The following is a 102,046-nucleotide window of genomic DNA, read 5'->3' as shown; positions in this document are numbered from 1 at the left end:
AGCAAGCTAATGAAGATCCGCTCGACTTGCATGTATTAGGCACGCCGCCAGCGTTCGTCCTGAGCCAGGATCAAACTCTCCAATAAAGAGTTATGAGTTAGCTCATAAGTTAAAACGTTGGCTCATGATCTTCTATAATAGAAGCCATGATCATTTATTGTTTGTTGACGCTTGTTTGTTTAGTTTTCAAAGAGCAATTTAGTTATCTTGTCGCCCAGAAGCGACTTTATTAATATAACACGTTGATTTATTATTGTCAACATCGTTTTTTATTTTTCTTTCAATAAGAATCGAAGTTGTTTTTTTAAAATCAATGTTGTTTTTCTGAAGCGAGATTAAATATACCATGGATAAAATATGTTTGCAATATAATTTTAAAAGAAATATTCACAAGCAATTACTTTTATAATTTTTTCCGTATTTCTTCCTATTAAAGAGTTTTTGTTAATAAATTTTCTTCTCACTCATATAATGATTTGGACTAACTATACCGAGGTGATTATCTTTGCTTCAATCTTTTGCACTATATCTATCCCTGTTCATGGCAGTATTTTTATTTAGCTTTTCTTATATTGAAGCTATAAAAATAGCGAACGCTGAAGGAAAGGTATATGGAGGAACTTTTATTCTAACTATAATAAGTGCGTTATTATTTTCAAGGTTCACATACTTATTCATTTAAAAATCCCCTTTAAGGGGATTTTTTCATAGATCATCTTTTATAATCAATTCCCATCGTTCAAAATTACTTAATTCAATTTTTCCAGAACGATTTGTTTGAGTGATTTCAAATCATTCCATACATAAGCTAGCTCTACATATTCCTGCCCGGCAATCTTCACTATTTCTTCCCCTGCCTTAATTGGCTGCAGGCTTTCATAGAACATACGGCTGCCATTTTGCTCAAGCACCCATACCAGCAAGGAAGTATAATTTTGCTCGAGTAATTCTTCAATGCCTGCCTGTATAAGTTTCGATCCCAGTTTTCCTCTTTGATACTTTCTGAGAATATAAATAGCGTATAATTCACCATCTGCATTAAACTTCCCTGTCCGTTCCTTTCCAAAGGAAGCAAAGCCCACTATTTCTCCAGCAGGATTCACCGCGACAAAAACAGGAGATATATCGGCCGTTTCAGCCAAGCTTTTTTCCCACAAGGGTTTCCTATCCTCAATTTTCAAAGAATCTAAGTATTTTTGGCTAATGATGCCCTCATATGTTTCTTTCCAGCTTTCCACATGAACCTTGACTATTCCTAGAGCATCTTCTTTTGTTGCCCTTCTTATTTGCACGTATATCCCCTTCCCTTATATTGAATTTATTTCTGCTCGTTTTTTCATATTCATTTTTCTTTCATCGACTAAGAATAACGTTATGCCTGCAATAACAACTAACCCACCCGCGACTTGTGTCCAAATAACGTTTTCGCCTAGCAGGTAATATGCAAGGACAGTTGCTCCTACAGGTTCAAACAGGATTGCCATTGAGATAATCGAGGCGCTAAGCCATTTGATTGACCAGTTAAACAATGTATGTCCAAGCAAAGTTGGAATTAAGGCAAGAAGGATAAAATAAACCCAGTCACTTGCTCCATAGGGATAGAAAGACTCTTCAACTGCTAGTACATAGAAGAACAGTGTGATCGTGCTAATCATGTAGACAATAAATGTGTATGTTATTAGGGACATTCTTTTTCTGACGGTTTGCCCGAATAGTAAATATACAGTGACTAGGGCACAAGCTGCGATTGCTAAAAAGTCGCCAAACAAGGCACTGCCGCTAATTTTAAAATCACCCCAGCTGATGATGACACTTCCCGCAATTGCGATAATCCCACTCAGGATTGCCTTTGCAGATATTTTTTCCTTAAAGAACATATAGGCTCCTGCAAACGCGAATAATGGCTGAAGTGTGACCAGTACAGTCGAGCTCGCCACCGACGTATAGTTTAACGATTCGAACCAGAGGATAAAGTGAAAAGCCAGGAACACACCTGATACCCCCGAAAATACCCAATCCCGTTTCGTAATAAGACGCAGTTCAGGAACATATTTTATAAGAAACACCGGCAGCATAAATAACACTGAAAAAAATAACCGATAAAAGGCAATTACCCCTGATGGAGCAGAAGATACTTTAACTAAAATCGCCGATGTTGAAACAGCCACTACACCAATCGCAACAGCAAGGTAAGGATTTACTCTAGGTGCTTCCATTTCTATTCTCCTTTTATATGAAACAATTTGAATATATGTATTTTACAATGAAAATGGTTTTTTATCTTAAATTTATTAAAATTCTTCGTTAGAAAGAGTTTATTTCACTTTAATCAGGGAAAGTAAATACATCTTAATAGGGGCAGGAGATCACATGCTTTATTCTATGGATATGGAAATTTTAATAAAGTTAGGCATCTCTGCATTTTTGGGCCTTGTAATCGGGCTTGAAAGAGAGATAAAGAGGAAACCGGTTGGACTGAAGACCAGTTTGGTCATCTCGATTGTCAGCTGCCTTTTAACAGTTGTATCCAGTGAATCCGCCTACATGTTTCCAGGCGATGAAGATGTAAATATCACAATGGATCCTCTCCGTTTGGCTGCACAAATCGTTTCGGGTATCGGCTTTCTTGGAGCTGGCGTTATTTTAAGAAGAGGAAACGATACGATCTCAGGCCTAACGACAGCTGCAATGATTTGGGGTGCAGCTGGAATAGGAATTACTGTGGGTGCAGGCTTCTATTGGGAGGCAATAGCCGGGGTTGCATTGCTAATTGTCAGTGTTGAGTTTATACCGTTCCTGATGACCTTCATTGGTCCAAGACAGTTACGCGAGAAGGAAATACGTCTTCAATTCAATGTGACTGGCAGAGAAAGCATCGCTGATATTATCACAAAGATCAAGTCCGAAAAAATCGCTTTGAAAAACGTGCGTATCAAAGATTTAGCAGAAGGAAACCAGCTTGTACAACTGATCGTGACAGTCGATTTCAGGAGAAAGACAACGGATGTATACGAAGCTGTATCGGAAATCGAAGGAATCAACCGGGTCGAAATTGAAGGTTTGTAGGAAAAGCCGCTGGAGTTGCGGCTTTTTTTCAATTAGTAGTAAATTTTATCTTGCATGTCCTTTGAGTTGGAGATATAATCTTTCTTGTACCTTATCGATTTAGATACGGGGGATTAGCTCAGCTGGGAGAGCGCAACGCTGGCAGCGTTGAGGTCAGGGGTTCGAGCCCCCTATTCTCCACTTTTAAAAAGCAGTAAAACCATTTGGTTTTACTGCTTTTTTCGTTATTCGTTATCTTTTTGATAATATACTAATGCTTCATAGGCCCTTAATATACTTAACTTCACTTCTTTATAGTTCTGAACAATTAGCTTTGAATTCGCGATATCTTTCAATGTATCCTGGTCCTCAATTACAATTTCGTCCTTACTAAAGTTACACAGCACAATAAGCTTTTCATCCTCACTTCTTCGCTCATATGCAAAAATCTGTGGATGATCCTTATATATAAGATTGAAGTCACCTGTTGTAATGACCTCCAGTTTCTTTCTAAGAGAAATCAAATGCTTGTAATGATAAAAAATTGAATCTTTATCTTTAAGCGCTGCTTCTACATTGATTTCTTTATAGCGTGGATTTACTTCAATCCACGGAGTTCCTTTTGTGAATCCAGCATGAGCATCATCATTCCACTGTATAGGAGTTCTGGCATTGTCCCTGCCTTTTACATAAATAGAGTTCATAATATCTTCTGTTGGAACTCCCAATGAATGTTTTTCTTTAAACATATTTAACGTCTCGACGTCTTGGTATTGTTCTATTGATTCGAACTTCACATTAGTCATCCCGATTTCTTCACCTTGATATATATAAGGGGTTCCCTGCATCATGTGCAAGCAAGTCGCAAGCATCTTGGCAGATTCCACTCGGTACTTTTGATCATCGCCAAATCGAGAAACAATTCTAGGTTGATCATGGTTGTTCCAATACAAACTATTCCAACCAGTGCCTTGTAATTTGGTTTGCCATTTCGACAGGTTTTCTTTCAAATCAACAAGATTTAAAGACTTTAAATCCCACTTTTCAGTAGGACCGCTATCTAAGCCCATGTGTTCAAAGGTAAAAATCATGTTAATTTCCTTATTTTCAGGATTTGTGTAAATTACTGCTTCTTCAGTACTCGCACCAGGCATTTCTCCTACAGTTAAAATATCGTAATGAGAGAGAACTTTTTCATTCATCTCCCTTAGGTATTCATGTATTTTTGGTCCATTAACGAAAAATGGTCCTCCGTCACCGTATAATGCACCTTCTTTCACTTCGCCGTCTGGAAGGTCGGGTACCTTGGAAATAAAGTTAATGACATCCATTCTGAACCCGTCAATTCCTTTATCAAGCCAGAATTTCATCATTTTATAAATATCATTTCTTAAAGCTGGATTCTCCCAATTTAAGTCGGGCTGCTTTCTTGAAAAGAGATGCAGATAATACTCTTTTGTATTTTCGTCATAATCCCAGGCAGGGCCACTGAAAATCGACCCCCAATTATTCGGTTCTTTTCCGTTCTTTCCTGGCTTCCATACATAATAATCTCTAAACGGATTATCAAGCCCTTTCTTTGATTCCACAAACCAGGAATGCTCATCTGAGGTATGATTTACGACTAAATCCATAATAATTTTGAGCCCGCGCTGATGAGCTTCAACCAGAAGTTGATCGAAATCCTCCATTGTTCCAAACTCATTCATGATTTGGTAATAATCCCTTATGTCATAACCATTATCGTCATTAGGAGAATCATAGATTGGGCTCAACCAAATTACATCCACACCAAGCTCTTTTAAGTAATCAAGTTTTTGGGATATACCTTGGATATCTCCTATACCATCACCATTGGAATCGTAAAAACTTCTAGGATAGATTTGATAAACGATGCTTTTTTTCCACCACTGTTGATCATTTTCAACCTTATCAATTACTGTATCTCTATTTTCCATTTTTCTGGCTCCCTAAATTCTGATGGATTTTCAACCCTGACATCTCCAGAGAAGCCAAATATCTTCACCTTATCAATTTGGCTTTTCCATGTTAAATCGCCGCTTGAGTTTACCTTAATATTCATACATTCGGCATTCATTTCAGTTAGTATATTTGTAATTGAATAATGATCTTCTTTATAGCCCATGGATCTGCCATCATCCTCATACAAATTGAACTCGCCTTTTTTGCCCGCGTAAATTTCCACTTCAATCTTTTGATGTTCGGTTGTATTTTGAATATCTGATCCAATCGCAAGGATAGTACCTTCTTTAATAAATATTGGGAGCACATCCAATGCAGCTTCAATTAGTAAATGCTTTCCGCCTTCATAGACTTCTTTTGTCCAGTAATCATACCAAGTTCCTTCTGGTATATAGACAGAACGATGAGTCACCCCTGGTCTTAAGATTGGAGTAACCATAACATTACTTCCCAACAAAAACTGGTCGTTGCAATTAAATGTGTTTGCATCATTCGGATATTCTAGCACTAGAGGACGTACGATTGGGACACCCGTTTGAGACGATTCATGGAACAACGAATAAATATAAGGCAGCCAAGTATATCTCAATTTGATATACTTCTTGACGATTTCAGTTGTCGCTTCACCAAATACCCACGGCTCCTGACGGATACTGTCCTGAACACTATGATTTCTGAAATAAGGCATGAAAGCTCCTACCTGAGTCCACCTAATCAACAATTCAGGTGTGCAGTCAGAAGAAAAACCCCCAACATCCGCACCTGTAAAAGCAACACCAGACATACCAAGATTCATAATCATCGGCAGCGACATTTCAAGATGCTCCCAGTGACTTCGGTTATCCCCCGTCCAGACAGTGGCATATCTTTGGATGCCTGCATATCCAGCACGGGTAAGAACAAACGGACGCTTATCGGGAAGAAGTTCTGCAAGTCCTTCTGCTGTAGCTTTACTCATATAAAGTCCATAAGTGTTATGCATTTCTAGATGAGGTTTTAGATCACCATCCACATCATGCATAACCTCCAGATCCATGGTCTTGCTTTCATTGAAGACAGACGGTTCGTTCATATCATTCCAAATACCTTCAATTCTAAGATCTGTATAAAACTTGTGTAAACTTCCCCACCATTTTCTTGCTTCAGAGTTCATAAAGTCTGGAAATGCACTCGTCCCTGGCCAAACATCTCCATAATAAATCTGTCCATCAAGGTACTTGCAAAACAGGCCTTTCTTTACCCCTTCCTTGTACACCGGATACTGAACATCTTTTTTTACTCCTGGATCCACAATTGGCACAACTTTGATCCCGTCATTTAATAGTGTAGAGATTAGTTTGCCTGGTTTAGAAAAATGGTCCTTATCAAATGTGAATACGCGATAATCCCTCATATAGTGGATATCGAAAAATATACAATCCAGCGGGATGCCTTCTTGTTTAAAACGATTAGCGATTTCTAATACCTCTTCTTCTGATCGGTAGCTATAGCGGGACTGGTGATACCCAATCGCCCACTTTGGAGGAAGACTCATTTTACCGGTCAACTCGATGTATAGGTAGGTGATTTCCTTTAAATTCTCACCTATAAAAAGATAGAAATCAATTTGACCTCCAGCAGCACTCATCCTATATTTATTGGAATAGGTTTGAGTATCAAATTCGGTTTTGAATGTATTATCAAAGAAAAGTCCATATGATCTCTGCTTATTATGGACAGTAAAATACGGGATGGATTGATACAGCTCAACCGTGTCCTTATTGTGTGGGGCATAAACGTCCGTATTCCACATGGATATTTTCGAGCCTCTCTTATTTAAGAAGCCGGTCTTTTCCCCAAAGCCGTAAAAGACATCCTCTATCTCCATCAATGAATCGAAGAATACTTCACCGCTATTTTTATAAAAAGCTGAAGGACTAGCGGATTGAAAAATGGTCTTTTTGCCATTCGACACCTTTATAGCAAAATTATCTTTTTCTACCTCTATCATTACTGACCCGCAGCTGATTATTAAATGATCGTTTGATTCATAAAATGTTGCTTCATGAGGCTCTTGCTTAAGTGAAACAGCAATGCTGGGTGCCGAGTTCACTTTTCCGAAAGGATTTACGATAATCCTTGGAATCTTTTTTTCTGCGAAATAAATCAAAAACTCGCCATGCTCATTAGTGCCTGAAAGCCTATTATCTTTCCAGGTAAAAGAGGTTACAGAACCAACGTGTAATTTAGGTTCCCCCTCGATCTTTTCCTGGGTTGGAAGGATAGCAAAACTAGTTGTATCTAACACGTTCATTCCTCCATGTATTCATGCTTTTTTCTTTCCGTTTACAAATACAGCTTTTCCTTCTGGGTTAGCTTCATCAGGAAGATAAACATCAAATTCCTCTATTGGTCCACTAACTGAAATTATCCATCTATCCGATTCTTCTACAACTTCAACACCCCATTGATTATTCAGGTGGTCATTGATTTTTTCTGATAAACCATCCTTCAAATAAATCTTTAATAATGGACTGATATAGCTGGTAATATTATTGGAAACAAAAGAACCTAATTGAAGCGTTCGATCCACATTTGTTAAAATAACAGACCCTTCTTTCACGTAAACAGGAATATGCTCGATAGGTGAATCAATTATTTCATATGCTGGACCGATAATTCTTTTTCCGTTCCAGAAGTCAAACCAAGTTCCCTCAGGGAAGTATACTTTTCTAGTAGTTGCACCTTCCTCTGTTACAGGAGCAATTAATAAAGAAGATCCAAAGTAATATTGGTCGAAAACTCCTTCACCTCGTTGATCTTCAGGGTTCTCCATAAACAAGGAACGCATCAATGGAATGCCCGTTTCACTTGTTTTTCTTGCTTCGTTCCAAATGTAAGGGAGCAAGTTCATTCGGACATTGGCATAAAATCGATATCCTTCAATTGCAATGTTTTGCTCGGTTCTCTCCGCGATATTCCATGGAGTGCGGTCCTGATTAAACTCACCTTTGCTTTCAGCATGATATTGCATGATTGGACAGAAGGCCGCCATCGCCGCAGATCGCACAAACAATTCGGCCGTTGGAATGTCACCATTAAATCCAGCTAAGTCCCAGCCCCAAAACGGAATACCTGACATTCCGGAGGTAATACCTGCAGCCAAAGACCGCTTGAAGGCATCGAAAGTCGATCTCTCGTCTCCCGCCCAATGTGCAGGGAAATTTTGGGCTCCCATATAGCCAGCACGGCTAAAGGTCATTGCATCTCCACTTTTAAAGTCACTAGCGAATCGGTAGTAAGCCTCTATATAATCATTTGGATACAAGTTGCGCATTTCATCGCCGGTTTTCCCATCAGCAAACAGCAATTCGTCTCCAAACACGAATTCCCCGCCATCTGTTTTGAATCCATCTACTCCAATTTCAAGCATATACTCTCGTTTTTTAAACCACCATTCTTTGGCGTCTTGATTTGAAAAATCCATCAACAGACTTTCCTTGAACCAGCCTTCAGGCATTCTGTATGGAGATCCGTCTTTCTGTTTGACAACATATCCATTTTCCAGCATGTATTTTTCATCCGCATCTTTTTGTGGATGCGTTTGCCTGTTCAAGTATTTTTTAATCGGAATCTGCCACAGAAGAACTTTCAACCCGTTATCGTGCAGGTATTCAAACAATCCCTTCGGATCTGGCCAGCGTCCCCATTCTGGAAACTTCATTTCGTTGAAGGAATGGCTTTCTCCATTACCTTTCACATCATATTGGGCATCATTGAACATGTAATAAGTGACTTCGTCACTCCACTGTTCCAGGACTAGAACAGTCGCTGGTATTTGATAATCGTTTGTTTTTTCCACTTCTGAGCGAACCAGGCTATCCCTGTCCCAGTTGTTGCTCGACATCCAGGGTCCAAACGCCCAAACAGGTGGTAATACTGGTTTGCCGGTTTTCGAAGTGTAGGATTCAATCACTTTTTTTGGTGTTCCTAAGAATGCAGTAATGGAGGTGCTTTGTTCTTTTACTGACATCCTTATCTTAATTGACATGGCATCCTTCAATGAGTGAGCGATGTCAAAATGGGTGTACCTGTTGGTATTAACCATCAAGCCATATCCCAGTGAACTAATATAGAAAGGAACTGGCATATAAGTCCTAGTACCCTGATCGCGATACTGGTTATAAACATAACAATCAATAATATTCCCGCGCTGCTCCACAGTATTATATCTTTCACCAAATCCGTAAAAGCGTTCGTCCGACGGCGTATGCAAATTGAGCTTTAAATCCCTTATTTTCTGGTTTTCATCTGTGGTACATTCAATGAAAGGAAGGAAATCATGAGACTCTAAAAGAGTTTTGTTAGTATCTTTAACAGAAATAGAAAATGGATTTAATTTCACTTCTACAGTAAATTTTTGATTCAAGGACCTAAGAGTAATATCTTCACTTTCTCTTTCTCGGATAAAGGTTTGTCTAGCGCCGGAATCAATGTTTATATAAAACTGATCTTCATTGAATCCAAGATTGACCTGCAGTGAAAAACTATCTCCATATTTACCTAACAAGACCACTTCGTTCTCAGCCTTTTCAAACAAGCAGAATTCCTTTAATTCTCGTTGTTTTAGAGGTGTGATTGGATACCATCCCGATTGGACTTTAAGATTTCCACCATTAAACGCTGAGAATTGATAATGGAATGTCTCCTGCCTGATCAGAGGCTCAATAGTACCAGTCCATATGAATACTTTTTTCTCCTCAACATACTTCTTGGTCAACTCAGTTGTTTTTGCAGCTTCTCCACTTTTAGTTTTCAACGTCAATAAAACAGTGTCAACTTCTCCCTCAGGCCAGACCTGGCATGCTACTGTTACTGGCTCTTCTATTGTCGGATCATGAGGACTGCGTTCCGTAAGCTGTGGTTCGTAAATGTTATGATTGCCATATGGTGTATGTACAATTTTGTACTCTTCTATTGAATCAACCTTATAGTGTTCAATAATTTCAATAATCACTTTTCCAAGCTCTGATTCCTCTGTCGACTCTTTTTCAATCAACCTTTTTGCCAAATTTAAATATGTATTCGCTTTTTCATAGTTGCCCTTTTCCAAAAAATATAATGATAATAGCGCGGTTGCTGAAGAAGATTCCTTCTTGCTTTCAATCGTTTTAAGTACCCCTGCTTTACTAGCTAACTGTCTTTCCGTTTGACCAACTGCTTCGACCACAATTAAGTCCTCCGGAGAAAACAATCCATATGGCATAACTGCAGTAAGCATATCCAATGAAATTTGCCGTTCATTCACTGCATTAAGCAACATACCCCCAGAAAGTAGAGAGTCAAAGACAAAATCTCTGATTTCTGTGATTGTTTTTTGGAGTTCATATTGCTGGAGATTATTTTTGGATTGAGTTAATGCCGCATATACCATTGCAATGTTCGAAACATGAATATCTTTTTTGCCGTCTCCCCAAATACGTTCAAAAGGTTTTCTCCAATTTTCCTGGAGAAACGTTAAATAAGGTTGAACATTAACTTCTTTCATGCTCTCACTATTCGTCCCTTTTAAATGGTTCTGCACATTCCATAGCCAGGTAGCAATAAGGTATATACTGTCTTTATCAAGTTGAGGTTTATAATTAAGAAGAATTCTTTCCGAGGATGGATAATCATTATTTAACTGGTATACATGAGCTTTAAGCAGCTTGCTGTATATTGCTTTTGAATCCATATGTCTCTCCCCTTATGTTAGAAGAGAAGGATATGATGATGCCTCGATATCCTTCTCCAGATTTGATTACTTCAGCTTCTCTAATTCTCCCTGCATAACTTTCAATGCTTCTTCAGGGCTCTTTTTACCATTCACAACATTTTCTAGTTCCTTTGTGATCAGGTCACTCATTTTACTCCAATCTTCAATTACTGGAGGTAAAACAAGCGTATCCATTGCTTCAAAAATAACTTCCCTGCTTTCTGGAGGAGTTTGTTCCAGATAAGGCTTTAAAATCTCTTCATTCGTGATTGCTGGAAGTTCCCATGAACTTGCAATTCGAATTTCTGCCGCTTCATCACTAGCGCTCATGAAGCGTGCAAATTTATAAGCAGCGTTTTGAGCATCTGAGTCCTTCGAAACTGCTAATCCATTTGCGAAGAAGTGATGAGCCTTTTGTGTATTGCCTGCTTCAAGTGCAATATCCCATTTGAATGGTGCATCTTTAAAAGCGGATAGCATCCAGATTCCAGTATGCAAGATTCCGATTTGACCGTTCTTAAACAAATCTTCTGGTGACTGGCCAGATAGATCTCCTACGGAAGGAGTAACTTTATATTTGTTTACCTTATCAACCATATATTGAAGAGCTTCTGCATTTTCAGGGCTATCGATGGTTACTTCTGATTTGTCTTCATTGAATACAGATCCACCATTTTGAGCAATCACTTTATAGAATTCATGGAACTGAATCGGTGCATAAGTTCCCCAAACCTTTTCGTCTTTGTTCGTGATTTTCTGAGCTGCTGTTAATTCATCTTCCCATGTCCATTCTGCAGTTGGATAATCCACTTTTGCTTTATCAAACAAGTCTTTATTGTAGAAAGTAACAACGTTTGAGAAGCTTTCCACCATTCCATATTGCTTTCCTTCGTATTGATAAGCTTTATATGCTTCTTGATTTAATTTAGATGGATCAAAGTCTTTATCTTCTTCAATGTATTTAGACAGGTCCGCTAAAGCTCCCTTTGAGGCATAACTAACGAAGTTTTCATAGTTAAGCTCGAATACATCCGGTGCTTTTCCGCCAGCAATCATCGTTTGCAGCTTCGTGAAATAATCATCATAAGCAGCAATCTCATAATCTACTTTCACATTTGGATTTTGCTTTTCAAAAGCACTGATCATGTCCTGTAGGTCTTTTTCATGGTCAGTACCTGGTGAAAAGGTAAAGTAATTGATTGTTACCTTTTCATCTTTGCTGTCTCCAGAGCTCTTTTCCGAATCAGAACATCCTGCCAATACAGTAAAAGTAAGCATAAATAGTAGAACAATAGCCGAAACAAGCTTTTTCTGAGTCATCATAATTCCCCCTTATTATTCTTTCATTCCACTCATTGTCATTCCTTGAATAAAGTACTTCTGCGCAAATAGATAGACTGCAAGTATTGGCAAAACACTAATGACTACGCCTGCCATCATCATGTTCCAATTCGTTTCCCACCTCCCTTGCAGAAGAGATAATCCTAGCGGCAAAGTAGCAAAGCTTTTATCATTAATTACAATAAGTGGCCATAAGTAATTGTTCCAAGATTGCATGAATGAAAAGATGCCTAACGTCGCGAGTGTTGGTTTAGATAACGGCATGATTACACGCCAGAATATTGAAAAATGGTTGGCACCATCCATGAAGGCTGCCTCTTCAAGTTCCTTCGGAATCGACAAGAACGCCTGCCTTAACAAAAAGGTTCCAAAAACACTAAACAATCCAGGGACGATCAATGCCTGATATGTATCAAGCCATCCAAAGTTTTTCATTAAAATAAACTGGGGTATCATGGTGACCTGTGCTGGAACCATCATTGTTGCCAGGTATAATAGGAAAAGTTTGTCCCTGCCCCAAAATTGCATCCTGGCAAACGCATAAGCTGCCATAGAACATAAAAGCAGTTGGCCCAAAGTTGTCAGAACCGCAACTAACAAGGAATTCCCCAAAAAGTGAAGCATCGGGAATGCCCCAGTCACATCCTTATAATTTTGGAAGGTTGCATGATCAGGGATAAACTGTGGTGGAAAAACCATTGTTGCTCCTTGATTCTTTAATGAAGTAGAAATCATCCATAGAAAAGGAAGCAGCATGGCGATTGCACCTAAGATCAAAACGATGTACAGTAAACCTTTTTTAAATATCCTTAGACTTGTAAGTTGATAATCTTTCTGAAGGACAGTTGATCGTTTTGTAACCGTATTCATTTCCATGTTCAATCCGCCCACCTTTTCTGCATTTTCATCTGGATCAAAGTAATCACAAATATGACTATGAATAAAATCCATGACATTGCGGAAGCGTAGCCCATTTCAAAATACCGGAAAGCGTGATTGTATATGTTTTGAACTAGAACATTTGTAGCTCCGCCAGGGCCTCCTTCAGTCATGATCATGACCTGGTCAAAAACTTGGAATGAGTTAATCAAAGAGATGATGGTTACAAAAAATGTCGTAGGTGTCAAAAGCGGGAGGGTGATATTCCAGAATTTCTTCCAGGAATTTGCCCCATCAATATCTGCGGCTTCGTAGTAGGAGGTTGAAATATTTTGTAGGCCGCCCAAGAAGAGTACCATAACAAATCCAATGTCTTTCCAGACACTTGTGATGATGATAGCTGGCATTGCTAGACTTTCATCTTGGAGCCAATTAAGCCCCTCAATACCAACAAATGATAAGAAGTAATTTATTAATCCGTAACTAGGGTTAAAAAGCCATTTCCAGACAAGAGATACGGCAACCCAGGATGTTACTACCGGTAAAAAATAAGCAGCTCTGAAAAAGGCTCTTAATTTTAATTTTCGATTAAGCAGTAGTGCACAAGCTAATCCGAAAATCATTACTAAGGGTAAATATCCAATAATGAAAGTTATCGTGTGGGTAAACGCTGCCCAAAATTCTTTATCAGCTATTAGGTGTTTGTAATTATCAATACCGACGAATTCCATAGTGGATATGAGATCCCAGTTCGTAAAGCTGATGGCTAATGATGATAAAAGCGGGAAAACGATAAAAGTTAAGAAACCGATTAAATTGGGCAAAAGGAACACAGCTACCCAAAAGGCTGTCTTTTTCTTTGTCATTCCAACCATGTTCTCACCTCAATTTAATATAGATTTAGTTTCTTCATAGATCGGTGCCTGGAACAAATGAGTGATTGCAAGTAAGGCTGCCCCTTTTAGCCATGAATCATCTCCCAGTTCGGTTGGCCTGATTTCTGTTTGGATATTAGCTGCGGAGAAAAAATTCACCCTTGCAATATCTACAGCCGCATCCAGGAATAAGTGCTTATATTTCATCCCTTCTCCGATAAGTAAGATCGTATGGGGATTAAGTGCGTTAATTGCATTAAGTATTCCATATCCGAGATTCTCACCAAATGAATTCATCAGCTCGATTGCTAGTGCGTCACTTTTTTCTGCTGCAGTGGATACTTCTTCGAATGAAAAATCTTCAATAATAGTCTCAGGGTAGTTCGCTTTTAATTCCCCGCCACGGTTAGCTAGAAAGAATTCAGATGCGTACATTTCCAAGCATCCCTTTTGTCCGCAGTGACAAGGATACCCACCAATTTTCATTACCGTATGGCCAAACTCACCAGCTCCCCCTGATTCTCCGTAGTAAATTTTCTTATCTACCACCAGGGACATACCTAAACCAGCCCCAACAGAGATACAGACAAAGTTTGATAGTTCTTTTCCTTCTCCGTACCATAATTCAGCCATCGTGTAAGCGTTGACATTTTTATCAATGAATACAGGGATATTTTTCAGCTGCTCGCTTAATAATTGACATAAAGGTACGTTCTCCCATCCCAGCATTGATGATCTAACAATCGTCCCTTCCTGGCGGTTGATTAATCCAGAAGCTGCGATTCCAATACCCATAAGTTGATCTTGTGGCTTATCAGCATTTCGTAAAAGCTTCTTAATTTCACCAGCTATCATCGATACTACATTCTGGATATTATCAAATCTGTTAAACTTCTTTTCTACTAAATCCAAAATGTCAGCATTTAGATTGGTTAAAGCGAATAAAACTCTTTTCTCCTCAATCTTCACACCAACCGTATAGCCATAATCCGCATTAAATTCAAGCAGTACTGGCCTTCTGCCCCCAGTGGATGTAGCAACACCAACTTCCCTTACCAAATCAACAGCCATTAGTTCATCCACAATGTAAGTGATCGTAGATAAACTCATTTTGGTGATTTTAGAAACATCAGACCTGCTAATCCTTCCTGACTTCCTGATTAAGTTAATTACTATGGAACGGTTAATTTCTTTAATTAAATCCTTACTGCCTTTCCTAAGTCCATTCATATAATCCATCTCCATAATTTACTAATTAAAGCGTAACTTACTTTCTTCAATGAAGCAAGTAAGTTTTTATCGATATTTTTCGACAATTTCTATGGAAAATAAATAGACTGCAGATTAGCAGTCCATCTATGCTTCTTATTGAACATTAGCACCCTTATGTTTACGTACATTTCATCACAAACTTTTCGCAGTTTACTTAACCGGTTTATAGTAATAAGAAATTAAACAAGGAGTGCATCTATCCTTCTCAAATAAATGCACTCCCTATTATAATTTTAAAATTATAAAATTAAATTCAAACAGTTATAAAAAGGCTGTTTATATTTCATAGTTACTTTTTTAAATCTAACTTTATAGGCTCTATTGGATACGGCTCCTTTACTAACTCCATTACGCCGTCATCATTTACTATTCTAAATATTTCTACGACAGGCGTAATCATTAGGAAGGATGCTTTCTTATCAATCGTACTTGTTGTAATTCGTGAATTCATATAAAACTTGCTGTCCCCGTAACCTCCGTTAGGCAATACGTTGTATTCATTTCCAAGATTGTCCTTTACTAAGTACCGGAACATTACGGTTTCCCAATTTTCCTCTTTCCATTGATCTAAATGTTCATCCACTTTCTCTGTAAAATAGAATGTGGTTGAAATAGGGGTTGAAACCATTTTGTAGAGTAAAGTCTCCATCCCCCCATCTTGGGAGTGATACCCCTGCAACCTCCTTTCCTTACTTTCAAGGGTATCCAGAGTGAATGCAAAGGACCAATCGCCTTCTATTGGTTCCTTCAATTTCTCAGAATAGACTGCATTGCCATCCCACCGGAAATGAATCTTTTCTGGTTTTACACCAGACATTAAATCAGTAATGTATAACCCTGCATATTCCTTGTCACCTATCTTTTCGGTTATTAGGCCTCCTTGAATATATCCGTAATCAAATTCTTCAATGGGAGATGGGCCATCCAGATACGGCTTTTCGCCCAAGTCCACTTCGCTTTTCATTGTATAGGCAATCGTCACACTTTCCCCATCATATACAGCGTTTGTAATTGTAATTTCAATACCGCTGCTTTTTTTGGTTGTGCCTATTTCTGTGGAATATTCGTTATATTCGTCAAATACATACGCTTTGTTTTCTTTTTGAAAATGCTCAAAGATATTCCCGATGATCGGCAATTTTGCTGCTAGTACAGGATTTGTCATGTTTAGTGTGATGCTTAAGATGAGGACCGCCGCAGCAAGAAGGGAGGCGGCTGATAATTTCCTAGTTAGATTTGGTTTCTTTTTCTTCATTAAAACAGCATTTTTGATTCGTTTCCTTTCAACTTCATCCACATGCATGGGTTCCACTTCAATATCTATGTTTAATTCATTAAACTGTCGGTACAGCTTTTTCATAGAAAAACTCCTCCAATCCTATATTCTTGCAACCTTTTCTTTCCGCGATAAATTCGATTATCTACAGAGGCTTTTGATAAACCTAACTGATTTGCAATCTCGCTGTTTTTCATATTCAAAAAATACTTCATAATAAAAATTTCCCTGTCTATATTATCTAGTTGATTCATCATTTTAAGCAGATCTTCAGTCGATTGTTGTATAAAGTATTCTTCTTCAGCAGATATTACAGTACTTTGCGTTTCTTCCAATTCAATTAGGGTCGGACTCTTTGATAATTTCCGCTGCTGATCAATTGCTTTAAATTTGGCAATGGTACAAATCCATCTCCTGAAATCATCACTGTTTCCTTTAAATTGCCGGGCATTTTCAAACGCCCCCAGGAAAGTATCACTTATACATTCTTCAATTGAATGGTCATCGCTATATGATTTGAGAGTATTGTAAATTATTGCTTTTATAATGCCGATGTACTCATCAATCACAAACTCTAGTGCCTCTTGCTTCCCTTTTTTGAAATGTTTAATGAAGTTGTCAGATGTGATTTTCATAATTTGTGCTCCTTTTTGATTGTAAAGGCCTTTACACTTAATACATCGGATTATTGAATTGTTTATTCTCAAGTTTTTGGAAAAATATAATTTTCATTTATAAGAGGGGATTCCAAGAGGGGTTATCTAAAAGGGAAATGTCGGTGAGAGTATTAACATCTTTTTCAAAAGGACAATTTTAAATTCTATAAGAAATTCATGGGAAAAGTTGAAGGAAACATTTAAAAGGAGCAACTCCAAATGATTCCTTCTTAAACTAAACTGCTCCGTTAGTTGAATAAATTACACAAAAAAGAGCATTAATCCTTCTTGGATCAATGCCGCTTATAGTCCAGGAACAACAATTAAAGTAGAACCTTCTCAAAATGTTCAACTATTGGAAATGGGTCATAAAAATGATGTAATTGCTTTTTCCACTGTTGATACTCGTTGGATTGTCTAAATCCAACTATATGGTCTTCTAATGTTTCCCATTGAACCAGTAGTAAATATTTCCCTTCGACTTCCATACATCGTTGTAGCTCGTGAGATATGTACCCTTTCATCGAAGAAATAATTTTGGATGCCCCACGAAATGCTTCTTCATATTCTGCTTCCATACCTACTTTAACTTGTAGCATAACAGCTTCCAATATCATTATTCCCCCCCTTTCAACAGTATAGCATTACTACTTTTCCAGTTACTTTATTAAACTAACCTGCATCGTTTGTTTAATAAGAAAATAAGTCTGCCTTATATCAGCTTAGAACTTCGAATGATTTCAAAGGCTTTATTCGTGGTTACTAAAGATGCAGGGATAGGAATAACGATGGCAGTCATAATTCCAACATTTGATAAAAAAGAACCTTAAGCTTCAGACATCTTGATATGAGCAATAAACAGGAATATTTGGCGAGAGTTTATCACCAAAAAAATAATTTTGTTCACCTTGTTAATAACTATCTTCAAGCTGACTGCCCCGGTAGCATAGCAAAGACAACAATCCTGATACCCTCCCTAATTACATCCGTTATATATCACTTTACTAAGGAGCGTTGGAGGATCATTGATTCGTACATTATTTCCTTTCTAAAGGAGTTGCCTTTAAATCGGAACACAGATAAATTCAAGGTTGTGCCTTTTTGCTGAAAAACAATGGCATTTGGGTTTTCCTTTTCATTTACAATATATAACTCAGCCAATCCTTGTACGTAATCATCGAACAAGGTGTATTGGTCTCCTTCATTTTGAACGATCAACTGCCAAACGTGGCTGTCATCCCAAAGATACTGACCTTCATTCTCAGGATGTCGTTCAGGTGACGGGGAAACATTAAGAATAATCTGTTCGTTTTGGCCGTCTCCATCAATATCTTCTTCTAGCTTTTCTACAGTTAGAAAATCTTTATATACTGCCACATCACCTGTTTTAATTTCCTCGAAATCCATTTCGTATGTTTGATCGGGATTCGATTCATTCATTTTTTTGAATTCGTCTAGCTGTTGCTGAAGCAATGCATTTTGTTCTTTCTCTTCTTTTAAAGCAGATTGAAGGTCCTCATACTCAGAAGTAGAATCTAAAGGTTCCAACGTGCTAATCCAAGTTTGATTCTCAACTAGAACAATAATCCCAATGGAAATAACGAATATGAGTAATGAGTAATTCAGCATGGAGATTACATAAGGCCGGTAAGATTTTTTATATTCTTTGTTTTTGATTTTATATAGAATCTCCTGTTTTAGCTGTGGAGTGAACATCTTATCCTTCCCAATTAATTTATCCAAGCCTTCTTTGATTTCCTTCATTCCCATATCCCCCTCTCCAAACCCATTAATTTGCCTTTAAGTTTCTCTCTTCCCCTGCGCAAACGGGTTTTGACTGTGTTGGGAGTACAATCTAGTAAATTTGAGATTTCATCTATGCCGCAATCTTTGTAATAGAATAATACAATAACTTCTCTATACTTCACTGGAAGAGCTAATATTTCTTTTCCGATTTGGGTCCTATCGTCATCGTAGATAACCTTGGCCTCAGTGTTTTGATCGCTTATTTTTAAAAATTCAAAAATCTTATCCGATAAAACGGTGTTCTTGTATGACCAGGACCTTAAATAGTCGTAGCATCTGTTAATGGTCAATCTATATAAATAAGTTTTATAAGATGAATTCCCCTTAAAGTTGTTCCTTTTCTCATATGCTTTTAAAAATACATCCTGAACAATATCCTCCGAAACCTGGCGATCCCTAACATATGTATAAGAAAGTCTAATGAGCATTTCGCCATATTTGTCCATTAACTGTCCAAAAAGGAGTAAATCATCTTCAGAATAGGTAACTTGTTGATCAGCACTCATATCTCTACCCCCCATTTCAGACCGTTCGGATATTTCAGGATTACTCTACATATCCAAGGTGTACTTTAGACGGAGTGAGTTCCTTCTAGGTTTCAGGCATTTTCCATATTTTCATAAGTAAATCATTTTATTTCGTAAAGAAACCATCTATTTTGCACTCTACGGAGTTTTACTAAATTCTTGTTGAACATAACTGCTTCGTTTGTTCAATAGCGATTACTTTTAAACACTCTTATAAATGCATCTTTACACTTTGCATCAAAGAATCATATTGTTTCTTATTTGTATCTAAGAATGCCTCATCTCTATTTGACGGTATGTCCATATACCCGATATCTTCATTGAACTGTGAAACGGTAAAATCATAACGTAGCCCATTGATCTCGTTGTAAAAATGCCACCCTTCATCTAGCAAGGTCTTACTTATTTTTCCGCCAAGTAAATCATTTACTACTAACGCCGTTACTCCGCATTGACCTTTAGCCGGATTGTCTTTAGTCCATTTGGAACTTGAATTTTTTGACCAAGATTTTAAGAATGCTTCTTGCAGTTTCATAAGTGTTGATTCCTTCACTTAAAGGATCTCCTCTATTTAATTTCAGACCGTTTCTAATTCAACAAACCTGCTTCTTTATTACAATAAGTTCAAATATATGCGTCGTTAATCCTTCTTCACTTTGTATAACAAAAACCAAAGTTAATTAATTTGGTAATTAAATTACCTTAGATACTTTCTGTAATTCTTCTCTTCAAAAACTCAATAAAATCATCAGCATATTTTTCGTTATTTTTTAATGAAAAGACTGGTAACTCATTTTCCTGTGATCCCATTGTTAAATCAAAATAAAAAACATCATCATCTGCTTCACAAATGATAACTTTTTCATCGCTAAAATTATTGTTTTTTCTATTCAACTCATACATATAAACTATATCTCCACCAATAACGGTATCAAAATCCTGTCCATAAATACTAAATATCTCTGCAGCACAGATTTCTCCGCCACTATAGTTACTTAGCCACCATTTATAAGAATTCGGGAGTTTAAAACCTAGACGTTCTTCGGCGTTAACTATCCATTCGTCTGAAACTCCATTACCGAATTCAGCAAATTCAACAGATTCTCCTGCTGAATTTATTAATTTTTTTATTTCTTCATACTTATTCATTTTCTCTCTTCTCTCCATTCCTTAATAAATCCTTTTTGAACTATCCTGCTTCGTTAGTCCAAGAAGGAATATAACAAAAAAGGCGTTTAATCCTTTCTGAATCACAAGCGCCTAAGTTTAACAATGTAAAGTTTAAACAAATATAGCCATTAAAATTAAATCCTGATAACTGTCTTCCAACTTTACACCTTTTATTTTCCTTCCTTCTTCAACAAATCCCATCGTTTTATATAATTTAATAGCCCCAATGTTACCTTCCATTACTTCTAGACAAACTTTTTCAATTCTACTATTATTTTTGGCCCAATTGATTAATGTTTCTAATAATGCTCTTCCAATACCGTAATTCCGATACTCAGGGAGCACCGTCATTCCAAAAGAACCTTGATGGCTAATTTTCTCTTTGTCACCGCTTTTAAATTCGATGGCACCCACCAGTTCACCGTCAACTTCAGCAATAAATTGGACATAGCTCGGATTTTGGACATAAGTCTTTAACAACTTCTTCATATCTTCAACAGTTACATTCTGCATGTCCTCAGCTGTACTTAGCATATAAGGAGCATTCCTTAATGCTTTCGAGCCAGCATATAACATCCTTTCTACATCCAATATGGTTGCTTCCCGAACTGTGACTGTTTTTTTATTCTTAGTATAATAAGAGATAAAATTTGCAGACATGATACTAGCTCACCCTTTTCATAAAGTAAAGATGCTATAGGTATTTTCTACATTAATAGGTATTTTCTACATTAAGTCTTAATTTCTATTAAACAGGCAATAACTCCTCTTAGTATCCAATTAAATAGGAGGGGATTTATTTGTTATCATCAACTGCCAGGAAATCTTATGAAGCTGATAAACGTATTGAAGGATTTTCACCTTATACTTTAAAAGCATATGGGATTCAGGCAAAGCTACTCATTAGTTATTTTAAAGACCCAATGATAGACACCCTCAATACAGAGAGATTAAAGGAATATCTTATTACTCAAGGTAAAGACTTAAAACCTTCAATTTGATTTTAGAAAAAACTCTAAATACCTCTCTTAAACAATATCCTTACTTGTTCTACCATAACATGAACTTTTTTAAAATTAGGTTAGATAACTTATATGAAGTATATAATCAAATTCTTCAACTCATACTATTTCTAATGCATTCTTTATCGTTGAATTTTTTATCAAGAAGGAAAACGGATAGGCATGAATAGTTTATTTATCTTCTGCCTGCTATAAATTATAAAGTGGTGACTCGACTTGTATTGGCTTTATGAAAATATTATTAATACCATCTATTTTATTGGTGCTTTCATACTGTTCATCGCTTCACTTGCTTTTTTTGGCATTTATTTAATGTTTCGAAAGGAAAAGAATAAACAATAAATATGTTATTGTATGCAAAAACAGATCAATCCGATAAGTACCAGAATAGACTTAATTTTATGTTCCTCTTTTACCGTTTTTTTGGTAAAATCAGTCTTATGTATGTATATTTATGTAAAAAGAGGTTTTAACATGGAAGTGAAAAAGGAAGTGTTATTACTAAAAATTGAATATTACCGTCAGGAACTTATTAAAGTAGGATCTATCCAAGGATATTGCAGTCCTGAAACAATTCGCTTAAGTCAGAATCTGGATAAGCTAATACTTAAATATCAAAAACTACTACATTAGCACACCCTTTAGGCATCCCTCTACCTTATTAATAGTCTATATGGGCGAATAATTTTGATATTATGAAAAAAAATATTGATGCTCTGAAAATAGCTTTTAAATTAATAATAGAAAAGCACTTTATTAAAATTAATGCTATTGCTCTTATCATTTGATATTAAAAGAAAGTAGCACAATAACTCGGTGAAAGTTGGCTTTCTCAATACTTTGTGAAATATTTCACTTAAACTGATTTCCCTCAATGAAAGAAACTCCTCCGTTTATTCATTAGCTAACTCCAATCAAAAGAGCGTTATGCCTTTCTGTAACTTTCACAAATTTCAATGTTAACCGAACAAAAAAGCGATGCTCCCCGTAAGGCATCGCTTTTTTCAAGTCAATTAATATTTTCTTTTATATATATCCACGTTCTTTTATTATCTTGGAAACAATCATTCTGTGGGATGCACTCGTGAAGTTGTTATTCTCACTATTCGGATAAGTTGATCATCAGAATAATTTGCTCTTTATCCGTCATCGTTTTTTGTACGGACGCTCCCTGCTGTTGGTTCCGTTTTAACAATTGGTCCTTTTGTATACAAAAAGGTGTGTGTAGTCCTTCTTGGATTCACACACCCCAAAATAAGCGACTGCTACAAAGTCTGAATTTAAAGGTTATATCTTAAACTGGCTTACTGTATTTTGAAGGTTCTCAGCCATTTTAGATAAATTTTGTGCTGAAGCCGAAACTTCCTCCATTGAAGCAAGTTGCTCTTCGGCTGAAGCAGCTACACCTTGACTATGCATTGAAGACTCTCTTGATATAGTGGTGACTCCTGATACGGTTGCAGAAACCTCCTGGGTGCTGGCCGACATTTGTTGCGCAGTTGCTGCCATCCCATCAATTTTTTCTCCCATTTCAACCATAGACCGTAAAATCAATTCAAAACTCTTCTGTGTATTAGAGACAATTCCCAAGCCGTTTTCAACTTCATGTTTTACTGTGTCCATTGAATCATTGGATTGATTCATGTCATTTTGAATTTGTCTTATCAAATCTGATATTTGAGAAGATGAATCCTGGGACTGCTCAGCAAGCTTCCGTACTTCATCAGCAACTACAGCGAAGCCCTTTCCGTGTTCCCCTGCTCTTGCAGCTTCTATGGCAGCATTTAATGCCAATAGATTTGTTTGGTTAGCAATGTCTATAATTGCCTTTGAGATATCACCAATTTGTTGTGACCTTTCGTTCAATAGTTTGATGACATTACTTGTTTCATTTACAGTACTATGGATCATATTCATCTGGTAGGAGGTTTGATCTACATATTTTCCACCTTCCTCTGCATGTGTACTTGCTTGGGCACCATTTTCAGCTATTGCTGCAGAGGTTTCAGCAATATTGGCAATTCCGAATGTCAATTCTTCTAGCGCTCTTGCACTCTCTTCTATACTTTGTGTCTGCGTATCCGACCCACTGGCAATTTGCTGAATTGCTTCTGTAATCTGTTCAGTAGCCTTGCTGGTCTGTTCTGCCCCAGCAGTTAACTCTTCTGATGAAGCAGCTACCTGTTCGGAAGTCTCTAAAACCCCTTTTATCATGAATATTAAATTTTCCTTCATGTCATTGTAACTGTTTGAGAGATCTGTTAACTCATCACCTGTCTCATCAATAACTTCAGTTGTAAAGTCTCCTTTACCTGCAAGCTCTATCGCGCTGGTAATGGCTGCCAGGCGTTTTTGAAGCCTTCTTGTAAACCATAGAACAATTAGTGAAGAAATAATAACAATGACTATGACTAGGATAAGAAACTTCACCATAAAATTTGATAGAATCTCATCAATTATTGATTGGGGTGCTCCTACATAAAAAATCCCCACAGTTTCTCCGTTTTTGCTCTTTAAAGGCATGTAGGCTGTTTGGTACATATTGCCGGCAACTTCAGCTGCGCCATAATAATTTTTACCTTGTTTAAGCACAACTTCAGCTACTTCTGGAGAAACTTTTGTCCCAATATTCCGATCACCATTTACTAAAACATTCGTAGCGATCCGGGTATCTCCCTGAAAGATTGTTACCGTATCACCCGTATCCTCCCCAATCGTATCTACTAACTCAAAATTCTCATTAAATTTTGTCTCTCCCCTATACAACTCACCGTTTTTAATTTCCCAATCACCAGGAAATTTATTTCGAATATACCGATCGCTTAAACTTAAATCACCCTTGGCTTTCTCAATCGCAAATGCTTCAATCCCTTTTGTTACCTCACTAACGACAACTCCACCGATAATAACCGATAGTAATAATACAATGCTAATAACAATTAAATTGATTTTTGTTCCTAATTTGAATTTCAACTTAGTAATTTTCCTCATTTGTATACTCCCTTTGATGTTTTCTTAGTCTCTTATATGACAGACTGTATTTCCTCACTAAAAAGCAACTCTTTTTGTATATGTTTAATATCTCTAATTGTTGATATCATTTCACCGCTATCTATAATCGAAATAATTCGATCTCCTTTTAGCGCTACTCCTTCAATCCAGTAGTTCGCATTCATCATCTCAACTGGTTTTATTAAACTGTCTTCTATTTCTAGAATTTCATTTGTACTTTCAACCATCAAAGCTATTGTTGACCCTTGAACCTCTAATAAAATATAACGTGGTTCTTCTTCTCCTTGAAGATACTTCTGAAAAAGGAGAAAGTTACTATCAATGACAGGTATAACTTTCCCTCTTATACTTACGATACCCACCATGTAATCAGGGACTTGAGGTAGAGTAGTTACTTTACTATTTCTCTCAATAGAAACCACCTTTTGAAGATCAATCCCATACTCAGCTCCCCGTGCCTTGAATATTATAAATGTCCTTTTCATATTTCTTCTCCTTTATAGCTGTAATATAAGTAGGTCAGATTATTAGAGTAACTCTAAACTTAATCCTTTTCTGTAACTAGTATCACTTACAAACGCTGAGGTCTCGAGATGTAATAGCCTTGTACAGCAGGGATGCCTAAGCGAGAAGCCGTTATTAAATCCTCCTCATTTTCAATCCCCTCAAGGACAATAACAACATTGTCCTCTGACTTTGTTAACAAAGAATGAATAGCTTTCTGCTTGTTTATGGAATGAGCAAGATCTCTTGAGCACGAGCGATCCAATTTAACGAAATCAGGGCTGTATTTAAGAATTTTTTTTTCAGAAACTGAAGAAAGCCTTAAATCATCCAGAGCGACCAGGAATTCCAATTCTCTTAATAGATTTATTCTTTCTACAAAAGTATCTGCATCCCAAATCATTGACTCTAATGGTTCTTCGTTAATTTCAAAAACAACCTTCCCACTTATCATGGGATAGTCTTGAACTAATCCCCTAATTAATGTAGGGAAATCAGGATGCACGAGCGTGGAAGGAAATATGTTGATAAAAAGATGGTATTTCTGATAATAGGATTCAGGATACTCCTTAATTGCATTGGTAATAGACGCTATGTCAAATTCATAAAGGACTCCTCGTTCTCTCCCAAAATGAAAGATTAAAACTGGATTTATTATAGGGCTAGTTCTAATCAAAGCCTCATAAGCAAATATTTCTTCCGTTTCAGTGTTCCATAAAGGTTGATACTCGTGAAAGAATAACCTCTGTCTCATAATATTAGATATATTCAATGCAGCTTCGCCCATCTGTTAACTCCCTTTCAAATTATCCTCCTCCTTTGTAAGACCATATAAAAAACACTTACTTATCTAGAATAAGATTCCAGAAAAGGAAGTGTTCTAGGTTCATGGCAGGAGCGCTACCAAAATCTAAAAGTTCCAGATTTCATAAAGTATTAAAGTAAATTAGTAACAGGGACCCTATCCTATACCCACTATAATACCTATAAAATTAACTATTTATGGTTAATAACTTCTAAATTATAGCAGTGTAAGCAAAAATTTCAATGATTTTTTTCTTAAAAAAATAAAAAAAATTCATTAAGAGAGTTGATTTTTTTGAAAAATCACTAGGTATAGTACAATATACCTAAACTAACTATATATAACGGGAGTTCACACTTGATATGAAAATTCAAATTCCGAGACACGACAATATTGGAGAAAAGATACGTAAAAAGAGGAAAGAAAAAGGAATGACTTTAGGTGAGTTATCACAGGGCATCTGTTCAGTGGGAAAAATGAGTAATATTGAAAATGGACATATTCCTGTATCTGAAGAGGATCTCAAATTAATCTGTGCTAAACTTCAAACCTCCTACAGCTATTTTTCCGACCCAAATATCGAAGATAAAATTCAAGAATTAGATTACCACAAGCAAAAAATAAATGATTTGATCATCCTTAAAGAATGGGAAGTCGCTTTAACCGAATTACAGATCTTCAAGAAAAAAATACTCGATTACAACATTCCAAGTAGAGAGGTAGATTATCTATTTCTGAGGGGAGTTTTTTATTTAGATCAAAAACTTTTATTACAGTCAGAAGAATGGTTCTATCAGGTAATTGAAGTAAAAGAAAATAATAATTATATCCTCAGGTTAAAATTACGCTCGCATAATGCTTTAGCAAAAATACTGTTTTCAAATAAGAATGTATCAGAAAGTAAATTTCATTTAGAAAGAGCTTTGGAGATATCAAAAGAAAGCCCTACTGTAACTAAAGAGGAACGAGATAATATCTTTTATAATCTTTCCATTTTATATCTTTATATAGGATCTTACACAAATGCAATGAAAAGCATTAATAGTATAAACCACTATATAATTTCACCAGTTGAAACTGAATATCTAAAGATTCTCATTGGATTCCTTGAGAATTCATCAAGCAGCGAGGTAAGAAAAGAACTCCATTTGCTTCGTGATAAATTACAAAGAATGAATGATAAGGAAGGTATGATTAGAAGCTGGGCTCTAACCATTTTCACTTTGATGACTGCTTATCCAAATCAAGAATTAGTTGTTAAAATTCAAGACCTTTTTTGGGCCGATATGGAATTATTAAGTGAGACCGGAGATCTAAAAGAAACAGGTATAGCTTTGTTGCAGCAAGCTATGTATTTGTCTATAAAAAAGAAGGTTGAACTTCCCTTTATTAAAAAAATCCTCCTAAAAACAAAACAACTACTTCCCGATACACATAATCAATTATTACATTCTAGAAATTATTATCTTGAGGGAAAATTAAATAAAGAGTTATTGGGTGATATTTCTACAGCTTTAATGTTATTCAAGATGTCCCTTCAAATGTTGGATGATAACTATAACGGATTACTTAAGGCCGATATTCTTTATGAAATATGTAAGATAACACCGATTCAAAAAGAAGCAATAAATGCCTTAGAATTGTATCACGGCCATTTAGAAAGCCAATTTTTGTTTAGTCATTTTCATGATTTATCATTACCTCCTTTTAAACATTAATAGGTTGGTCGCCAAATTCATCCATTCCTATTAAAAAATTTCTGGCATTAATAAAAATCAATGGCTTTTATTCTCATATTCTTATTTTTATGCAAATCAAACCTATTGTTAAACGTAATACATAAAGAAACCGATATTATAAAAGTCATAAAAATTAGGGAGATGAAGACTTTGTTTTTGGAAGACCTTACAGCAAAGATTAATAACTACATGGAAGATTTAGAGTATGCAACGGCCAGAATACTTATTGAAGAAAATATTCATTTACTTACCGAAAATAAAAACCTGCTTAATAATAATGCCAGGGAATTACTTAAATTCCTATTGGAAATGCAACAAGAAGGGAACAAACCTTTAACTAGAAAAGATATGGCCATTATAAATTCCATAAACTCCTTTGCTAATAAGTTTGACCTAAGAGGTTTAAAATTGATGGTGAAGGAGAATGCTAGCTTGTTAATCAGGAAAGAAATCCCCTTATACCTTAATGCCGATGCAAAGATTTTACTAGATGGCATGGGAGCAATTCATAAAGAAGGATAACCGTTCTTAAGACTTACTTTGCTCAATAAATTTCGACATTTATTGAGCAAATCACTATATTTATTAGTGAAATACAAACCAATAAAACCTCATTAAAGCATAAATACAGTCGCTAATAATCTATTCATTATTAAAAGGAGTCAACTTTTTCTTTTGCTAAGTCTAGTCTCTTCTCAAATTCAAAAGGCCACTGCAAACCACAACCATACGCATTCTAAGTATATACTTTCATTGTCTCCCTCTTTAAGAAGGATTCTTTTCAACAGATAATACGTTCGAAAATCCTTCAAAAAGGATTTCTGTTTCATTTGGATTTTCTCCAGAAGTTCCTGACCAATATCTAAATGCTTTTTGTCGCATAAAATCTAAAGAAAACGTCTGATTTAGTGCAAGATGTTGTTGGTTAGCTTTAAAAATTTTCCCCGTTAAACTAAGCTTTAGCAAAACTTTTTCATAGCCATCAACATTTAATTCTTTCCACCAATATTCAAGGGTGTCATTATTATCAGGAACAACCCATAAACATCTGGTTCTTGATGGAAAGGAGGGAAAAAAATCCTTTCTCACTTCTTCAAAAGTTAACTCTCTAACTAATTTCATATAGTGACCTAATGCAGCATCAGGGGGAGGGAAAGCATAATCAAAAAGTTTAAAAAAAGGATTTTTTTCTTTCCCTACAAAGTGTGTCTCACCAACTTTCCAAAATGGCGCATCATTCCATTGCACTCTCCTTTGTATATGATAAAAAACTTGATTTTCAACTAATTCCATTAACATCACTCCTTGTTTTTTTTATCCTAATTTTACCACATAACCCTAAAAAAGATTGAGCTTAAGTTTTTTGATGTATCTCTCTTACACAGAGCCTAAAAAAGCCAGTTAAGTTAAAAACTTAACTGGCTTGCCACTGACCACATGCTTACTTCGCGCAACCTAATTAGTGCACAAAAGAGTGCACTAAAAAGTGCACAGACTTAATTTATTTAACTTAACTAAATTTACTTATATTGTTTACCACAGTCTAGAAACCCCTATAAATCAAGACTTAATTGATTTTAATTTAATTTATTTAACTCAGTTTTCTTAATGAATTTCCTCTGGCAGCGTTGAGGTCAGGGGTTCGAGCCCCCTATTCTCCACTCACCGGAAACCCTTGCGCCTGCAAGGGTTTTTCTATTTGTATGACTTTCCATTATTGAGGGATTTCTAAAAGTGTGCACAATGTGTACACCTTTAGTATACTAAAGCGTTTAAACAATAGGATAAACCGTTACCCGGATACTTGATCTCCATTATCAAAAAAATCATTCTCTAATCGTATCGCTGCTTCTACTTGAAGATCCTCATTAACTTGAGAATAAAGATCTAGGGTTATCGCAACCCTCGAATGTCCCAACCTCTCCTGAACTACTTTCGGATTAACCCCGCTAATCATGAGCTGTGTTGCATGAAGATGTCTCAGATCATGAATTGTGATTTTAGAAAGATTTGCCTTCTTAATTAACCGGTCAAACTCTCGGAGAAGATTTCTAGGATCTTTTAGCTTTCCATCAAATGTACAGAATACCAAACCATTATCTTGGTAAGCAGCTCCGAGAACCTTTTTTTCCTCATCCTGGTTTCTCTTATGTTGCTGAAGCCTTTTAATTAAATAAGGGGAAATCGAAACTTGCCTTTTAGAACTTTTTGTTTTAACATCCTTCAAATAGAGCCCTTTCTCTTTTATCTTTGCTAATGATCTTCTAACATGAATCTTGCCTTTTAAAAAATCAATATCATCCCATTTCAGTCCTAAAGCTTCTCCCCTTCTTAGACCGGAAAAAATAACCAATTCAAAAATAGGGTTAACCTTTTCTGCCTCTAATACCTTTAAAAAACTTTTTGTTTGTTCTTTTGTCCAAGTCTTATTTCCTTATTTTTTTATTTTTAGGAGTGACCATTTCATGAAAATTAATCTGTTAATGACCCTTACTGTGTAAAAAAACCTTGATAAGGAGTACTTACCAAGGTTTTTGCCTTTAACTAATTATTATAGTAGTTTTCCTCAAAAACTATTACACCTTCAATAGGTTCACTGGGTTCTGATTCAGCATATGGAGAGTATACTCCGAATCCAAATTTTATTGAAGTGAATCCCGTTTCATCATATTCTAAAGAGTTGTCATATTTTTCTATAATTTCTTTTACCTTTTCATACGGTTTTCCTAAGAGAGTTGTTCCTTGAAATGTAACAGTAGCCGGCAGAAAGAACTCAATCGCTTCACATACTCCTGGCTGCTTATAAAAAACTTGACACCATTTATAGTGATCCGTTTCAAATTCATCATCTTCAAATTTTTTGAATTTTTCTGGTTTGATACCTAATGCTGCTTCTACCTCCTTTTCAGACATACCAAACCTAATCTTACCTGCCCCTTCATATGGTATAATTTTAAAATCCATTATATATCCCTCAATTTATCATCAGTATAGTCAAGCATTTGTTGGATTCCTTTGTCATACCTATTGCCGAATTTGGTTTTAACATCATCTATATCCATTTGTTGAGCTTCTCTGAATTTACCTTGTTGAATCAACTCTTTTTGTTTTGCTCTATACTCTTTGGCTTTCTTTGAACTTCCCCAACTACTAGTTTGCATGTGATCTCTAGTTTCCATTCTAATTCCAGGTCCATCACCTTTACTAAGAGGACTAATTGAATCTGCGGGCATGTGGTGTACTTGACCTCCATTCGCAGGCACATTTTTATATGCTCCACCAAGGATTTCTTCATCACCTTTAGAAGCAAAAAACTGTAAATCCAGTTTCAACAGCGGTTTTGCCGGCTCTTCAGTAGGTTTTTTGACCGCTTGTTTCTCAACCCTCGTTACACTGCCTCGTGCTGGTTTTGAAGCCACGGTCACTTTAGGCTTAGGTTTCGGTGCACTTGTAATGGCCTTGGACACACTGGCGCTTTGCGTCTTAGGTGTGCTCCTATAAGACTTTGCCGGTACTGTCTTTGGCTTCTTGTTTACTTTCGACACTACTTTTTTGGATGTGGTTCTTACTACTTTTGTGGCTTTAGTAACAGCTTTGCTGGCCTTGTACGCTTTTACAGCTTTCGATGTTCCTTTTATTACCGCTTTTGCTGCTTTGGTTATGACCCCGCCACCTGGAATGAAGTTGGATGCGATCATGAAAGCTGCGCCGGCTTTTTGGTACCACTTTGTCTTCTTACTTGTTAGTGTCCGGATGTCGTCTCCAACAGCAAAGTTATAGGCTGCTTTTGCACCTTTCTTAACTCCTTTGAAGACCTTCTTCAACCATTTCGGAGCATATCCGTCAGGATCGATGTTGTTAACCGGGTCTGCTTCAGCGTACAGGTACCGATTGAAAGAGATTGGGTTGCTGTCTTCACCTTCATACTCATCGGCTACGATGAACCTTCCAACCTTTGAATCGTAATCACGCCAACCCATGAAATAGAGCTTGGTATCATTATCATACTGGACCCCGAACTTTCCGACATAACGGAATGGGTTTGCGTTTGCCACTTCTGCACCGAGTGGTGTAGGAGCATCGATTTTTTCGATATTGCCCCATTCGTCATATGTGTACTTTGCGATGACTGTCTGGAGCTCGTCAGTAATTGCGACAATGTCTCCTCTTTGATTATACACATAATCGAATATTTGTCCTTTGTACTCGAAGCTCAAAAGCTGCCCATTGGCATCACGGTAAATATTTAGCAGGTTTTCTATCGGGTCGATTCCAACCTGTTGAGACACACTGACAAGATCGCCATTACCATCATAATAGTAATATTCAATTCTTTCACCATCTGCGTTCGTTACCTTTTTAGTCGAACGGTTATCTTCACTGTCGTAAGTAAATTCTATCTTCTCTGTAACAGTGCCGCCTTTTTTAGTGGTAATACTTAAGAGCATGTTTATTGATGCATATTCATATAACTTTTCAATATCGACTGTCGCAGTTTTTGCTGCTTCATAGGTATCAACCGGAATACTGACAGTTTCTTTTTGTAAAGAACCATCTGGCTTAAAGGCATAACTAACTTTCTTATACTTTTGAGACGGCGAATCATATTGAATGGAAGAAGTGATCCTGTTACCTTGTCCATATTGGTTATCGGCCAACATTTTTCCTGATTGATTGACAGCCTTTAAAAGGTTTCCGTTTACGTCATAAGAGTACGTAAGCGTTTCAGTTCCTTTTTTGACGGTCTTCAGGAATCCTTCAGGAGTGTAGGAATATTCCTTTTTTCCATCCCACTGATTGGTAGCTGACATGATCTGTTCTTCAGAACTGTAGGTATAGCTTTCTGAATAAATAACGGTTGTCGTGTCCTTCTTCTTCGTCTCAATCAATGTCATTTTTTCATTGGTGCCATAATCCATGTTTACAGTCAGGCGTGGGCCCTTTACCATATCCAGTGATTCAGAAGGAGTATACGTAAAGAAATACTGCTGGCTATTTGGAGTGATAATCTTGGATGCCAAATCATTTTCATTGAAATGAACGGTAGTGACCCCTAATGCCGATTGAATGACTTCAGCGTTCTCATCATCCTTGTACTCTTTTCTGGTTACAATACCATTTTCGACTCTTTCTTCGTAAGTGAAACGGTTATTGTCATCATACTTATAAATTGTTTCAGAACGGACAAATGGATAAGTTGTACCATTTACGAGTGTCGTAGACGATTCATCATAAATCCACTTTTGAATCAGGTTACCGTTTAAATCGTATAAGAAACGGATATCTGAGTTCTTAGTGGTTGTTTTACCTTCTTCATAATTCTTCGTATACTCACGCACTAACCTTCCGAGTTCATCATATGTTAAAGCTGTTTCTTTAAGAATTTGTGTTTCTGTCTGCTTTGAAGACTTGATGTATAGCTTTGCTTCAAGTTTTTGATTCTTTACTTCGCCAACGTCATTATAATCATAATGAGTAACGAGGTAAGTGGTTGTTTCACTGTTGTCCTCTACTCTTTGGGTTTCTGTCAAGGTTTGCCCATTATCGTTATATGTCCAATCAACCGTGCTTCCATCCGGGTTTGTTTGTTTAACCTTATCTCCGGCCGGATTGTATTCATACACAGTCTTCGTTCCTTTGTGATCAATTGTCTCAACCACATTTCCATTTACATCCGTCACCGAATATTCAACTGTCTTGCCGCTGATTGTAATGGCAGGAGTACCTAAACCATCATAATAGGTCCATGTTTCTACAACTGGATTTGAATTATCCTTTGCGTAAACATTTTCTCCAAGCGCATTGAAAGTATAGTAAAACTCTGTTCCTTCAGCGTCTTTTGTATGGATGATTCGATTCTCTGAGTCATAGGTGTTAATCATTGTAAGGACATTGCGGTTACCGGTATTATCAGTTTCTGTTAATTGACGGTTCCACTCATCATACGTAGCAAACATTTCCCCTTTTGCAATTAGTAGTTTGCTCGTGTCGTCAGGTGAATTCTTTGCTGCGTAGTCGATAGTATGAAGGATATTACCGTTCTTGTCGTATGAAAAATATTTTTGGTTTTGCATAGGATCAATGATTCTGGCCGTTCTTCCATACCCATCGAATTCTTCTGCATGAACCAATCCTTTTTCATCCGTTTCTTTTACCTTACGGCCTAATTCATCGTATTGGACATATAATTTGGCTTGTTCCTCTGTTACTTTGTCTACTGTTTCATTCTTGTATGAAGTAACTTTAACTTTTGGAAGAACTGTATGGACTAATTGACCCCATTCATTATAAAAGTAATTCGTTTCCTGCCCTAAGCTATTAATCTCTTTTATGACATTGCCTATTGCATCGTAACGATATTCAGTGATCCGTCCAGCTTGATCTTCTTTCTTTTCAACCTGCTGTTCCTCATTGTAAATGACTCTCTGTGTCTGGTTTAGTGCATTCATTTCAGTTAATGGTTGACCATAATCGTTATAGGTGTAGCTGGTTTTATATCCATATGGGTCGATTATTTCTTTTACATTCTCTCCTGAACTGTCATATACATATGTCGTATTGACCCCGGATTCTTCTAGCACCAAGTCGTCTATATAGATTTTATCGGTTCCCTTATTTGTCACTATAACTCTTACATGGTCTGCCTCTGCTGGAACAGCGTCACTTACCCGGTACTTACTCCATTTATTCGTCAACGAATAGGACTTCGGTGTTTCCTTAATGACTGTGTCGTCCTTCAAATACTGAAGTTTCAATTCAAGATTTGGTGTACCAATCGGTGCAAGTCCATCCACTATCGCCAGAACAGGCAACCTTCCTTTTTTAATCTTGAACTTACTAGTTTGTAAGGCACTGCTTGGAGACAATTCGACACTCTTTTTGCCACTCTTCGATTGTGCAGTAACCTTCGTTACGGTGCCTACAACCTGCCAATCTGACAATGTATCTTTCTCCATACTATAGTCAGGAATATAGCCGTACAAAGCTCCCCTGTCACTTCTCGTGTTCTTTATGTTGCCATAGGCATCATAATCAAAATACTGGTTATTTCCTTCTTCATCAATGACTTGATATACATTACCTTTAGTATCGTACTTCCATTCCTTTACCTGTCGTAAAGTATTATAAGCATGGGTAAGCTGACCATTGCCATTATATTTATACTCTAAGGTATAGTTTGAACTCACACCATTTGAGGTTACCGGCGGGAGCAAAGTTTTTAAAACATTCCCATTTACATCATACTCATACGTGGTCTTGTTTCCCTCAGGATCTGTCACACTCTTCAGTAAATTATGGTCGTACTCAGATATAACCAGCATGTTTCCACTATCATTCTTCGCCAAATCAGGATCTTCATTTTCCATATACGTCCGAATAATCTTCTGCTTCCATAAATTCCCCTGAGAATTCAGTTCGTATTCTGTATTGTCCAGGTTTTTACTAGTATTGTCAGTGTTTATAGAATTAGTTGATGCATAGATTTTATTTGTCTTTAAATCATAGTGTAAAGAACTTATAATAGAACCATATACTTTATCTGGATAGTTTTTCGTCTCATCTATCACTTTAGTTGAGCGCATGGTCTTCGTATTGACTACACGTTCCCCATTGAAGATAAATTCAACCTTTAGCCCGTTCTCCGCAATGACAGCACTCACTTTTTCATTCTGATAGTCATAATGAGTATGGTCACTTATGATTCCGCTCTTTGTAAACAATTTAACATCAGACAGGAAACCATCCTTATATTCATAACTAACTTTATCGCCAGTATTAAATACAGCCTCCTTAATAGTAGAGTCCGTATTATAGGACAAGGAAACAGTCTTATTCAGTGAAACTACTTTTGTCAAAACATTATCTGTGTACTCAAAATTAATAACGTTGCCATTTTGATCTGCGACTTGCTCTAGGTTTCCACTCTGATTGAATGTCTTAACAATCAAACGACCATCAATTTTTTTCAATTCATATTTAGTGTCTTTAACAGAAAGGGCAAAACTGCTTCCGGCTGGTTTGATATACTGACCATCTGCTGCCTTAGTGAATTTATGAATCGTACCATCAGCATCAAGATAATCAATATGACTACTCTGAATATCGAGATGTTCCTCCAGATTTGATTGCCACCCTTTTCCTAGCATCCCTGGATGGGAGCGGTTAGATGCATATGAACGACCTAGTACTAGAGACAGCTTTCTGGATTTAAGACTAAAGTCAACATCTGCAATATTTAAGCTTCCGTTATAAAGGTTGACGAATCCAGTACCACTCATTAATTCAACTGGATGAGCCGGGAAATAATCTTCAGAACCGAGCCAATTTTTATCTAAATTATCTACCCATACAAATTTTGATACCATATTGGCCTGGCCTGCTGCATCAGTGGCAGTAAAACGTACTTCATATTCTCCTTTTGCTAATGAACCTGTATCCCAGGTTGCTAATATTGAATCTGTTACAGATTCCGAACGTTTTGTAATCAGATTCCATGTACTGCTATTTGTGCTTTTATTTCTATATTCAATGACATATTCAGAAATTTCTTCATCTGTAATTGATCCTGTAATGTTTTTCATCCCAGAAATATAATCACCATCTATTAAATTGGTGATTAAAATTTTAGGAAGTGTCCGATCATAATCGATAGAATCAGATGTTAATGTCGAAACGTTCCCGCTGCTGTCAAGGAATCGAGCGTAAACGTGTTTGTTGCCTTCAACATCCTCTAATGCCCAATTAAAAACTGCAGATGATTGGGAAATTGCTTGTGATGCTGAGAATGTCAAACTCTCTGGCGTCGCATTTTCTGGTCCATTTGCAAACTGGACATACTTATTACCATTTGCATTATCGAAAACATCGAATACTTTAAGTGATACATTTTTCTCAGTTGTATATAAATTATTCTCATTTATCGATAACTTTCCAGTAGGTGGTTTAATATCTTTTACCGCGATCGATTTTTGTATGATATTTTCCGGAGGATTAATATATGTCGGTTCTGCCCCTTTACCAACGACAGCCTTAAGCCCATATGAACCAATCACTCCCTTTTGGGGCTTCCAGTTTACATAAAACCTTTTTACTTCATTCGGCTTAATGACTTCGCCTGTATTTAAGTAACCTACAAAACCAGTTGGTGTACTGCTGTTTGGCGGAGTGCTCGTAACAGAAAGACTTATGTTCAAGTCGTTTGTCCATGAGGCAGTTCCGTTATTCCGGACATCAAACCATAATTGCTCTCCATCTGGATCATCTATGTCAGAGGTTGAAGGAATATAGTAATTTTCTATCTGAGCATCAAATTCTTTTCTTGCTTCCTTTGTTATTGCACTTGATAGATTACTAATATTCGCATATTTATCAACAGCCTGTACACTTGCGTAATATGTTTTTCTCGGAGTAAGAGTACCAGTATATTTATAGGAAAGCGCTGTCGTTTCTACACCATTAAGTATGTTCCAGACTCCCGGCTGATCACCTAGGAACACTCTATATTTTTCCACGCCAAAACCATTGGGGTCACTGGAAGCCTGCCATCCTACAGTAAAAGAATCTACACGGTCATTTGTTATTTGGACGCCTGCTGGAATTGTCGGTTTGGATTTATCAGGAATTGTCGGCGTAGCAGCGTTGGATTGGTTCGTTGTGGAATAACTATTATAGGCTTTTACTCTGAACCAATAGTTCGTACTGCTAGTGTAATTCCCTCCACCCATCTTATATAAATAGTTAGGGTTTTCAGGTAACTCCATTCCATCTCCGCTTAATCTAAGTCCATATTGCTTATTATCTATTTGAGTTTTTGTTGGCCAAAGTTTCCTCCCCTTTGTGCTCCAAGTTGTCGTGTTTCCAACATTAATTTCCTCATAGGATCTTCCATTAAAAATCAACACCTTATATCCCGTAGCTCCATTTACTGGAGACCAAGATAGATTGACATACCCAGTTCCATTTTGGTTAGAGTAAGGTGTTGCTGAAGGTGCGCTTGGTATATCTGAATAAGTAATGGCTAAATATGGCTTGCTTGAAGAGCTTTCAGAAGCATTGAATTTCTGATAAGAACCACTACTTCCTTCTGAAGTATTTCTAATGACCATGCCATAGTTCGGGAACGTTCCCTTCATCCAACCATTTACAAGACTAGTTACATCCATATTAATCCATCTTGCTGTACCTGTTGATGACGTGGATCCATATGATTTTGAAGTATCAAAGGATGGTTGAGTACTATATGTCACAGCCTGACTGTTCCAAGATTGTGTTATCCTGTTCGCATAAACATTGGTAGTAATAGGTGTACCGATATTATCCCATTTGTAGAGCTTTAACTCGGCTTTTACTAAGAGTTTACCTGTTAGATTAGGTAAAGATTGAGAGAAGTTTAAGTAACTCCTTGTTGTACCTGTAGAAGAGGTATAACCTATCCTTAGTTCAGGAGTAGTGTAATAGTTATAACCTGAATACCTGGACATTACATAAGTGTCTTGGGTGGTTGAGGTTGAACCTCCAATATTTACAGTAGGATCTATCCTTACAGGGAATTTAGTATCTTTCTCATCAAGAAATTTTGAATCTGGCTTGAGAATTAGTTTGTGTCCATTTTTATATTCTTCTACCTCAAATACAATATCTTCAGAATATTTCCCGTTCTGATCTTCCATAAAGGGTGGGGACATGACCCAAATAAGTTCATTATTCTTGTTATAAAAATTAATATATCGATCTTCTTTCCTTGGAATTAAGCTTCCAGAAATGAAGAATTCAAATCTTCTTTCAGACTCTCTATTCTTTAAGAATATATCTTCTTTTACACCTGATGCAGCAAGACTGTATTTAATATCTACGTTCTTTAAGATATCCTCATAAAAAATAGAACCATTGTCACTCGTAGCGTCTGTTTGAAGAGCATCAATTAACTGAAAATTCAGTTTTTCTTTTCCGAAATCCATTGTATATAAATTCTTCTTTTTTGAATGCTTAGCGAATTTAACACCAAATCGATTATCTTTATTGGTATATTTAAATTCTTCTTTATCCCTTCCTTTGTTAACTTGCGGATTATTAGATATGGTTTTTAACTTACCATCATCTTTATAATGTACGTCTTCAAGATATATTTCTTTAGTATATGTTCCATCAGAATTGACGTAGGTTTTAGAATTTAACTCTCTTACCTCTTCTAATTCCCTAACTTTTTGAACAGTTTTTGGAATTGATTTTTCCTTTGCTGCCTCCACTGTTGGCTGATCAAGTATACTTATAAAGTTATATGGCTGTATTGAGCTAAAAAGTAATAGAACAATTAATAAAGAGATACTAATTTTCTTAAACAATGTCTTTCCTCCTAAAAATATTTCAGAATATGCTTCGTACTATCATCTATAGAAAATGTCACGAATTTTATAAATTCTCGAGGTTTAGAAAAGGTGTGATGTGTGTAACCTTTTATCCTGCGAGGAAACTTTCATCCTCCTTTATACTCACGTATTTTACTTGCTAAAATTATATTAATTCATAATTTTTACATATAATAGAAAAAATATGTATTAAAGATAAAAAAATAGTCTTTTTTTACTAGATTAGATGTCCAAGAAAATGATGGAATCTTAATCAACCCGTTATGTTTTCACTTAACGGGTTTCGATTAGTCTCACAACAGTGACAGTTTATATTATTGCAAACTAGATTAATCCTTTTTTGAATCTAATTAACTCTATTTTTCCTTTGGCAGCGTGTGGTCTAAAGTTCGAGCAACCTATTCTCCATTTATAAGAAAACATGCTTAGATCGGAAGGTTTACCAATTTTTAAAAACTCTTTCTTAAATATTTATTCGTAAAGTACCTTAGAAGAGTACAACTTTAAAAAACACGAATTAGGTATTATTAATGCCTGAATCTGAAAAAGTCTTTGGATTAAGAGAGGTATAGCTGAAGATATGCTATACCTCTCTTAATCCTTTTGCTGGATAGGTCTTAATGTTAACTTACCTGAATTTCTTCGATTGATTCATCATTCAGATTAATCTTCCGGATACTTGGAACGGCGAGCGGCCAAGCAACCGCCAGAAGCGAGATGGCACCACAGAAAATCAGAGTGGTTTCTACACCTATAAATGCTGCGGCTGGACCAACCATCGCCATCCCTAAAGGTTTTAACGCCAAAGAGCCAAATCTATTAATTGAATCAACACGTGACAAAAGATTATTTGGTACAAATCGTGCAATAGCCACTGATTCAAGCGTGCTGAAAAATGATATGGCCACTCCAGAAAGAAATTCAGAAACTACGATAAACTCCAATGGAGCAGGCATGGATAATAAAAATAATGTTGGACCTGAGCCAAATAACATAAAAAGGTATCCCATCAATAAAGGATTTTTCGGCTTATAATACATTGCAAGGAAACTGCCTGTAATGCTGCCAAGCCCCAATGCGGTGGTAATGATGGCCCAGTCCTGGGCTCCGCCCAATTGATTATTTGCCACTAACGGACCAAGTACATTCAGGCTGGATAATAAGAAGAATTGAAATAGACTAGCACTTAAAATAAGAACGGTTAACCACTGCTTTTTAAGCACATAGCTCAAACCTTCTTTAAGCTCAAAAATCACGGAAGCCTTCTTTTTACCATTCGGCTCTCCTAGCGGACCACATGCTGAGATCAAGAGGGCACTTATTAAGAAAGTGCATGCATCTGCAACAAGCACCCAGCCTGGAGAAACAAACATTAAGGTTGCACCTGCCAAAGCTGGCCCTGAAATTTCAGCGATATTACCTGCAATGGCAAATAAAGCGAATGTTTCCTGCCTTTTTCCATTCGGCGCTACATGTGCAATTGCCCCTGTAGATGCAGGATTAAAAAAACTGCCTGTTGCCCCTCTAATCGCAGTCAATATTGCAACGTTCAAAACAGTCGCTTCATTTGTGATTAATAGGAATCCAATCAACCCCTGTGTAATGAAACCAACGATATTTGATAGGATCATAATCATCCTGCGTGGAAAACGATCCCCAATAACTCCTCCAAAGAGCATTAGCACTAAGCTTGGTAAGGCCCTCGCTGCAAGAACAATACCCAGGGCAGAAGCCGAGTTTGAGAAGTCCAACACAGCAAACGCTAATGCGATCGGCGTTAACATGTCACCCAATATAGAGATGCTGCGGGCAAACAATAAATGGCGAAGTTGACGAGTACGTAAGAGCAACAATTTTGAGTGTTTGTTTAATTTACTCATATATGCACTTCTGTTAAATGAACGAAAGGTTTTAATTTACTTACAGAAAGTTCATTTGAGTTTTGAACAAAACTCTCTGGCAACAAATGACCTTGAACTTCATCTGGAATTTCTTCTATATTCGGTGATTTCACTAATCCTAGCTGGGACCATATTTGCTGGGATAGCTTCGGGAATATAGGTGCGCCTAACAATGAGAGACCTAGCAGCCACTCACCTTTGTCACTCGGCTCCTCATACATCCAATCTTTCAATACAGAAACAACCTTTGTTAAATCGAATTGGGATGGACTTAACATTTGAGTTTGTCTTGAAATAGCCCTTTCCAGGGAATCTGAATACTTAATAGAGTACTTATTCTCTGAAACTGAATGAATAGCAGGAATTAATATTTCTTGATACCATTTGCGATACATAAGAATCGTGTGAACCATCTCATCCAATGTTATATCTGCAACACCCTCATCTAATGGAACTTGTGAAAGAAAGAACCGTAGTTCATCAGAGCTGATTCCTGTGTTACTCTCTTTAATTTCGTCTAGCCAAATACCATGGCGTTTACTCGTAGAACATTTTTGACCTTCTAAAAAGAGCATGCCATTAACGATGGTCATATCGAATGGTTTAAGAAGCCCATCTGATCCTTGAGCAATGACATGCGGGGCTACTAGACCTGGAGTGGAATTGTCGCTGCCAAAAACCCCTATTACTGAAACTTCACTATCAGAATCGAAAGGATGCAGCTCTGTTCCTAATTTACTTTTATAAACTTCTCCGCAATACACACTGTACAAATAATAAGGATTAGCTAAAACAAAGCCTTCAGGAACCATGTTGCTTTTTATCCCCCATGTACCAGGACCGGACAATCTGATTCGTCCCCCAGAATGGGAAAGGTATTCTTCTGCGGCCTTCAACCAAGATGGTTTCACTCCGCTTTTCTTTAAAGAATCGAGAATTTGCTTTGAGTCTATTGGTCTAGCAAACCAATTTGAAGTTAAAATCCATTCCAAAGTGCTGTTATCCAATCGAGATGTGGGCTCAATAATCTCTTCAGGCTGGAAATGCGCACCGCAATACACACAGGAACTTCCACCGCAAGGCTTTTGGCAATGAGGGCATTTACCTGAAATCCATGTTCCCATCATCGCTTGGCCAGATTCCTTGGAATATGGGACTCGTTCGCTTTCTAATTTTGCGTTTCCTTTTTCGTACAAGCGAGTAAGGATTTTTTCATGTGTTTCCAAGTAACCTGGAAAATGCTCTGGAGAACGTGGATCAATCCATTCATCCAAATGAATATCAAGATTATTGAGATCCTCCATGATGGCTTCATGATAAAAATCACAGGTTGAATCAGGAGACTTCCCTGTTCTTTTAGATTCAGCAAGGATCCAGTTTTCAAAAGCATCACTTCCTGAGATAATACTAACTGCATGCCCTCTGACACGTAATGCTCGACCTAAAACATCGGAACGCAGGTATGTGCCAGACCCATGACCAATATGCATACGACCATTGGGAGTTGGCTGCATAGGTACGATAAGAACATCTTTATTCATTCCTTAAACATCCTTTTATTGTGTATTTGAATAAACAAGATTATCCACTTCGATAGAAAATATATTCTCAACAGATTCGATCACTTTCTGGATGGTATTTGATTCACTAAGTTTAACGAATAAAATACCGCTGATCGCTGAGGAATCGAGTAATCCCTCGATTACATCCCCAGACTTAACCCTCATTTCCACCTCAAGTAATCCGGGTAAGGATTCAAAATCATCAGCTGCACTTACAGACTTAATCTTACCTCTTTTTACTGGCAGCATAAGTTCCGCAAGTTGCTCTTTGCTGCCTGATATAGTCTTAAAACTGTAATTCTCTCCAAGGGAAACAGCAATATGTGCATCCCAGCTGTCAAATCCATTCATAAAACGGAGCATTTTTCGTATTCCGCCCCCACCTGGTCTGCATGCGATTTCACCTGCGAGTAAGCCGTCTTCTGTCAGGAATACTTCAAAATGAGTAACCCCATTACTAATGCCCACAGCTTTAGCAGCTTTCTCATGCATTTTTGCCACTTCTTTAGCAACAGGGTCGTTGTGATCCAGTGTAAAGGAGCCATAGATGCCTCCTGAAGTGTATTCGAGTACTGGTTTTAAATATTGCGATACTTGTACAAAAATCACTTCTCCGTTTTCAATAAAACCATCACAATGCAGTTCGGCTGTGACCTTTTGGAATTTCTCTACAATGACCGGAAACTCTTTTTCCGAAGTAGTCAATGGGTTATGAAGTCTTTCAAAATATTCTTTTCCTTCCACTGAAAAAAGTTCATATTCTGAGAAAAACACTTTAGTAGCGTCGGTACCGCCACCCAAAACTGGTTTCACAATGATTGGCCATCCAACTGAATTTCCTGATGTCAATACCTCTTGAACAGAGCTTGCTAGTGAAAAAGCTGCTGTAGGCATTCCAGCTTTTTCAAACTGCCTTTTCATCGCAAATTTATTTGTACAATTCATAACAGTGTCAAAAGAAGGGCCTTCAAGCCCTAGACATCCCCGTAAATATGCTGCAGTAGGAGCAGCCCGTTCTGATAGGGCCAAGACAGCTTCATACATATTGCAATCCCTTTGAGCTAATACCTCGTTTGCAGATTCTGTTGGATTGTTCAAATTTTTCACGATAATAATGTCAGTGTTTGGAGCGTACATGCTGACAAATCTTTCCTCAGTCACAAATGTTACATGTAAATCTTGACGCGCAGCCAGAGCTTTGGCATGGACTCTGTCACCAGTATTCGTTACGAGTATAGATTTCATGGGAATTGTATCCTTTCTAATATTGTGGCATCTTCGAGATGAACAGCCGCTATGCGTTCATTATTCCAATCTTTAAATTTTGAATCCTCGAATGGAGTTGGATGACCTTCTGAGTTCACATATCCCCATAACGGTTTTAGATTAGCACCCCTTTTTAGCTTCGCACGGTAAGTCCCCATTCCATAGTCAACATGTCGAAAACCATTTTCTATAGCAAAACGGATAACCTCATAATATGCTAAATTAAAATATTCAAACGCTTGGCCAACTAGGCTGAAATCGAATCCAACTGTCCTCGCATAGATCGTTTTTTCCCATAGGAATAACAATATGCATCCTACAGCACGTTCCCCCAGCTTTAAAACCAATACATGGCTATACTCATTTGCAGTATCAACAAGAGTATTCAGTTCTATCGCTTCCTTCTGGGGAGTAGTCTTGTGGCCATATTTATTTTCATGGTTTGCAAATAGCTCTGCAAAAACATCTATTGAATCTCCCAATTTGGCTGATTCAATGCGATAGCCCGCCGAAGAAAATACTCGTTCCTCCCTGCGTACTGTTACCCTGTCCCTCCCTTTCAAGTGAGCTAGGTACTCGTCAAAAGATTTCCATTTTATCTCCAGGACAGCATGAGCCCCAGCAAGAAAAAAGGCGGGGTTCGTAATGTTCTTTTTCAATTGCATAGAGCCGGAATCAGTCATATAAAGGACAGACGTTGAAGCTGAACCCCATTCCTTGCGAAACTCTTCAGCAAACTCAAGCATTGCCTTCAATACTTCATTTTGCTCGGCTTGCTCTATATCATTTGAAAGAAGGAACTCACAAGAGTAGGCAGCACGTGAACCTATGATAAAGGAGGGAGACCAATCTTTCTCGTTGAACTCCCCCTGGGAGCGTTCCAAGAAACGTTTATATGGTTCATAGTATCCTCGTGTACTTGGTTTCCCCCAATAAATAGGCAACACCCCTAATAAGTTCCCAGTACGATCCCGAGATGTAATATAGGCAGTATCACGGCCACGCAAACGTTCGATGGCAAGTAGCCATGGTCTGCTAACGTAGAATGAACGGCCTTGCGAAAGAGGCAGAAACTCCTCTTCCGCAATCTCATCAAGTGAATTGACAATGCTGATTATATGCTTGCAATTCACGTCATTCGTTTCAGTAGAATTGGTAAAAATCAAGCCAATCCAACCTCCTTTAAAATAGAAGAAAGACTGTTCACTACCTTTTTATCCCACTTTCGGCCATCTCCTCTATCAATCAAAACTGCTTCCATTCCCACATTTTCAGCACCTTCAAGTTCATTATCATGCCCATCACCTATATATAAGCACTCGCTGCAGGACACTCCTAATTTTGAAGCGGCAAGTTTAAATATTCTTTCATCAGGTTTCATGATGCCCAATTCTGATGATAGTACAAGGGTATCGATGTACTGACCAAGCTCTGAAGTCGTAATCATATCCCTTACATCACTACTGCAATTAGAAATAAGGCCAACCTTATAACCATTCATTTTTAAAGTGCGCAAAACTTCAATCGCTTCACGATCTGGATTGAGAAAAGCTGATCCATGAATCGTCTTGCGTACTTCCATAGCTGCATTGATTGTTTCATTGGACCATTCAGCGCTTAATTCATTTCGCAGCCAATATAAATACTCTAGTAAATCCCCTGTTTCCCTTTTAGTACGAGTAACTGCCCATGGACTTTGGAACTCATTGTCGTCATAGCCGAGGGTGGCTGAAGTTTCTCTAAATGCCTGCTCCTTAAGATGGTTAGGCAATGGGACTAGTGTGTTCCAAAGATCAAAGACAACACCGGAAAATTTACTTGTTTTCATTTGCCACCTCCGCAGGCATTGACTCGGGCCAAATCACGATTTGAGGATTGTCCAGGTTTGAGTTGTCGATTACTATATCTGAAACTAGGTCAGGACGATATTCTTCCAAATACCTCCGTTGAGCAGGAAAGTATTTTGTATGATACTTCCCGATCACTTCCTCCCCTTGTGAAGGAACGTCACGTATCCAGGCACGCTGAAGAGCGGTTTCTTCGTTTATTTTCAAAAATATAAAGAAGTCTATGAAAGGACGTGTCTCAGGCCGATAGAGAAAAACACCTTCTATTAAAATGATTGTATTTGGAGTTATTCGATAGTGTTTATGAACCGATACGGTGTCAGACTCCAAATCCAGATGATCAATCCCAATTTCAATCTTGCCCAGCTGTTTTATTGGTTCCAGCAAAGACTGCTTAAGAAAATTGAAGTCAATGCTCAACTGGAAGTATTGATCTGGTTCGGATAAATTTTCATTATATCTTTGAGATTTCGGATTATGAAAATTATCAACATGTATCGTTTGGACGTCTTGATCCATCCTTCTTAATTGGTCCGCTAATTCTTTGATTAACTTGCTTTTTCCCGAGGTGTCTATGCCAGTTATCCCTACTACCAGCGGTTGACTCCCTTGCTTTTTTTGGATAATGGCAGAACATATACTCAGGATGATTGCTGATCGCTTGTCTTTACTCATATTTCGCCACCTGTCTGCTTTCATTTGCTGCGGTTAGCATCTTATCCAGGCGGGCATAAATCATTTCATAAAGACCACTGCCGTATGCTGCATTATCTTTGCTATTCACAGGAGTCGGCTCAACTCTAATAACTGAAAGGTTGTCATATTTCTTCCCACCAATCACCACACAGCCTTCTTCATCAGCAAACAAGCGACCATTAGAATTTGTAGAGCGAATAAGCTTATCAGATTCATAGATATCCGGAACATTTCCGTAGTAACCTAAAGCTTGGATGATGAAGCCAGAATTATCCAAAATACTTGATGCATCATTAATTGCTTTTACATTTAAAAGGGTTGCTCCCCTTATTTCCCCTTCATATAAACTGCAGTAAAGTTCCTTGGATTTATGTCGCAATCCTGAGTCCCTAAAGACAATGCCAGTTTCGGGGCAAATATCCCTTTGAGGATTAAAGATCCGCTCCCTTCCAATCACTTGGCTGGTATGTGCTTGCTCTTTACTCTCATACATCAAGGGGGTCAAATTCCTTTGAAGCACAATAATTTCAGGCCTTTTATATACAGGATTTTCTTGTTGAATTTCTTCAGAAATTTCCAAAATCACCTGAAGGGCGGACATTGCACTGTGGGAACATCCAGCGATAACAATAGGAAGATCTCCGATTAAAGATATTTTTTCCGCTATTTTTTTTCGATGCTTTTTACTTATTACTGATCCTGATAGCATCACCTTGCTCTGCCAAGCGGCAAGTTCTTTATGAGGTCTTTCATACCTGCCGGTTGCGATAAGGACATGCTTTGCATGGATTGTTTCGCCTCTATCAACATGAAGGGTGACCATTTTTCCTTCAGTGTCCAGCTCTATTTTGCTCACACAAGTATTCTTCCTGAGTGCATGCTGATCCAAAGAATCACTGATGATATCACCGATCTCACTTAAAGCTTTAGAAAGGTCTGCCGTACGTACAGGATCTTTACATGCAGATATCGTATTTACAGGCAAACTATTTCTAAGTTTTTCAAATGGCCCTCTAAAACTGATATTTTTCAACATACTTCCCCCAGCAGAGGAGGTCGTTATTGTATAGTCCTGGAACGCTCCGGGGCCTATAACATTTCCTTTTTCAATAATGGTAATACGGTGTTTTAATAGTTCTGGAGCATAGGATAGAAAAGTAGTTGTCCTGAACCCTCCGCCAATAATCGCCAAGTCCCACTCTTCTGTTCCTGTTTCAGGATGCTGGTTCGGTTTCAAAAGATCTGTCGCACTCATACTTTAGACACTTCTCGAATAAGTGATTCAAATCCTTCACAAATCATCTCAGCTTCTTCCATGGTTAGAATTAATGGTGGACGGATCTTAAGAACATTTCCAAAACCATATCTTGAAGTACGAATGACCAGTCCATATTCCATTGCCTTATCTGCCAGCCAGTTTGTCAGCTTTGAATCAGGCTTCCCATCAGCATCGTTGATTTCTATACCAATCATCAGACCTACTCCACGAACATCCCCGATAATGGAATATTTCTTTTTCATTTCTTCTAATCTAAATAGGATATAAGAACCAGTTGCTCGGACATTTTCCAAGAATAATGGATCAGAAATAACATCCAGAGTAGTCAAAGCCGCTACAGCCGAAAGTACGTTGGCTCCGTAAGTGAAAGAATGTTCATGGGACGGCAGACCACCAAGTTCATCACTAGCCAGGATACCTGCAACTTGGGCACCGGAACCTCCAAGGCCTTTTGCTACTGTTATAGCATCCGGTTCCACATCAAAATATTCAGCAGCAAACATATACCCAGTACGGCCAATTCCCGTTTGGATTTCGTCCAAAATAAGTTTGATATTGTTCCTATCACAAAATTCACGCAGTCTTTGAAAATAACCGGCTGGCGGCACAATATTTCCACCATTACCTGAAATCGGTTCAACCATAATTGCAGCAACATTTCCACTGCTAGCATATTCGAGAAAATCATCTAACCTTTGAACACACATGAAGTTACATGATGAAGGGTCTTGTCCATAAAAGCATCTGTAACAATAAGGATCTGGAACCTGAAGGCCACCGGGAATCGCTAATGCAGAGTTCGCTCTGCGGAATGCATTTCCAGAAAGGTTCGCGGTCATCATAGTTTGTCCCAGGTGGCTGCGGAATAAGGAAATGATATCTCTTTTACCAGTAGCTCTTTGTGCCATCTTGATAGCACCTTCATTTGCTACAGACCCGCCCGAGACCTTTAAATGTGCCTTGGTTATTCTTTCAGGCGATAATTCAACCAAACGTTTAGAAAGTTTATTAATAGCATCCGTTTGAAAGGATGAAGTAACATGAATCAATTGGTCAGCTTGTTCCTTAATTGCATTAATCACTTTCGGGTGACTATAACCTAAACTTAAATTAAAAGTCGCAGAAGCGCAGTCGATATATTTACGTCCATCTGCGTCGAATAAATAGATCCCTTCTCCTCTTACCATTTTCACATCTGATACCGGATAGTAAACTGCACTAGGATCGCTGGATTCTAGTGATAGAATTGTATTTTCCGCCAAATTATTCACCTCGAAATATATTGTTTGTCACTTCAAATAAATACTTTATATGGGAGAGCCGTATCTATAAGAGCTACCCATCAATATTTTTTTATTTTCTGACAACAACAACAATATATGGGATTCGGCAGGATTCACCAACTTATTCTAATGGGTTTAATTGTTCATATTCATTAAAATAAAGATATTTTCTAGCTTTTTTATAGCTTTTTTATAAAAAAATATTCTTTTAGTAATATTTCGCTAAATACTTTTTCAATTACGCCATAAAATTAACAAATCTCCAGATACCTTAAATGCGATAATCATACGCTTTTCTGTTGCTAGTTTTGAAGTGATCGAAGAAACTATTGTATACCCGTATTGTTCGAAGAAATCTTCCACTTTTCAAGTTGTAGGTTTCTAGAAAAAGAGTTGAAAGATGAAGCTTCCTCACTTCCATTCTTCATCAATATCCCAAGCCTCGACAAGCTCGCTCTCACTCCTCAAAGGGAGTTACAGATTTCTCCACTAACGCCTATAAGCTGCTGAGCATCATGGAACTATTCAGGTAGGACTTACCAACTGCAATTAAGGACTCAACAGGATACGCCAAATAAAAAAACCACCCAAGAATTCTGGATGGTTTCCTAAACTTTGTTATTCATGATTTAAATTATTTTGATTTTGAGAATTTATTTTTTATAGAAGACACTGCTATTTAATGATTCATTAAATAAACTGATTTTTTCATTTACTTTTTTCAAGTATGAGTCTTTCCCATATAAATCAAAAATTGTCCGTGCTTGTTCAAGATTTCTTATACTGTCATTAATCTTGCCAAGTTCATTTAAAATTAATCCTTTTTGATATAGTAGTTCACCAAACAAATAACTGGAATCATTTTCGATAGCTAAGTTTAACCCTTTATTAACTACCTGCAGTGCATTCGCATTTTCTTTCAATTTAAATATGACCTTACTTAAATTGTAATTGATTCTTACAAGGATTTTATAATCCATGGGATACAAGGATTTCCTGAAAATATCCGCAGCATTTAAAAAAGAGTTTCTTGCATTTTCCCAATCTTCCATTTCACCATATATTATCCCGATACTATTAATAATTTGGATATCTTGTGCCGTTGCCTGGATTGATTCTTTTAATTTCAGTGCATTATTTAGTATTTTTATAGCATTTGAGGCATCATCATTTAAATAATAATCACTGATTCCTCTATGCCAATAAATAAACTGTTTCTCTTCAATATTTTGAAAAGAAGGATGTTTTTCCAGTTTATTTATTAATCTCTTTACTTCTTTATAATCTTTTTCTTTTATCATTTTACGAATTTCATCTTTGGTTTGTACTATAAACTCATAATGTTCCTTGGATATTTGATTAATAAAATAATTCGAATTAACCCCTAGTCTTTCTGATAACTTAATCAGTGTATGTATATAAGGACTAATCTCCCCATTTTCTATCTTACTAATTTGTGATTGACTACATATGCCCTCAGCTAATTCTTTTTGACTAATCCCCAGGGTTATTCTAATTGAATAGATCGATTGCCCTAAGTTCTTGAAATTAAACTCTGGCATTAATAAATCTCCTCCCACCTTACAAATATTCCTAAAAGAATAAAATATACAGATTTTTAACAAGAATAGGTATAAAAACAGATAAATTGACCTAATATGACAAAAAAATTTAAACACATAAAAATAGTAAAAATGTTATATTCCTACAGAGGAGGCGAAAAAAATGAAAAAAATCACAAAACTATTTATGGGTATTCTTTTATTAGGTGTTCTATCTTTTGGTGCACAAACTGAACAATATGAGGTTTGTTCAGATTATCAAATAGAATATGATTTACCTTTTGAGCATTAATAACTACTACTATTAATTTATATAATACCCTTTTAAATGGAAGCGATTAAGACTTATTTATATTTTTCTGCACAATAATAGAATGACCACAGCATATTAATCTTGAAGGTAGAAGAATATTAGTTTTTTAGGAAGAATCCTTCTTAAAATTTGTTACTTTTACTCTCAAAAGTAAGATTCGGTTTTTAAATTTCTACTAGTGTGCCCCTAAAATAACTTCTGAGGCCAACCACAAATACTGCAGACAAACTCGATTTCCCTCGAGTTTGTCTACAGTATTACGTGGAGGCAGCGAATCTTCTGCTTGTTTCTATTTTTATGGTTTGTTGCTTAACCTAACACTATCGATAGGTAAGTATTAGACTTCAATAAATTAATTCAAGATAACTAAATTTGCTTGTTCAATGGGTGAGACTGTTTCAATATAATAATCTTCCGCTTTCCAGTATCTCATTTTAAATTTACTAATATTTTTTTGTGTTACAGCACTTTCACGTTTTAATCTTCTATCTCTTGCACTATCCAAGTAAATTAAATAATCGAAAAATACTCTCCACTCACTTCGTTGCAAAAATACTCCTTCAATTATTATTAGACAAGTATCAGGCATTTCCACTACCTGTAATTGTTGTGTGTCGGAATTACAATCATACTGTAGTAGGTGCAGTTCCTTAGCTACTTTTAGTTCTTTAAATAAATTATCTTTTAACCACTCAACATCCCATTGCAAATAATAATACTCATACCACTCATCATAAGTAGTGTTGTATCGCCTTTTTCGCTCAACTATATAATCGTCTAAATGAAAGATACAGACAGAAACGTTTTTTTCACGAAGATAATCTTCAACTTTTTTTACAAGTGTTGTTTTTCCTGAACGACTTAGACCATCTATTCCGAGAATAAACCTTTGACCTTGCTCCATTTCGGGAATTACTTTAAGTATAGCGAGAAGCTTATTTTCCAAGTACATCCCCCTCTAATTATTTCTATATTTTTTAAAATTATGGATTTCAATAACAAATAAACCATTTACCATATTAACATAAAATCCCATAATACCTTAAAAAATCCCCAGCATTTTAGATTTTTTCTCATATCTTTTGTTAAAATATTTAGTCAAATAATTCCTATAATTATACTAAGATTACTATAACAGCTGGTTTAGAGTTATCTTAACTGACCATTTTTTGACCACATGCTCTTAAAATAGTGCACGAAACAGTGCACAGACTTATTTTATTTAATTGAACTAAATTGACTTAGATTGTTTACCACCAGTCCACAAACCCTTATAAATCAAGACTTAATTGTTTTTAATTTAACTTATTTAACTCAGTTTAACTAGTGGGTTTCCTCTGGCAGCGTTGAGGTCAGGGGTTCGAGCCCCCTATTCTCCACTTACCGAAAACCCTTGCGATTGCAAGGGTTTTCTTTATTATCTGTGCTGCCACTCTTCTGTTTTAATAAAATTTTAATCGAATGGTTTTTCCTCTCCCTGCATCCGAATTTCCCATTTTTCCTTCCTGAGAAAAATCCCCAAAACGACTGACGATAGGAAAGGCTTTGACTCAACGAATGCCGACAATATCGGCCAGGTGATAGCACCATCCACCCTAACACCAAAATTGCTTATATCTCTTCTTAATGTGCTCGGTCATTCCGTTTCATCCCCAAACCGGAAATCAGGTGAGCTCGTTGCAAACTGTTCCATTTTCGGAAGCAGCTGTTTCTCCAGCTTCTCCACTATTCTAAAAATACTAAAAACTTAATTGACTTGTGAAGAGCAAGTATATATAGTATTGAGTATTATTCTTCTTGAGAGTTGCAAGGGTAGAACTAACAATTCTTTTGTGATAGACTGAGCAATCCTTTTATTATGTCCTGTCTTACGAGGTGTTTAGGATAAGGCCCCTCTTTCCTTCTATTCTTTTAGAATTCTTTAAAAAATTCCTCCCAACTTAAGAAGAACAGATTAAGACCATAATTACCTACATCAAGAAGAGGAGAGCAGATCACATGCAGCAAAAAATACCGTTTTCAACCTATGGACTTATTGGAACCATGCTATTCGGAATGTACTTTGGGGCGGGGAATTTGATCTTCCCTATCCAATTAGGACAGCTTGCAGGAACAAATTTCTGGCCTGCTTTAATTGGCTTTTTGGTAACAGCGATTGGCCTGCCGTTTTTGGGTATTTTGGCGATTGGTCTTTCAGGAAGCACTGGACTGCGAGATCTGGCCAGCAGAGTACACCCTATATTTGGTGTTGCCTTTTCAGCGGTTCTATACTTAACGATTGGGCCGTTTTTTGCGATACCGCGCACCGCTACTGTGCCTTTTGTTGTTGGGTTTGAGCCCTATATAAATCCAGGACAGGCTGGCATATGGCTCGGGTTCTTCAGTTTCGCCTTCTTTGCCATCGTTTACTTTTTCTCACTTCATCCGGCAAAAGTCATGGACTACATTGGAAAATATTTAACACCGGCCTTTCTCTTTTTTTTATCAGTGTTAATTGGAATCTCAATCATTAAACCGATGGGGAATTTCGGGGAACCGAACGCAGCTTATGCCAATTTGGCCTTTATTACAGGATTCAAAGAAGGCTATAATACAATGGATGCCCTTGCTTCGCTCGCTTTTGGGATTGTTGTGATCAATGCCATTAAGGGATTAGGCATCACCAATACAAAGGATATTGCCAAAGCAACATGGAAATCAGGTATTTTCGCCATGACATTAATGATGCTGCTTTACGGACTTATTACGTATATGGGGGCATCAAGTGTATTAACAATAGGAACTTACGAGAATGGCGGCCAGATTTTTGCTGCAGTCGCTCAGCACTATTTTGGATCTTTCGGTGCTATCTTGCTGGCAATCATCATAGTCCTGGCCTGTTTAAAAACAAGCATTGGCCTCATCACAGCATGCAGCGAATTTTTCCATAACCTATTTCCTAAGGTTACCTATCGAAGTTTTGTGCTGATTCTATGCATCGTTTCCTTTACAATTGCAAACTTCGGTTTAAACAATATCATTCAATTCGCCATACCCGTTCTAATGTTCCTGTATCCTTTAGCAATCATTCTTATCCTCTTGACGTTATTATCGCCACTGTTCGGCAATAAACATAGCGTTTACGCTGCCTCCATGGCGATGACATTCTTTGTGAGTTTTTTCGATGGATATAGCACATTAGTGGCTAACGTTCCATCCATGGGTGTTTCTATATTGGATTGGGTAAAATCCATATACATGGATATCCTTCCTCTATACGAAATCGGCCTTGGCTGGATCCTTCCCGCCTTCATCGGAGCGGTCATAGGCTTTATTTTGCCAAAAGTTAAATTACCAGCTAGGACAAACCAAAAAGAACTGTAGAATTTTCTCTGCAGTTCTTTTTTCTTTTGCTGTATTCTATCTTTTATTCATTCATCGCTAAATTATTTATTTTGGTTTCTTTGGGCTTTTAAAGCTACCTTTTCAAATCCCTTTCCTCTTTCTTCCGCAAATTCGACATCTGCTTTTGGAAGAGCCGTATTTTTCTTAGATTTATTTTTAGCCACTTTATCACCCCTTATGTTATTTCAGTTATTAACCAAGGGTGTACTAGTATTTTCACTATCGACACCCATGATTTTAGTTTGTGTCGTTTTTTCAGATTCATTCTGTGATGTTCTTGATTGTGTTATTCTAATAATCCCGCTTTGATTAAATACTCCCTTGCTGTTTCCTCAGCAGATTTCCCTTCAACATTCACCTGGTAATTCATCTTCCGCATTTCGTCATCGTTGATTTTACCCGCCAGTTTGTTGAGGGCCTCTACAATTTCTGGATATCTTTCTGCTGTTTCTGCTCTAAGAAGAGGAGCTCCCTGATAAGGCGGGAATAAATTTTTATCATCTTCCAGTACGACTAAATTATATCGCTGCAGCTCACTGTCAGTTGAATATGCATCCACAAGGTTTATTTCACCATTTTTCATTGCACCATACCTTAGTTTCGGCTCCATTGTAATTAAGCTTGGAAGATTTAAACCATAGAGCTTTTGGATTCCCTTGTAACCATCCTCCCGATCGGAAAATTCAAGCGTGAACCCCGCTTTTAACTTAGATTCAATGGATTTCAAGTCAGAAATGGATTTAAGGTTATTTTCTTTAGCCAGCTGTTCAGGAACAGCTAAGGCATAGGTGTTGTTATAGTCCATTGGCTGAAGCATTTCCATAGCAAACTCTTTTCTCATCCCTTCTTTTGCCTGTTGGTATACTTCTTCCTGGTTTGTGCTGCCTGCAGTTTGTTTTAAAAATTCCGATATTGCCGTGCCAGTAAATTCAGGATATATATCAATATTGCCGTTTTCCAATGCAGTAAAAACAAAAGAGGTCTTCCCCAGCCCAGGCTTTAACTGAACAGTATGATCTGTTTCTTCTTCAATTAAGAGTTTATACATATTGATTAATATTTCAGGCTCGGATCCGAGTTTTCCGGCAATGACAATCTCTTCTTCATTTTTTCCTCCTAAGAACGGAATGAGCATCATTAGAAGTACTGCCATAGAAATCGTGCCAATCGTGAAAAGAGATTTCTTAAAGGAAACACGTTCGAATCTTCTAAGCACAAGGTCAAATAAGATGGCAAGCAATGCCGCGGGTATCGCACCAAGAACGATTAAAGCAGTATTATTCCTGTCAATCCCGAGGAGGATAAGATCCCCCAATCCTCCAGCTCCAATTAGAGCGGCAATCGTAGCTGTTCCGATGATCAAGACCATCGCCGTACGGATTCCAGCCATAATGACCGGCATAGCCAGAGGAAGTTCAACTTTCAGTAGACGACGCTTACTGTTCATACCCATAGCACGGGCTGCTTCGATTAACGATGGATCGACTTCATTGATTCCTGTATATGTATTTCTCAAAATCGGCAGCAGCGCATAGACCACAAGGGCAATGATTGCTGGGACTTTGCCAATCCCGAATAGAGGTATTAATAAACCAAGCAGTGCCAGCGACGGTATCGTTTGCAGAACAGCAGTAATTCCAATGACTCCTTCTGAGATCTGCTTCTTTCTTGTCAGGTAAATTCCCAGGGGAATTGCGATAAGGACGGCAAAGAACAAGGCAATAAAAGAAATTTGGATATGCTCCAGAAGGGCACTTAAAAGCTCATCTTTTCTTTCTAATAGTGTAGAAGTCAGGCTATTCATTTAATTTCCCCTCCATCTGACTGGATAAAATACGGATAAATCCCTGGCGGTTTAAAGTCCCGACTATTTCACCCATTTCTTTAACTGCCAGCTCGTCATGCTCGCTTAACAAACCAGCAATTTCCGACATAGAAGCATCTGTTGCTATCACGGGCATATTAGTTAGCTTTTCTGCAGCTTTTAACGGTATCATTCCTTCACGAACAGACACCCTTTTTTCTCTCCCCTGATCGATGCCCACAAACTCGCGGACAAAATCATTTGCAGGTTGATAAAGAAACTCATCAGGAGTCCCTGTTTGTACAATTCTGCCTTCCTTCATCAGACAAATCCTGTCACCGAGCTTTAACGCTTCCTTCATATCATGAGTTACAAAGACGATTGTTTTTTTTATGTCTTTTTGCAGAACGATGAGATCATCCTGCAGTTTTTCCCGGCTAATAGGATCTAGTGCGCTGAACGGCTCATCCATTAAAATAATTGGAGGGTTGGCTGCAAGTGCTCTGGCCACGCCAATTCTTTGTTGCTGCCCTCCGGATAATTCATGCGGCTTCCTTTTTCGGTAGGTTTTTGGATCCAGCCCGACCATGTGCAATAATTCATCTATTCGATGATTAATCTTTTGAGATTCCCATTTTTTCAATTCCGGGACCACTGCAATATTCTCTTCAATCGTCATATGCGGAAATAAAGCTATTTGCTGAAGCACATATCCAATATCCCAGCGCAGCTCATGAATATCATAGTCGCTGATTTTTATATCGCTAATTTTGATCGTTCCTTCTGTAAGAGGAATCAATCGATTAATCATTTTTAATGTAGTCGTTTTACCGGAGCCGCTTGGACCGATAAGAACAAGTAATTCTCCTTCGTTGATATGTAAATTAAACTCATTTACCGCATAAGTTCCATCTTTATATTTCTTCGACACATTTTCAAAGCTGATCATTGCTTCACCCCTAAATATTTCTGAATAGTCCTGAAATTTCTTGTACTTTTATTAAATGATTTTCTCTTATTTAGTTTCTACCCTTTATACAGTTTGAAAACCTAAACGATGGATTATCATACTTAAAAAGGATACTCTAATCATAGGCATTTTAAATTGATGAATACTGGAAGGGAATTAAAGATGATTGCAAAAACAGAAGAAGATTTTAACGGATTAAAAGAAATAGGAAGAATCGTAGCCTTGATCCGGGAGGAATTAGTTCAAAAGACAGCACCTGGGATTACAACGAAGGAACTTGATGAAATTGCGGGCACGTTGTTTGAGCAGCATGGAGCGATTTCTGCACCGAAGGGAGAATATAATTTCCCTGGATATACATGTATAAGTGTTAACGAAGAAGTGGCACATGGCATTCCGGGCAGCCGCGTAATCAAAGAAGGAGATATTGTTAATATCGATGTTTCCGGCTCCAAAAATGGATATTTTGCAGATACTGGAATCTCATTTGTCGTAGGCAAAGGAGATCCTATTTTGACCAAGATATGCGAAACAGCTGTCGAGGCCTTTGAAGAAGGTTTGAAAAAGGCGAAACCAGGCTCGAAGAAAAGCGGGCTTGGCAAAGCAGTTATGGCGACTGCGAGAAAGAACGGGCTAACTGTGATCAAGAATCTTACAGGACATGGGATCGGCCGTACGATTCATGAGGCGCCTGATCATATCTATAATTATAATGAACCATGGGATGACGAGCTTTTAAAAGATGGAATGGTCATTGCTTTCGAACCCTTCATCTCGACTCGGGAGGAAGAAGTTTTTCAAAATGAAAACGATGAATGGACATATGTCACAGAAAACAGCTTTGTTGCTCAATGTGAGCATACCATCATCCTAACTAAAAATGGACCGATTGTGATTACTTTATAAGGAAAGGATCTTTTCGTAAAGTTTGTTTTTTTAGTCTCTTGCGACATCGCAAGAGACTTTATTTTTGTATTAGAAATTTTAATAAGGTGTTTTCCTAAGGAATCGAAAAGATTCAAAGAATAAAAAACCCTAGAACCATAATGATTCTAAGGGCCTTGTGACAATCCGTTATTCTTCCACGGAATCTTCAACTTCTCCCATTTCATCTTCGGTTAAATTTTGGTCATCCTCGGTTGTACCCTCGGTAGGTTCGCCTTGCTCTTCAGTCGTGCCATCAGGGGCTGGAGGAGCTTGTTCTTCCTGTTCCATCACTGGGTCCTCTTCCGGCGGCGGCTCTTCTGTATTTCCACATCCAGCAAGCAACAGGCTAGTCCCTAAAGTGAATGAAATCATTAAATTTCTTTTCTTCATGTTGCCACTCCTTCCTGGTAAGAATCTACTTTTCTTATTGCCCAACTTTATTTTTATAAACGTTTTTTCATGGCACAAACACCCTTTTTAAAAAAGAAAATAATGGAATCCTCAAAAAAAGCTGCAAAACCACTGGGTTTGCAGCTTTCAACTTACTATCTCATTCGCAGATGTTGATTCATTGCCCTATTTCTTTTTTCCTATCCTTCTTCGTCATTTCGCTTCGGATCGTACCACCATTCATTGCTGCCTGATCTTTATTATTTGGATATTTATTTTTACGTTCGCGGTTATCGTTACGGTTCGTCATCACTGATCCCTCTTTCTTATTTTTTGCGGCTCTTGCCATTATTGATGTCCTTGTCATTGCCAAGTTCACCGTTAGTGCGGCCTTTTTCTTTTGCGATTTTTCCGCCTAATCTAACATTTGGCTGATTGATTTCTTTTCCATTCATATTTGTCACCCCCAGTATTTAAGATGCTCAAAAGTGGCAGTGAAATGTCATCGTACTCGACATTTCCGCATCTAAAATTCCTTTGGCCTGAAAATTTTATAAGTAAAGCAATTTATAATTGCACTCTTAAACTGTTATATAATATAATTATTTTAAATAATCTGTTATATAATAAAAAACCAGAGTAAATTTCAGGGAGAGAGGTAAAAAAATGAATAAAACAGACTCAATTGCACGAAGGATTTTAGGCTGGAAGCTGAATCGGTGGGACAGATGGTATGATTATGAGAAGGGTGTCTTTATTCAGGAAACTGATTTCCAGCCTGAACAAAACCTGGATCACGCGATGCTGATTGTTGAAAAGTTGGAGACATTCGGGTACAACTTCAGGTCTGCCGGGGATTCTGAGGTCTGGTTTAATGACATGCGTGCTAGTGGCGAAACCTTGGCACAGGCAATCACGAACGCAGCTTACTCAATTATTGAGAATAACTCAGTAGTTAACACAACTAATTTGTGGCGCAAGCTGTGCTAGTATCTAAGTAAAAACCTTTAGACAGCGATTGTGTTGGTTTAGGAACTTCTTCATACAAAACGAGCTTTGTATTGACCGATCGGCAACCTAAAAGAGCTGTAAAACCATCCGGTTTTACAGCTCTTTTTGATTCTATATCTATTCCTCTTCTACCGCTTGATCCTTCCCTGCAAGCCAAAATGCCGCGATGATTGATCCGATAATGACGATGAACGGTGCATAAAACATCATAAATTCACTCATTATTATACCTCCTATGCATGGTCATTCCTTTTGCCCTGGACATAGTCTTTATTGAATAAAAACAGCTTTAGCAGCAGGTACAGGGATGGAAGCAGGAGACCGAGCCCTGCGATGAACGCGATGATGAGGGCAATTGCCATTGCTTCGTTTGTAAAACTGTCGTAAATCGTTAAATACGGATAGAGCAGATATGGGTAATGAGAAATTCCATATGCGAAGAAGGCAATGAGGAATTGTCCCGTCAGCAGTCCAAATGCGACTCCATATGCTTTTCGCTTTCCGATCAGATAAACCGTTCCCGCAAATAAGATAAATGATAGAGCAAACATCCACCACAAATCGAATAACCTGCTGTAATGCTCTGGATTATGATCCTTAAGCTCAACGATAATTCCCGTTGCGGATACAATGGCAGGGACTGACCAAATTAATGCGTATTTCCGCAGCAGTTCTGTTGCCGGTTCGTCCTGCGCTTTATTCGCATACCAAGTTAAAAATACAGCTGATATATAAAGTACTGCCGCCAAGCTGAGAACGACGATACTCCATGTAAGCGGGCTTGTGAACAACGCCCAGTAATCCAATTCAATCCCTGTTTGCTTTTCATTTACAAAGCCGCCTTCAGAAATGGTCAGCACGATCGATAAGGAAGCGGGTATGAACAAGCCTGATAGCCCATATAGATACGTATATCTTCTATGCGTGAGCCCTCCATAGGTTGTAAAAGCATAGTAAGCGCCACGTATGGCGAGCAGAATTACGCCGATGCTTGCCGGCACAAGCAAAATCGTCCCATAATAGTAGGCAGTCTTTGGAAAGAATCCAACGATTCCTACAAAGAAAAATACAAGGAATACATTCGTCACTTCCCATACGGGCGATAAGTAGCGTTGGATGATCCGGGTCAGGATATGCTGCTTTCCTCGGAATAGGCTGTAGGCATTGAAAAAGCCTGCTCCAAAATCAATGGAGGCGACGATGACATAGCCAAACAGAAAGAACCAAAGAACCGAAACTCCGATAAGCTCTAATGTCATCTTAACTCACCTTCCTTCTCCAAATCCCTGTCAGCCAATTCTTGTTCCACTGTATTTTTCCTGTACATCCTCGTGAGAACAACAATGCTGCCTATTGCTAAGATCAGATATAAACCAGCAAAGAGAAGGAGCATTGTATCTACCTGTCCGCTGGTCGTGGCAGCTTCTTCTGTCCTCATGATGCCGCGAAGGATCCACGGCTGACGACCGACTTCAGCGAACCACCAGCCAAGTTCTATAGCGATCATCGACAGCGGGCCTCCGAATACGATGAGCCAATGATACAGTCTGGTTTTTACAAAACTCCATTTCAGCCAGACACCAACCACATAGACAAGTGATACTAAGGTCATCCACATTCCGATGGTTACCATGCCATCGAATAGATAATGAATATACAGCGGTGGAATATCTTCTTCCGGAAACTGATCGAGTCCGATTACTTCAGCGTTCGGGTTACTGTGCGCCAGTATACTGAGAGCGTAAGGAATTTTAATGGCATATTTCACTTCACCATCATCAAGGACACCATATAGCATTAAAGGCGCGCCTTCATGCGTTTCGAAATGCCATTCAGCTGCTGCCAGTTTTTCCGGCTGGTATTCTGCTAGATATTTGCCGGAAAAATCACCAATAACTGCGGTTGCGATTGAAAAAATCAAGCCTATTTTCATTGTTAAGAATAGTGCTTTTTTGTGGTATATGTGGTTCGATCCCTTTAGAATACGGTAAGCTCCAATCGATCCCAAAATAAATGCGGATGTCATATAGGCAGTCGAAAGTACATGCGCTACCTTCGTTGGCATAGCCGGATTGAACATTGCTAAAACCGGGTTAATATTCACAAGCTGTTCATTCACAAGATCAAAGCCTTGCGGGGCATTCATGAATGCATTAACGATTGTGATGAACACGGCTGAAAAGGATGCGCCAATGGCAACAGGAATCAGCAGAAGTAAATGCTTTTTCTGATTCTCAAATCGGTCCCAAGTATATAAATAAATGCCCAGAAAAATCGCTTCAAAGAAAAACGCAAATGTTTCCATGAACAGCGGGAGAGCAATCACATTGCCCGCCAGTTCCATAAAATTGGGCCACAACAATGATAGCTGCAATCCAATTGCCGTCCCTGTCACAACTCCAACCGCAACGGTAATGACAAAGCCTCGCGTCCATCTTCTAGCCATTAAAATATAATGTTCATCCTGCTTCTTGATTCCCAGCCACTGAGCGATCATGATCATCAGCGGAATCCCCACTCCGATGGTGGCATAAATAATATGGAAGGATAATGTAAGCTCCGTTAAGACACGGCTAAAAAAAACTGATTCTTCATTCCCCATTCTTCAATACCCCATTTCTATCCAGCAATAATTCTTCCGATAAAAGACAAACCCATGACCGCAGCCACAATAAAGGCCAGCCACATAAGCACTCTTTCTTGTTTTTTATACATAAAGTCACCTCGGTAGTTTGTTCAATAATTCACATTTTGGTGTGATCTAATCTTTTATACTATATAAATGTGAGAGAAATGTGATATGTAATCCATTTCGGAGTCTTTCATTTTCATTCCCGTTCTCACACCGGTTGAAACGGAAAAAACCGGGTATATTGTCAATGATTCCGTGCAGGTATTTCCAGCTTTTCTTTATATCTTTGAAAAAACCAGATAACAGCCGCAACCCATAGGCCGCTCGCTAGAAAGCCTCCGATAATATCACTTGGATAATGGACGCCTAAATAAACCCTGCTCAATCCAATCGCTAGAATCATAAAGGTGCTGAGGAGGATGACAGCGGTTCTCGCCATCACGGTTGGGACATGGCGCCAGAGCAGAAAAGCAAAGATGCTGTAAAAAGAAAAAGCATTCATCGCATGGCCGCTCGGAAAACTGTATCCCCCTATTTCAATCAGCCGGTTAAAGTCAGGACGGGCGCGATGAAAATACATTTTCAACAACCTGTTCAGAATCGGTGTAATATAAACAACAGACAGGAAAACAAGGATCTCTAGCCTATGTTTTAACACGTAAAAAAGAACTAGGAAAATTGGAATGGTCATGATGACGATAAATTTTAAGGAGCCAATATAGGTAAAGAATTTCATGGCCGCTGTCAGGCCCGCTGCTTCGAGCCCCTGCACCCTATCCATAACAACCCGGTCGAACATAACCAGATGTTCAGCCTTTACCAGATAAGACATAACGATAAAGCCGAATAACGAACCTAAAAAGGAGATTAAAAGCTGCAGATTAAACTTCACGAACCAGTTCCCTCCAGTGCTTTTTAAATCACCCTTACTATTCCCAGATCCGCTATTTTAAAAAGCCCTTTCATGATTACCTCATTATCAAGTTAGTAAAGTTCACAAAACAAACAAGAAGGAATGAACTCAATCATCCCCTCTTAAAATAACTGCCGGCCTCCCGACTGGATAATATTCAATTGTCCCACATGCCTTGAGGGCCGTTTCATCTAAACAGTTCCTGCCATCAAAGATGATTCTCTGCTTCATGACATTTAATAGAGCCTTGAGATCAAGCTGGGTGAACTCTTCCCACTCTGTGAGAATAAACAACGCATCTGCTTCTTTTGCTGCTTCTAACGCTGAATCATCATAGGTGATGACATCACCTATGACTTTCCTTGCATTGCTGGCTGCAACTGGGTCGTAGGCTGTAACTTCAGCACCTGCAGCAGTTAAAGCACGTGCAATTTTTATCGACGGCGCTTCCCTCATGTCATCCGTTTCTGGCTTGAATGAAAGTCCAAGCATGGCAATTTTCTTCCCCTTTATTTCACCGAAACGTTTCAGAGCCTTCCCCACAAGCAGCTCTTGCTGAAGATCATTGATTGAAATCGTCTCTTCTAATAAGGAAAATGGGACCCCACGTTCCCTGGATGTATGCAGCAGCGCTTTTACATCCTTGGGAAAACAGGATCCGCCATACCCTATTCCGGCATTTAAAAAGGCGGGTCCAATCCGCTTGTCGTAGCCCATCCCTTTCGCTACATCTTCCACGTCTGCTCCTGTGGCTTCACAAAGATTGGCGATTCCATTGATAAAGCTGATTTTCGTTGCCAAAAAAGCGTTAGAGGCGTATTTTATCATTTCTGCGCTTCTCACATCCGTCAATAAAAATGGGACGTTCAGCGGCCGGTACATCTCCTGGATTTTTTCAGAAGCATATTCATCTTCAGTGCCTATGATAATCCTGTCCGCTTTCAAGGTATCCTGGATGGCTGACCCTTGCCGCAGAAATTCTGGATTGGAGACCATTTTAATCTCAACGTTATTTTTTAATTGATTTAGTAACAGTTGATTAAAATAATCATTCGTGCCCACCGGCACCGTACTTTTTATGACGACAATACAATCCCTAACGATATGTTCAGCTAGGTCCTTTGCGGCCTGCTCAAGAAAGCTCAGGTCCGCCTGCCCATCATCACTCTGGGGTGTACCGACGGCAATGATGATCATGTCCGCTTTGCTTAATCCTTGCTGATGAGAGGTAGTGAATGCCAGTCTTCCTTCGGAGGAGTTTTTACTGAGAAGCTCTTCAAGTCCTGGTTCATAAATCGGGGACTTTCCTTGTTTGAGGGTATCTATTTTCCTTTCATCAACGTCTATGCAAACTACTTCGTGACCGATTTCAGCGAGGCAGACTCCAGTGGATAATCCTACATAACCCGTGCCAAGTATAGCGACCTTCATGTCAGTCACACTCTCTTTTCATGCCCGTCATCTCGTACACATCTTTTAAATACTGAATGACATCGTCCCTGGTATCTTCCCTTTGCAGCGCAAAGTCCACCGTTGCCTTGATGAAACCGATTTTATCCCCGATATCATATCGCTTGCCTTCGAATTTAAATGCCAATACTGCCTGCCGGGTATTCAGCTCATTGATGGCATCTGTCAGCTGCAGCTCTCCTCCTTGGCCGATGGGAAGCTCTTCTAGGACCTCAAAAATCTCCGGCCTTAATACATAGCGTCCCATAATCGCCAAATTCGAAGGAGCTTCTTCTCTGGTAGGCTTTTCTACCAATTTTTCAATATAAAACAAGTTGGGCTCGAAATTCGCTCCTTTTGGCTTGATGATGCCATATTTGCTGACCTCGTTATCCGCAACGCTTTGAATGGCTATGACCGAGCTATTGCAGTATTCAAATACCTTGATGATTTGCTTCAGGCAGGGTGTTTCCGACATCACGATATCATCGCCGAGCAATACCGCGAAAGGTTCATTGCCAATAAAGCTTTTGGCGCAAAGGATTGCGTGTCCCAGGCCAAGTGCCTCTTTTTGCCTTACATAATAGATATTTGCCAGACTGGATATACTCTGGACTTCTTCGAGAATATCGAGTTTATCCTTTCTGAGTAATGCATCCTCCAGTTCATAGGACTTATCAAAATGGTCCTCTATCGATCTTTTTCCTCTGCCGATGATGATAATGATTTCCTCGATCCCCGAGGCGACTGCTTCCTCTACAATATATTGGATGGTCGGCTTATCAACGATCGGCAGCATTTCCTTCGGCTGTGCCTTTGTTGCTGGTAAAAATCGTGTCCCGAGTCCGGCTGCCGGGATAATAGCTTTGCGGATTTTCATATACTGCCTCCCTTTAGAATTCCATAGTCTTATATATTCAAAAGGTCAAGCAACCGGCACGTTAAAGGCCTACCATTTAGAAAATAGACTATTAACATGAGGATTAACTAGATTCCTGTCTATCCATGAACCTTGATTTCCTTCATGCACTTTTTCAAATACTTCGTATCCACAATGTTCCTCCTTGCTATCTTTAAGTTCCACCTTATTTAATAAATTCGAGGTTGGCCAAAAACGTAAGGGCATGAATCTAGTAAAAGGAAAATGTGTGCCTGTCGAGATGTGGGAGGAGATGGATGACGGACAATAACTGCTCTTTTTGCTCCACTTCTGTCCGTCATGTCCCTGATGACGGACAGTTATTGCTCTTCTCGCTATATTTTTGTCCATCATGTCCTGGATACTGGGGGATATCTCATTCGGCTCTGGTACATTGTCGTCCAACGACAATGACTGGAGCTTTTTTTCTTTTTCCTGTAAAGGTAAAATAGATATGAAAGGAAGTGGACAGATGGCAAATTCAGCTGCAGGCTCTAATCAATCACATTTGACACAATATATCCCGCCTAAAGGCGTATACGAACATTTTGAAGATGAAGCTCATTATTTGGAAAAGGTAAAAGAATGGGGACTGAGCACCAAAAAGGAATTTTGGTACAAAGACAGGAACCAGCATTGTCTTGTCAGGATAAAGGGGTACGAAATATTCGGGGAAACAGCAGAATTCAATACCCTTGTCGTTGAATTCCAGGACGGGAACCTGTCTTGCATCCATCCAGCTTACTTGAAAGAAATGCAGTCATCCAGCTTCGGAAAAGAAATCATTGTTCAACCATCAACTGGCGAGAGCGAAGCAGTTGAAACGCAAGTCGTGAACACACAAGCTGCACCAGCAGCTGAGAAAGTGAAACCAGATAAACCAGCTAGAAAAACAAAAGAGAAGAAGGAAAAGGCACCCAAATTGGTGCTGCCAGAAGAAAAAGTTCATTTCATTGCGAAGGTAAAGCAATTCGCGCTGAGCTGGAATCATTTCAATGAAGACAACGATGAAGTCGTCGTGTTTGAAGATGTGAGAATTGAATCGGATGAGCCAATAGAGGTAGGACTTGCCTGGGGCTCCCATAGCAAAACACTGAAAAAACTTGAACTTGAACCAGGCCAGGAGCTGGAGTTTGATGGCAAGATCGTCAAGAAGAGCCTGCCAAAGGGCAAGGACGTGGAAGATGAAACTATGCTGCTGGATGTTTCGGTTGCCTATAAAATCAACAATCCATCAAAAATCGTAAAAAAATAAAAAAAATGGACTGGCGCGGGTGTTGCAGCCAGTCCATTTTTTCATTTTGAAAAGGTTTGGATAAATTGAATCAGCGCCGGTCCTAGCAAAACGATAAACAGGCTCGGGAAAATAAACAGGACGAGGGGAAACAACATTTTGACAGGTGCCTTCATTGCCTCCTCCTCCGCTCGCTGCCTTCTTCTTTCGCGGACTTCGTTGGACTGTACACGAAGGACCTGCACGAGGCCGATCCCAAGTTTTTCTGCCTGGAGGATGCTGCTGATAAAGGCGCGGACCTCCTCGACTTCCAACCTGTTTTTTATTCCTGAAAGAGCCTCTCTCCTTGTACGCCCAAGCCTCAGTTCTTCTAGGCTCCGGTGAAATTCAGCTGAAAGAACCCCATTCTTTTTTGATACGACCTTGCTGACAGCGGAATCAAAACCGAGGCCGGCTTCAAGACTGACCGTCAGCAGGTCAAGGATATCGGGAAGTTCCTTTAAGGCGCTTTTATTCCTGGCCTTTTTCTTGATGCTTAAATAATAATGGGGCAGAACTGTACCTACTGCCAGTCCGACAATGAAAAACAGGAAAATGCCCGAATACCCTGTCTTCAGCAAAGCACCATAGCCTCCAGCCAAAAGTGGAAAAAGCAAAGCCAGCGAGATTTGCAGCAGCCTAAAATCTACAGGTGTCATTCCAAAAGGACTTCCTGCCAGCTGAAGCTTCGTTTCGATTTTTGCTTCCTTTTCCCCTGGCATCCTTCTCTTAAAACTTTTTTTAAAATCGTTCATCAGCGGTTTGGCGATTCGATCATATAAAGTAGCACCGCTGTTCTTTTCTGCTGTAATTGCAGGCTCCTCTTTTACACCGCTGACGAAAGCAGACATCCGCTTTTTCATATGAGATGCCTTCTCTGCCCTCGTTAAATAGAGACCGTAAATCGAAAATGATATGGTTAAGAAAAATGTAAAGTATAGCATCCTTACACCTCGACCGACGTAATTTTCCGGATTAAAAAGAATCCAATCGTTCCAGAAACGAGTCCTGCAGCTATTAAGGCTATTCCAACCGGATGATTGAACAAGGTGCCGATATATTCTGGTTCTATTAAATAGAGGACAAAAGCCAGTATGATTGGCAATAGCCCTATAACAATCCCGGATAATCTGCCCTGTGCTGTCAGAGATGAAATCTGCCTGTGAATTTTTGTTCGCTCCCTGATCGTCTGGACAATTTTATCGAGCACGGTTGCGAGATTTCCGCCGACCTGGCGCTGAATCAAAATTGCCTGGATCATTAAATCCAAATCCTCACTCGGCATCCGATTCTTCAGGTCATTCAAGGAGTCTTCGAGACTGGCACCGTACTGCATTTCTTTAAGCACGCTTTCCATTTCTTCCTTAATTGGCGACCCAGCTTCCTCTGTAACTGCCTTCAAGGCCTGCTGGAAGCTGAATCCGGCTCTTAGGGATCCAACAATCGTAGAAATCATGTCAGGGAGTCCATCGTTGAACCTCACAACACGTTCCTTAATCTTCTTTTTCACATACCATCGCGGAAACAAAAGTCCGAGTAAAAAACCTGGGATCATCAGAATAATGTTCCCGAAAACCAAGAGCAAGAGAACCCCGGATATACCTGCAGCAAGCCATTTGAATAATATATACTCCTCTGGCTTTAGCGGAAGCCCTGATCTTCTCAGCAAAGTCTCCAGCTTTGAATTCTTCTCCTTGGTCAGCATGTTTTTCCGGACCTTTTGCTTTGTCATTTGATAGTAAACCATCAAATCGTATTGTTTTCTGTCCAACTTGGTTCCAGGACTGGCAAGATATTTTTCAATCCGCTTTTCAAGACGCTTGTCCGAGAGCAAAATCCTTTGAAAAATCGAGTAGAATAATAGAAAGGCTGACAGCATGAACAGTGCGGAAATACCATAAATCATTCTCCCCACTCCTCACTCTCGATGAAGACATTCGCCGGAATATGGATGCCCGAAGCTTCAAGCCGTTCATAAAACTTGGGGCGGACACCGGTAGGAACAAGATGCCCTATAATCTTTCCATCTTCATTTACACCCTGCTGTTTATATGAAAATATGTCTTGAAGCACAATGACATCACCTTCCATGCCTTGTACCTCAGTGATGCTCGTGATTTTTCTTGAGCCATCCTTCAATCGGGATTGCTGGATAATGACATCAATCGCCCCGGCAATCTGTTCACGGATCGCTTTTACCGGAAGCTCTACACCTGCCAGGAGCACCATTGTCTCAAGACGCGCGATCATATCCCTTGCACTGTTGGAGTGGCCTGTAGCAAGGGACCCATCATGGCCAGTATTCATCGCCTGCAGCATGTCTAGAGCTTCAGCGCCACGGACCTCCCCGATGACAACACGATCAGGCCTCATCCTTAGCGAGTTCCTAACCAGGTCCCTTATAGTGATAGATCCCTTCCCTTCAATATTCGGCGGCCTCGATTCAAGAGAAACGACATGGTCCTGGCCAAGCTGGAGTTCTGCAGCATCTTCAATCGTGATGATCCGCTCATCATGCGGAATGAAATTGGACAATACATTCAGCGTTGTCGTTTTTCCCGAACCTGTTCCACCAGATACGAATATATTCAGCCTTGCTTTTACACAGGCCTCCATGAAGATTGCCATTTCCTCACTCAGCGTTCCAAAGTTGACTAAATCCTCAATTTGAAAAGGATCCTTGGAGAATTTCCGGATCGTGATCGTTGGCCCATTCAGAGCAAGCGGAGGTATGATCGCATTTACACGAGAACCATCAGGAAGCCGCGCATCTACCATTGGGGAGCTTTCATCAATCCTTCTGCCAAGTGGAGCGACGATTTTTTCAATGATGCTCATGACATGTTCATCATCACGGAACATGATCGAGGTCAATTCAATTTTCCCTTTTCGTTCGCAATAAACCTGATCCGGACCGTTTACCATCACCTCACTGACCTCTTCATCCATCAGCAGTGGATTGATTGGCCCAAAACCAGTCAGGTCATTCATAAGTTCATCAACGACCTTTTTGCGATCAATGCTTCCTCGGAATTGCTCATCCTCTTTCATGATTTCAATTGCCATGGCATCAAGCTTTGGGATGATATCTTCTACAGGTGCATCTTTATATTCCTGAAGGATTTTTTTATGGATAAGGTTTTTCAGTTCCTGATGCTTATCTTGCTTTCTCTGGACTTCAGGGCTGACAGCTTCTTTTTTATGCGGCTCCCTGAAGACGGACCTGATGTCTACTTTCGGCTGCGGGACAGCCTGGACAGTGAGATCGTCCTGCAGGCCATCTGCTCCTTCAGCCTGTTGTGTCCTTTCCTGTATGCGATTCAGAAGGCTCATTGTTCTGTTCCTCCCTTCAAGCGTTTTCTGCCAAGTAATTTTGATAGGAAAGAAGGAGCTTTCGGTTCCTTGAATAATGTAATTTCACGGCGGCTCGTGATCCGTTCAGCCATCTTGAAAATCGCTTTTGCTACATCTGTCTTTCCCTGGTTTATCACAAAAGGAATACCTATATTCAGTGATTGTGAGCATGTCTGAAAATCATTCGGGATATAAATCGGATCCTCGTAACCTAGTATCCTCGCAGCATCCTCCGCCTGAATCACACTTTCCATGTTCGCCCTGTTCACTACCAGGGTTACTTTATTTCGGAGCTCGAGGATATCAAAGGTCTCAAGCATCAGTTTTGTATTTTTCAAGGCTGTCATCTCGAGATTCGCCATCACCATGAGCTGGTCAGCCTTTTCGGCGATATGTACAGTATGGTCACTTAGACCGACAGAAGTATCGACAACAACATAGTCATAATTCATCAGCATCAGGTCAAGGATTTTATCTACAGCTTCTTTCGTTACAAGGTCGGCATATTCAGGGCGCTCGGGTGCCGCCATGACCTTCACTCCGCTTTCGTGCCTTGACATATAGCCAGCAAGGCTGTGTTCATCAAGAGTATTGATTCCTTCAATCACTTCCTTGATTGTAAAAGCCGACTTCAGATCCATGGCGAGCCCTACATCGCCAAATTGATAGTCTCCGTCCAGGATTGCTACTGTAATGTTCTTCTTTACCAGAGCACCAGCCAGATTGACCGTCAGAATCGTGCGACCAATCCCGCCTTTTGCACTGCAAACGGCAATAAGCTCGCCGCGTCTGATCTTTGCCGGCTTCTTTTCATGTATTTGCAGTCCATCCGCGTTTTCCATGATTGATCACCCTCCATCTAATTCAATCTTGATCGCTGTCGCCCGCAGCTTCTTTTTCCGTTATAACTGGCCGCTTATGCAGCATGAAATGGATATTTCCCTGTTCAGCGGAATTGACAAGTTTGACTGCATCCTCAGGTGTGAGTTCCACCGTTACCGAGGAATATTCGGCATATGGCTCTTGAGTATCCTCTGGCAGAACCATTTTCCTGCCTACTGCCAGTACCCTTGCCTTTCCCAAAATGATTTTGGATTCGATTTTCGCCTCTGGTCCTTCACCCTTCTTTGAAAAAATGATATCAACTTCGTCTTCCGGTTCAATTAAGTTAGAAACTGATTGATTGAAATTTGAACCAACAGAAACTGCCCTGTATCCATCCCGGACTTTTCTGGAGACATAGATATGTTCAGTAGTCTGTGACCCAAGACGGTGGGAGAGCACCGGTTCTCCCGGTTCTATATCCGCATTCGCGAGTTTCCCATCTGCATCTTCCAGACTCTTTATTGAATTGGCATGAAGCGCTTTTTCCGGAACCATCGCCATCTGCAGCTTTTGGGATGTGATTTGTTCATTTTTCATGATTTTTTCTTTGGCAACGACAATCTCCACCAGATTGCTGTTCATCGCCCTTTCAGCCTTCACTTGATTCATATATTGAAAGAATAAAAACGTTGTTACGATCCCCATTACCAATGCAAGGACCAAAACTAGCTTTGATCGCATTTCTGCTCACCTACTCCGTTATTCGAATGCTGTATGCGCCTTTATAGACACCAGTTTTTGTTTCAAAACCCGTCCCCGCTCGTTTGATGAACATACCCTTGATTGAAGTGTCTTTGCTGTCCATTGGATCTGTTATATAAAAATAAGCAAATCCAGTGATCTTCACTTCCTTTACCTGATTGGTATCTATGCTATAGGGCTTATAAACAGGAACAAGGATAATCCTGGCACAGTCCCTTGTGTTAATATCCCTTGGGTATTCGGGGCAGGCGTCGACTTTTTCTTTCACAACTTCCCGAGTTTTACCGGCAATATTCCCTGTCTGAGTGGCAATAATATCTCCCACAGCCAATTCATTCTGATATCCATTGCGAAGATTTTCCTCATATGGACGGGCACCAGTATCTCCAAGTGCGAGAACGCCAAAATTACCGTATTCAACTCCACCGGTATCCACCTTCAATTGATACTCTTTATTGAATTCAAGAGGAATACTATCGTCTATCCCAAGCGGCGCCGCACCTTCAGCTCTTCCCATCGTCCTTAACTCAGCGGCTGAATGGGCTTCTACTTTGACGGTTTCCATCCCTAAAAGCTTTGAGAATGCGAGTGATACGGTTTTTGATAAATCGATGCCAATTTTCCTCTCCATCTCTATCGATATTTTTTCAACAGAAGATCCATCATTATGGGCAGCAACAACGCCGCGCGCCACCTCATCCACCTTTGCCTCACTGTTTGTCAGCTCCTGAGCCCCCGAAAGGACCGCTGCATTTGCCGTCTTTTGCAGCTCTGCCTTTGTCATGTAGACCATCCCGCCGTCTATTGCCAAACCAGCAATGCCGAGGATGACAAACATCGAAAGAGCCGCCAAAATGATGGTATTCCCTGATTCTTCCGCTAACCATCTTCTCGCCATTTTTTCCTCCTTACTCAACTCTGATCGTTGACTCCGTCTTAATCGACAAGGATGAAGAAAACAAGCTGGATACAAACGGAGTAAAAAATTGAAAAGGGTACTCCAGTTTCACTGTTACGTAGTCACCCGCATCACGGCTCGAATCTCCAGGTGAAATATTTATTTTCAGCTGATCGACTTCCTGAAGCTGAACGTAGTCCTTCGCAAAGGAAGTGATTTCTGTATCATTTTTTCCGAGCCCTCCCATTCTTACGGTTTCCTGTGCCGCCATGTGGAGATGGGCATACGAGTACATGATTCTTCCGAAGTCGAGAATGCCTACTAAAAGGAGGAGAAATACTGGCAGGATAAGGGCTGTTTCAACAAGTGACTGGCCTCGCTCATCACGCCTCATAATAGTCCTCCTCCATTTGGAAAAACAACAGCAGCGGCCGCTCCGATTGCGATGGCCACCCCATATGGATATGTAGCATTGAGCGATTCTTTATCAAATGCAATCGGTATTCTTAATCCGCTCCGCAATCCTCCCAAGAAGTTGCCTATCTGCTTGATCCTATTAAGGGCTCCTTTTCGGAAAAAGAGGACCAATATCGCAAGTATCCCTCCTGCCAGGGCCATGTACACTGCAGTAGTCAGTACAAACACTGTCCCTTTCAAACCACCGATAACAGCCAGCAGCTTCACATCTCCTGCACCCATTCCACCGAGAAAATAGGGAATCAGCAAAATAGAAAAACCCACTGCAAATCCAGCGAGAGTATTGCCTAAGCCCGCAATCCCTCCAGTAGCCATATTAAGTATCAAGCCAGCAAGCAAGAAGGGAAATAATACTTTGTTATAAATCTTCCGTTCCCTTATATCCGTTATTACACAAATTAACAATAACGTTATTAGGAATAAATCAACCACAATATTCCACCTCATTTCATTGAGGAGTTTTAAAAAAGCCCCACGTTTTTCAACGCGAGGCTCCTTCTGCCTGTACCTCAGATTAATGAATCTGTCTATTAAAGTTACCGTCAATTAATAAATTTTAAAAAATAATAGCTATATATGAAGACGATAATTAACTTTATTAATCAATTTTTAAGGAGTAGTATTAGTATTTCCAGTTGTTGCTCCTGTTACTGCAGTGACAACATTATTAAACATAGTTACAATTTGACCGCGAAGTGTTACCAATAATCCAACTACGGCTACTGCAATTACTCCAAGCACCAACCCATACTCCGTCATACCTTGTCCTTGTTCCTCTGTGAATAGTGCTTTCATTTTTGCTTTCATCGATTAAAACCCCTTTTCATTTAATAGTTTGATATTATGACCGACTTTCGTTCCGGTATTCCTGATCGTGCCTTCTGGAAGCTCGAAGACGGAATACGCACCTTTGCAGCGCTTTCCCATTTTCGCAGGCTCTAGTTGTTCGTCCGCGCCTACAATTTCATTGTTCTCGTTGATGTAAAGAACATCGATGGAATAGTTCATAAAAAAGGTATGGATGGACCGGCAGGGCTTTATGTAGAGACTGTGTCCTTCTGGCAGGCTGTTTGTCAGCATCAACCCTTTGAATCTGCTGAAAAAGGTATCTGCTACTTTCACATTCGCCGCCAACTCTTTGCCGTTCGATTGGTTCACAAGTCTCATTATCTTCACCTCCAACGTTACAAAAATAACCCCGCCTTTACCGAAAGGGGGGTTAAATGAACACACATATCATGTAATTCACCCTGATCTTTCGGTAGCTGGCTGGCTTAGCAATTGAATGCCGTAGCCCCTGTAGCTTTGCGTCGCTGGCTTTCACCAGGTTTGCCTTTATCGAGATTCAGTGTATATCCGACTGATCTCTTACCCACATAATAATTGGAAACAGCCTTTCTACAAAATCCATCATAATTCCTGATTTTTCAAAAAATTTCTGCGAGTCTTTTGGCACAGGAATATTCAACTACATATCCGATAAGTAGTTCTCCAAGACTAATTTTAGGAATTAACTAATCTTTCGTGTTATTAATAAAAAGAATACCAGGATTTTTTCTATATACTTTGGCATCTGTCAGCCTGCTCTTAATAGGCATATAGGTTTGTTTTTTATGAATTTTTCAGAGAAGTTAGGACAATTATCAGTGAAACCGAGGAAGTTTTTTATCAATCCACTGTTTAAAACCAGTCTTTCATGAAAAAAATTTGCAATTAATGCTTATAACCCTCATGCTAGAGAGGATAAACTACAACAAAGAAAAGGATAAGCAGGTGGAAAAAATGATTGAAATAAAAACTTCTACAATTAGTGACGGAGAATTCAATAGAGGGGTATTCGCCACTCGGGATATAGCAAAAGGCGAACTGATCCACGAAGCACCGGTTCTTTCTTACCCTAATGATCAGCATGTTCATATAGAAAAAACTGCTTTGGCAGACTATGCCTTCGAATATGGCATCAACCATTCTGCACTCCTTCTCGGATACGGAATGCTGTTCAACCATTCATATGAACCAAATGCAACCTATGATATCAATTTTGATAACCATACATTTGACTTTTACGCCTATCGCGACATTCGTGCCGGAGAAGAAATTGTCATAAACTACAATGGAGAAGTCGATAACAACGATCCTCTCTGGTTTAATGAAGAAAAGTAATGAAAATGCGGCTTCCTTTTTTTTAGGAAGCCGCATTTTATATTGTCTGCCCGGAATAAACCGAACAATCGAGTTCAACTATTACGGTTGTACCCTTGCCTTCTGTGCTGTCTATTTTCATCGAACCATTATGTTCCTGGATGATTTTATTGCTCACCGTCAGTCCGAGCCCAATTCCTTTATCCTTCGTTGTGTAAAAAGGCGTTCCCAAATAGCGAAGCCGATCAGATTCGATTCCAGTGCCCTCATCCGAGATACTGACCTGGACCTTGCCTTCATGATTTATCTCAATGCCGATCAGGATTTTACCGCCTTCAGGCATTGATTCTATAGCATTTTTCAAGAAGTTCAGGAACACTTGCTTCAGCTGGTGCGGATTGCATAACAACATGAGTTGATCGCCCGGATAGCTTGTAATGATTTGTACATTATGCATTATGGCCTGTGGATGGATGACTTTTATCGTACTGTCCAAAATGGACCGTAAGTCCTCTTTAACAAATTGCACTGCCTGAGGCTTGGCGAGCGACATGAACTCATTGACAATGACATCGATTCTGTCCAGCTCATTCATGATAATCGCTAAGTAATCCGCTTGCTTCTCCCTATTCTGACAAGTTTGCAATAATTTTGAAAAACCCTTTAAAGCTGTCAGCGGGTTGCGAATTTCATGGGCGACTCCTGCAGCCAGCTGGCCGGTTACCGACAGCCTGTCCAAGTTTCGGATGGTAGCATCATTTTTCACGCGTTCGGTTATATTCCTTCCTACACTGACAAAGGAATCAACTTCTTTATTTTCATTATAAATCGGTGAAATATTATACTCTGTATAAACTACTGACTCTTTATCAACTGTCCTGAATTTTTTCCTGAGAAGCTGCGGCTCACCCGTCGCAAGAATCTCCTGGAGCTTACAGTCAAGTATCGCCGATTCTTCCGCACACAAAAATTCATCTAAATTTCTTCCGATAATTTTATCAACAGATAGTCCAATTACTTTTTCATGTGAAGGGGAGGCATAGACAATCTTTTTATCCTTTGTGAAAACTTTAATCATATCAGTAGTGTTTTCGGTAATCAGCTCGTATAATTCACGCGTCCTGTGAAGTTCATTCTCCATCTGGATAATTTCAGTAATATCGCGATAGATTGCAATAATTGCGATGATTTCCCCTTGCTTATTGCGAAAAGGAGAATAAGACACCGCGATATCAAGTACCGAGCCATCCTTATGATAACGCTGGGTAATCATATTGCCGAACGTCATGCCATTCATGACGTCCTTAATAATATTCGGTACAAAATCCGGATTTGAAAACTCATAAAAAGTTCTGCCAATAAGGTCTTCCTCTGTATAGCCAAATATTTCCGTATACTTATGGTTGATCCTTACAAAGCGATTCTCCATATCGACAATAGCAAACCCGTCAGCCGTACAATTTAAAAATAAATCTAATAGCTCATCAGGATTATAGATTGTTTCGTCATCAGTTCCAAACAAGGGGAAACTATTACGCATAGAGATCTCTCCAAACTTGTCATTATCCTTACATAACCATTTTACAGAAAGTTATGATATTTCTAAAGGGATATTTTTAAAAGACCATTGTCTCTTTGGAAGACAATGGCCTTTTTGTAATCATGATATACCTTACTAATTATCTTCACCTGTTTACAAAGATAAGCGACGCTAAGACAGATATTTGATAACCTTTTTCACCGCTGCTTCTGCCTGATCGATACAACCAGGGATTCCCACGCCTTCAAATGATCCACCAGCAAGATAGACCCCCGGAAGCTCCTCATCAAGCTGTTGTTTAACCTTTGCCATTTTTTCCAAATGCCCAACCGTATACTGCGGCATGGATTTTCTCCATCGAGTCACGATATGAAACTTTGGTTTTGCCGTGATATTCATCGTTTTATTCAAATCTTTCAAAACAAGATCAACGATTTCTTCGTCAGACAAATCTACTGCTTCCTGGTCATCTGGCTTGCCAACATAGCAGCGGAGCAGGGCCATGTCCTCAGGGGAAGTTCCAGGCCATTTCTTATGAGTCCAGGTGCAGGCAGTGATCCGGAAGTCACTGTTCCGCGAAACAAGGAATCCGGTTCCATCAATATCTTTTTCAATCGCAGACTTCGGGAATGCCATCGCAACATTCGCGACAGAATTGGACGGCATATGTTCGAATGGCTCCATAAATGAATAATCTGAGAGCATTTTTTTGGCATGGAAATGTTCGGTCGCTATGACGACACTGTCTGCCTCTTCAATGGCTCCTGTGGAAAGCTTTATCTGATAGCCGTTTACGGTTTTCTCTACTTTTTCAACAGCTGTCCCTTTCAAAACTGTTCCTGCTTCAAGACGGTTTTCCACCTGGTGAACCAATTCCTCAAGTCCAGTTGATAGCGAAATGAACATTCCTTTTTTAGAAGGTGCCTTTTTGACAGTCTTCTGCGGCTTTGGCATTGACTTGTTCAAGCCAATTACCAGGCTGCGGTGCTTTTGTTCGATTTCATAAAAGTTAGGGAACAAGGCCATCAGGCTAAGCTCATCAATATCGCCAGCATAGATACCTGAAAGCAATGGGTCAATCATGTTATCTACAATTTCATTCCCAAGCCGCCTGCGGAAAAATGCTCCCAGTGACTGGTCTGCTGCCGGTTCCCCTTTTGGTAAAATGAAATCCGCAGCAGCCCGCAGTTTTCCAAGCGGTGAGAATAATCCCGAAAGTGCAAAAGGCGTCACCTTTGTCGGAATCCCCATAAAAGATCCTTCTGGCATGGTGTGCAGTTTTCCCCTTGCGTAAATATACGATTTGCCAGCAGTGTTGGAAATGATTTTATCCTGAAGGCCGACTTCCTCTATCAATCTCAAAGCACTCTTCTTCCTTGCTATGATCGAGTCCGGTCCCCTTTCAATGATAAAACCATCCCGCTTTGCCGTGCTGATCACGCCCCCGAGGCGGTCGCTCGCTTCAATCAATTTTATTTTTATCGGAAGTGCCTTCTCCTTTGCTTCCTTTTGGAGATAATATACTGTGGCCAGCCCGGTAATTCCGCCGCCGACTACGATGACCTTCTTCTCGCTCATTGCACTCACCTATTCTTTAAGTATTGTTTTCTACTATCCTTTATACTTGGTAATTTTGTTTGTGAATTTGTTAACATACTTAAAGTATAGCACTCGCAGGTTGTTGGCCGATGAATGCTTTTTAAACAAAATGTGAACTGATAAAAATGTCCACAGCATGAGAGAAAATATTGGAATAAAGAACCTTTTCTAGCGAACTACTGTGGATACAGAGGTAAACAATCACAAAAGAATCCGGAGAACCGGGATTTCACTAAATATTCATATCTCTTTTTCTATAGAAAACGTAAGTGACAATGGAAAGCGTGAGAATCAGGAGAGCCGACAGTCCAAGGTACAGGGAATCGAACCCGCCTTCATTCAATATATACTTCGCATCGTAATATTTAAATGGAGTGAAATATTTCAAGCCATCCAGCTTTTCGTTCAAATCAATTGCAATCGATAATATGAAGAGGAAGAGCAATATTCCTGTTGCCAGCGAAGTCGCCTTTTTAGCATTTTTATAAAAAGCTGCAATTGCTGTTCCAATGACTAAAAAAATCAGCTGGAGAATGAACATTCCGATCATCAGGGTGGTAACTTCCCCTGTTACATCGTCACCCTCCGCATACTTCCCTACCATTGCGACCGAGGAGGCGAATGTCACAAGATTAAAGATCAGGATATTCACCAATGCCGCCAATAGTTTGGAATTGATCATGCTGGTTCTGGAAATCGGTTTTACGAGCAGGAATTCCACCGTCTTGTCTCGCTCTTCCTTGGAAATGATATTCGCGCCAAGCATCGCCGCATCGATTGCCGCCATCACGGCCAGGTACAAAAACAGGACACCGAAGTATCCAATCGGTGAAGATAAATCTAGCGAACCAGTTCCCATGATGGCCTGCATCGATTTAGGCATATCAGCCATCAGCGCATTCATGGATTGCCCCGAACCCTCAAGACTTGAATACTTCCCCATTCCAGAGGCAACCATGAAGATGACACCAATGCTCCAGATCATAAGCGACTTCCTGTTTGCTTTCATCTCTCTTTTAAAGATATTCATGAATTCATCTCCTCCCTAAACGGAATGGACATCCTTTTTCGCATATAAATAATAGCTGGCTGCAACAGCTGCGATAATTAAAATAATCCCTGTGACCAGGAATGAATTTTCATAGCCTGTATTTTTCACGATATAGGCGGAATCAAAATAATAAAATGGTGTTAAATAACGCAACGCCTTGTCATCCGTGGTCGAACTGATCATTCCGAGCATGAAAAAGCCAAACACCGTTCCAAGGGAAACAGAGATGACCGATTTGATTTTTGGGAATATAACCGAGATGATGATCCCGAGCGCCAGAAACATGAGCTGGATAAAGAACAGCGTGATTGAGAGAAGGAAAAATACTTTTTTGCTAAACTCATCACCTGCTACAATCGATGCCATAACAAATGACAACATTATAAATACTATATTTGTGAGGATCAATGAAACCAATGCTGCCATGACTTTTGCGGTGACAACCTGTTTCCTAGTCACCGGTTTTGTCAGCAAGAAATCGGCCGTCTTCTCCCTTGATTCCTTCGATAAAATCGATGTTCCCAGATTCATAGCCTGAATGGCTCCGGCCAGCTTCAGATACAGGAAAGCATATGAATAAAAACCAAGCAAAGTCGCAATACTGTCGATGGAGAGCCCGATTGCTTTCCTCACTTCAACCGGGAAGCCTTCCAGCAGCTTCTTGAATTCTTCCGCATCCTTTGAAAACGAAGGAAACATTGATAGAAACAGGATCACCAAGGCTACAAGCGAAAGGGTCCAGACAATCGTCGATTTGCGGTATGCCTTTAATTCATGAAGGAACATATTCATGTTTAGTCCTCCCTTTCGTAGTAATGCATGAAAATCTCCTCAAGATCAGGTTCCTCAACCCAGATGTTTGCAATTTCGATTTCGGCTATTTTTTTCATGATTGAGTTGATATTGCCCCTGAATAAAAAGCTGATCGTGCTGCCGTCCTTTTCGAGCTGGTTCACTCCCTCGACATTGAAGTGCTCCATCCCTATTTCCGATTTGGTTTCGACTTTAAATTTCTTGTACGTATTTTCTTTCAGCGTGCTGATTTTTTCGACTGTAACAATCCGGCCATCCTTGATAATTGCCACCCTGTCGCACAACCTCTGCACCTCACTTAAAATATGGGAGGAAAAAAGAATTGTCGCGCCCTTCTTATTCTCTTTTTCAAGGAGGTCGAAGAACTTTTGCTGCATGAGCGGGTCGAGGCCGCTGGTCGGTTCATCAAGGATAATCAGCTTTGGTTCGTGCAGGAGCCCCTGGACGATGCCGACCTTCTTCTTGTTCCCAAGCGAAAGATCATCAATTTTCTTGGTGAGATCAAGCTCCATGATTTCAGCGAGTTCGCGGATTCTCTTTGTACAATCTTTCTTATAAAAGCTGGCAGAATACTTAAGCAGGTCGATGACTTTCATATTGTCATAGTAAAATACTTCAGAAGGCAGATAGCCGATATCCTTTTTTATTTCCGGCGCTGCGGTGATGATATCTTTGCCGAAAATGGCGGCGCTGCCGCTTGTCGGATAGATCAGCGATAACAGCGTCCGAATCGTCGTCGATTTCCCGGCACCATTCGGCCCGATGAATCCGAAAATTTCCCCTTCTTCAACATTGAAGCTGACGTTCTCAATTCCCCTGGCCTTGCCGTACATTTTAGTCAGATTCTTAATCTCAATCACGTTCATGCCAGACCCTCCCAGATACTTTTCATTCTATTTTTTATTTCAGTTCTCAAATCCTTGATTTAATTCCAGTTTGGTTCGATTTAATACCAGTTTGGGACATTTTAATTCCAGTTGGGTTCGATTTAATACCAGTTTTGGGACATTTTGATTCAAGTTTGGTTCGATTTAATACCAGTTTGGGACATTTTAATTCCAGTTGGGTTCGATTTAATACCAGTTTGGTACGTTTTAATTCCAACTGGATTCGTTTTAATACCAGTTTGGGACATTTTTAACCCCAGTGGGTTTGGATTTTGATTTTATATACGGTTAGGGCGATTTTATGAACGGTTGAACCACTTTTTTATACGGTTAGGTTAATTTTATGAACGGTTGAACCGCTTTTATTTACGGTTGGGTCTTTATTGCCAGTTAGCTATCTCGGTTACTGGTTCTTATAAAAGGACTTCCTCAGCATATCGATGTACACTTCGGCTTCTTTAAAAGCATCATTGAAGTCGTGGAGTCCTTTGTGAAGTTTTTTTGCTTTTTCTTGTTCCTGGTTGCTGAAGCCTTTGAGTGTCCACATGATAATATTGATGGTTCTTTGAATGTCCATACCTTCCTGGAACTTCGTAAGGTCGATATTTTCGAATAACCTGCCGTAGCTGGCTTCCATTAGTTCTGTGTTCGTACTGTTCATAGCCTCTTTCACTTCTTCTGAGGCTTCCATCGAGGCTGACATCATAAAGTCGAATACCTCTGGATGCCTGATCATCAGCTTGCTTTTTAAAATCATCAGGCTTTTCAGCCGCTCAAAAATGTCACGTTCGCTGAAATCCAGCTCGTTGAAGAACTCCTCCATTAATACTTCGACAAAATGGTTATATAGGAACAAGTAAAGCTCTTTTTTATTATTAAAATAATGGAATAACAGTCCTTTAGATATTTCTGCGGATTTTACGATTTCATTTGTGGATGCATTTTCATATCCCTTTTGAGCAAACTCCTTGAGAGCTGCATTCAGGATTCGTTCCTGCTTTTCTTGGTTAAGACTTAAAAATTTCGAAGACATCGCGACCTCCTTAAAAAAACATTGACCACTTCGGTCAATTCTATTGTATTCCTCATTGACCAACCCGGTCAACAAAAATCATGGTAAAACTTTCGACAAAAATAAACTGCCCTATCGCACGATAAGGCAGCTTATTTTGCACTATATTTTTCTAACCACAGCTCTCACCGGACTTCCATCCGCCTGTTCAAGCGGAAGCGGAAGGGCCGCGAGCTCGTATTCCCCTGGTTCAATCTTATCCAGTACCAATCCCTCAAGAATATGGATACCGTGTCGGTTTAATTCATGATGGGCGCTCAGTTCCTTGCTGTCCAATGGGTCGACTGACGGCAAGTCGAGTCCGAGCAGCTGTACTCCTTGCTCAGCGAGAAAAGCAGCTAATTCCGGCTCAATATGCGGAATGGATTCTGGAAAAACAGTTTTATCCTGCCAGGCGTTCGTTCTGATCAACAAACGCTTCACCCCTTGTAATTGGACACCTTCCAATTCCTTAAGGCCGATACTCGATGGCTTTTGTAATTGGATCACCAGCGCCTTCCCGATGTACAGATTAAAATCAAGCTCGATCACTCTTTTGCCGTCATTATCAAAATGGTATGGTGCATCGATATGTGTCCCGGTATGCGTGCTCATTGTCACCTGGCCAACATTTACAGAGCCGCTTTCCTCCATACCCCAGCTGACCTCATAATGAAATGGCGTATCCCCTGGCCAAACAGGGATTTTATCATTCAAAACTTGTGATATATCAATCCAATCTCCCATGATTTATCCTTCTTTCTTATTATAGCTTCGTCCTCAAGCTCCATAGTTCTGGAAAAAATCTGTGGTCAACAACCTTTTTTAAGTATGCCACACCTGCTGATCCGCCGGTTCCGGGCTTGTGGCCGATGATACGCTCCACCGTGCTCATATGGTTGAATCGCCAGAGCTGCTGCTGGCTGCCGATATCGACTAGCTTTTCAGCCAGTTCATACAGGTCCCAATATTGGTCAACGTTACGGTAAACAGTCAGCCAGGCTTCCTCGACGCTGGCATTTGGTTCATAAGGAGCAGACCAATCGCGGTTCAGCGCTGCATCATCAATTGGAAGCCCGCGCATGGCAAGAGCGCTGATGGCGGCATCATAAATCGAGCGTGCATGAAGAGCATCTTCCATTTGTTTATAAAGTTCAGCATCGTGTTTATATACAGAAAGAACATGGGCATTTTTTTGTCCAAGGGCAAATTCGATCAAGCGATTCTGGTATGATTGGAATCCTGACGAATGGCCAAGCTTATCGCGGAATTCCATATACTCAGCAGGAGTCAGCGTTGATAACACACTCCATGACTGGATCAGCTGCTGCTGGATTCTTGACACTCTTGAAAGCATTTTGAAGGATGGCTCCAGGTCGTTTTTGCGGATGCAGTCTATCGCCGCGCTCACTTCATGTAAAATCAGCTTCATCCACAGCTCGCTTGCCTGATGGATGATGATGAACAGCATTTCATCATGATGGTCAGACAATCGCTGCTGGCTCGTCAAAATTTTATCCAGCTGCAAGTAACTTCCGTAGGACATCTCTTTGGCAAAATCGGTATGAATTTCGTGTGATGTTTTTTGTTCTTCCTTCATCGGCAGACCCCTCCCTTTAAGCGACAACCTCACGCTCATTGCTGAATTTCTCGTATAATTTTTGATCCATTATTTCTTTTAATATCTGAATAGCATTCCAGACGTCCGAATAGGAAGTGTAAAGCGCTACTGGTGCTAGGCGGACGATATTTGGCGCACGGAAATCAGGCACGATTCCTTTTTCCTTAAGCGCCTTACAAATCCTTGCAGCTTCCTTGTGCTCAAGGCTGACATGGCCGCCTCGCTTGAAGTCCTCAACAGGGCTGCCAATTTTAAACCCTGCCCCATCCATTTCATGCTCAATCAAATCCATCATATAGCGGTTAATTTTCAATGATTTTTCACGGATAGTACTTATGCCCGCTTCGGCGAACATCTCCAGTGATCCAAGCAATGGCGCCAGGCTTAAGACGTGTGGGGTGCCGATCTGGTAAGCTCCGGCACTTTCAGCCGGCGTTAAAATATGCTCCATATCAAACTGTTTGTCTTTTCTTGAACCAAACCACCCAGCTAGTCCTGGCTTCGTGCCAAAATGCTTCGAGTTTACGTATAAACCGGCAACCGCACCAGGACCGCCGTTCAGATGTTTATAGCTGCACCAGTAAGCAAAATCGACTCCCCATTCTGAAAAAGAATGCGGGATAGCACCGATTGAATGGCAGCCATCGAAACCAATCAGGATTCCCCTCGAATGAGCCGCTCTCGTGAGGCGCTCCATATCAAGGATTTGCCCGCTGCGATATAAAACCGTCGGGAGCACGATCAGCGCGATTTCTTCAGTCATCGCTTCAATAATATCTTCCTCATCCAGGAACCTTCCATCCCTGCTTTTCACCCTGATGAGATGCGTATCCGGATCATATCCATGAATCCTTAGCTGACTTTGCAGCGCGTATATATCAGAAGGGAAATTCAATTCATCAGCGAGAATTTTTGTTCTTTTTCCCTCTGGCTTATAAAATGTGGCGACAAGCTGATGAAGATTAACGGTGGTGGATCCGCTTACAATTACTTCCTCTGGTGAAGCACCAACAAGTGGTGCAGTCAATTCTCCAAGTTTTTCGGATAAGTAGAACCAAGGATGCTTCCCATCCATCCAGCCATCTATGCCCAGCTCTTTCCAATCGGCCAACGATTCAAGCAATGCTTTTTCAGACCGCTTCGAAAGGAGTCCCAGCGAGTTGCCGTCGAGGTATATTGAATTTGGTTTTAAATAAAATTCTTGCCGGAAACGGGCAAGCATATCTTCACGGTCAAGCATCGCTGCGAACTCTGCAGCAGGTTTGAAAGCATAAGATTTCATCACAATCTCTCCCATCCAATTTGCAACTAGAGAAATCGTAACAAAGAACTGAAGCAAGCGTCAACAAAAGGTCTGATTATTCGAAATAAAATAAGGGACACAAAAAAACAGCCATCTTATAAAAGGCTGTTTTAGCGTGGCTAAGCAAATCGATAATAAATCAAAACAAATGTGGATAAGACGAAAATGAAGTTCAAGAAAACGAAGATGAATTGATCCGTTTTTGTCTTGTGCATTTTTATTGGCGGATTATAGAAGGACACACCTTCGATGATAAAAATAATTAAAACAACATGGATCATGAAATGACCGATTACTTCTGTAAAACCAAATAACATAGTTGTTAAGATGAAAATAGTGGTGACGACAAAACCTAATACTCTGTTAAGGATCCCCACTACAAGCAAATAACCGACGACAAACTCGACAAATGCTGCCATGACGATAAACGCGGCAGGCTCAAAACCAAATGTCGGTACATTGTGATTTGCGACGATATCTAGAGACATTGTAGGATACACCCATTTTTCAACAGCCACCCAGCACAATGAAAGTCCTGTACCTAGATATAAAAATGGAAAACCTACTTTTTCAAGTTTAGTGTTGCCAACCAGAAGCACGCCGATAATCGCGACATAAAATCCGTAATCCAGCATATAAAAGATTCCTTGATCGACAGTGACTATTATAAATAAGAAAAATAAAATTGCGGCTCCAAGCTTGGTTGCGATATGGTGCGGCACCAGCAGCAAGCCAATCGTTACCCATGCCAAGACGGTCATTAACGTAGTATCCACATGAAACTCCGGTGCAAATAGTGTTCCATTTGAGATCTGAATTATCAAGGCAGCCGCCGTACCGTACTTTAATAAATACCTGGAATACTTCCTGAAGCCCGAAAGAAAATCATCCCACTTTTTAATTAACGGCCATTCTGACGTTTTCGGTATGATTAATGTTAAAGTCGCCAGCACAATCGCTGCGACTAAAGCCAGCGCCATAAATAACGGCGATAAAATGTTTTCAATTGTTTCTTTCTGCGGTGCTACTTCTGTGAACCATTTTACGTGAGCTTGTGTATAAAAAGGTGTTAGAATAAGCCCTAACCCCAGAATGATTTGAACTATTTTTTTCATCCAAAATCCTCCTCGCAATATTAACACTATCTGTATAGTAATAATACAATGGACCCATCACCTTTTTACCGGTTAAAATTGAACTTTTTGTGAAAAAAATCACAATTACTTTAAAGACAGTCAGTATTAATATTCTTAAAACGGACTGCCTTTATACTTTTTGATTCGAAGGTTACTGGGTATATTGATAGATAAGGTCCATTTTCAAAGAAGGATGGTGAGGACAACCTATGAGACGCTTGTTATCATTTATTGTTTTTGGTGCATTGATTTATTTTGCATGGCCATTTTTTTATACTAATGAAGACATCAAAAATATAGATGACGTCAAAACTGAAATAAATTCCTTAAAGGATAACCCGGAGCTTGCCGCGGCACTTGAAGCGGTTAACAATGGAATCACTCAGCTAATATTCCAGCTTGAGAAAAAGAAAGAAGAAGTCACCGAGAATGAGCAAGGTGTTTTGCCAAAAGTGGATAAACCAGAACTTGAAACGCCCGCTGAGCAAACCTTCACGATCCACAATATTGGCATTGGGGATATGAAAACAGAAGTAGAAAAACAATTGGGCGCACCAAAACGGATATCTGTTAACGAATACGGAACAGAGTGGCATGCCTATCATGAGAACTTCCAAAATTTCATCATGGTCTCGTTCAGCAAGGACGCAAAAGTGAGTGGCTTATATACAAACCAGGATTTAATTGCTTCCCAAAACGGACTCAAATATGGCACTCCGAAAGAGACGGTGCAAAAGGCACTCGGAGAACCTCTATCCCAAATCAGAAAAGGATTGGTCTATTATCAGTTCCAGAAGGACCGGGACTATGACGTATACAATCTGGACGACAGCTATATAACGGTTTTTTATGATAAACACAAAAATAATACGGTAACGGCAATTCAGATAGTCAGCGAAAAATTGGAGGAAAGCAAGGCGGGCTTTTATACGGAAGCGAGTGAGACATTGAAGGAAGGTTTTGAATACCAGCTGTTCGACTTGACCAATGCTTCGAGGGTCATTCACGGGTTCGGCGTACTTGACTGGGACGATCAGGTTAGAGTAACTGCCCGCAAACACAGTGCTGATATGGCGGAAAACTCGTATTTCAGCCACACGAATCCTGAAGGACAGTCGCCTTTTGACAGGATGGCTGAGGACGATATTGCTTTTTCCGTCGCGGGAGAGAATCTTGCATACGGACAATTCAGCAGCATCTTCGCCCACGAAGGGTTAATGAATTCGCTCGGACACCGTGAAAATATCCTGAAACCAGACTTCAAGCTACTCGGCGTCGGCGTCGCATTCGGACAGAAGCATGAGCCTTATTTTACCGAGAATTTTTATACGAAAAGGAAATTTTAAACCGAGTCAAAGCAGAAAAACTGGAAAAAACCACGAGTTTTTTCCAATTCGCTATAAAAATGATGTTTTCGCTATAAAAATCAGAAAATCGCTATAAAAAATTTGTTTTCGCTATAAAATTTTCTTTTTCGCTATAAAATCATGATTTTCGCTATAACATTGCGTTTGTTGTATAAACGGGATTAGTGGATGTCCAAAAATCATGGTTTCCTACTCACATTAACAGAAAAAAACCGCTTGATTGACTCCCAATCAAGCGGTTTTTCTATGAATTTACTTTACACGCGGGAAGCCGAAGCCTGATGCATAGTCGTCGCCTGCAGCTGCTCCTGATCCACCAAGGATGTCGTTAGCCTTTGCACGATTCTGAAGTTCCGCACGAAGCTGAGTATGGCTCATGCTTGGATTTGCTGCCCAAATCTTCGCCGCCAGTCCCGAAACGTGCGGAGTTGCCATTGAAGTACCGCTGATTGTATTATACGATCCGTCAAACCAGGTTGATTCGATTGCTCTTCCTGGTGCAGACAGTTCTACATCGCGCTCCTGGATGACATAGTCACCATCTGTAGCTGGATTTCCACGGGATGAGAAGTCAGCGACACGGTATGTACCGTTTTCCTGAACATTTTCAAGGGCTGCTACTGCTACTGCATTTACAAGCGCACCTGGATAACCGATTGTATCCGCACCAGGACCGCTGTTTCCAGCTGCCGCCACTACGAGGACACCTTTTCCATATGCATAGTCGACAGCGTCAGCAATCAATGTACTTTTGCTGCTGGATCCAAGTGACATCGAAATTACCACTTTCGAACCTGTACGGACAGCTTCATCTGCAGCATGCTGGATTGCGCCTGCGATATCATCTGAATAGCCTGATCCCTGATCATTTAGTACTTTGTAAGCCCAAAGGTCGGCTTCAGGAGCCACCCCGTAAATACCAAGGCCAGTTCCTCCGTGAGCTAGCACCGTTCCGGCAACATGAGTTCCATGTCCGTTCTTATCTGTACAAGAACCATTTACAAGCGGAGTTCTGCGATTTGTGAAATCCTTACATTGTTCATCGCTTCCAGCTAAATCGGTATGGTTGACATTAACCCCTGTATCGAGCACCGCCACTTTGATTCCGCTTCCGCCAGATGTGGACTGAATGCTGCTGTCATTATAGATTGCTTCCATTCCCCACGGTGTGCGGTCTGATGGTGCCGCCATGGCTCCTGTGCTTGGCTTGGCTTCCAGCTTTACCTGGGAAACAGTTTCTACATCAAGGTTCTTATTATTTAGTAATGCCTGATATTGCTTCGCGTTAACCGTAGTTGTAAAACCATTTGTACCAAAATCCCATCTCGCTCCGTATTGATCCTTTGCCTTCGCTTTTTCAGCTGTTGGACCCTGGATTAGCACCCGGTATGAATCCTGTGCTTCAGGTGCCTGACCAAATGCCCCGGCGGTGAACATAGATAAACCCATTGTCATGCTTAATAGTGCGGCTCCTAGTACTTTCTTCTTTTTCATTTAACCACTCCTCTGCATTGTATGGTGTTGCTGGTTTTACAGAATCTATTATATTTAAAATTTTCTGATAATAACAATATGCTAAACTATTCATTTTTGAGGCTTTAGAATCAGTACAAACCGCACATTTACCTAAAAGTCACATGCAAAAAGAACTATTTTAAAATTTTCCCAATATCCAAAGCACCAAAAAGAGTGACCATTTATTTACAGGTCACTCTTTCTTCATTGGGAATATTAGTAAAAACAGCACTTGATTTTAATAGATTTTAAATGAAAAGCAGCAAGCTGATTGCCATTACTGCCATCCCAGCGATCAATCCATAAATGGCTAAATGCGATTCATCATATCTTTTAGCTGCCGGCAGCAATTCATCAAGTGAAATGAACACCATGATTCCGGCCACAGCTGCGAAAATGACGCCGAACATAATGTCATTCAGGAACGGCATCAAGAATAAGTAGGCAACAAGAGCCCCAATCGGCTCGGATAATCCTGACAAGAACGATAGTTTAAAAGCCTTTTTCTTGTCGCCAGTTGCAAAATAGACCGGTACGGATACAGCAATTCCCTCTGGAATGTTGTGGATGGCGATTGCGATGGCAATTGCAACGCCCAATGCCGGATCCTGGATTGCTGAGGTGAAGGTAGCGATTCCTTCTGGAAAATTGTGAATCCCGATGGCAAGCGCAGTGAATGTACCCATTTTTAATAAGGCAGCATCTTGCGTCACTTTGGCTGGCTGGTTCATATCCTCGACTTTTTTAAGCTCATGAGGATTGCTCTGTTTTGGGATGAACTTATCGATTAGGGCGATTAATAGTATTCCTGCGAAAAAACCTCCGACTGTTGCCCAGTTCCCTAACTGAACCCCCATCGCTGACACCAGCGCATCCTTTGCTTTAACAAAAATTTCGATCATGGATACATATATCATGACCCCCGCGGAAAACCCGAGTGCGATGGAAAGGAATTTTGTATTAGTAGTTGATGTAAAAAAGGCCAAAACACTGCCAATCCCTGTAGCAAGGCCGGCAAATAACGTCAATCCAAATGCAAATAGAATTTCATCTGCCATTTTCATTCTCCTTTGTCGAAAACATTTTTTATTGTTGTCCACCACCGAAAAAGTTTCCTTAGGTAAACTTTTAGGGTGTAGCAAATCGTCTTTTTTAAATATATGCACTCATCTATAAAAAGTTTCCTTTGGTAAACATTTTATCCTAAAGGAAACTTAAACTGCAACATATTAATTTCTAAGCCAAAAAACCTCTGGCGGGATGCAGGCCTCTGAAAAAGTCCTAAGGGATTGCTTTGTTAAATAGGCCGGTTGATTTCCACTCCAGGATGCTTCGCTTTTCGCGGGGCGTGCGGTGAGCCTCCTCAGCGCTAACGCGCCTGCGGGTCTCACCTGTCCCGCTGATCCCGCAGGAGTCTCGCACCTTCAGTTCCAATCAACCTAGTGCTGTTAAACCAGTAACCTTAATCAAACTGCCAAAAAGGCCAGTCCCTGATTTTTTTATTATTTTGATATTGAAAAGTGCAAACGTTGCCCGTTTAGGGAGGGATATAAAACTGATGGCGCAACAATAGAGGACCAAAAACAAGAAAAAGCCAGTTCAATCCACAAAAATATGGAATTGAACCGGCTTTTTCTTGTTTTGATTTTGAAAACCTAAAAAATCGGCAGATTATCAGTGGCCTCGCATTGCAGAGAGGCTTTTGGTTGAACTATAGGTAACTCTTAATATCGTATTCGGACTTTTTCTCCTCCAGCCAGTTTGGGTATTCAGCCTGGATTTTTTCATCAAACAAATGCTCTTTGATTTCATCCTTGTGGACCTCAAATGTGGCGTCTTTGGCGGCTTTTTTGTCTGTTACTTTTATGATATGGTAGCCAAAAACTGTTTTTACTGGGTTGCTGACCGTATTGATCTCCATTTCGAATGCCGCCTTTTCAAATTCCTCAGCCATTTCACCTTTTGTAAAATAACCTAAGTCTCCGCCATCGGCCGCGTTGCTTGTGTCTGTGGAATATTTCTTTGCCAGTTCTGCAAAATCCTTGCCGCTATCTATCTCTTCCTTCACTTTCTTTGCAGTTGCCTCATCTTCGACCAAGATATGGCTTGCCTTGACTTGCTCCTTTTCGTCAAAGGAGTCTTTGTTTTCTTCAAAATACGTTTTCATTTCCTCATCCGTAATGGAGATATCTGGCTCGATCAATTTTTCCGCCAGGAGGTAAAATTCTATGTCCTCCCTGATTTTTCCCATTGAAACATTGTTTTGCTCTAGTGCTGAAGTGAAGGCTTCTTCCCCGCCATATGATTCCTGCAATTTAGTAAGCTCTTCATCAATTTCGTTGCCTGTCACCTTCACTTTTTCTTTTTTCGCTTCCATTTCAATCATTTTATTGGTGACCAGCGAATCTAACGTGTCTTTTCCGTAAAGGTCAGTCAGCTTGGAATATAATTCTTCCTTGCTTATTTCCTCACCGTTGATGCTTGCTGTTGTATCTTTTTTCGAAAAAGCCAGTGTAAGAACTAGTGTGAGGCCAAGCAGGACTACTACGGCAACCGTGGTAATTTTATTTTTTTTTATATAGTTAAGCATTTTTCCCCTCCATTAATCTGGATTGGAAGCAGTTAACGTGACTTGTACAGTCATCTGCTTGCCATCACGGTATATTTTAATTTCGGCTTTGTCACCGGTCTTTAATTTTGTATACATGTATCTTCTTAAATCACTCGAATTCTCCACTTTTTCCTCATTAATCGCGACAATGACATCCTGCTCCTGAAGTCCTGCTTTAGCTGCAGCGGAATCTGCAGCAACGGAGGTCACCATCGTGCCGGATTCTACGTCATCCGGGAGGTTTTCAAGATACATTTCGGGAATTTGCGCCAAATCCGCAAGACTGACTCCCAAGTGTGGACGGTCAACTTTTCCTTTCTCGATCAATTGTCTGACAATCGGAAGAACATCCTTGCTCGGGATTGCAAAACCGAGTCCTTCCACCCCGTTCTGCGATATCTTCAAGCTGTTAATACCAATCACTTTACCCTCTGTATTAATCAACGCGCCGCCGCTGTTCCCAGGATTGATCGCCGCATCCGTCTGGATAACATTCATTTCCCATTCTCCAGCCGAAGTTGGCACGGAGATCGAACGGTCTACGGCACTGACGATTCCCTGGGTGACAGTCCGTGATAAATCAAGTCCAAGCGGATTTCCAATCGCAAGTACTTGGTCTCCAGGCCTCAATACAGATGAATCACCGAAATCAATGATATCAGTGGCTTTTTCAGCAATGATTTTTATAACTGCCAAATCAGTCAATGCATCTGCGCCGACTACTTCTGCTTCAACTTTTTCCCCGTTGTACAGTGACACCTCGACCTTGGCAGCCCCTTCAATTACATGGTTGTTAGTGACAATATAGGCACTGCCTCCTGATTTCTTAAAAATCACTCCTGAGCCCGAGCCGCCTTCCACGCTTCCCTGGCTTCTAGAAAACGGGTTGTTTTGCTGCTGAATATTGGTGATGCCGACAATGGATTTTGATGAAGCTTCGATTATGTCGGCAATGGACCCTGTATTCTTTGCGGAAGTCGGCGTCGTTACGATTTTGGAATTGCTGATTTCTTCAACTTGCCCGGTGGGAGATTGTACATGGCTTTGCTGGTAAGCATCTGTAAAATTCACAGCCGCAAGTGTAATCGCCGATCCGACTACCCCCGCCATAACAGTTGATAAAACGCTTTTAAATCTATTTGTTTTCTGTACCGGCTCAACCTCCTGATACCGGGAACGCTGCTCATACTCATTCATGATTATTCCTCCTCATTTCTTCATCCTGCTAACTTGTCTTCATCTTAACCAGAAAATATGAACAAATTATTAACAAACTGCGGCGAGGATTTTAAAAAATGAGGAAGATTTTTCAATAATTCGCAGTGAATTGGCTGTCACCTAGTGGAAAATTCAGTTGCATTGCCGCTAAACAATTCAGCTGGAAAAAACGGCTTATTTTTTCCAATTCGCAAAATTCACCACTATTTTCGCAAAATAAGTTGATCATTTCGCAAGATTCAAGCCTTTTTCCGCAAAATAAGTTGATCATTTTGCAAGATTCTAACCTTTTTTCGAAAAAAAGGTTGATCATTTTGCAAGGTTCTAACCTTTTTTCGCAAAATTAAACCAGTAAGGACTAGTTTCTTCTTTTTAAAACACAGAAAATAAAAAGCTGCAGACAAATTTGCCTGCAGCTTCATTATAAACCTATTATTAAATCTCAATATTTTTGATTAAATTGGCCATTTCAATCGCTGCTGCTGCAGCTTCCCAGCCTTTATTGCCAGCTTTTGTTCCAGCCCGCTCGATTGCCTGTTCAATAGTGTCTGTAGTCAGAACGCCAAAAATAACTGGAACTCCTGTGTTCAAGGCTGTGGAAGAAACGCCCTTTGCTGTTTCATTGCAAACATAATCAAAGTGCGGAGTGGAGCCGCGGATGACAGTTCCTAATGTGATGACCGCGTCATATTTATTGCTTTTGGCCATTTTCTGCGCAATCAATGGGATTTCGAATGCACCAGGAACCCACGCTACATCAACATTTCCTTCTTCAACTCCGTGCCTTTTCAATGCGTCCTGTGCACCGCCCAATAGTTTGCTTGTTATAAATTCGTTAAATCGGCCGACCACGATTCCAATTTTAAGTCCTGTCCCAACTAAATTACCTTCGAATGTTCTGTTCATGTCTATTCCTCCATTTTAATTAAGTAACAGATTTTCAAGCATTTTCATTCTAATTAAAATTTAAGTAAATGCCCCAGCTTGCTGTGCTTTGTTTTTAAGTAATGTTCATTTTCTTCCCTTGTTGGCATCTGGATTGGCACCCGGTCGACTACTTCCAGGTCATATCCTTTCAGCCCTTTGATTTTCCTTGGGTTATTGGTCAGCAGTTTTATTTGTTTTATTCCTAAGTCTTTTAAGATTTGTGCGCCGATTCCATACTCTCGCAAATCAGGACCAAATCCGAGCTTTTCATTGGCCTCAACAGTATCATAGCCCTCTTCCTGCAGCTTATATGCTCTCAGCTTGTTCATGAGGCCAATGCCTCTGCCCTCCTGGCGCATATACAGGAGAACGCCGCGTCCTTCTTGATTGATCTGGCTTAATGCAGCATGCAGCTGCGGACCGCAGTCACAGCGGTAAGAACCAAACACATCCCCGGTCAGGCATTCTGAGTGCACCCTGACAAGCACGGGCTCATCTGGATTGATTTCTCCTTTCACCAAGGCAATATGTTCTTTGTCGTCGACTACATTCGAATAGCCGACTGCTTTGAAAATACCAAACTCGGTCGGAAGGTTGATTTCGACCTCTCTTTTGATCAGCTGATCCTTCCTGTTGCGGTATTGGATCAAATCTTTGATCGTGATCATTTTTAATTCGAACTGGTCTGCTATTTTCCTCAGCTGAGGTACGCGTGCCATCGTGCCATCTTCATTCATGATTTCGCAGATGACTCCAGCCGGCTTTGCTCCGCATAATTTTGCCAGATCAACCGCGGCCTCTGTATGGCCAGCCCTTCTCAATACCCCGCCTTTTTTGGCAACCAGCGGGAAGATGTGGCCTGGCCTTTTAAAATCGGCAGCCTTTGATTCAGGATCAAGCATGCTTAATACGGTTGCCGACCGTTCAAAAGCTGAAATTCCGGTAGTCGAGAATTTATGGTCAATGCTGACTGTAAAAGCTGTTCCGTGGGGATCTGTGTTGCGTGAAACCATTGGCATCAAATCGAGTTTCTGCGCTAAATCCATTTCTACCGGAACACAGATCAAACCTCGGCCATGAGTGGCCATGAAATTAATGACATCAGGTGTTGCCTTTTCTGCCAGTGCAATAAAATCCCCTTCATTTTCCCGGTCCTCATCATCACAAACAATGACTACTTTTCCCTGCATGAGTTCATAAATGGCTTCTTCGATTGGGTCAAACATCTTCATCATCCTCACATAAACCCATTATCCTCTAAAAATTGGGTTGTAATATTATTGCCTCGTTTGGGTCCTGACTTTGACTGGTTATTCAAAAAATGCCCTACATACTTCCCGATCATGTCACACTCAACGTTGACAATATCGCCTGTTTCTTTAAAACCTAATACTGTTTCCGATAAAGTATGGGGAATAAGCGACAGTGTAAAGCTGTCTTCCGAAATTCCAAACACAGTCAGGCTCGTACCATCAACTGCCACCGAACCTTTTAAAATGATATATTTAAGCAATTCAGCGTCCGCTTCAATTTCATAGTAAACGGCATTTTCAAATTGTTTCTTCCCTTTGATGACTCCGATTCCATCGACATGGCCTGCAACAAAATGGCCGCCGAACCGGCCGCCCGCAGCCATTGCCCTTTCAAGATTCACCCTGGAACCTCGTTTGACTGTTTTCAAACTCGTTGCCTTGACCGTTTCAGGCATGACATCGACTGTAAAACGATGACTCGAAAATGAAGTTACTGTGAGACATACTCCGTTTACGGCAATACTGTCTCCCAGACGGACGTCAGTTAAAACCTTTTTAGCATCAATGCTCAGGACAAACGACTCACCTGTATGCTGGATATTCGCTACAGAGCCGATTTCTTCAATAATCCCTGTGAACATACAAACCTCCTTTTAGACAGGCTCAGCAATAATCCTGATGTCCTGCCCGATTTGTTTTACTTCTATTATTTCTAATGAAACCGTATCCTCCAGATGGGCTATTCCCTCTCCACCGAATGAGGACGGAGCTGATTTCCCACCGAGCAATTTTGGAGCAATGTATGTGATTACTTGCTGGAAAGCTCTTTCTGTTAAAAAACTGCCGTGAACCTCAGCCCCGCCCTCAACATAGACAGAAGTGATTCCTCGTTCAGCTAATTTTGTCAGCATGTCAGGAATCATTATTTTCGAAGTTTCCAGCGTTAAAATCTCAATTCCTCTATCTGTAAATTGCTTTGCGGTAGCTGGTTCTGCGTCCGCTCCTGTCACGATGATCGTTTGAGCAAGTGTATCATTGATAACCCTTGAATCAACGGGGGTGCGAAGGCTGGTATCAAGAATTACTCTGACGGGATTTTTGCCGCCAGCTTCCAGCCTTGTCGTCAGGCTCGGATTGTCCTTGATGACTGTGTTGACTCCCACTAAAATCGCGTCATGTGTATGGCGGAAATGGTGGACATCCTTCCTTGCCTCTTCACTTGTAATCCACTGACTTTCCCCCGCCGCTGTGGCAATCTTGCCGTCAAGGCTGATCGCTGATTTCAGCGTTACAAATGGCAGCCCTCTGTTTATGTAGTGAAAAAAAACTTTATTCAGTTCAGTTGCTTCTGCCTCCATCAAACCAACTTCAACTTCAATTCCTGCTTCACGCATCTTTCTAATTCCAGTTCCGCCAACTAACGGATTTGGATCTGTCGAGGCGACGAAAACTTTCTTGATTCCTGACTCAATGACTAAATTTGAACATGGGGGTGTTTTTCCAAAATGGCTGCATGGCTCAAGTGTGACATACAGCGTAGCATTACCAGCCTTTTCCCCCGCCATACGGATTGCATGAACCTCTGCATGCGGCTCACCAGCTTTCAAATGCGCACCGATGCCGACAATCTGGTTCTCTTTTACAAGGACTGCCCCTACATGTGGATTAGGAGAAGTCTGTCCTGTTGTTGCTTTCGCAAGGTTAATAGCCAGCGCCATATACTCCACATCATTCATCCAATACCCCTCCCTAAATACAAAAAAATCAAAAAAGACCCCGAAACAGAATCGCTTCGGGGTCCTAAAAAAGGCAACATCAAACTAAAGGGTTAAAAAAGGGCATACTCATCCCTAAGTTTTAATCCTCGTTTTTTTCCTTCTCCCATCCAGACTTTAACTGTCGGCCCTGGAGTTTCACCAGATCCACCGTTTAACAAATGTTAACCGGGTCACGGACTAAGAAGCAATTGCTTCATCACCGCCGGTTGGGAATTTCACCCGACCCCGAAGGAATTTATTAAATTAATGTCATTATACAGAACATTTTTGTTAAATACTAATTATTGTTCCTGCCTATTTTTTCATCAATTTCTCTATCGTGGTCAACAATTCATCTATGACTTCATTATCGCCATCTTGAATCCGCTCAACGATGCATGATTTCATATGGCCTTCCAGCAGCAGTTTGGCTACGCTGTTCAATGCTGCCTGCGTGGCTGAAATTTGAGTAATAACATCGTCGCAATACGTATCTTTTTCAATCAGGCCTTTAATGCCGCGAATCTGCCCCTCGATCCGGTTCAATCTTGTAACGAGATTTTTTTTCGTCTTTTCAGAGTGATGGCTTTTTCGTTCAGATGAACAGCAGCTATCTTCACATCCAGACAGGTCAGTTCCAGTTTCGAGTATATCCAATCCACTAACCCCCTTTATACGTTCCTCTTTATTTTATCATACCCCCATACAGTACTTCTCATAAAATCCTTTCGGAAAGAAAAAAAGAAAACACCCCACTAAATGGAGGTGTTCAGTCCAAAGATTATATTTGCCTGTTCTCTCGATCAGACTGGGAGAATAAAATAAGTTCCCTTGACATACCGGCTGAGAAAAGACATCCAGCCAGAACCGCCAATGATCCGTAAAGAGGGTCTGTTACCTTTGAAAAAATTAGTTGGACGTAGAAGTAAAATCCTGCTCCGATGGCTACAATGAGTAAAGCATTTAACACGAATCGGTACATTTTTTTCCCTCCTGAACCTTATATTAATTTAAACATTATCATAGACTTTAATAGTTGTTTATTGGGAAAATTCTTGTCGAAATCGATAGAGAATTGAAAGGGATGAAGTATGAATTGAAGCAAAAATCCACAGTAATCATCATTTTTATCCTCGTCATTATGTTAGCCATAATTCCGTTTTTTCAAACGGAGGAGCCACCTGCCCAGGCATTTGAGCCTAGCGGAAATCTATCAGATGAAATTAATGAGCTTTTACTTAATGATCCATTGCTCAAAGGTTCATTGGCAGGAGTTAGTGTCAGGTCTGCAGAGGATGGCGAACTGCTATACGAGCATATCGGGGATACTCGCTTGCAGCCTGCTTCTGTATTGAAGCTGTTTACCGCAGCGGCGGGACTCTCTGTACTAGGAAAAGATTATCGGTTTACTACGGCAGTTTTGGCAGATGGAAAAATGACCGATGGCACTCTTGAAGGCAACCTTATCTTAAAAGGTAAAGGAGACCCAACACTTATCCCCGCCGATTTCGACCGATTTGCTGAAGCCATCAAGGAACAGGGCATCCAAAGAATTACTGGTGATTTAATTGCAGATGATAGCTGGTACGATGATGTCCGTTATTCAGAGGATTTAACCTGGAATGACGAGCATCAATATTATGGTTCGCAAATTTCCGCGCTTACTGCGGCACCTAATAAGGATTACGATGCCGGCACCGTCATTGTCAATATTCTTCCAGGGAAGATAGGGAGTGAAGGCAACATTTCGCTTGAGCCAGATACAGATTTTTTAGATATTATCAATCAAACTCAAACAGTTGATGCAAATGGAGAACTTGACATCAATATCGAACGTGAGCATGGCACGAATACTATTTATATAAAAGGAACCATACCGGCAGATTCCAAGAAAACAAGAGAATGGATATCGATTTGGGAACCTTCCCTTTTCGCAATAAGCCTATTCAAAATGTCACTAGAAAAAGAGGGGATAACAGTTGTTGGGAAAATAAAGGCTGGTACCTCTACAAAAGGGATGAAAGAATTAATTTCTCATAAATCAATGGCATTGTCGGAACTCATGGTGCCATTTATGAAGCTCAGCAATAACGGACATGCAGAGGTGCTCGTGAAGGAAATGGGCCAAGTCGTCCACGGCGAAGGCAGCTGGGAAAAAGGACTTGAGGCCATGAATTCTGAATTGGCAAAGCTGGGAGTCGACATTGACCAGCTTGTGCTTCGGGACGGATCTGGAATATCCCATTCTAACTTGATTCCAGCTAATGAAATCACCGGCCTCCTCTACCAAGTCCAAAAGGAAAAATGGTTCCCAGCTTTTCACCATTCACTGCCAGTCGCCGGAGTAAGCGACAGGATGGTTGGAGGAACGCTGCGCAACAGGATGAAGGAGGAGCCACTGAAGGAAAACGTAATAGCCAAAACCGGCTCGCTTACAGGGGTCAGCACTCTAGCGGGATATGTAAAAACAAGCTCGGGTAAGCCGCTAATCTTTGCTGTCCTCTTGAACAACCTGCTAGATGATACACAAGGCAGAAAAATTGAAAATCAGATTGCAGATATCCTGGCAAGACAGCCCTAAATGATAAAAAGCTGTGCAGAATGAGAATCTGCACAGCTTTTTTAGCCTGATAATCAGGATATTCCGGAAATTTTATATTCACTCCGGAAACCTTATCTTTCATTCCAGAAAATTTCAAGATATTCCAGAAACCATTATTCGATATTTTTGATTCATATTGCTAAACCCATTTTACTTCGCAAAACGGTGATTGCCGATTGTCACTGTTACTTCTCTTGAGAATACCCATTTGCTGATTGCCGTTTTTGGATTGAAAAAGAATAATGACCCTTTCCCTTGTCCTTTGAAGGCAAGAGCTTCTTTTACTGCCTTCTTTGACTCAGCATCTGCCGGCTTGTTGATTGCCCCGTTTTTAACGGGTGTAAACGCGTAATAGCCGTTAGCCTTTTCGTAAATAACACCTCTGACTGAATTAGGAAAATCAGGGCTAGCTACTCTATTCAAGACAACAGTCGCAACTGCAACTTTCCCTGCATATGGCTCACCTTTTGCCTCAGCATGAACAAGGCGGGCAAGCAAATCCTGATCTGCAGCAGATACTGCTGAAGCAGGGATGGTCAACTTTTGTCCTGGATATAGTAGATTGCTAGTTTTATTGTTTGCATTTTTCAGTTCAATTAAAGATACCCCGTATTTGTTAGCGATTCCCCAGTAAGTTTCTCCTCTATTTACCTGATGTGTTGCAGCTTCAGCAGCTCCATTCATTGTAAATAATGATAAGGACACCATTGCTGTTAGCGCTGCCAATCTCTTTTTCATTTTTCTCATTTTCCATACCTCCCAAAGTGGTGCTTCTCTCTACTAACAAGGCTAGCAGTTGTAACATAGTTATTCATCGTCCAATAAGTGCCATTAAGACTCGTAATCTATCAGCCTTTGACACGGCTTGGATTATGTTAAACCTAGAAGTTTATTCCAACATCAATTATCTTCCTCATCTATCCAGCACTAACATTTTTCGGCTCGAATTTTACAGAGATTACAGGTATGTAACTCGGACTTTTTTTAAAATTCTTTTCTAAAATACGGACAGCGTTATACACAGGATTATTAAGGGTTAAAAACTTGTACTAATTCCTATTTTATAATAATTATAATTTAGTATTGATTTTCAATTGAAAAGTGTTATCATTTAGTTATCAGCAAAATTAATGATAAAGGCGGGTTGATGATGAGCAATAATCAAAAGCATCTTACTACAAGCTGGGGAGCACCAGTTGGGGACAACCAGAACTCCATGACGGCAGGACAAAGAGGTCCTACTTTAATTCAAGACGTACATCTTTTGGAAAAATTGGCCCACTTTAACCGTGAGCGTGTTCCAGAGCGTGTTGTGCACGCAAAAGGTGCCGGAGCTCATGGCTATTTCGAAGTGACGAATGATGTTACTGAATTCACTAAGGCTGCTTTCCTTTCAGAGATCGGCAAAAAGACTCCTCTTTTCATCCGTTTGTCAACGGTAGCCGGGGAGCTCGGATCAGCAGATACTGTCCGTGATCCGCGTGGCTTTGCAGTGAAATTTTATACAGAAGAAGGAAACTACGATATCGTCGGAAACAATACGCCTGTTTTCTTCATTCGCGATGCAATTAAGTTCCCTGATTTCATCCATACACAAAAAAGAAACCCTCAGACACACCTGAAGGATCCAAATGCAGTTTGGGATTTCTGGTCGCTATCACCTGAGGCCTTACACCAGATTACTATCCTGATGTCCGACCGCGGCATTCCTGCTACCTTACGCCATATGCATGGCTTTGGCAGCCATACGTTCAAATGGACAAATGCTGAAGGCGACGGCGTCTGGATCAAGTACCACTTCAAGACTGAACAAGGAGTCAAGAACCTTTCAGCCGATACAGCAGCAAAAATTGCCGGGGAAAATCCGGACTATCATACAGAGGATCTTTTCAACGCAATCGAAAACGGGGACTTCCCTGCCTGGAAGCTTTATGTACAAATCATGCCTCTTGAGGATGCGAATACGTATCGCTTTGATCCATTCGATGTAACAAAGGTATGGTCACAGAAGGACTATCCTTTGATTGAAGTTGGCCGAATGGTATTGAACCGCAATCCTGAAAACTACTTTGCAGAAGTGGAGCAGGCTACGTTCTCACCTGGAACACTTGTACCGGGTATTGATGTATCACCTGATAAAATGCTTCAGGGCCGTCTGTTTGCCTATGCTGACGCGCATCGTTACCGTGTAGGCGCTAACCACCAGCACCTTCCAATTAACAGGCCAAAATCAGAAGTGAACTCCTACCAGCGTGATGGCCAGATGCGTTTCGACGGCAATGGCGGCAAAGCAGTAAACTATGAGCCTAATAGTTTCGGGGGACCAACTGAAGTAACTGAACACAAGCAGGCATCCTTCCCTGTCAGCGGCGTGGCTGAAAATGTGGGCTATGATCACCATGACCACTATACTCAAGCCGGCGATTTATACCGCTTGATGAGCGAAGAAGAACGCGCCCGCCTCGTTGCAAATATAGTAGGAGCAATGAAGCCAGTCGAGCGAGATGATATCAAACTCCGCCAGATCGCCCATTTCTACAAGGCAGATCCTGAATATGGAACTCGAATTGCGCAAGGATTGGGGCTGCAGGTACCACAGGAAGTTTAATAGATTAGTTTTAGGTCACCAAGGAAGACTTGGTGACCTATTTTACGAGATTGGATGAAAACACGTCACCAATGGATGTGATTGGTGACCTAATTTCCGAGATTGCAAGAAAACTGGTCACCAATGAACCCGATTGGTGACCTAAAATCCGAGAGTGAATGAAAACAGGTCACCAATGATACAGATTGGTGACCTAAAATCTAAGAGTCAGTCAAGCCCACTATTATGTGTAAAATCATTCCTTAGGAAAATCAAGTTATACAGCTGATATATTTTTGATGTACTGGAAGGGGGGTACCCCCCTTCCAGTACATCAAAAATTTCGCTTCGCGGACC

90 protein-coding genes, 1 tRNA gene, 1 rRNA gene, 1 pseudogene and 2 riboswitches are annotated in these 102,046 nt (G+C 39.8%); of the genes and pseudogenes, 15 read left to right on the top strand and 78 right to left on the bottom strand.

Translation table 11 applies throughout. From position 1 onward, the window contains the following. The 3 genes from M3204_RS18325 to M3204_RS18315 form a co-directional block, all read right to left on the bottom strand. A 16S ribosomal RNA gene (locus tag M3204_RS18325) occupies positions 1–86 on the bottom strand; the annotation flags it as partial. 663 nt (positions 87–749) lie between these two features. After that, positions 750–1,292: a GNAT family N-acetyltransferase gene (locus M3204_RS18320; protein WP_251485490.1), complete on the bottom strand. Its 543-nt coding sequence runs from the start codon at positions 1,290–1,292 to the stop codon at positions 750–752. Between the two features lie 15 nt (positions 1,293–1,307). Next, positions 1,308–2,216, bottom strand: a complete 909-nt coding sequence (locus tag M3204_RS18315; RefSeq protein ID WP_251485480.1) for a DMT family transporter — start codon at positions 2,214–2,216, stop codon at positions 1,308–1,310. Positions 2,217–2,382: 166 nt separating this feature from the next. Between M3204_RS18315 and M3204_RS18310 the strand changes: the two genes are divergently transcribed. Then, positions 2,383–3,066: an MgtC/SapB family protein gene (locus M3204_RS18310; RefSeq protein ID WP_251485543.1), complete on the top strand. Its 684-nt coding sequence runs from the start codon at positions 2,383–2,385 to the stop codon at positions 3,064–3,066. Between the two features lie 107 nt (positions 3,067–3,173). Beyond that, positions 3,174–3,246: transfer RNA gene (locus M3204_RS18305), tRNA-Ala, on the top strand. 44 nt (positions 3,247–3,290) lie between these two features. Here the strand turns inward: M3204_RS18305 and M3204_RS18300 are convergent. The 15 genes from M3204_RS18300 to M3204_RS18230 all read right to left on the bottom strand — a co-directional run bounded on the left by M3204_RS18300 (position 3,291) and on the right by M3204_RS18230 (position 21,140). Further along, the gene (locus M3204_RS18300; protein WP_251485477.1) at positions 3,291–5,003 is read right to left on the bottom strand and encodes a glycoside hydrolase family 13 protein; all 1,713 of its coding nucleotides are present in this window, start codon (positions 5,001–5,003) and stop codon (positions 3,291–3,293) included. Then, positions 4,982–7,315, bottom strand: a complete 2,334-nt coding sequence (locus tag M3204_RS18295) for a glycoside hydrolase family 31 protein (protein ID WP_251485474.1) — start codon at positions 7,313–7,315, stop codon at positions 4,982–4,984. Before M3204_RS18295 ends, M3204_RS18300 begins: the two co-directional genes overlap by 22 nt. Positions 7,316–7,333: 18 nt before the next feature. Further along, positions 7,334–10,741, bottom strand: a complete 3,408-nt coding sequence (locus M3204_RS18290) for a TIM-barrel domain-containing protein (protein ID WP_251485471.1) — start codon at positions 10,739–10,741, stop codon at positions 7,334–7,336. 66 nt (positions 10,742–10,807) lie between these two features. After that, a complete protein-coding gene (locus tag M3204_RS18285; protein ID WP_251485468.1) occupies positions 10,808–12,085 on the bottom strand; it encodes an ABC transporter substrate-binding protein in 1,278 nt (425 codons plus the stop codon). A 12-nt stretch (positions 12,086–12,097) separates the two neighbouring features. Then, positions 12,098–12,859, bottom strand: a complete 762-nt coding sequence (locus tag M3204_RS18280; protein WP_251009825.1) for a carbohydrate ABC transporter permease — start codon at positions 12,857–12,859, stop codon at positions 12,098–12,100. A gap of 122 nt (positions 12,860–12,981) precedes the next feature. Continuing rightward, complete coding sequence (locus M3204_RS18275; protein ID WP_251485464.1) at positions 12,982–13,857, bottom strand: carbohydrate ABC transporter permease; 876 nt, start codon at positions 13,855–13,857, stop codon at positions 12,982–12,984. Between the two features lie 9 nt (positions 13,858–13,866). Then, the gene (locus M3204_RS18270; RefSeq protein WP_251485454.1) at positions 13,867–15,087 is read right to left on the bottom strand and encodes an ROK family protein; all 1,221 of its coding nucleotides are present in this window, start codon (positions 15,085–15,087) and stop codon (positions 13,867–13,869) included. Between the two features lie 331 nt (positions 15,088–15,418). Next, entirely contained in the window at positions 15,419–16,489 is a 1,071-nt protein-coding gene (locus M3204_RS18265; protein ID WP_251485453.1) for a DUF4179 domain-containing protein, read from the bottom strand. Next, on the bottom strand, positions 16,486–17,040 hold the full coding sequence (locus tag M3204_RS18260) for a sigma-70 family RNA polymerase sigma factor (protein WP_251485451.1): 555 nt from the start codon (positions 17,038–17,040) through the stop codon (positions 16,486–16,488). The genes M3204_RS18265 and M3204_RS18260 overlap by 4 nt, the downstream gene beginning before the upstream one ends. 344 nt (positions 17,041–17,384) lie before the next feature. After that, the gene (locus tag M3204_RS18255; RefSeq protein WP_251485448.1) at positions 17,385–17,678 is read right to left on the bottom strand and encodes an antibiotic biosynthesis monooxygenase family protein; all 294 of its coding nucleotides are present in this window, start codon (positions 17,676–17,678) and stop codon (positions 17,385–17,387) included. 379 nt (positions 17,679–18,057) lie between these two features. Then, positions 18,058–18,825, bottom strand: a complete 768-nt coding sequence (locus M3204_RS18250) for a hypothetical protein (protein ID WP_251485445.1) — start codon at positions 18,823–18,825, stop codon at positions 18,058–18,060. Beyond that, positions 18,822–19,373, bottom strand: coding sequence for a sigma-70 family RNA polymerase sigma factor (locus tag M3204_RS18245; RefSeq protein ID WP_251485441.1), 552 nt, complete (start codon positions 19,371–19,373; stop codon positions 18,822–18,824). Before M3204_RS18245 ends, M3204_RS18250 begins: the two co-directional genes overlap by 4 nt. Before the next feature lie 232 nt (positions 19,374–19,605). Next, the gene (locus M3204_RS18240) at positions 19,606–19,929 is read right to left on the bottom strand and encodes a YunG family protein (protein ID WP_285857057.1); all 324 of its coding nucleotides are present in this window, start codon (positions 19,927–19,929) and stop codon (positions 19,606–19,608) included. Between the two features lie 167 nt (positions 19,930–20,096). Further along, positions 20,097–20,561: an SMI1/KNR4 family protein gene (locus M3204_RS18235; RefSeq protein ID WP_251485436.1), complete on the bottom strand. Its 465-nt coding sequence runs from the start codon at positions 20,559–20,561 to the stop codon at positions 20,097–20,099. Positions 20,562–20,675: 114 nt separating this feature from the next. Beyond that, on the bottom strand, positions 20,676–21,140 hold the full coding sequence (locus tag M3204_RS18230) for a GNAT family N-acetyltransferase (RefSeq protein ID WP_251485536.1): 465 nt from the start codon (positions 21,138–21,140) through the stop codon (positions 20,676–20,678). A 224-nt stretch (positions 21,141–21,364) separates the two neighbouring features. Here M3204_RS18230 and M3204_RS18225 point away from each other — a divergent pair, with 224 nt between their 5' ends. Both M3204_RS18225 and M3204_RS18220 read left to right on the top strand, forming a co-directional pair. Further along, positions 21,365–21,565: an integrase gene (locus M3204_RS18225; RefSeq protein ID WP_251485433.1), complete on the top strand. Its 201-nt coding sequence runs from the start codon at positions 21,365–21,367 to the stop codon at positions 21,563–21,565. A 495-nt stretch (positions 21,566–22,060) separates the two neighbouring features. Continuing rightward, the gene (locus M3204_RS18220) at positions 22,061–22,219 is read left to right on the top strand and encodes an aspartyl-phosphate phosphatase Spo0E family protein (protein WP_251485429.1); all 159 of its coding nucleotides are present in this window, start codon (positions 22,061–22,063) and stop codon (positions 22,217–22,219) included. Between the two features lie 654 nt (positions 22,220–22,873). Here M3204_RS18220 and M3204_RS18215 read toward each other — a convergent pair. From M3204_RS18215 to M3204_RS18205, 3 genes are all read right to left on the bottom strand, one after another. Continuing rightward, a complete protein-coding gene (locus tag M3204_RS18215; protein WP_251485426.1) occupies positions 22,874–24,577 on the bottom strand; it encodes a methyl-accepting chemotaxis protein in 1,704 nt (567 codons plus the stop codon). 32 nt (positions 24,578–24,609) lie between these two features. Next, on the bottom strand, positions 24,610–25,083 hold the full coding sequence (locus M3204_RS18210) for a chemotaxis protein CheW (RefSeq protein ID WP_251485423.1): 474 nt from the start codon (positions 25,081–25,083) through the stop codon (positions 24,610–24,612). Between the two features lie 86 nt (positions 25,084–25,169). After that, the gene (locus M3204_RS18205) at positions 25,170–25,889 is read right to left on the bottom strand and encodes an EAL domain-containing protein (protein WP_251485420.1); all 720 of its coding nucleotides are present in this window, start codon (positions 25,887–25,889) and stop codon (positions 25,170–25,172) included. A 380-nt stretch (positions 25,890–26,269) separates the two neighbouring features. Between M3204_RS18205 and M3204_RS18200 the strand changes: the two genes are divergently transcribed. Beyond that, positions 26,270–27,625 carry a helix-turn-helix domain-containing protein gene (locus M3204_RS18200; protein WP_251485418.1) on the top strand — a complete coding sequence of 452 codons (1,356 nt, stop codon included), beginning with the start codon at positions 26,270–26,272 and terminating at the stop codon, positions 27,623–27,625. A gap of 171 nt (positions 27,626–27,796) precedes the next feature. Then, positions 27,797–28,168: a hypothetical protein gene (locus M3204_RS18195; RefSeq protein WP_251485417.1), complete on the top strand. Its 372-nt coding sequence runs from the start codon at positions 27,797–27,799 to the stop codon at positions 28,166–28,168. Between the two features lie 243 nt (positions 28,169–28,411). On the opposite strand, the gene M3204_RS18190 is transcribed toward M3204_RS18195, so the two are convergent. From M3204_RS18190 to M3204_RS18130, 13 genes and pseudogenes are all read right to left on the bottom strand, one after another. Beyond that, entirely contained in the window at positions 28,412–28,939 is a 528-nt protein-coding gene (locus M3204_RS18190) for a DUF2441 domain-containing protein (RefSeq protein WP_251485415.1), read from the bottom strand. A gap of 499 nt (positions 28,940–29,438) precedes the next feature. Next, positions 29,439–30,053, bottom strand: a pseudogene (locus tag M3204_RS18185) (site-specific integrase); the annotation flags it as partial. Between the two features lie 137 nt (positions 30,054–30,190). Continuing rightward, positions 30,191–30,610 carry a hypothetical protein gene (locus M3204_RS18180; protein WP_251485413.1) on the bottom strand — a complete coding sequence of 140 codons (420 nt, stop codon included), beginning with the start codon at positions 30,608–30,610 and terminating at the stop codon, positions 30,191–30,193. Next, positions 30,610–38,988, bottom strand: coding sequence for a DNRLRE domain-containing protein (locus tag M3204_RS18175; protein WP_251485412.1), 8,379 nt, complete (start codon positions 38,986–38,988; stop codon positions 30,610–30,612). The genes M3204_RS18180 and M3204_RS18175 overlap by 1 nt, the downstream gene beginning before the upstream one ends. A 647-nt stretch (positions 38,989–39,635) precedes the next feature. Continuing rightward, positions 39,636–40,892: an MFS transporter gene (locus M3204_RS18170; RefSeq protein WP_251485398.1), complete on the bottom strand. Its 1,257-nt coding sequence runs from the start codon at positions 40,890–40,892 to the stop codon at positions 39,636–39,638. Continuing rightward, positions 40,889–42,454, bottom strand: a complete 1,566-nt coding sequence (locus tag M3204_RS18165) for a class I tRNA ligase family protein (RefSeq protein ID WP_251485395.1) — start codon at positions 42,452–42,454, stop codon at positions 40,889–40,891. Before M3204_RS18165 ends, M3204_RS18170 begins: the two co-directional genes overlap by 4 nt. Positions 42,455–42,469: 15 nt before the next feature. Next, positions 42,470–43,720, bottom strand: coding sequence for an ATP-grasp domain-containing protein (locus M3204_RS18160; protein WP_251485394.1), 1,251 nt, complete (start codon positions 43,718–43,720; stop codon positions 42,470–42,472). Beyond that, positions 43,717–44,907, bottom strand: coding sequence for a GNAT family N-acetyltransferase (locus M3204_RS18155; RefSeq protein ID WP_251485392.1), 1,191 nt, complete (start codon positions 44,905–44,907; stop codon positions 43,717–43,719). The genes M3204_RS18160 and M3204_RS18155 overlap by 4 nt, the downstream gene beginning before the upstream one ends. Next, a complete protein-coding gene (locus tag M3204_RS18150; protein WP_251485390.1) occupies positions 44,904–45,569 on the bottom strand; it encodes an HAD family hydrolase in 666 nt (221 codons plus the stop codon). Before M3204_RS18150 ends, M3204_RS18155 begins: the two co-directional genes overlap by 4 nt. Then, a complete protein-coding gene (locus M3204_RS18145) occupies positions 45,556–46,263 on the bottom strand; it encodes a hypothetical protein (RefSeq protein WP_251485388.1) in 708 nt (235 codons plus the stop codon). Before M3204_RS18145 ends, M3204_RS18150 begins: the two co-directional genes overlap by 14 nt. After that, positions 46,256–47,539 (bottom strand): FAD-dependent oxidoreductase, encoded by a 1,284-nt coding sequence (locus M3204_RS18140; RefSeq protein ID WP_251485386.1) that lies wholly within the window; start codon positions 47,537–47,539, stop codon positions 46,256–46,258. The genes M3204_RS18145 and M3204_RS18140 overlap by 8 nt, the downstream gene beginning before the upstream one ends. Then, positions 47,536–48,750, bottom strand: coding sequence for an aspartate aminotransferase family protein (locus tag M3204_RS18135; protein WP_285857058.1), 1,215 nt, complete (start codon positions 48,748–48,750; stop codon positions 47,536–47,538). The genes M3204_RS18140 and M3204_RS18135 overlap by 4 nt, the downstream gene beginning before the upstream one ends. A 749-nt stretch (positions 48,751–49,499) precedes the next feature. Continuing rightward, positions 49,500–50,408 (bottom strand): helix-turn-helix domain-containing protein, encoded by a 909-nt coding sequence (locus tag M3204_RS18130; RefSeq protein WP_251485384.1) that lies wholly within the window; start codon positions 50,406–50,408, stop codon positions 49,500–49,502. A gap of 163 nt (positions 50,409–50,571) precedes the next feature. On the opposite strand from M3204_RS18130, the gene M3204_RS18125 reads away from it, so the two are divergent. After that, a complete protein-coding gene (locus M3204_RS18125; protein ID WP_251485382.1) occupies positions 50,572–50,700 on the top strand; it encodes a Phr family secreted Rap phosphatase inhibitor in 129 nt (42 codons plus the stop codon). A gap of 373 nt (positions 50,701–51,073) precedes the next feature. Here the strand turns inward: M3204_RS18125 and M3204_RS18120 are convergent, their stop codons facing one another. After that, entirely contained in the window at positions 51,074–51,673 is a 600-nt protein-coding gene (locus M3204_RS18120) for a kinase (protein ID WP_251485380.1), read from the bottom strand. A 1,046-nt stretch (positions 51,674–52,719) separates the two neighbouring features. On the opposite strand from M3204_RS18120, the gene brnQ reads away from it, so the two are divergent. After that, complete coding sequence (gene brnQ / locus M3204_RS18115) at positions 52,720–54,084, top strand: branched-chain amino acid transport system II carrier protein (protein WP_251485377.1); 1,365 nt, start codon at positions 52,720–52,722, stop codon at positions 54,082–54,084. Between the two features lie 62 nt (positions 54,085–54,146). Here brnQ and M3204_RS23775 read toward each other — a convergent pair whose 3' ends face one another. The 3 genes from M3204_RS23775 to M3204_RS18105 all read right to left on the bottom strand — a co-directional run bounded on the left by M3204_RS23775 (position 54,147) and on the right by M3204_RS18105 (position 56,858). Continuing rightward, complete coding sequence (locus M3204_RS23775; RefSeq protein ID WP_285857052.1) at positions 54,147–54,269, bottom strand: hypothetical protein; 123 nt, start codon at positions 54,267–54,269, stop codon at positions 54,147–54,149. 122 nt (positions 54,270–54,391) lie between these two features. Further along, positions 54,392–55,909, bottom strand: a complete 1,518-nt coding sequence (gene opuFB, locus M3204_RS18110) for an osmoprotectant update ABC transporter permease/substrate-binding subunit OpuFB (protein WP_251485360.1) — start codon at positions 55,907–55,909, stop codon at positions 54,392–54,394. Continuing rightward, on the bottom strand, positions 55,902–56,858 hold the full coding sequence (locus M3204_RS18105; RefSeq protein ID WP_251485353.1) for an ABC transporter ATP-binding protein: 957 nt from the start codon (positions 56,856–56,858) through the stop codon (positions 55,902–55,904). The genes opuFB and M3204_RS18105 overlap by 8 nt, the downstream gene beginning before the upstream one ends. 183 nt (positions 56,859–57,041) lie before the next feature. On the opposite strand from M3204_RS18105, the gene map reads away from it, so the two are divergent. Further along, positions 57,042–57,785 (top strand): type I methionyl aminopeptidase, encoded by a 744-nt coding sequence (map, locus tag M3204_RS18100; RefSeq protein WP_251485350.1) that lies wholly within the window; start codon positions 57,042–57,044, stop codon positions 57,783–57,785. A gap of 168 nt (positions 57,786–57,953) precedes the next feature. Here the strand turns inward: map and M3204_RS18095 are convergent, their stop codons facing one another. The 3 genes from M3204_RS18095 to M3204_RS23765 form a co-directional block, all read right to left on the bottom strand. Continuing rightward, positions 57,954–58,196: a hypothetical protein gene (locus tag M3204_RS18095; RefSeq protein ID WP_251485346.1), complete on the bottom strand. Its 243-nt coding sequence runs from the start codon at positions 58,194–58,196 to the stop codon at positions 57,954–57,956. Between the two features lie 178 nt (positions 58,197–58,374). Continuing rightward, entirely contained in the window at positions 58,375–58,506 is a 132-nt protein-coding gene (locus M3204_RS23770) for a hypothetical protein (protein ID WP_285857053.1), read from the bottom strand. 16 nt (positions 58,507–58,522) lie between these two features. After that, positions 58,523–58,651, bottom strand: a complete 129-nt coding sequence (locus M3204_RS23765; RefSeq protein ID WP_285857054.1) for a hypothetical protein — start codon at positions 58,649–58,651, stop codon at positions 58,523–58,525. A 211-nt stretch (positions 58,652–58,862) separates the two neighbouring features. Here M3204_RS23765 and M3204_RS18090 point away from each other — a divergent pair, with 211 nt between their 5' ends. Continuing rightward, a complete protein-coding gene (locus tag M3204_RS18090) occupies positions 58,863–59,186 on the top strand; it encodes a BC1872 family protein (RefSeq protein ID WP_251485344.1) in 324 nt (107 codons plus the stop codon). A gap of 138 nt (positions 59,187–59,324) precedes the next feature. Here the strand turns inward: M3204_RS18090 and cydS are convergent, their stop codons facing one another. From cydS to galU, 6 genes are all read right to left on the bottom strand, one after another. Next, the gene (gene cydS, locus M3204_RS23995) at positions 59,325–59,429 is read right to left on the bottom strand and encodes a cytochrome bd oxidase small subunit CydS (protein ID WP_435367734.1); all 105 of its coding nucleotides are present in this window, start codon (positions 59,427–59,429) and stop codon (positions 59,325–59,327) included. Positions 59,430–59,440: 11 nt separating this feature from the next. Next, positions 59,441–60,466 carry a cytochrome d ubiquinol oxidase subunit II gene (locus M3204_RS18085; RefSeq protein WP_251485341.1) on the bottom strand — a complete coding sequence of 342 codons (1,026 nt, stop codon included), beginning with the start codon at positions 60,464–60,466 and terminating at the stop codon, positions 59,441–59,443. Further along, entirely contained in the window at positions 60,463–61,809 is a 1,347-nt protein-coding gene (locus M3204_RS18080; protein WP_251485316.1) for a cytochrome ubiquinol oxidase subunit I, read from the bottom strand. The genes M3204_RS18085 and M3204_RS18080 overlap by 4 nt, the downstream gene beginning before the upstream one ends. A gap of 274 nt (positions 61,810–62,083) precedes the next feature. Beyond that, on the bottom strand, positions 62,084–62,731 hold the full coding sequence (locus tag M3204_RS18075) for a phosphatase PAP2 family protein (protein ID WP_251485313.1): 648 nt from the start codon (positions 62,729–62,731) through the stop codon (positions 62,084–62,086). Positions 62,732–62,860: 129 nt separating this feature from the next. Then, a complete protein-coding gene (locus tag M3204_RS18070; RefSeq protein ID WP_251485309.1) occupies positions 62,861–64,183 on the bottom strand; it encodes a UDP-glucose dehydrogenase family protein in 1,323 nt (440 codons plus the stop codon). Position 64,184: 1 nt separating this feature from the next. Then, positions 64,185–65,081: a UTP--glucose-1-phosphate uridylyltransferase GalU gene (gene galU / locus M3204_RS18065; protein ID WP_251485306.1), complete on the bottom strand. Its 897-nt coding sequence runs from the start codon at positions 65,079–65,081 to the stop codon at positions 64,185–64,187. 511 nt (positions 65,082–65,592) lie between these two features. Here galU and M3204_RS18060 point away from each other — a divergent pair. Beyond that, positions 65,593–66,375: a hypothetical protein gene (locus tag M3204_RS18060; RefSeq protein ID WP_251485304.1), complete on the top strand. Its 783-nt coding sequence runs from the start codon at positions 65,593–65,595 to the stop codon at positions 66,373–66,375. Positions 66,376–66,416: 41 nt separating this feature from the next. On the opposite strand, the gene M3204_RS18055 is transcribed toward M3204_RS18060, so the two are convergent. From M3204_RS18055 to M3204_RS18010, 10 genes are all read right to left on the bottom strand, one after another. Continuing rightward, the gene (locus M3204_RS18055) at positions 66,417–67,256 is read right to left on the bottom strand and encodes a type II secretion system F family protein (RefSeq protein WP_251485301.1); all 840 of its coding nucleotides are present in this window, start codon (positions 67,254–67,256) and stop codon (positions 66,417–66,419) included. An 83-nt stretch (positions 67,257–67,339) separates the two neighbouring features. After that, entirely contained in the window at positions 67,340–68,299 is a 960-nt protein-coding gene (locus M3204_RS18050; RefSeq protein ID WP_251485298.1) for a type II secretion system F family protein, read from the bottom strand. Next, positions 68,296–69,726: a CpaF family protein gene (locus M3204_RS18045; protein ID WP_251485286.1), complete on the bottom strand. Its 1,431-nt coding sequence runs from the start codon at positions 69,724–69,726 to the stop codon at positions 68,296–68,298. Before M3204_RS18045 ends, M3204_RS18050 begins: the two co-directional genes overlap by 4 nt. Beyond that, positions 69,723–70,589, bottom strand: a complete 867-nt coding sequence (locus M3204_RS18040; protein WP_251485283.1) for an AAA family ATPase — start codon at positions 70,587–70,589, stop codon at positions 69,723–69,725. Before M3204_RS18040 ends, M3204_RS18045 begins: the two co-directional genes overlap by 4 nt. 22 nt (positions 70,590–70,611) lie before the next feature. Beyond that, the gene (gene cpaB / locus M3204_RS18035; protein WP_251485281.1) at positions 70,612–71,313 is read right to left on the bottom strand and encodes a Flp pilus assembly protein CpaB; all 702 of its coding nucleotides are present in this window, start codon (positions 71,311–71,313) and stop codon (positions 70,612–70,614) included. 10 nt (positions 71,314–71,323) lie between these two features. Next, on the bottom strand, positions 71,324–72,232 hold the full coding sequence (locus M3204_RS18030; RefSeq protein ID WP_251485279.1) for a pilus assembly protein TadG-related protein: 909 nt from the start codon (positions 72,230–72,232) through the stop codon (positions 71,324–71,326). Between the two features lie 10 nt (positions 72,233–72,242). Further along, on the bottom strand, positions 72,243–72,626 hold the full coding sequence (locus M3204_RS18025; protein ID WP_251485277.1) for a TadE/TadG family type IV pilus assembly protein: 384 nt from the start codon (positions 72,624–72,626) through the stop codon (positions 72,243–72,245). Beyond that, positions 72,623–73,141: an A24 family peptidase gene (locus tag M3204_RS18020; protein ID WP_251485269.1), complete on the bottom strand. Its 519-nt coding sequence runs from the start codon at positions 73,139–73,141 to the stop codon at positions 72,623–72,625. Before M3204_RS18020 ends, M3204_RS18025 begins: the two co-directional genes overlap by 4 nt. A gap of 177 nt (positions 73,142–73,318) precedes the next feature. Next, positions 73,319–73,516 carry a Flp family type IVb pilin gene (locus M3204_RS18015; protein ID WP_251485259.1) on the bottom strand — a complete coding sequence of 66 codons (198 nt, stop codon included), beginning with the start codon at positions 73,514–73,516 and terminating at the stop codon, positions 73,319–73,321. A gap of 3 nt (positions 73,517–73,519) precedes the next feature. Next, a complete protein-coding gene (locus M3204_RS18010; RefSeq protein ID WP_251485257.1) occupies positions 73,520–73,876 on the bottom strand; it encodes a DUF192 domain-containing protein in 357 nt (118 codons plus the stop codon). A gap of 90 nt (positions 73,877–73,966) precedes the next feature. Beyond that, positions 73,967–74,053: riboswitch (cyclic di-GMP riboswitch) on the bottom strand. A gap of 438 nt (positions 74,054–74,491) precedes the next feature. Between M3204_RS18010 and M3204_RS18005 the strand changes: the two genes are divergently transcribed. Then, positions 74,492–74,872, top strand: coding sequence for an SET domain-containing protein (locus tag M3204_RS18005; protein ID WP_251485254.1), 381 nt, complete (start codon positions 74,492–74,494; stop codon positions 74,870–74,872). Between the two features lie 37 nt (positions 74,873–74,909). Here M3204_RS18005 and M3204_RS18000 read toward each other — a convergent pair whose 3' ends face one another. The 10 genes from M3204_RS18000 to M3204_RS17955 all read right to left on the bottom strand — a co-directional run bounded on the left by M3204_RS18000 (position 74,910) and on the right by M3204_RS17955 (position 85,831). Next, on the bottom strand, positions 74,910–76,391 hold the full coding sequence (locus M3204_RS18000; RefSeq protein ID WP_251485252.1) for a PAS domain-containing sensor histidine kinase: 1,482 nt from the start codon (positions 76,389–76,391) through the stop codon (positions 74,910–74,912). 171 nt (positions 76,392–76,562) lie between these two features. Beyond that, on the bottom strand, positions 76,563–77,969 hold the full coding sequence (gene hemY / locus M3204_RS17995) for a protoporphyrinogen oxidase (RefSeq protein WP_251485249.1): 1,407 nt from the start codon (positions 77,967–77,969) through the stop codon (positions 76,563–76,565). A gap of 253 nt (positions 77,970–78,222) precedes the next feature. Further along, positions 78,223–79,020, bottom strand: coding sequence for an ABC transporter permease subunit (locus tag M3204_RS17990; protein WP_251485247.1), 798 nt, complete (start codon positions 79,018–79,020; stop codon positions 78,223–78,225). Positions 79,021–79,035: 15 nt separating this feature from the next. Next, complete coding sequence (locus M3204_RS17985; protein ID WP_251485244.1) at positions 79,036–79,833, bottom strand: ABC transporter permease subunit; 798 nt, start codon at positions 79,831–79,833, stop codon at positions 79,036–79,038. Between the two features lie 2 nt (positions 79,834–79,835). Then, on the bottom strand, positions 79,836–80,720 hold the full coding sequence (locus tag M3204_RS17980; protein WP_251485241.1) for an ABC transporter ATP-binding protein: 885 nt from the start codon (positions 80,718–80,720) through the stop codon (positions 79,836–79,838). A gap of 424 nt (positions 80,721–81,144) precedes the next feature. Next, complete coding sequence (locus tag M3204_RS17975) at positions 81,145–81,774, bottom strand: TetR/AcrR family transcriptional regulator (protein WP_251485238.1); 630 nt, start codon at positions 81,772–81,774, stop codon at positions 81,145–81,147. Between the two features lie 141 nt (positions 81,775–81,915). Further along, complete coding sequence (kynB, locus tag M3204_RS17970) at positions 81,916–82,539, bottom strand: arylformamidase (protein WP_251485235.1); 624 nt, start codon at positions 82,537–82,539, stop codon at positions 81,916–81,918. A gap of 19 nt (positions 82,540–82,558) precedes the next feature. Then, complete coding sequence (gene kynA, locus M3204_RS17965; protein WP_251485220.1) at positions 82,559–83,392, bottom strand: tryptophan 2,3-dioxygenase; 834 nt, start codon at positions 83,390–83,392, stop codon at positions 82,559–82,561. 16 nt (positions 83,393–83,408) lie between these two features. Then, positions 83,409–84,695, bottom strand: a complete 1,287-nt coding sequence (gene kynU / locus M3204_RS17960; protein WP_251485206.1) for a kynureninase — start codon at positions 84,693–84,695, stop codon at positions 83,409–83,411. A gap of 140 nt (positions 84,696–84,835) precedes the next feature. Continuing rightward, on the bottom strand, positions 84,836–85,831 hold the full coding sequence (locus M3204_RS17955; RefSeq protein WP_251485203.1) for a hypothetical protein: 996 nt from the start codon (positions 85,829–85,831) through the stop codon (positions 84,836–84,838). Positions 85,832–86,061: 230 nt separating this feature from the next. On the opposite strand from M3204_RS17955, the gene M3204_RS17950 reads away from it, so the two are divergent. Beyond that, positions 86,062–87,198, top strand: coding sequence for a CAP domain-containing protein (locus M3204_RS17950; RefSeq protein ID WP_251485201.1), 1,137 nt, complete (start codon positions 86,062–86,064; stop codon positions 87,196–87,198). Positions 87,199–87,471: 273 nt separating this feature from the next. Here M3204_RS17950 and M3204_RS17945 read toward each other — a convergent pair whose 3' ends face one another. From M3204_RS17945 to M3204_RS17900, 10 genes are all read right to left on the bottom strand, one after another. After that, the gene (locus M3204_RS17945) at positions 87,472–88,713 is read right to left on the bottom strand and encodes a S8 family peptidase (protein ID WP_251485198.1); all 1,242 of its coding nucleotides are present in this window, start codon (positions 88,711–88,713) and stop codon (positions 87,472–87,474) included. Between the two features lie 269 nt (positions 88,714–88,982). Next, entirely contained in the window at positions 88,983–89,792 is an 810-nt protein-coding gene (gene zupT / locus M3204_RS17940) for a zinc transporter ZupT (RefSeq protein WP_251485195.1), read from the bottom strand. Between the two features lie 653 nt (positions 89,793–90,445). Further along, positions 90,446–91,324: a peptidylprolyl isomerase gene (locus M3204_RS17935; protein ID WP_251485192.1), complete on the bottom strand. Its 879-nt coding sequence runs from the start codon at positions 91,322–91,324 to the stop codon at positions 90,446–90,448. Positions 91,325–91,336: 12 nt separating this feature from the next. Further along, positions 91,337–92,542: a S1C family serine protease gene (locus M3204_RS17930; RefSeq protein ID WP_251485188.1), complete on the bottom strand. Its 1,206-nt coding sequence runs from the start codon at positions 92,540–92,542 to the stop codon at positions 91,337–91,339. A gap of 456 nt (positions 92,543–92,998) precedes the next feature. Further along, on the bottom strand, positions 92,999–93,469 hold the full coding sequence (ribH, locus tag M3204_RS17925) for a 6,7-dimethyl-8-ribityllumazine synthase (protein ID WP_251485186.1): 471 nt from the start codon (positions 93,467–93,469) through the stop codon (positions 92,999–93,001). Positions 93,470–93,522: 53 nt separating this feature from the next. Further along, positions 93,523–94,716, bottom strand: coding sequence for a bifunctional 3,4-dihydroxy-2-butanone-4-phosphate synthase/GTP cyclohydrolase II (locus M3204_RS17920; RefSeq protein ID WP_251485184.1), 1,194 nt, complete (start codon positions 94,714–94,716; stop codon positions 93,523–93,525). 11 nt (positions 94,717–94,727) lie between these two features. Next, the gene (ribE, locus tag M3204_RS17915; RefSeq protein WP_251485183.1) at positions 94,728–95,384 is read right to left on the bottom strand and encodes a riboflavin synthase; all 657 of its coding nucleotides are present in this window, start codon (positions 95,382–95,384) and stop codon (positions 94,728–94,730) included. A gap of 12 nt (positions 95,385–95,396) precedes the next feature. Beyond that, entirely contained in the window at positions 95,397–96,479 is a 1,083-nt protein-coding gene (gene ribD, locus M3204_RS17910) for a bifunctional diaminohydroxyphosphoribosylaminopyrimidine deaminase/5-amino-6-(5-phosphoribosylamino)uracil reductase RibD (RefSeq protein WP_251485181.1), read from the bottom strand. 133 nt (positions 96,480–96,612) lie between these two features. Next, positions 96,613–96,758: riboswitch (FMN riboswitch) on the bottom strand. A gap of 57 nt (positions 96,759–96,815) precedes the next feature. Beyond that, on the bottom strand, positions 96,816–97,151 hold the full coding sequence (locus M3204_RS17905) for a metal-sensitive transcriptional regulator (RefSeq protein ID WP_353056053.1): 336 nt from the start codon (positions 97,149–97,151) through the stop codon (positions 96,816–96,818). Between the two features lie 130 nt (positions 97,152–97,281). Further along, positions 97,282–97,482: a hypothetical protein gene (locus M3204_RS17900; protein ID WP_251485171.1), complete on the bottom strand. Its 201-nt coding sequence runs from the start codon at positions 97,480–97,482 to the stop codon at positions 97,282–97,284. A gap of 114 nt (positions 97,483–97,596) precedes the next feature. Here M3204_RS17900 and dacB point away from each other — a divergent pair, with 114 nt between their 5' ends. Then, on the top strand, positions 97,597–99,081 hold the full coding sequence (gene dacB, locus M3204_RS17895; RefSeq protein ID WP_435367735.1) for a D-alanyl-D-alanine carboxypeptidase/D-alanyl-D-alanine endopeptidase: 1,485 nt from the start codon (positions 97,597–97,599) through the stop codon (positions 99,079–99,081). Between the two features lie 171 nt (positions 99,082–99,252). On the opposite strand, the gene M3204_RS17890 is transcribed toward dacB, so the two are convergent. After that, a complete protein-coding gene (locus tag M3204_RS17890) occupies positions 99,253–99,840 on the bottom strand; it encodes a cell wall hydrolase (protein ID WP_251485524.1) in 588 nt (195 codons plus the stop codon). Between the two features lie 412 nt (positions 99,841–100,252). On the opposite strand from M3204_RS17890, the gene katA reads away from it, so the two are divergent. Next, a complete protein-coding gene (katA, locus tag M3204_RS17885; RefSeq protein ID WP_251485505.1) occupies positions 100,253–101,710 on the top strand; it encodes a catalase KatA in 1,458 nt (485 codons plus the stop codon). Positions 101,711–102,046: the final 336 nt, after the last annotated feature.

This window comes from Mesobacillus subterraneus, assembly GCF_023715485.1.
Lineage (GTDB): Bacteria > Bacillota > Bacilli > Bacillales > Cytobacillaceae > Mesobacillus > Mesobacillus subterraneus_B.
Note: the sequence above shows the minus strand (reverse complement) of the source record. Positions and strands in the feature narration are given on the sequence as shown.

Bases quoted from the DNA above. Each gene is read 5' to 3' on its own strand.
- M3204_RS18315 (WP_251485480.1), bottom strand. From the start codon at position 2,216: ATGGAAGCACCTAGAGTAAATCCTTACCTTGCTGTTGCGATTGGTGTA.
- M3204_RS18310 (WP_251485543.1), top strand. From the start codon at position 2,383: ATGGATATGGAAATTTTAATAAAGTTAGGCATCTCTGCATTTTTGGGC.
- M3204_RS18300 (WP_251485477.1), bottom strand. From the start codon at position 5,003: ATGGAAAATAGAGATACAGTAATTGATAAGGTTGAAAATGATCAACAG.
- M3204_RS18290 (WP_251485471.1), bottom strand. From the start codon at position 10,741: ATGGATTCAAAAGCAATATACAGCAAGCTGCTTAAAGCTCATGTATAC.
- M3204_RS18285 (WP_251485468.1), bottom strand. From the start codon at position 12,085: ATGATGACTCAGAAAAAGCTTGTTTCGGCTATTGTTCTACTATTTATG.
- M3204_RS18280 (WP_251009825.1), bottom strand. From the start codon at position 12,859: ATGCTGCTTCCTTTTCTATGGATGATTTCTACTTCATTAAAGAATCAA.
- M3204_RS18275 (WP_251485464.1), bottom strand. From the start codon at position 13,857: ATGGTTGGAATGACAAAGAAAAAGACAGCCTTTTGGGTAGCTGTGTTC.
- M3204_RS18270 (WP_251485454.1), bottom strand. From the start codon at position 15,087: ATGAATGGACTTAGGAAAGGCAGTAAGGATTTAATTAAAGAAATTAAC.
- M3204_RS18265 (WP_251485453.1), bottom strand. From the start codon at position 16,489: ATGAAAAAGCTGTACCGACAGTTTAATGAATTAAACATAGATATTGAA.
- M3204_RS18260 (WP_251485451.1), bottom strand. From the start codon at position 17,040: ATGAAAATCACATCTGACAACTTCATTAAACATTTCAAAAAAGGGAAG.
- M3204_RS18255 (WP_251485448.1), bottom strand. From the start codon at position 17,678: ATGATATTGGAAGCTGTTATGCTACAAGTTAAAGTAGGTATGGAAGCA.
- M3204_RS18250 (WP_251485445.1), bottom strand. From the start codon at position 18,825: ATGAAGGAAATCAAAGAAGGCTTGGATAAATTAATTGGGAAGGATAAG.
- M3204_RS18245 (WP_251485441.1), bottom strand. From the start codon at position 19,373: ATGAGTGCTGATCAACAAGTTACCTATTCTGAAGATGATTTACTCCTT.
- M3204_RS18240 (WP_285857057.1), bottom strand. From the start codon at position 19,929: ATGAAACTGCAAGAAGCATTCTTAAAATCTTGGTCAAAAAATTCAAGT.
- M3204_RS18235 (WP_251485436.1), bottom strand. From the start codon at position 20,561: ATGGAGAGAAGAGAGAAAATGAATAAGTATGAAGAAATAAAAAAATTA.
- M3204_RS18230 (WP_251485536.1), bottom strand. From the start codon at position 21,140: ATGTTATATGCTGGCTCGAAAGCATTAAGGAATGCTCCTTATATGCTA.
- M3204_RS18220 (WP_251485429.1), top strand. From the start codon at position 22,061: ATGGAAGTGAAAAAGGAAGTGTTATTACTAAAAATTGAATATTACCGT.
- M3204_RS18215 (WP_251485426.1), bottom strand. From the start codon at position 24,577: ATGAGGAAAATTACTAAGTTGAAATTCAAATTAGGAACAAAAATCAAT.
- M3204_RS18210 (WP_251485423.1), bottom strand. From the start codon at position 25,083: ATGAAAAGGACATTTATAATATTCAAGGCACGGGGAGCTGAGTATGGG.
- M3204_RS18205 (WP_251485420.1), bottom strand. From the start codon at position 25,889: ATGGGCGAAGCTGCATTGAATATATCTAATATTATGAGACAGAGGTTA.
- M3204_RS18200 (WP_251485418.1), top strand. From the start codon at position 26,270: ATGAAAATTCAAATTCCGAGACACGACAATATTGGAGAAAAGATACGT.
- M3204_RS18190 (WP_251485415.1), bottom strand. From the start codon at position 28,939: ATGGAATTAGTTGAAAATCAAGTTTTTTATCATATACAAAGGAGAGTG.
- M3204_RS18180 (WP_251485413.1), bottom strand. From the start codon at position 30,610: ATGGATTTTAAAATTATACCATATGAAGGGGCAGGTAAGATTAGGTTT.
- M3204_RS18170 (WP_251485398.1), bottom strand. From the start codon at position 40,892: ATGAGTAAATTAAACAAACACTCAAAATTGTTGCTCTTACGTACTCGT.
- M3204_RS18165 (WP_251485395.1), bottom strand. From the start codon at position 42,454: ATGAATAAAGATGTTCTTATCGTACCTATGCAGCCAACTCCCAATGGT.
- M3204_RS18160 (WP_251485394.1), bottom strand. From the start codon at position 43,720: ATGAAATCTATACTCGTAACGAATACTGGTGACAGAGTCCATGCCAAA.
- M3204_RS18150 (WP_251485390.1), bottom strand. From the start codon at position 45,569: ATGAAAACAAGTAAATTTTCCGGTGTTGTCTTTGATCTTTGGAACACA.
- M3204_RS18145 (WP_251485388.1), bottom strand. From the start codon at position 46,263: ATGAGTAAAGACAAGCGATCAGCAATCATCCTGAGTATATGTTCTGCC.
- M3204_RS18140 (WP_251485386.1), bottom strand. From the start codon at position 47,539: ATGAGTGCGACAGATCTTTTGAAACCGAACCAGCATCCTGAAACAGGA.
- M3204_RS18135 (WP_285857058.1), bottom strand. From the start codon at position 48,750: ATGGTAAGAGGAGAAGGGATCTATTTATTCGACGCAGATGGACGTAAA.
- M3204_RS18130 (WP_251485384.1), bottom strand. From the start codon at position 50,408: ATGCCAGAGTTTAATTTCAAGAACTTAGGGCAATCGATCTATTCAATT.
- M3204_RS18125 (WP_251485382.1), top strand. From the start codon at position 50,572: ATGAAAAAAATCACAAAACTATTTATGGGTATTCTTTTATTAGGTGTT.
- M3204_RS18120 (WP_251485380.1), bottom strand. From the start codon at position 51,673: ATGTACTTGGAAAATAAGCTTCTCGCTATACTTAAAGTAATTCCCGAA.
- brnQ (WP_251485377.1), top strand. From the start codon at position 52,720: ATGCAGCAAAAAATACCGTTTTCAACCTATGGACTTATTGGAACCATG.
- opuFB (WP_251485360.1), bottom strand. From the start codon at position 55,909: ATGAATAGCCTGACTTCTACACTATTAGAAAGAAAAGATGAGCTTTTA.
- M3204_RS18105 (WP_251485353.1), bottom strand. From the start codon at position 56,858: ATGATCAGCTTTGAAAATGTGTCGAAGAAATATAAAGATGGAACTTAT.
- map (WP_251485350.1), top strand. From the start codon at position 57,042: ATGATTGCAAAAACAGAAGAAGATTTTAACGGATTAAAAGAAATAGGA.
- M3204_RS18095 (WP_251485346.1), bottom strand. From the start codon at position 58,196: ATGAAGAAAAGAAATTTAATGATTTCATTCACTTTAGGGACTAGCCTG.
- M3204_RS23770 (WP_285857053.1), bottom strand. From the start codon at position 58,506: ATGACGAACCGTAACGATAACCGCGAACGTAAAAATAAATATCCAAAT.
- M3204_RS23765 (WP_285857054.1), bottom strand. From the start codon at position 58,651: ATGAATGGAAAAGAAATCAATCAGCCAAATGTTAGATTAGGCGGAAAA.
- M3204_RS18090 (WP_251485344.1), top strand. From the start codon at position 58,863: ATGAATAAAACAGACTCAATTGCACGAAGGATTTTAGGCTGGAAGCTG.
- cydS (WP_435367734.1), bottom strand. From the start codon at position 59,429: ATGAGTGAATTTATGATGTTTTATGCACCGTTCATCGTCATTATCGGA.
- M3204_RS18085 (WP_251485341.1), bottom strand. From the start codon at position 60,466: ATGACATTAGAGCTTATCGGAGTTTCGGTTCTTTGGTTCTTTCTGTTT.
- M3204_RS18080 (WP_251485316.1), bottom strand. From the start codon at position 61,809: ATGGGGAATGAAGAATCAGTTTTTTTTAGCCGTGTCTTAACGGAGCTT.
- M3204_RS18070 (WP_251485309.1), bottom strand. From the start codon at position 64,183: ATGAAGGTCGCTATACTTGGCACGGGTTATGTAGGATTATCCACTGGA.
- galU (WP_251485306.1), bottom strand. From the start codon at position 65,081: ATGAAAATCCGCAAAGCTATTATCCCGGCAGCCGGACTCGGGACACGA.
- M3204_RS18060 (WP_251485304.1), top strand. From the start codon at position 65,593: ATGGCAAATTCAGCTGCAGGCTCTAATCAATCACATTTGACACAATAT.
- M3204_RS18055 (WP_251485301.1), bottom strand. From the start codon at position 67,256: ATGAAAAAGCGGATGTCTGCTTTCGTCAGCGGTGTAAAAGAGGAGCCT.
- M3204_RS18050 (WP_251485298.1), bottom strand. From the start codon at position 68,299: ATGATTTATGGTATTTCCGCACTGTTCATGCTGTCAGCCTTTCTATTA.
- M3204_RS18045 (WP_251485286.1), bottom strand. From the start codon at position 69,726: ATGAGCCTTCTGAATCGCATACAGGAAAGGACACAACAGGCTGAAGGA.
- M3204_RS18040 (WP_251485283.1), bottom strand. From the start codon at position 70,589: ATGGAAAACGCGGATGGACTGCAAATACATGAAAAGAAGCCGGCAAAG.
- cpaB (WP_251485281.1), bottom strand. From the start codon at position 71,313: ATGCGATCAAAGCTAGTTTTGGTCCTTGCATTGGTAATGGGGATCGTA.
- M3204_RS18030 (WP_251485279.1), bottom strand. From the start codon at position 72,232: ATGGCGAGAAGATGGTTAGCGGAAGAATCAGGGAATACCATCATTTTG.
- M3204_RS18025 (WP_251485277.1), bottom strand. From the start codon at position 72,626: ATGAGGCGTGATGAGCGAGGCCAGTCACTTGTTGAAACAGCCCTTATC.
- M3204_RS18015 (WP_251485259.1), bottom strand. From the start codon at position 73,516: ATGAAAGCAAAAATGAAAGCACTATTCACAGAGGAACAAGGACAAGGT.
- M3204_RS18010 (WP_251485257.1), bottom strand. From the start codon at position 73,876: ATGAGACTTGTGAACCAATCGAACGGCAAAGAGTTGGCGGCGAATGTG.
- M3204_RS18005 (WP_251485254.1), top strand. From the start codon at position 74,492: ATGATTGAAATAAAAACTTCTACAATTAGTGACGGAGAATTCAATAGA.
- M3204_RS18000 (WP_251485252.1), bottom strand. From the start codon at position 76,391: ATGCGTAATAGTTTCCCCTTGTTTGGAACTGATGACGAAACAATCTAT.
- hemY (WP_251485249.1), bottom strand. From the start codon at position 77,969: ATGAGCGAGAAGAAGGTCATCGTAGTCGGCGGCGGAATTACCGGGCTG.
- M3204_RS17990 (WP_251485247.1), bottom strand. From the start codon at position 79,020: ATGAATATCTTTAAAAGAGAGATGAAAGCAAACAGGAAGTCGCTTATG.
- M3204_RS17985 (WP_251485244.1), bottom strand. From the start codon at position 79,833: ATGAATATGTTCCTTCATGAATTAAAGGCATACCGCAAATCGACGATT.
- M3204_RS17980 (WP_251485241.1), bottom strand. From the start codon at position 80,720: ATGAACGTGATTGAGATTAAGAATCTGACTAAAATGTACGGCAAGGCC.
- M3204_RS17975 (WP_251485238.1), bottom strand. From the start codon at position 81,774: ATGTCTTCGAAATTTTTAAGTCTTAACCAAGAAAAGCAGGAACGAATC.
- kynB (WP_251485235.1), bottom strand. From the start codon at position 82,539: ATGGGAGATTGGATTGATATATCACAAGTTTTGAATGATAAAATCCCT.
- kynA (WP_251485220.1), bottom strand. From the start codon at position 83,392: ATGAAGGAAGAACAAAAAACATCACACGAAATTCATACCGATTTTGCC.
- kynU (WP_251485206.1), bottom strand. From the start codon at position 84,695: ATGAAATCTTATGCTTTCAAACCTGCTGCAGAGTTCGCAGCGATGCTT.
- M3204_RS17955 (WP_251485203.1), bottom strand. From the start codon at position 85,831: ATGAAAAAAATAGTTCAAATCATTCTGGGGTTAGGGCTTATTCTAACA.
- M3204_RS17950 (WP_251485201.1), top strand. From the start codon at position 86,062: ATGAGACGCTTGTTATCATTTATTGTTTTTGGTGCATTGATTTATTTT.
- M3204_RS17945 (WP_251485198.1), bottom strand. From the start codon at position 88,713: ATGAAAAAGAAGAAAGTACTAGGAGCCGCACTATTAAGCATGACAATG.
- zupT (WP_251485195.1), bottom strand. From the start codon at position 89,792: ATGGCAGATGAAATTCTATTTGCATTTGGATTGACGTTATTTGCCGGC.
- M3204_RS17935 (WP_251485192.1), bottom strand. From the start codon at position 91,324: ATGCTTAACTATATAAAAAAAAATAAAATTACCACGGTTGCCGTAGTA.
- M3204_RS17930 (WP_251485188.1), bottom strand. From the start codon at position 92,542: ATGAATGAGTATGAGCAGCGTTCCCGGTATCAGGAGGTTGAGCCGGTA.
- ribH (WP_251485186.1), bottom strand. From the start codon at position 93,469: ATGAACAGAACATTCGAAGGTAATTTAGTTGGGACAGGACTTAAAATT.
- M3204_RS17920 (WP_251485184.1), bottom strand. From the start codon at position 94,716: ATGTTTGACCCAATCGAAGAAGCCATTTATGAACTCATGCAGGGAAAA.
- ribE (WP_251485183.1), bottom strand. From the start codon at position 95,384: ATGTTCACAGGGATTATTGAAGAAATCGGCTCTGTAGCGAATATCCAG.
- ribD (WP_251485181.1), bottom strand. From the start codon at position 96,479: ATGAATGATGTGGAGTATATGGCGCTGGCTATTAACCTTGCGAAAGCA.
- M3204_RS17900 (WP_251485171.1), bottom strand. From the start codon at position 97,482: ATGTACCGATTCGTGTTAAATGCTTTACTCATTGTAGCCATCGGAGCA.
- M3204_RS17890 (WP_251485524.1), bottom strand. From the start codon at position 99,840: ATGAAAAAGAGATTGGCAGCGCTAACAGCAATGGTGTCCTTATCATTA.
- katA (WP_251485505.1), top strand. From the start codon at position 100,253: ATGAGCAATAATCAAAAGCATCTTACTACAAGCTGGGGAGCACCAGTT.